Below are 113,995 nucleotides of genomic sequence, written 5' to 3'. Positions count from 1 at the left end.
CCGGGCTCACGCATACGCGGGGAGATCTTCAGGCCGAAGCTGTCGAGCACTTCGCTGGTCTCGTCAAGCATGCTCGGGCTACCGCAGATCATGGCGCGGTCGTCCTGCGGATTGATCGGCGGAAGACCGATGTCTTCAAACAGCTTGCCGCTACGCATCAGGTCGGTCAGGCGGCCCTGGTTCTCGAACGGCTCGCGGGTCACAGTGGGGTAGTAAATCAGCTTGTCCTTGACCGCTTCACCGAAGAACTCGTTCTGCGGCAGGTGCTCGGTGATGAACTCGCGGTAAGCGACTTCGTTCACGTAGCGAACGCCGTGAACCAGGATGATCTTTTCGAAGCGTTCATAGGTTTCCGGGTCCTGGATCACGCTCATGAACGGTGCCAGCCCAGTACCGGTGCTCAGCAGGTAGAGGTGCTTGCCGGGATTCAGGTCATCGAGGACCAGGGTGCCGGTGGGCTTCTTGCTGATGATGATCTCGTCGCCTTCCTTCAGGTGCTGCAGCTGGGAGGTCAGCGGACCGTCCGGCACCTTGATGCTGAAGAACTCGAGGTGCTCTTCCCAGTTCGGGCTGGCGATGGAATAGGCGCGCATCAGCGGGCGGCCGCCGGGCTGCTGCAGGCCGATCATGACGAACTGGCCGTTTTCGAAGCGCAGACCCGGGTCGCGAGTGCACTTGAAGCTGAACAGCGTGTCGTTCCAGTGATGAACGCTGAGAATGCGCTCGGAGTTCATGTTGCTCATTTACGGGGCTCCGAAGATTTGGAAGTCGCCAGCGCCACTCAGGTCAGGGGGCGCAATTGCGCGACATTGTAATGACCGCCACAATATCTGTTAACTGAATTATCAAGATATAGGTTATCGGTTATATAGATATGCGATTTACCCTCCGTCAGCTCCAGGTATTCGTCGCCGTTGCCCAGCAGGAAAGCGTTTCCCGTGCTGCCGAACAGCTGTCTCTGTCGCAATCGGCCACCAGCACTTCGCTGACCGAACTTGAGCGCCAATCCGGGTGCCAACTGTTCGACCGCGCCGGCAAGCGTCTCAGCCTCAACGCCCTGGGCCGCCAACTGCTGCCTCAAGCCGTGGCGCTGCTGGACCAGGCGCGTGAAATCGAGGATCTGCTCAACGGCAAGACCGGCTTTGGCTCCCTTGATGTCGGTGCCACGCTCACCGTGGGCAACTACCTCGCGACCCTGCTGATCGGCTCGTTCATGCAGCGCCATCCGGAATGCCAGGTCAGCCTGCATGTGCAGAACACGGCGAATATCGTCCAGCAGATCGCCCTCTACGAGCTTGACCTGGGTCTAATCGAAGGCGATTGCCAGCACCCGAATATCGAAGTCCTGCCTTGGGTGGAGGATGAACTGGTGGTGTTCTGTGCCCCCCGGCACCCCCTGGCCGCCAAAGGCCAGGCAAGTCTGGAAGAGTTGAGCCGCGAGGCGTGGATTCTCCGGGAAAAGGGTTCGGGCACCCGCCTGACGTTCGACCAGGCCATGCGCCACCACCCTACCCCGCTGAACATCCGCCTGGAGCTTGAGCACACCGAGGCGATCAAGCGTGCAGTGGAGTCGGGCCTGGGCATCAGCTGCATTTCGCGGCTGGCCCTGCGCGACGCCTTCCGCCGCGGCAGCCTGGTCCCGGTGGAGACGCCGGGAATCGACCTGCGTCGCCAGTTCTACTTCATCTGGCACAGGCAGAAATTCCAGACGGCCGCCATGCGCGAGTTCCTCGACCAGTGTCGTGCGCTGACTGCTGGAGTCCGCCGGAGCGACGAAATTGTGCTGCCGTCGATCGCCTGAGCACTTAGCCCAGCAGGATGGTTGCCCAGACTGCGGTAATCAGGGTTAGCGCGGTGAACTGTGCGGCGCTGCCCATGTCCTTGGCGTTCTTCGACAGCGGATGGTGATCAAGGGAGATGCGGTCGATGGCCGCCTCCACCGCTGAGTTCAGCAGCTCGACGATGAGCGCGAGCAGGCAGGCGCCAATCATCAGCGCGCGCTCGCCACGGCTGACATCAAGGAAGAACGACAAAGGAATCAGCACCGCATTAAGCAGCACCAGTTGGCGAAAGGCAGCTTCGCCGGTGAAGGCAGCACGCAGGCCATCAAGGGAATAGCCAGCGGCGTTGAGGATGCGTTTGAGGCCGGTCTGGCCTTTGAATGGCGACATAAAAGAAGGGGTCACTGAAAGGAGCGCGCAGCCTAACGCAACGCGCTTCAAATTTGCGTGAAAAGCCTGGATTCAGGCCGTGGGAATCGATTCCATCTGTTGCAACAGCAGAGCTGCCTGGGTGCGGGTGCGCACGTTGAGCTTGCGGAAGATGGCGGTTACGTGGGCCTTCACCGTGGCTTCCGACACGTGTAACTCATAGGCGATCTGCTTGTTCAGCAAGCCTTCACAGACCATGGTCAGCACGCGGAACTGCTGGGGCGTCAGGCTAGCGAGACCTTCGCTAGCGGCCTTGGCTTCGTCCGACAGGGCCTGGGCTTCCTCCAGCTGCGGCGGCCACCAGGTGTCGCCATCGAGCACCGAACGGACGGCACTCTGGATAACTTCCAGCGGGCTGGACTTGGGGATGAAACCGCTGGCACCGAATTCGCGGGAGCGAGCGACCACCGATGCCTCCTCCTGGGCGGAGATCATCACCACCGGAATCTGTGGGTATTGACCGCGCAGCAGCACCAAACCGGAGAAACCATAGGCACCCGGCATGTTCAGGTCGAGAAGGACCAGGTCCCAGTCGGCGCGCTCGGCCAGGCGAGCCTCGAGTTCGGCGATACTCGCCGCTTCCACCAGCCGCGCATCTGGCCCGAGACCCAAGGTCAGGGCTTGCTGCAGGGCGCTGCGGAACAGCGGGTGGTCATCGGCGATGAGTATTTCGTATGAGGCCATGGGCATGTCCTTTTTGTAATGGGCCCAGACACGCCTCCCCGGGGTGTGGAGAGGCATTTCGGCACGACGGGATACGCTGGCCAGGCCCGAAGCTTGATACGGGCGGGCCGTAAAGCGGCGCCCAGCATGCCGAGCCGGAACGGGGTGGTCAAGTCGAACGCTTTGCGGCAAAGTTCTCGGCTTTTCCCGTCGAGAACCACCATGCGAAGCCAAGCACTGCGCGCCGATATCCTGATGCTGATCACCGCGGCCATCTGGGGCGCAGCCTTCGTCGCCCAGCGTCTGGGCATGGATTCGATCGGCCCCTTCCTCTATACCGGTCTACGCTTTACCCTCGGCGCCCTCATCCTTCTCCCCCTACTGCTGATTCTGCCCAAGCCCGCGGTAAAGCAACCGCTCAACCGCGGCATGCTGCTGGGCGGCCTGTTGATGGGCCTAGCCCTGTCGTTGGGGATCAACCTGCAGCAGGTGGGCCTGCTCTTCACCTCCGTCACAAACTCCGGTTTCATCACTGGCCTTTACGTCATCATAGTGCCGCTGCTGGGTCTGTTCCTCGGCCATCGCACCGGCCTGGGGACCTGGCTGGGTGCGTGCCTGGCGGTGTTGGGAATGTTCCTGCTAAGCGTCGGCGAGGGATTCCACGTTGCGTCCGGCGACTGGCTGCAGCTGGCCGGTGCCTGTGTCTGGGGCGTGCATGTACTGTTGGTGGGGTTCTTCGCCAGCCGCTACGACCCGATCCGCCTGTCTATCCTGCAGTTTGCAGTCTGCGCAGTTGTCAGTCTGGTCCTGGCGGTCGTGTTCGAAGAGATCAAGGTCGACGCCATTCTCCAGGCCGGCCCCGCCATTCTTTATGGTGGCGTCATCGCCGTCGCCATCGGCTACACCCTGCAGGTGGTGGCACAGCGTCATGCCATCGCCTCGCACGCCGCCATCATCCTCTCACTGGAAGCGGTGTTCGCAGCAATCGCAGGCGCACTGATGCTGGATGAGTCCCTGCATGCACGCGGCTATATTGGCTGCGCCCTGATGTTCGCCGGCATGCTGTTGGCCCAGCTCTGGCCGCAGAAACACGAGGCGCAGGCAGCCCCTCTCAAAGCCGAAACCTGATCAGAGATAGCTACTGAGCGCTTGGTGTGCCGGGCTCGCCTCGTCCAGGGGCAGGGCCCGCTTGGCCCCTAGGTAGCGTTCGGTGAACACGTCCAGATAGGCATTCAACGCACCACCGGCTTGTTCGTCTCCCGCCAGCTCAAGGCACAGCGCCCCTACTTCGGCCGTGCAGAGATGCTCGTCGCGCTTCGAGCGACGCAGGCGATAACGGGAAATCTGTTCTGGCGTCAGGCTGAGCACCGGAAAACGATCCAGATAGGGGCTCTTGCGAAACATCTTGCGCGCTTCAGTCCACGTGGCGTCCAGCAGGATGAACAGCGGCCGCTTGCCCGCAGCCACATCCACGCGCTCGACCACCCGTGCGGGCTCCGCATACTCGCCTGGAAAGACTAGGTAGGGCTGCCACTGCGGGTCTTCCAGCAAGGCGAGCAGTGCCCCGTCCACCTCAGTGCGTGACCAGCTGAACGCCCAGGTGTCGGGCACGAGATCCGCGATCAGCCAGCCGGTGTTACTCGGTTTCATAGGCTCGGAGTAGTACATCATCAGGCACACACCGGAGCGCACCGGGACCTCGGGGCGCCAGGCGCAAAAGCAGTAGTCGAAGGCTACCCGGCACTCCGGGCAACGCGGCGAGCGAGATCCGCGGGCGACGAAGGGACGGGTGCTGCGCGCAAGGCATTCGGCGCGCAGGCGGAAAACGGCGTGACTCATCGAAGCAGGTTCCAGTACAGCGGCTGGCCGTCCTGCGCAAGCCGGAAGGCAGCGGGCGGCGGGCGGGATCGGGATGGCAAGAAGGATTGCGCGATTCTACCAGAGTCGCCTGAAGCAGATTTTTCACGCGACAAGCGCTGCCTGCGAACGCACAATTGCCGCGCTGGTCAAACAGCTACCGTTTGTTAGGAGATCCACATGCTGCGCCTCACCGCCATCGCCCTCTGCGCGACCTTGCCTTTCTTTGCCGAAGCCACATCGCTCAAGGACTACGAGCTGAGCAACATGCTCGAGAAAGTCGCCAAGGAGAGCAGCGCCGGCACGCCCCGCGCAATCAACGAGGACATCCTCGACCAGGGCTACACGGTGGAAGGAAACGAGCTGGTGAATCACCTCAGCGTACGCGAAGCCCATGCCGCCCAGATGCGCTCCAACCCTGATGCGGTGCGTGCCCAGTTGGCTGCCAGCGTCTGTCGCAACACCGGCTACCGCCAACTGCTGGCGCGCGGTGCCGGCCTGCGCTACGAGTTCAGCGAGTACAAGACCAATCGCCCGGTAACCACCGAACGCTTCACTGCCCGGGATTGTGGCCTCAAGGCCAAGACCAACTGATCGCGACTGCGGCGAGATTCTCCGGGGTGTGCCGCCCCCTTCCGCCCGCCGAGCCAAGGACCTCTCTCATTTCGACATGCGCCGGATACGTTGCTTTGCGCATTCCGGTGGCGGCGAACTGGAAAAGATCCTGCGCCTGCCGCAAGCTGTAGTTGAGCGGCTCGACTAGGTCGCCCGGTTTCCGGCCCATCCAGCAGAGCAGCTCCGAGAAGTTGATGAGCAAGGAGATTGCTATGCCCTATGATCCGGACGATTACCTCTCCCGGCACTTCCAAACCAGCGGGATCGACCTGACGCAGAAGGTCGATGAGCTGATCAACCTCACCGTCCCCTGCGGCAGCCCCAACCTCGCGCTCTACCGCGAGATGCTGATTACCGTGGTGCGCATGGCCCAAGCCGACCGCAATCGCTGGGACGCCAAGATCATGCTGCAAACCCTGCGCGAGATGGAGCACGCCTTCAGCGCCCTGGAACAATTCAAGCGGCGTCGCAAAGTCACCGTGTTTGGCTCAGCGCGCACCCCCCAGGGCCATCCGATCTACACCCTGGCCCGACAGTTGGGTGCCGAACTGGCCAAGCGCGACCTGATGGTGATCACTGGCGCCGGCGGCGGCATCATGGCCGCAGCCCACGACGGCGCGGGCCTGGAAAATAGCCTCGGCCTGAACATCACCTTGCCCTTCGAGCAACATGCCAACACCACTGTGGGCGGCACCGAGCATCTACTTTCGTTTCACTTCTTCTTCGTGCGGAAGCTCTTCTTCGTCAAGGAAGCCGATGCGCTGGTGCTGTGCCCGGGTGGCTTCGGCACCCTGGATGAGGCACTCGAGGTGCTGACCCTGATCCAGACCGGCAAGAGCCCGGTGGTACCAGTTGTTCTGCTGGACGAACCGGATGGCAGCTACTGGGAAGACGCTGTTGGTTTTCTCCACGAGCAACTCGAACGTAACCGCTACATTCTGCCCAGCGACATGAATCTGATGCGCCTGGTGCGCAGCGCTGAAGAGGCAGCGGCGGAGATCGCACAGTTCTACAGCAACTACCACTCCAGCCGTTGGCTGAAGAACTGCTTCGTAATTCGCATGAATCACTCCCTCAACGAAAAGGCACTGGGTCAGATTCAGGAGCAGTTCACTGACCTCTGCCTGGAAGGCGACTTCAACCAGCAGACCAATTCGGATTCAGAGACGGACGAGCCGGAGCTCAACGAACTGATCCGCCTGGCATTCCGCTTCAACGGCCGTGACCATGGCCGCCTGCGGGAGCTCATCGACTTCATCAATCTTCCGCAACACTGGACCCGCAAGGCCTGAACCGTTACGCGGACGCCCCCATTCTGCAATCAGCCATGCGCATACGTGCATGGCTCAAGGCTGTGATGTGGGAACTCAGTCGTCAGAGTTGCCGCGCAGCAGACGGCTGATCATCTCCATGGAATAACCCCGATAGGCGAGAAAACGCCCCTGCTGGGCTCGCTCGCGGGCGTCCACGGGCAGCCGATTGAACTTGCGACACCAGACATCATGAAGCTGTTCGCTCCAGTCGATATCGGCCTCGCGCAAGGCCTGGTCAATATCACCACGGGGAAGGCCGCGATGGGCCAGTTCTTCGCGAATACGCTGCGGCCCATAGCCGCCACGGGCGCGGCTGGCGATGAAGCTTTCGAGGTAGCGGGATTCGGAGAGCAGACCCTCTTCCGTCAAACGGTCGAGGGCACTGTCGATCAACTCGGGAGGGGCGCCGCGCTGACGCAACTTGCGCGTCAGCTCGACTCGCCCGTGTTCGCGCTGCGCCAACAGGTCCATGGCGGCCCGCCGCACCGCGGCGGGGCTGTCGAGAACAACGGGCATGGGAGGATCAGAGGTCTACGTCAGCCAAGTCATCGACCGAAGCGTTCGCTTTGTTACTGGCCGTAGAGTTGACCAGCAGTTTCTCGCGAATGATTTTCTCGATGGCGTTGCTGACTTCCGGATTGTCTTCCAGATACTTGGCGGCATTAGCCTTGCCCTGACCAATCTTGTTGCCCTGGTAGCTGTACCAGGCACCGGATTTTTCTACCAGGCCCTGCTGCACGCCCAAATCGATGATTTCGCCGGTACGGTAGATGCCCTTGCCGTACATGATCTGGAACTCGGCCTGACGGAAAGGCGGGGCCACCTTGTTCTTCACAACCTTGACGCGGGTTTCGCTGCCCACCACTTCCTCGCCCTCTTTCACCGCGCCGGTACGGCGGATATCGAGGCGCACAGAGGCGTAGAACTTCAGGGCGTTACCACCGGTTGTGGTTTCGGGGTTGCCGAACATTACGCCGATCTTCATACGAATCTGGTTGATGAAGATGACCAGGCAGTTGGCGTTCTTGATGTTGCCGGTGATCTTGCGCAGGGCCTGGGACATCAGGCGAGCTTGCAGGCCGACGTGGGAGTCGCCCATCTCACCTTCGATCTCAGCCTTCGGAACCAGAGCCGCCACGGAGTCGACGATAATCACGTCAACCGCGTTGGAGCGCACCAGCATGTCGGTGATTTCCAGGGCCTGTTCGCCGGTATCCGGTTGGGAAACCAGCAGGTCGTCTACATTCACACCGAGTTTGCCGGCGTAGTCAGGGTCCAGTGCGTGTTCGGCGTCGACGAAGGCGCAGGTGGCACCCATTTTCTGGGCTTCGGCGATGACAGAGAGGGTCAGCGTGGTCTTACCGGAGGATTCAGGACCGTAGATTTCGACGATACGGCCTTTCGGCAGACCACCGATGCCAAGCGCGATGTCCAGGCCCAGGGAGCCGGTGGAAATGGCCGGAATGGCCTGGCGATCGTGGTCGCCCATGCGCATGACCGCGCCCTTGCCGAACTGCTTCTCGATCTGGCCCAGGGCAGCAGCCAAGGCGCGCTTCTTGTTCTCGTCCATTGAAGTCCTCACTAAAATCAAGAGGGCCTGGCGGCCACCAACAACTGTATAAGTAGACAGTATTATTCCATAGGGCAAGTCGCTCGCCTACCCCTGGGTGGCTTTTTCTCCTGCAGCTAGTCGGATCAATCCCTGGAGAGCCTCCACGACCGTCTGCCGGCGTACCGCCAGACGATCCCCCGGGAACTGGCGGCGTACGGCCTCCACTGCGCTTCCATTTCCCCAAGCGAGCCAAACAGTACCCACCGGCTTCTCCGACGAGCCACCATCAGGCCCTGCAATCCCACTGACGGCGACAGCGAAACGCGCGCCGCTGCGCTGCTGGGCTCCACGCACCATAGCCTCGACCACTTCACGACTGACCGCCCCCACCTGCGGGAACAACTCGGCCGGCACTGCCAATTGCGCGCTCTTCTGGTCATTCGAGTAAGTGACAAAACCTGCCTCAAACCAGGCCGAACTGCCGGGAATGCGGGTAATCGCTTCGGCGATACCACCGCCAGTACAGGATTCCGCAGTGCTCACCCGCTCATTGCGCCTCTTCAATTCCTGGCCCAATCGGGCTGCCAGCTCGGTCAGCTCATCTTCGGTAACGGACATGTGCACTCCAGGGTTAAAGCGGGCCAGCGGGATACCGTACACTAGCGCCTTTTGCACGCAAGGCCAGCCCATGAGTCAGAGCGATCTCAGCGAACACACCCCGATGATGCAGCAGTACTGGAAGCTGAAAAACCAGCACCCGAACCAGCTGATGTTCTATCGCATGGGCGACTTCTACGAGATCTTCTACGAGGACGCCAAGAAGGCCGCCAAGCTTCTCGACATCACCCTGACCGCGCGCGGCCAATCGGCCGGCAAGTCCATCCCCATGGCGGGCATTCCCTTCCACTCGGTGGAGGGCTATCTGGCCAAGCTGGTCAAGCTTGGTGAATCCGTGGTGATCTGCGAGCAGATCGGCGATCCGGCCACCAGCAAAGGACCAGTGGAGCGCCAGGTTGTCCGCATCATCACCCCTGGCACCATCAGTGACGAAGCGCTGCTGGACGAACGCCGCGACAACCTGCTGACTGCCGTAGTGGGCGATGAACGCCTTTTCGGCGTGGCGGTGCTGGATATCACCAGCGGCCGTTTCAGCGTTCAGGAAATCAAGGGCTGGGAGAACCTCCTGGCTGAACTGGAACGCCTCAATCCCGCCGAACTGCTGATCCCGGACGACTGGCCCCAGGGGCTCCCGGCCGAAAAACGTCGTGGGGTCCGCCGTCGGGCGCCTTGGGATTTCGACCGCGACTCAGCGAAAAAGAGCCTCTGCCAGCAGTTCGGCGTTCAAGACCTCAAAGGCTTCGGCTGCGAAACCCTGACCCTGGCAATCGGCTCCGCCGGCTGCCTGCTGGCCTATGCCAAGGAAACCCAGCGCACTGCCCTGCCCCACTTGCGCAGCCTGCGCCATGAGCGCATCGACGATACCGTGATCCTCGATGCCGCCAGCCGCCGAAACCTGGAGTTGGACGTCAACCTTTCCGGTGGCCGCGACAATACCCTGCAATCGGTGATCGACCGCTGCCAGACCGCCATGGGCAGCCGCCTCCTGAGCCGCTGGCTGAACCGCCCGTTGCGCGACCGCGGCGTGTTGGAGGCCCGTCAGGACGCCATCGATTGTCTGCTGGATCGCTATCGCTTCGAAAACCTGCAACCGCAGCTGAAGGAAATTGGCGACGTCGAGCGCATCCTCGCTCGCATCGGCCTGCGCAATGCGCGCCCTCGTGACCTCGCGCGCCTGCGCGATGCCCTGGCCGCCCTGCCACAACTGCAAGGCGCCATGACCGAACTGGAAGCGCCACACCTGCAGGACCTGGCCGGCAGCATCCGTACCTATCCGGAACTGGCCGACCTACTGGCCCGCGCCATCATCGACAATCCGCCAGCGGTCATTCGCGACGGCGGCGTGATCAAGACCGGCTACGACGCCGAGCTGGACGAACTGCAGGCACTGAGCGAAAACGCCGGCCAGTACCTGATGGACCTGGAAGCTCGGGAAAAGGCCCGCACCGGCCTGCCTAACCTGAAGGTCGGCTACAACCGCATCCACGGCTACTACATCGAGTTGCCACGCGTGCAGGCCGAGCAGGCCCCGGCGGACTATATCCGCCGCCAGACGCTGAAGGGCGCCGAGCGCTTCATCACCCCGGAGCTGAAGGCCTTCGAAGACAAGGCGCTGTCAGCCAAGAGCCGAGCCCTGGCACGGGAAAAGATGCTCTACGACGAACTGCTGGAACTGCTGATCGAGCAACTGGCACCGCTGCAGGATACGGCCGGCGCCCTCGCCGAGTTGGACGTGCTGAGCAACTTCTCCGAGCGCGCACTGAACCTCAACCTGAACCGCCCACGCTTCGTCGAAGAACCTTGCATACGCATCAGCGAGGGCCGCCACCCAGTGGTGGAACAGGTGCTGGATACACCCTTCGTAGCAAACGACCTGGACTTGGACGATGCCACCCGCATGCTGATCATCACCGGCCCGAACATGGGCGGTAAGTCAACCTACATGCGCCAGACAGCCCTGATCGTCCTGCTCGCCCATATCGGCTGCTTCGTGCCCGCGGCCAGCTGCGAACTATCGCTGGTGGACCGTATCTTCACTCGTATCGGTTCCAGCGACGACTTGGCTGGCGGCCGATCCACCTTCATGGTGGAGATGAGCGAAACCGCTAACATTCTGCACAACGCCAGCGCCAGCAGCCTGGTGCTGATGGACGAAGTCGGCCGCGGCACCAGCACCTTCGACGGCCTGTCGTTGGCCTGGGCGGCGGCTGAACACCTGGCCCGCCTGCGCGCCTTCACGCTGTTTGCCACCCACTATTTCGAACTGACCGTACTGCCGGAAAGCGAGTCGGTAGTGGCCAACGTCCACCTGAACGCCACCGAGCACAACGAGCGCATCGTCTTCCTGCACCACGTCCTGCCCGGTCCGGCAAGCCAGAGCTATGGCTTGGCGGTGGCACAACTGGCGGGAGTACCTGGCGACGTGATCCAGCGTGCTCGCGAACATCTGGCGCGACTGGAAACTACCAGCCTGCCCCATGAAACCCCGCGCCAGAGCCCCGGCCAACCGGGCGCCCCCATGCAGAGTGACCTCTTCGCCAGTCTGCCTCACCCGGTGCTGGACGAATTGGCGAAGATAAAGCCGGATGATCTGACACCCCGCCAGGCGCTGGAGCTGTTATATACATTGAAGTCACGCATCTAACCCCTGAACCGCACAAGCTGCTAGAATCCCGCGCGCTCTGGAATGCACCCGGGAATCAGCCTGCCCGGCGCCGTGAGTTCCCGAGCCGAGAAGCCTGATACAGAAGGCTTCCGAGCCGCCGCTTGAGGAGAAGAATAGAAATGACCTTCGTCGTCACCGACAACTGCATCAAATGCAAATACACCGACTGTGTGGAAGTCTGTCCGGTGGACTGCTTCTACGAAGGCCCGAACTTCCTGGTCATTCACCCGGACGAGTGCATCGACTGCGCACTTTGCGAGCCTGAATGCCCGGCGCAAGCCATCTTCTCCGAGGATGAAGTGCCTGAGGATATGCAGGAGTTCATCGAGCTGAACCGTGATCTGGCCGAGGTCTGGCCAAATATCACCGAGAAGAAGGACGCCCTCTCCGACGCCGAAGAGTGGGATGGCGTCAAAGGCAAGCTGGAACATCTGGAGCGCTGATCCACTTCGGTGCCCCAACGCAAAAGGCCCGCATCTGCGGGCCTTTTGCTTTCCTGAGGACAAAAAAAGGGGCGGGGGATACCCGCCCACTCTTTTGTCCCTATTCCCTGTATTCCTTGCTCATCATCCTGATGAATCGCATCCGGCGATGTCCTTGGTCGATGTCCTTATCAACCTGCATACATCCTGTACGCAAGAGTGATATTAGCGATCCGGGAGTACCGAGCAAGTTGCTGTTCCGGTGCTTAGAAGAGTGGAAGGGCGGTCAGAGAAAACAATAAAAACCTTATATTTCAATATCTTGTACTTCAACTCAGCACATATCCCACCATTCACGAGCAGGAGCTTCCTCTGATTACGTACACAGCGTGTAAGCAATGACTTACACAGCAATGCATAAAAGAGGACCTTTGTGATTCCCGCCGAGGCGGCCGCCCCCTCCTCCCAAAAGGGAAACAAGCGGCCGGGGTTCCCAACAGCAGGACATAAAAAAGCCCGGCTTAAGCCGGGCTCTTTCGAATCGCTAACTCATTACTGGAACAGCGCATCACTGGACAAGCCGTTCTTTTCCAGGATTTCCCGAAGACGCTTCAGCGCTTCGACCTGAATCTGCCGTACCCGCTCACGGGTCAGGCCTATCTCCTGACCCACCTCCTCAAGCGTACAGCTTTCATGGCCCCGAAGGCCAAAGCGACGCACTACCACTTCGCGTTGCTTGTCGGTCAGCTCGGACAACCACTGGTCGATGCTCTGCGAAAGGTCATCGTCCTGTAGCAGTTCGCAGGGGTCAGTGGGGCGGTCGTCGGTGAGGGTATCCAGCAGGGTCTTGTCCGAATCCGGCCCGAGGGACACATCCACCGAAGTCACCCGCTCGTTGAGACCGAGCATGCGCTTGACCTCATCGACCGGTTTTTCCAGCAGGTTGGCGATCTCTTCCGGCGACGGCTCGTGATCCAGCTTGTGGGTCAGCTCGCGAGCTGCACGCAGGTAAACGTTGAGTTCCTTGACCACATGGATCGGCAGGCGGATCGTTCGGGTCTGGTTCATGATGGCCCGTTCAATGGTCTGACGGATCCACCAGGTCGCATAGGTAGAGAAGCGGAATCCCCGTTCGGGATCGAACTTTTCCACTGCCCGGATCAAACCAAGGTTGCCCTCTTCGATCAGGTCCAGCAGCGAAAGACCACGATTGACATAGCGTCGCGCGATCTTCACCACAAGGCGGAGATTGCTTTCGATCATGCGCTTGCGCCCGGCAGGATCTCCGCGCTGCGCCAGGCGCGCAAAGTGCACTTCTTCTTCCGGGGTTAGCAGAGGGGAAAAACCGATTTCGTTGAGGTACAGCTGAGTCGCGTCTAGCGCGCGGGTGTAGTCGATGTACTTGTGTTGCTTGGGTGAGGTTGAATGCCGGGATTTCGCGGTGGGCAGAGGCGCGTCGTTCTCCTCGCTCAACGTATCATCCAAAATAACGCCCGGCTCCAGGAGGAGCAGCTCGTCATCGACGTCAAACTCCGGCGCTTCTTTATTGAGTGCCATTGTTGTTGTCCCTTGCTGAGTTCGACAACAAGCCCTGGCGATGCCTTATATCCCTGGCGCCGCCCGAGCCCGTCCTTACCACGTGGTGGAACGGGCTGAAAAACGGATCAACGACGAGGCAGGTATTGCAGCGGGTCTACAGGTTTACCTTGACGGCGAATCTCAAAATGAAGCTTCACCCGGTCAGTCCCCGTTGAGCCCATCTCGGCAATTGTCTGCCCGACCTTGACCTGCTGTCCCTCCCGCACCAGCAGCCTACGGTTATGACCATAGGCGCTTACGTAGGTATCGCTGTGTTTGATGATGACCAATTCGCCGTAGCCCCGTAATCCACTTCCGGCATAAACAACAGATCCATCTGACGCAGCCAAGACAGGCTGGCCTAATTCCCCAGCGATATCAATCCCTTTATTCAAACTGCCGTTTGACGAAAAACGCCCAATCAGAGGGCCACTCGCCGGCCACACCCAGCCGGCTGCAGAGCGCGAAATAGAGGCGTTCGGCGCAGATGCCGGCGCAGTTGCCACGGTTTTCTGAGGCTGTGACTGCGGGCGGACAGCCGGTTGCTGGGTCGGCACGGACGGGCGGCCGGAAGCGCTGCTTCCGGTCCTAGGATTGGTCACCACAGGTGCCGTGGCAACTGCAGTTGGACGGGTCTGACCCGGCTGGCCATCGAATCGGATGATCTGCCCAGGACGTATCACGTACGGAGTGGGAATCCCATTGCGCGCGGCCAGGGCTTTCCAATCCCAACCGAAGCGAAAAGCGATGGAATAGAGGGTGTCACCGCGCTGGACGCGGTACTGGCCACTGGTAACGGGTTGCCGCTGCACGGCAGAGTTCGCCCCCGAGTGGTTGCGGTCGACCACCCCGACGCTGCTCTTCTGGGTGCTGGTACAGCCGGCGAGCAAGACGCCAACGGCAAAAGCGGGCAACCAGATGAGCCCATTCCCCACGCGAATCCACTGCCGAATGGCCATCAGGCTCACTCTTGTCCCCTTTCCCAACGTTCCTAGGTTTTAATTATTGTGCCGGAAATATCCGGACGAGCCAGCCGCCTGCCGCACAAAGTACAGCAGGAGGGCAGCTTGGCGATGCATCAGAAAGTTACCTGCGACGCAGGTTCCCCCAACAGCGGGCTCAGGCCAGGGGTCCACTGAGCAGCGGTACGAAGCGCACCGCATCGAGCACATGACGGGTGAAGCCCTGTTCTTCACGAATGATCAGCATCAGTTGCTGGACGTCGCCAGCGCCTACCGGAATCACCAGACGTCCGCCCGGCGCCAGTTGATCGAGCAACGCCTGCGGGACGTCCGCCGCGGCAGCAGTCACGATAATGCCATTGTAGGGTGCCAGCGCTGGCCAGCCTTCCCAACCGTCGCCCCAGCGGAACACCACGTTGCGCAGGTTGAGCACTGCGAGGCGTTCCTTGGCTTTATCCTGCAGTACCTGGATGCGCTCGACAGAAAACACCCGCTCAACCAACTGCGCAAGTATCGCAGTCTGATAACCCGAACCAGTGCCGATCTCCAGCACCTTGTCCAGCGGGCCGGCAGCCAGCAGAAGTTCGGTCATCCGCGCAACCATGTAGGGCTGCGAGATGGTCTGGTTGTGCCCAATCGGCAGCGCGGTGTCTTCGTAGGCGCGATGGGCCAAGGCCTCATCGACGAACAGGTGACGCGGTGTCCGGCGAATGGTCTCGAGGACGCGGGCGTTGGACAGCCCTTCCTCGTACAGACGCTGGATAAGGCGCTCACGGGTGCGCTGGGAAGTCATGCCGATCCCGCGCCGCATCAGGTCGTCCTGTTCCCGGGGCATTAGAGCAGGCCCTCCAACCAGCTATCGAGGCTCTGGAAAGCCTCGTTGAAAGTCCGATCGAGTTGCAGGGGCGTGATGGACACATAACCTTGCATCACCGCATGGAAATCCGTCCCTGGCCCACCATCTTCAGCGTCGCCGGCTGCGGAGATCCAGTATCCCTCCTTACCCCGGGGATTGACCACCTTCACGGGCGCTGCTGCCCGCGCGCGATGGCCCAGCCGGGTCAGCTGGATACCGCGGATACGCTCTAGCGGCAGATTGGGGATATTTACGTTGAGCACGGTGCGCGGCGGTAGGTCGAGTCGGTCATGGGCAGCCACCAGTCGACGGGCGATATGCGCGGCAGCAGGCAGGTTGTCCGCCTGACGCGACAACAGTGAGAAGGCGAACGCCGGCAGCCCGAGGAAGCGCCCTTCCAGGGCGGCGGCCACGGTACCGGAATAGAGCACGTCATCCCCGAGATTGGCTCCGAGGTTGATGCCCGACACCACCATGTCTGGCAAATGCTCGAGCATACCGTTGAGCCCAAGGTGGACGCAGTCGGTCGGCGTGCCATTGAGACTGATGAAACCGTTATCCAGCGTGCTGGGGTGAAGCGGGCGGTCCAGCGTCAGGGAGCTGCTGGCACCACTCTTGTCCTGGTCTGGCGCAATGACCACGCAGTCGGCGTAATCCTTGAGCGTGCCATGTAGAGCGGCGAGACCCGGGGCATTCACCCCGTCGTCGTTGGAAATCAGAATGCGCATGGGTTTTCCATCTGCCCCGCCGGCAGCAGATCGACGAGCTCACGCACCACTGCGGTGGCGAAGCATCCAGCCGGCAGGACGAATTCCAGTTGCAGAACGTCAGGCTCGGGATAATGCCACGTCAGGCCGCCGATGGGGAGGCGGAGGATGCGCCGTTCGTGCGCCATTCGCGCTTCCGCCAACCAGTGGCAAAGTGCCGGCTCAGTCGCGGCTACTGCTGTCTCCAGCGTTTGCGGCCGTCCCTGGGCGGGCGATGGTCCTTCTCCCCATTGCGGACCGGTCGGGTGCAGATCGAGTTGCGCCAAGCGCGGGTCGCTGCATTCAGCCTCGCCTGCCAGGAAGAAACTGCGGCTGTCGGTGAAGGCCAACAAGTCACCTACCTGCGCCTGGTTCCAGGTACCCGCGGCGACGCGCTCGGCCAGCACCCGGTTGAACAGGTAGCTACGTCCGGCCGAGAGCAGCCGCGAACGAAGGTTACGCTGTACCGGCAGTTCCTTGCGCTCGGCGAAGGCGCGAGCGTCGACCACGTTGCCACCACCATGCCCGAAACGCTGCAGGCCGAAATAGTTGGGCACACCAAACTCCGCCAGGCACTTCAGTCGCGCGTCGATCGCCTCACGATCCGCCACCAGACGAGTCAAACGAAGGGTGAAACCGTTCGCCGAATGGGCGCCGCGCTGCAGCTTGCGCTTGTGGCGCACAATCTTGAGGACGCGCAGGTTGGCATTCTCGGCAGCAGTCAGGTCGGGATCGGCCTTGCCTGGCAGGTGCAGGCTGAACCACTGCCGGGTCAATGCCTGCCGATCCTTTAGTCCGGCGTAGCTAACCACTTTCAGCGGTACGCCAGCAGCACGTGCAATGCGCCGGGCTGCTTCCTCGGTGTTCAGCTCGCGCTTTTCCACCCAGAGCCAGAGATGCTCGCCTGCACCCTCCAGCGGGATGTCCAGCACTTCATCGACCTGAAAATCTTCAGCCACGGCCTTCAGCTGTGCCTGTCCCAAAGGTTCGCCATGGGCGCGCGGGCCCAGCAGTTCGAGTTCGGTCATGCTGGCAGCAACAGGGCCACCGCATGCACGGCAATGCCCTCCTCGCGACCGGTAAAGCCCAGCTTCTCAGTAGTAGTGGCCTTGACGTTGACCTGATCCAGCTCGACCCCCAGGTCGGCGGAGATATTGGCGCACATGGCCTCGATATGGGGAGCCATCTTAGGTGCCTGAGCAACAATGGTTCCGTCGACGTTCCCAACCTTCCAACCCTTGGCCTTCACCAGCGTCAGCACGTGACGCAATAGCGCGCGGCTGTCGGCGCCCTTGAACTGTGGATCGGTGTCCGGGAAATGCTTGCCGATGTCCCCCAGCGCCGCAGCGCCAAGCAAGGCATCGCAAAGCGCGTGAAGCAGCACATCGCCGTCGGAATGGGCGACGAGCCCGAACTTGTGGGGGATGCGCACGCCGCCCAAGGTGATGAAGTCACCTTCACCGAAGCGATGTACGTCGTAGCCGTGGCCAATTCGCATAAGGAAGAACGCCCTGAAAAGTCAGGGCGTGATTCTACCTGCTTTGGTTGTGCTTAGGCTTTCAACGCCTCGGCATGGTGCCGCAGGTGATCGCCAATGAAGCTGGCGATGAAGTAGTAGCTGTGGTCGTAACCCGGCTGCAGGCGCAAGGTCAGTGGGTGCCCCGCCGCCTTGGCCGCCGCTTGCAGGGCCTCAGGCTTTAGCTGATTGGCGAGGAAGTCGTCGCGATCACCCTGGTCCACCAGAATCGGCAAACGTTCAGACGCCTCGGCCAACAGCACACTGGCGTCCCATTCACGCCAACGGGCACGGTCCTCGCCCAGATAGCGGCCGAAGGCCTTCTCACCCCAGGGGCAGGCCATGGGGTTACTGATAGGCGCGAATGCCGACAGCGACTGATAGCGCCCCGGGTTTCGCAGGGCGCAGACCAGCGCGCCGTGACCGCCCATGGAATGGCCGCTGATCCCGCGCTTCTCGGAGACCGGGAAGTTGGCCTCGATCAGCGCCGGCAACTCGTGCACCACGTAGTCATGCATGCGGTAGTGGCGCGCATAGGGCTCCTGGGTGGCATTCAGATAGAAGCCAGCGCCCAGGCCAAAATCCCAGGCGTTGTCCGGGTCAGCGGGTACATCCGCGCCACGCGGGCTGGTGTCCGGCGCAACGATGATCAGTCCCAGCTCCGAGGCCAGGCGCTGCGCGCCGGCCTTCTGCATGAAGTTCTCATCGGTGCAGGTCAGTCCCGACAGCCAGTAGAGCACGGGCAACTTTCCACCCTGCTCCGCCTGGGGCGGCAGGTAGACGGCGAACACCATGTCGCAGTTCAGGCTGGTAGAGCGGTGACGATAGCGCTTGTGCCACCCACCGAAGCTCTTGTTGCTGGAAACGATCTCAAGGGTCATGGAGCGATCTCCGTCGAAGCAGGTAGCCCGAGGCGGGAAGCCTTGCCTGCCTCGGGCTGCCCGTCTGATTAGTAGTGGACGACCGAACGGATGCTCTTGCCTTCGTGCATCAGGTCAAAGGCCTCGTTGATGTCGTCCAGCCCCATGGTGTGGGTGATAAAGGTATCCAGCGGGATTTCGCCCTTCTGCGCCTTGTCCACATAGCTCGGCAGTTCGGTACGGCCCTTCACGCCGCCAAAGGCCGAACCGCGCCACACGCGACCGGTTACCAGCTGGAACGGACGGGTACTGATTTCCGCACCGGCCGGCGCCACGCCGATGATGACGGACTCGCCCCACCCTTTGTGGCAGCACTCGAGCGCCGCGCGCATCAGGTTGACGTTGCCGACGCACTCGAAGCTGTAATCCACACCGCCGTCGGTCATTTCGACGATGACGTCCTGGATCGGCTTGGCGTGGTCCTTCGGATTGACGAAGTCGGTGGCACCCAGTTCACGGGCCACGTCGAACTTCTCCGGATTGATGTCGACGGCGATGATGCGCGAGGCCTTGGCCATCTTGGCGCCGATGATCGCGGCCAGACCGATGCCGCCCAGACCGAAGATTGCCACGGTGGCGCCCTCTTCCACCTTGGCGGTGTTGAGCACGGCGCCGATACCCGTGGTCACACCGCAGCCCAACAGGCAGACCTTCTCCAGCGGCGCTTCCTTCGGAATCTTCGCCAGGGAGATTTCCGGTAGCACGGTGTACTCGGAGAAAGTGGAGCAGCCCATGTAGTGATAAATCGGTTGGCCGTTGTAGCTGAAGCGGCTGGTGCCATCCGGCATCAGGCCTTTGCCCTGGGTGGCGCGTACCTTCTGGCACAGGTTGGTCTTGCCGGATTTGCAGAACTTGCACTCACGGCATTCGGCCGTATACAGCGGAATCACATGGTCACCCACAGCCAGCGAAGTGACGCCCTCGCCCACGGCTTCTACGATGCCGCCCCCTTCATGGCCAAGGATGCAGGGGAACACACCTTCGGAATCAGCGCCGGACAGCGTGTAGGCATCGGTGTGGCAAACACCGGTGGCCACGATCCGCACCAGGACTTCGCCGGCCTTGGGCGGTGCCACGTCGACTTCGACGATTTGCAACGGCTGGTTGGGCGCGAACGCCACAGCGGCACGGGACTTGATCATGGTCATTCTCCACCTGATTGAAATGGCCAATGAGTGTAGTTGAGCTGCCAATGGTAAATAATCAGCCACAAAGCAAAACATTATTGCAATTGAGGGATAATCAATGAGTCGGTGGGAAGGCCTGGACGAGTTCGTTGCGGTCGCAGAGTCAGGCCAGTTCACTGCTGCTGCCGAGCGCCTGGGCATCTCGTCGTCCCATGTCAGCCGACAGATCGCTCGCCTGGAAGAACGCCTACAGACGCGGTTGTTCTATCGAAGCACCCGCAAGGTCGCCCTCACTGAGGCCGGACAAACCTTCCTGCAACATTGCCAACGCCTGATGGATGCGCGCGAGGAAGCCCTGCGCGCGGTGAGCGATCTGACCAGCGAACCCAAGGGCTTGCTCCGCCTGACCTGCGCGGTGGCCTATGGCGAGCGTTTCATCGTGCCGCTGGTCAACGAATTCATGGCGCGCCACCCACAACTGCGGGTGGATATCGAGCTCAGCAACCGTACCCTGGACCTGGTGCATGAAGGCCTCGACCTGGCGATACGCCTGGGCCGCTTGCAGGATTCGCGGCTGGTTGCCACACGTCTGGCACCGCGGGTCATGTACTTGTGCGCGGCGCCTTCCTATCTTGAACGCTATGGTCGCCCCCACAGCCTCTCGGAACTGGCCCGGCACAATTGTCTGGTTGGTAGTGCCGACCATTGGGACTTTCTGCAGCAGGGGCGCGAACACGCCATACGCGTCCAGGGCAATTGGCGCTGCAACAGCGGCCAAGCAGTGCTGGATGCAGCCTTGCGCGGTTTCGGCCTTTGCCAACTACCTGATTACTACGTGCTGGAGCACCTGCGCAGCGGCGCATTGGTGTCTCTGCTGGAACAACATCGACCGCCAAACACGGCAGTGTGGGCACTTTATCCACAGCAACGTCACCTCTCGCCCAAGGTGCGGCAACTGGTGGATCTGCTGAAAGAAGGGTTGGCCGAACGGCCTGAGTACGCGCTGGATCAGCCGCGCGTCGACCAGCGCTGACGTAGCCAGTCGAGGTCTTCGGGGCGAGTGATCTTGAGGTTGTCGGCGCGGCCTTCCACCAGCTTGGGCGCATTACCGGCCCACTCCATGGCGGAGGCTTCGTCGGTGATGGCGACGCCGGCTACCAGGGCATCAGCCAACGCGCGATGCAGCGCGCCGAAGCGAAACATCTGCGGCGTATAGGCCTGCCAGATCAGGCTGCGATCGACGGTTTCCGCTACCCGGCCGTCCGCGCTGGCGCGCTTCAAGGTGTCCCGTGCCGGGACGGCGAGCAAGCCACCCACCGGATCATCGGCCAACTCGGCCAGCAGCAGATCGAGGTCGAAACGCGACAGGTTCGGCCGCGCCGCATCATGCACCAGCACCCAGTCGTGAGCACGGGCACCGTTTTCGGCCAGTCGCAACAGGGCGCTGAGCACCGAGTCCGCACGCTCCTTGCCGCCGTCCGCGCGGATGATGCGCTCGTCACTTGCGCACAGCAGCGCCGGCCAGTAGGGATCATCCACCGAAAGGCTGATGACCAGCCCCTTGAGCTGAGGGTGATCGAGGAAACAATCGAGGCTGTGCTCGAGAATGGTGCGCCCGGCAAGTTCGAGGTATTGCTTGGGCCGGTCGGCACGCATGCGGGCACCGACACCGGCGGCGGGAATCACCGCCCAGAAGAAAGGAGTATCGGCCTGGTTCATTCGGCAATCTGGTAGAGGGTTTCGCCTTCCTTGACCATGCCCAGTTCGTGACGGGCACGCTCTTCTACGGTCTCCATACCCTTTTTCAGCTCCATCACTTCCGCTTCAAGGATACGGTTGCGCTCCAGCAGGCGCTCATTCTCGCCTTGCTGCTCGGCGATCTGCCGTTGCAGGTCCTGGACTTGCGCCAGGCTGCCGTCGCCCACCCACAGTCGATACTGCAGGCCAGCCAGCAGCAGGATGAGGACAACGAACAACCAGTAAGTGTTAGGGCGAGTCATTTTGCCAGGGAGTATCCATGCGAAAAGGGCAGCTTGCGCTGCCCTCCTACCAGTCCCTGCCGGCCGGGCAGGTTGAAATCAGGTGATGACGCGCAGTTTACATGAAGTAAAGAGGCATTCAGCGGCTGATTTCAACCCGGCCTGACCGATTGCAGCTGCGGACTTAGCCGCGGAACTCGGCACGGCCGCGGTAAGGCGCCTTGCCGCCCAGCTGCTCTTCGATACGCAGCAGCTGGTTGTACTTGGAGACGCGGTCGGAACGGCACAGGGAGCCGGTCTTGATCTGACCGGCGGCGGTGCCCACGGCCAGGTCGGCGATGGTGCTGTCTTCGGTCTCGCCCGAACGGTGAGAGATCACCGCGGTGTAGCCGGCAGCCTTGGCCATCTGGATGGCTTCCAGAGTCTCGGTCAGGGAGCCGATCTGGTTGAACTTGATCAGGATCGAGTTGGCAATGCTCTTCTCGATGCCTTCCTTGAGGATCTTGGTGTTGGTCACGAACAGGTCGTCACCCACCAGTTGGACCTTGGCGCCGATCTTGTCGGTCAGGTCTTTCCAGCCGGCCCAGTCGGACTCGTCCATACCGTCTTCGATGGAGATGATCGGGTAGCGCTGGGTCAGACCCGCCAGGTAATCAGCGAAACCGGCAGCGCCAAACACCTTGCCTTCGCCGGCCAGGTCGTACTTGCCGTCTTTGAAGAATTCGCTGGAGGCGCAATCCAGTGCCAGGGTCACGTCAGTGCCCAGCTTGTAGCCGGCATTGGCGACGGCTTCGGCGATGGCGGCCAGGGCGTCTTCGTTGGAAGCCAGGTTCGGCGCGAAGCCACCTTCGTCACCTACGGCAGTGTTCAGGCCACGGGCCTTCAGCACGGCTTTCAGGTGGTGGAAGATTTCAGTGCCCATGCGCAGGGCATCGGCGAAATTCTTGGCGCCAACCGGCTGAACCATGAACTCCTGGATGTCGACGTTGTTATCGGCGTGCTCGCCGCCGTTGATGATGTTCATCATCGGGACGGGCATGGAGTACTGGCCAGGGGTGCCGTTCAGGTCGGCAATGTGAGCGTAGAGCGGCACGCCCTTGGCCTGGGCAGCGGCCTTGGCGGCGGCCAGGGACACGGCGAGGATGGCGTTGGCGCCCAGCTTGGCCTTGTTCTCGGTACCGTCCAGTTCGATCATGGCGCGGTCCAGGGCTTTCTGATCGACAGCGTCCTTGCCCAGCAACAGGTCACGAATCGGGCCGTTGATGTTAGCCACAGCCTTCAGTACGCCCTTGCCCAGGTAACGGCTCTTGTCGCCATCACGCAGTTCCAGTGCCTCGCGGGAACCGGTGGAAGCACCGGAAGGCGCGCAAGCGCTACCGATGATGCCGTTCTCGAGGATCACATCGGCTTCCACGGTGGGGTTGCCACGGGAGTCCAGAACCTCGCGGCCCTTGATGTCGACGATCTTTGCCATTGTTGTTAGCACTCCAAAAGTTGACGAAAACGCTCAGCAGAAAGTGAGGCGATTCGCCGGGCCTCGGGGTCGGCTGACCCGGCGAATGTCCTGACCGATCGGTCAGATTGTGCCCACGCGGCACTTTACCGGAGAAAGGCCGGTTCAGGCAGTCTCGATCGGCGGAAAACTCTTGACCAGGTCGTCCAGCTGCTTGAGCTGGGACAGGAAGGGCTCGAGTTTGTTAAGGCGCAGTGCGCAAGGGCCATCGCACTTGGCGTTGTCCGGGTCCGGGTGGGCCTCAAGGAACAGACCGGCCAGGCCCTGGCTCATGCCGGCCTTCGCCAGGTCGGTGACCTGGGCACGGCGGCCGCCGGCGGAGTCGGCGCGTCCGCCCGGCATCTGCAAGGCGTGGGTGACGTCGAAGAATACCGGGTACTCGAACTGCTTCATGATGCCGAAGCCGAGCATATCCACGACCAGGTTGTTGTAACCGAAGGAGGAGCCGCGCTCGCAGAGGATCAGGCGATCATTACCGGCTTCCTCGCACTTGGCCAGGATGTGTTTCATCTCCTGGGGCGCAAGGAACTGGGCTTTCTTGATGTTGATCACCGCACCGGTCTTGGCCATGGCCACCACCAGATCGGTCTGCCGGGACAGGAAGGCAGGCAGCTGGATGATGTCGCATACCTCGGCCACTGGAGCTGCCTGGTAGGGCTCGTGGACGTCGGTGATCACCGGTACGCCGAACGTCTTCTTCACTTCCTCGAAAATCTTCATGCCCTCTTCCAGGCCTGGGCCACGGAAGGAGTTGATCGAGGAGCGGTTCGCCTTGTCGTAGCTGGCTTTGAACACGTAGGGGATACCGAGCTTCTCGGTCACCCGCACGTATTCTTCGCAAACCTTCAGGGCCAGGTCGCGGGACTCCAGCACGTTCATGCCACCGAAGAGCACGAACGGCTTGTCGTTGGCGATATCGATATTGCCGACGCGAACGATCTTCTGCGCCATGGGTCAGGCCTTCTTCGCTTTCTGCGCCAGGGCGGCGTTGACGAAGCCGCTGAACAACGGGTGGCCGTAACGCGGGGTGGAGGTGAACTCCGGGTGGAACTGGCAAGCCACGAACCACGGATGATCCGGAGCTTCCACGACTTCCACCAAGGCACCGTCGCCAGAACGACCGGTGACCTTCAAGCCGGCTTCCTGCAATTGCGGCAGCAGGTTGTTGTTCACTTCGTAGCGGTGACGATGGCGCTCGACGATCTCGTCCTTGCCATAGCAATCGTGTACCAGGGAACCATTTTCCAACTGGCAAGCCTGGGCACCAAGGCGCATGGTGCCGCCGAGGTCAGAGGCTTCAGTACGGATTTCGGTAGCGCCAGTGGCGTCTTCCCACTCGGTGATCAGACCCACGACCGGGTGGCCGCTGGATTTGTCGAATTCGGTGGAGTTGGCGTCGGTCCAGCCCAGCACGTTACGAGCATATTCGATGACCGCAACCTGCATGCCGAGGCAGATGCCGAGGTAGGGAATCTTGTGCTCGCGGGCATAGCGCACGGTGGAGATCTTGCCTTCCACACCACGCAGACCGAATCCGCCTGGAACCAGGATGGCGTCAACGCCCTCCAGCAAGGCAGTGCCCTGGGTTTCGATGTCTTCGGAATCGATGTAGCGCAGGTTCACCTTGGTGCGATTCTGGATACCGGCGTGGCTCATCGCTTCGATCAGCGACTTGTAGGCGTCCAGCAGCTCCATGTACTTGCCGACCATGGCGATGGTGACTTCCTTCTCGGGGTTCAGCTTGGCATCCACCACGCGGTCCCACTCGGAGAGGTCGGCACTGCCGCATTGCAGGCCGAAGCGCTCGACGACGATGTCGTCCAGGCCCTGGGCGTGCAGCACGGACGGAATCTTGTAGATGGTGTCGACGTCCTGCAGGGAGATCACCGCGCGCTCTTCCACGTTGGTGAACAGGGCGATCTTGCGGCGGGAGGACAGGTCGACGTCATGGTCGGAACGGCAGATCAGTACGTCCGGCTGCAGGCCGATGGAGCGCAGCTCCTTCACCGAGTGCTGGGTCGGCTTGGTCTTGGTCTCGCCGGCGGTGGCGATGTAGGGCACCAGGGTCAGGTGCATCAGCATGGCGCGCTTGGCGCCCACTTCCACGCGCAACTGGCGGATAGCTTCGAGGAAGGGCTGGGACTCGATGTCGCCGACGGTGCCGCCGATTTCCACCAGGGCCACGTCCGCACCAGCGGCGCCCTTGATGATACGGTGCTTGATCTCGTCGGTGATGTGCGGAATCACCTGGATGGTGGCACCCAGATAGTCACCACGGCGCTCCTTGCGCAGCACGTCGGCATAGACGCGGCCGGTGGTGAAGTTGTTGTTCTGGGTCATGGTGGTGCTTACGAAGCGCTCGTAATGACCCAGGTCGAGGTCGGTCTCGGCACCGTCTTCGGTCACGAAGACTTCACCGTGCTGGAAGGGACTCATGGTACCCGGGTCCACGTTGATGTACGGGTCGAGCTTGAGCATGGTGACCTTCAGCCCCCGCGCTTCCAGAATGGCGGCCAAGGATGCCGAGGCGATGCCTTTCCCCAAAGAAGAAACAACACCGCCCGTGACGAAGATGTAGCGCGTCATGAAAAACCCTAGAAGTCTGCGTTTAGGCGGAAAGCCGCCGGGGAAAGCGATGAAGGGCTATGGCCTTCAACCATGGAGCGCCACTGGGGCGCTGCTTCAAAAGCAGCAACCGCCGATTCCGAAGGAGTCAGCGGATGCTATGTAAGACGGGAGCGTAGTCTACCGGAAAGACCCTATCAGCTCAAACCTTGGTCATTCGTCGGTGGGGTCCAGCGCAGATGCCAGTTACCCGCCTGCGGACCGTCCAACCCCGGCAGATTGGCCACGGCCAGCAGTTCGCCTTCGAAGAAGAGCAGCGGCAATCGGCCACGGGCAAAAGCGGGCAGCCGCGACTCATTGAGCAGCCGCTTGAGGTCGCGACGCCCTCGCCCTGCTATTTCCAGCACTTCACCTCCTTGCCGATAGCGAACCTCGAGCCGACCAGTCGGCGCCTCGCCCTGCAACGCCAGCAGGCCGTTACCGGGCAGCTCGAGCGGTTGAGCGGGATCGTGCCAGACAAGATTCGAAACCGGTGCCGCGAGCCAGTTCCCGGATAACCACCATAACCGTCCGTCGGCACGTTGAAGCTCGCCCCGCGCCAGACGCCAGACTGGCGCCGAATCGACGGCAGCATCACGCAGGTTTTCCCATCCCGCCCAATGGCCGCTGTCGGGAAGCGGCGTCAGCTTCGCCAGCCAGTAACGCAGTGCATTGCGTTGCCGCGCTGGCGACAGGCCGACCAGCGCCTGTAGCTCGAGAGACGGCAGGGGCAGCCAAGGGAAATCACAGTAGCCCCGTGCGCTTTCGAGATCGGCGTGCGCCAACTCGCCCAGCAGGGCCTCTGCCTCGGTCAAATGTTCGGCGCTACGCGCCAGGCTTTCCGCCACCCGCGGCCATCGAGCCTGCAGCACCGGGAAGATACGGTGGCGGAGGAAATTGCGGGATAGCGACGTGTCGGCGTTGCTCGGGTCTTCCACCCACTGGAGCCCTTCGGCGCGAGCGTAGGTTTCCAACTCGGCACGGGCTGCGCGCAGCAATGGCCTGACCAGGGTGCCCTGCCCCAACGAGCGGCTTTCCGGCATGCCTGCCAACCCACGCACGCCGGCACCACGCAGCAGGCGGAAAAGCAGTGTCTCGGCCTGGTCGTCACGGTGCTGGGCGCTGAACAGCACGTCCCCGACACCCAGCTCATCGATGAAGGCGGCATATCGCGCATCCCGCGCGGCCCTTTCCAGACTCGGCCCGGAATCTACGGTTACCCGCAACACCTGGAGTGGAACGCCCAGCTCATCGCAAACCCGCTGGCAATGATTCGGCCAGGCATCGGCCGCAACCTGCAGGCCGTGATGGACATGGATGGCGGAAAGCGGCGGCAAGGCTTCGCGGCGGGCGAGGCGCACCAGAAGGTGAAGGAGGACAGTAGAGTCGAGCCCGCCGGAGAAGGCGACTCGCCAGGCCGGCGCATGGCGCCATGGGGCCAGGGCGGACAACAGGCAGGATTCGAGGGACATGGGAGGCTCGGGTAGCCGACTCGGACCCCAAGCATAAAGCCGGGGCCCGAGACGCGCAGCCTGAAGCGAGGGGTCAGGCTACGCCGTAGCTCATCAGGCGATCATAACGACGCTTCAGCAGATCCTCGTTGCTGAGCTTCTGCAGCATCTTCAACTGCTCGGACAGTTCCGCGCGGATGGACTCTGCAGTGGCTGCTGGATCGCGGTGGGCGCCACCCAGGGGCTCGGCGATCACCTTATCGACAATGCCCAGGCCTTTCAGGCGCTCGGCGGTGATGCCCATGGCCTCCGCCGCATCCGGCGCCTTCTCAGCGGTTTTCCACAGGATGGAGGCGCAGCCTTCCGGCGAAATTACCGAGTAGGTCGAGTACTGCAGCATGTTCAGACGGTCGCAGACGCCGATGGCCAGCGCGCCGCCGGAACCGCCTTCACCGATCACGGTGGCTATGATCGGGGTCTTCAGGCGAGCCATGACGCGCAGGTTCCAGGCAATGGCTTCGCTCTGGCCACGCTCCTCGGCATCGATGCCCGGGTAAGCGCCGGGGGTGTCGATGAAAGTGAGGATCGGCATCTTGAAACGTTCGGCCATTTCCATGAGACGGCAGGCCTTGCGGTAGCCCTCGGGGCGCGGCATGCCGAAGTTGCGACGGACCTTCTCGCGCACCTCACGACCCTTCTGGTGGCCGATGATCATGACCGCTTCGTCGTTCAGGCGGGCAACGCCGCCAACGATGGCCGCGTCGTCGGAGAAGTGACGGTCGCCGTGCAGTTCGTCGAACTCAGTGAAGATGTGCTCGATATAGTCAAGGGTGTAAGGCCGACGCGGGTGGCGCGCCAGCTGGGCGATCTGCCAGCTGGAAAGGTTACCGAAGATACTCTCGGTGAGCGCGCTGCTCTTCTCCTGCAGGCGGGAGATCTCGTCGGTGATGTTCAGGGCGTTGTCGTTACCGACCAGACGCAGCTCCTCGATCTTGGCTTGCAGATCGGCGATGGGCTGTTCGAAATCCAGAAAGTTCGGGTTCATAGGCTTCCGTCGTGCGCTTGGGGCCAGGCGGCTGGTTCCATTTGGCGCCCTACCTTAAGGGATCGGGCGCGTTCGGGTCGAGATCAAATCGAAATCGGGCCTCTGCGGGCGTTCTGTCACGTTCGCATCAGCGGTAGTGCAGGAAGACGTTGTCGCGCCCGAACTGGTCACGCAATGCCTGAATCAAAGCGTCGGCCGGCGCTATTCGCCAGTCGTCGCCGAACTGCAGCAGGGCCTTCGCGTCATTACCGCTGTAGTCCAGGGTCAGCGGGCAAGAGCCACGATGACGACCGCAGAGTTCCGCCAGCCAGCGCAGGCGATCGCCCTGAAGGGCACTGAAATCCACCTTCATGCGCAAACTCTCGGCCAGACCGGTGCGCGCCTCCTCCAGGCTGAGCACACGCTTGGCACGCAGGCGCAGACCGCCGGAGAAATCATCGTGACTGACCTCCCCTTCCACCACGACCAGAGCGTCCGTCTGCAGCAGGCCGTGGGCGGCGTTGAAGGCTTCAGCAAAGAGCGACGCCTCGATACGGCCGGAACGATCGTCGAGGGTGATGAAGCCCATCTTGTCGCCTTTCTTGTTCTTCATTACCCGCAGGTTGACGATCAGACCGGCGATGATCTGGGTGTCCCGTGCCGGCTTCAGCTCAACGATGCGCTGGCGGGCGAAGCGGCGGACCTCACCTTCGTACTCGTCGATCGGGTGACCGGTCAGGTAGAGGCCCAGGGTGTCCTTTTCGCCCTTCAGGCGTTCCTTGAGGGAAAGCTCCTTAGCCTTGCGGTGGTTGGCGTAGACGTCCGCCTCGGGCTCGGCGAACAGCCCCCCGAAGAGATCCATGTGGCCGCTGTCGTGGCTGCGCGCCGTCTGCTCGGCGGCCTGGATAGCTTCTTCCATGGCGGCCAGCAACACCGCACGGTTGCGGTCGATACCAGCCTGGTAGGCCTTGGCCTCGTTGCTGAAGAACGGCCCCAGGCGATCGAGGGCACCGCCGCGAATCAGCGCTTCGAGGGTCCGTTTGTTGATGCGCTTGAGGTCGACGCGGTTGCAGAAATCGAACAGGTCCTTGAAAGGTCCACCCTCGGCTCGACACTCCGTGATGGCCTCCACCGGGCCTTCACCCACACCCTTGATGGCGCCGAGACCGTACACGATCTGGCCATCTTCATCGACGGTGAATCGGTACTCGGAATTGTTCACGTCGGGGGCGACGATGCGCAGCTTCATGTGCCGGCATTCTTCGATCAGCGTTACCACCTTGTCGGTGTTGTGCATATCCGCAGTGAGCACCGCGGCCATGAAGGGTGCCGGGAAGTGCGCCTTGAGCCACGCGGTCTGGTAGGAGACCCAGCCGTAGGCGGCGGAGTGGGACTTGTTGAAGCCGTAGCCGGCGAACTTTTCCACCAGGTCGAAGATGTTGCCCGAGAGGTTCGGGTCGATGCCGTTGTTCGAGCAGCCTTCGATGAAGCCGCCGCGCTGCTTGGCCATTTCCTCGGGCTTCTTCTTACCCATGGCACGTCGCAGCATGTCGGCGCCGCCAAGGGTATAGCCGGCCATCACCTGGGCGATCTGCATCACCTGCTCTTGGTACAGGATGATGCCGTAGGTCGGTTTGAGTACGGGCTCCAACCCCGCATATTGGTAGTCAGGGTGCGGGTAGGAGAGCTCGGCGCGGCCGTGCTTACGGTTGATGAAGTCGTCCACCATGCCTGACTGCAGGGGGCCGGGACGAAACAACGCCACCAGTGCGATCATGTCTTCCAGGCAGTCGGGCTTGAGCTTCTTGATCAGCTCCTTCATGCCGCGCGATTCAAGCTGGAAGACCGCGGTGGTCTCCGCCTTCTGCAGCATGTCATAGGTTTTCTTGTCGTCGAGCGGGATACGATCGATGTCCACCAGCGGCAGGCCATGCTTCTCCTGCTCGCGGTTGATCATCTCCATGGCCCACTTGATGATCGTCAGGGTGCGCAGGCCGAGGAAGTCGAACTTCACCAGGCCGGCGGCCTCCACATCGTCCTTGTCGAACTGGGTCACCAGGCCAGCGCCCTCTTCGTCGCAGGCGATCGGCGAGAAGTCGGTGAGCTTGGTCGGCGCGATCACCACGCCACCGGCGTGCTTGCCAGTACCCCGGGTAATGCCTTCCAGCCTCAGGGCCATGTCCCAGATTTCCTGGGCTTCTTCGTCCACCTTGAGGAAGTCCCGCAGCGCTTCTTCCTGGTTGAACGCTGCCTCCAGGGTCATGCCCACTTCAAAGGGGATCATTTTCGACAGACGATCGGCCAGACCGTAGGACTTGCCCTGTACCCGCGCCACGTCGCGCACCACCGCCTTGGCCGCCATGGAGCCGAAGGTGATGATCTGGCTGACCGCGTTGCGCCCGTACTTATCGGCAACGTAGTCGATCACCCGGTCGCGGCCGTCCATGCAGAAATCGACGTCGAAGTCGGGCATAGAGACCCGCTCGGGGTTGAGGAATCGCTCGAACAGCAGGTCGTAGGCCAGCGGATCAAGGTCGGTGATTTTGAGTACGTAGGCCACCAGCGAGCCCGCACCCGAGCCCCGGCCCGGCCCCACCGGCACGCCGTTGTTCTTGGCCCACTGGATGAAGTCCGCAACGATCAGGAAGTAACCGGGGAAGCCCATCTGGATGATGGTGCCGAGTTCGAACTCCAGTCGGTCGATGTAGAGCTGCCGCTTTTCCTCGTAGTCAGGCGTGGTGTCCTTCGGCAAGAGCACGGCCAGCCGCTCTTCCAGGCCCTCGAAGGAAGCATGACGAAGGTAGTCATCAATGCTCATACCATTGGGCGTGGGGAAGTCGGGCAGGAAGTGCTTGCCCAGTTGGACCTCTATATTGCAGCGCTTTGCGATCTCGACAGTGTTTTCCAGCGCTTCGGGGATGTCGGCGAACAGCTCGGCCATCTCCTCAGGGGACTTGAGGTACTGCTGATCGGAATAGTTACGCGGCCGACGCGGGTCGTCCAGAACCCGGCCTTCACCGATGCAGACACGGGTCTCATGGGCCTCGAAATCGCCGGGCTTGAGGAAGCGCACATCGTTGGTCGCCACCAATGGAGCGCCGCAGCGCCCAGCCAGGGCAACCGCGGCATGCACATGTTCTTCGTCGAGGACGCGGGAGGTACGCTGCAGTTCCAGGTAGAAGCGATCCGGGAAGGCGACCTGCCACTCGGCCAGAAAGGCCTCGGCGCCGGCGTGGTCGCCATTGAGCAGGGCCATGCCGATCTCACCTTCCTTGGCACCGGACAGGGCAATCAGGCCTTCGGCAGCTTCTTTCACCCATTCTCGCTGGATGATCACCAGACCATTGCTCTGGCCTTCGGTCCAGCCACGGGAGATGAGTTCGGTCAGGTTGCGGTAACCCTTGGCGTTCATCGCCAGCAGGGTCATGCGGCTCAAGGGCCCGTCCTCCAAGGGGCTTGCCAGCCAGATATCGGCCCCGCAGATGGGTTTGATGCCACCACCCATGGCGGTTTTGTAGAACTTCACCAGCGAGCACATGTTGCTCTGGTCGGTAATCGCCACCGCCGGCATACCCGCTCCCGCCACGGCCTTGACCAGCGGCTTGACCCGTACCAGGCCGTCTACCAGGGAGTATTCGGAATGCAGACGCAGATGGACGAAGGAAGCGGTCATGGAAGTCCTATGCATAACGCGAAAACGACAAGGCCCGGATTGTACCGGGCCATCGAATAAAGCTACAGGCTTGGGGCAAGGTCGCGGACGGGAGCGACAACAGACCTCAGCGGCCGCCCTCGATCAGCTCCCGAACCGGGCCAAAGGAGCGTCGATGGATGGGCGTCGGCCCCAGGCGACGCAAGGCCTCAAGGTGAACTGGCGTGGGATAGCCCTTGTGCCCGGCGATGCCGTAGCCGGGGTAGAGCGCGTCCAGCTCGGCCATCTCGCGGTCGCGACTGACCTTGGCCAGGATAGACGCAGCAGCAATGGCCGGCACCTGGCTATCACCCTTGACAACAGGTGCGCTGGGCACCTTGAGCTTGGGGCAGCGGTTGCCATCGATCAGGGCCAATTTCGGCGTAACGCTGAGGCCCTCCACGGCGCGCTGCATCGCCAGCATAGTGGCATGGAGGATGTTCAGCTTATCGATCTCCTCCACCTCGGCTCGGGCGATGCACCAGGCGAGGGCCTTCTCTCGGATCTCGTCGAACAGTGCATCCCGGCGGGCTTCGGAGAGCTTCTTCGAATCATTGAGACCGATGATCGGCCGCGCCGGATCGAGAATGACCGCGGCGGTAACCACCGGACCGCAGAGAGGACCACGGCCAACTTCGTCGACGCCGGCCACCAGCTCTTCTACCAGGCTGAAATCCAGACCGAGCTGCATCAGGACACTCCAATCAGTTGCAGGACGGCATCGGCCGCCTGGCGCGATGCGTCCTGACGCAGGGAACGGTGAATGACATCGAAGCCATGGGTCTGCACCTCTCCGTCTTCCAGCAAGGGCGAAACAGCCTGGGCCAGGGCGTCGGGCGTCGCGGCATCCTGCAGCAACTCAGGCACCAGCAGGCGCTGGGCCAGTAGGTTAGGCAGCGACACGTAGGGGCTCTTCACCAGGCGTTTGAGAATCCGGTAGGTCAGCGGTGCAACCTTGTAGGCCACTACCATCGGGCGCTTGTACAGCAGGGCTTCCAGCGTGGCGGTGCCGGAGGCGATCAGTACCGCATCGCATGCGGCCAGGGCCTCGTGGGAACGACCATCGAGCAGTTTCAATGGCAGGTCGCGACCGGCGACCATCGCCTCGACCTGTGCGCGCCGCTCCGGACTCGCGCAGGGCAACACAAAGCGAATGCCGGGACGAATCGAACGCAGGCGTTCGGCGGCGTCGAGGAACAAGGCCCCCAACTTGCCAACCTCACCGCCCCGGCTACCCGGCAACAACGCCACCACGGGCGAGTCCTCGGGCAGGTCCAGCGCGACCCGCGCAGCCGCGCGATCGGCCTGCAACGGAATGGCATCGGCCAGTGGGTGGCCGACAAAGCGCACCGGCACCCCATGTTCGTCATAGAACCGCGCTTCAAAGGGAAAGAGCGTGAGCATCAAGTCGCAGCCTTCGCGAATTTTCAACACACGCTTCTGCCGCCAGGCCCAGACCGAGGGGCTGACGTAGTGCACAGTCTTGATACCGGCACGTCGAAGCTTGAGCTCGACACCCAGGTTGAAGTCCGGCGCGTCGATGCCGATGAAGACGTCGGGACGCTCATCGATCAAGGTCTGGATCAGACGCTTACGGCGCGCCAGCAACTCGGGGAGACGCCCAAGCACCTCCACCAGGCCCATGACTGCCAAGCGTTCCATGGGGAAATAGGATTCCAGCCCCTCAGCCTGCATGCGCGGACCACCAACGCCGATGAACTGCACGTCGGGATGGCGCACCTTGAGCGCCTGCATAAGGGTGGAACCAAGGATGTCGCCGGACGCCTCGCCGGCAACCAGCGCGATGCGCAAAGGACGATTCATGGGCTCAGCGGGTGATGCCGCGGGTCGAGGACTGGATGGAGTCGCGGAAAACAGCAACTTCCGGAAACTGGTCGGAGGTCTCGGCGAGTTCGGCCAGTGCCTGCTCGACGGTCAAGCCCTGGCGGTAGACCACCTTGTAGGCACGACGCAGGGCAGCAATGGCTTCGGCACTGAAACCGCGACGGCGCATACCCTCGAAGTTCATGCTGCGGGCCTCGGCCGGGTTACCAAAGACGGTGACGTATGCCGGCACGTCTTTGCCGATGGCCGTGCCCATACCCGAGAAGCTGTGGGCGCCGATACGGCAGAACTGATGCACCAGGGTGTAACCGGAGAGAATCGCCCAGTCGTCCACATGTACATGGCCGGCCAGCGCGGTGTTGTTCACCAGAATGCAATGATTCGCGATCACGCTGTCGTGACCGATGTGAACATAAGCCATCAGCAGATTGTGGTCGCCAATGGTGGTCTCGGATCGGTCCTGCACTGTGCCGCGATGGATTGTCACGCCTTCGCGGATCACATTGTGATCACCAATCACCAGGCGAGTCGGCTCACCCTTGTACTTCAGGTCGGGAGTGTCCTCGCCCACCGAAGAGAACTGGTAGATGCGGTTGTGCTTTCCGATACGGGTCGGTCCCTTGATGACCACATGCGGTCCGACCACGGTCCCCTCGCCGATTTCCACATCGGGTCCAATGATCGACCAGGGGCCGACCTGAACGCCATCCGCCAGCTTCGCTGCCGGATCGATAATGGCGCGAGGGTCAATCAAACTCATAGTTTGCGTTCCGCACAGATGATCTCGGCCGAGCATACTTCCTTGCCATCGACGCTGGCATTGCAGTCGAACTTCCAGATGCCGCGTTTGACGCTGAGGAACTGCGCACTGAGGATCAGTTGATCACCCGGCAGCACGGGCTGGCGGAAGCGCAGTTTGTCGGAACCCACGAAGTAGTAGAGGGTGCCGTCAGCTGGTTTGACGTCGAGCATCTTGAAACCGAGGATGCCGGCCGCCTGGGCCATGGCTTCGATGATCAGCACACCTGGCATGATCGGGTGCTGCGGGAAATGGCCGTTGAAGAAGGGCTCGTTGATGCTGACATTCTTGTAGGCGCGAATGCGCTTGCCTTCAACATCCAGCTCCACCACTCGATCCACCAGGAGGAAGGGGTAGCGGTGCGGCAGATATTCGCGAATCTCGTTGATGTCCATCATGTTCCTGGAGCCTTTTCAAAGTATTGGGGATGCACGGCGCTACGTAAATCAGGCTTCTGATGAAGCATCCCCGCCCGGGGTCACTGCCGCCAGGCGTTTTTCCAGTTGCTGCAGACGACGCGCCATGTCGTCCAACTGGCGAATACGGGCAGCGCTCTTCTTCCACTCCGCGGCAGTCTGCATCGCGGTACCGGAAGAGTAGGCACCCGGCTCGGTGATATTTCGAGTCACCATGGTCATACCGGTGACGAACACGTTGTCGCATACCTCAATGTGGCCAACCATCCCCACACCACCGGCGATCATGCAATTGCGGCCAATCTTGGTGCTGCCGGAAATGCCAACGCAGCCGGCCATGGCAGTGTTGTCACCAATCTGCACGTTGTGCGCGATCATGATCTGGTTATCCAGCTTCACGCCATTACCGATCAGGGTATTGGACAGGGCACCGCGGTCGATGGTGGTGTTGGCACCCACCTCGACGTCGTCACCCAGGACGACACCGCCGATCTGCGCAATCTTCTGCCAGACGCCCTTGTCGTTGGCAAAGCCAAAACCTTCGCCACCGATCACGGCGCCAGACTGAATCACCACGCGCTTGCCGATGATCACATCGTGGTAGAGCGTCACACGCGGAGCCAGCCAGCCACCTTCACCGATCACAGTGCGGGCACCGACCACGCAATGAGCGCCCAACGTCACCCCGGCACCGACCTGTACGCCGGACTCGATTACCACATAGGCACCGACGCTCGCGCTCGGATCGACCTTGGCATCTTCGGCGACCACGGCAGTCGGATGGATGCCAGGTTGAGCCTTGGGCTTGGGGTCGAACAGATGGGAAAGCTCGGCATAAGCCAGGTAGGGGTTGGCCACCACCAGAGCATTGCCGCTGTAACCTTCGGCATCGGCCGGGGTCAGCAATACAGCGGCAGCACGGGTGTCGGCGAGGAACTTGCGATACTGCGGATTGGCCAGGAAAGTGAGTTGGCCCGGACCGGCTTCCTGAAGGGTAGCCAGGCCACTGATCGCTGTGCCTTCGGCACCACACAGGGTGGCACCGAGGCGTTCGGCCAGTTGGCCGAGAGTGAAGACCGGGGCAGTCATCATCAACGCTGCTGATTCATGCGCTCGATGACTTGGCGGGTGATGTCGTACTGCGGCTTGACGTCAACGACAGCACCACGCTCCAGCACCAGGTCAAAGCTGCCCTTCTTCAGGACCTCTTCAACAGCCTTGTCCAGCTTCGGCTTGAGTTGCTTGAGCATGTCACGATCGGCGACAGCTTTCGCTTCGTTCAGTTCCTTGGACTGGAACTGGAAGTCACGAGCCTTTTGCTTGAACTCGAGCTCCAGGCGCTCACGCTCGGCCTGCTGCATCTTCTCGCCGTCTTTCACCAGACGGTCCTGAATGCGCTTGGCGTCGCTTTCAAGGGTTTTCAGTTTGTTCAGCTGGGGGCCGAACTTCTTCTCTGCATCGACGGCGTATTTCTTGGCGGCGTCGGATTCGAGCAGGGCCATCTGATAGTTCAGAACCGCAATCTTCATTTCTGCGAAAGCCGGAGTCGCCATCAAGGCAGCGGCAACCAGAACGAATTGAGTCAACTTACGCACGATGCAACTCCTGCAACACATACTGTTGTCTTGATGAAATGCTTAGAAAGTCTGGCCCAGGGAGAACTGGAACACCTGGGTATCGGCATTGTCCGGTTTCTTGATCGGCATGCCCAGACTGAAGCTCAACGGACCTAGCGCAGTAATCCAAGTCAGGCCTACACCGACCGAACTCGCCAAATCACCTGCGTTGATACTGCTGCAATTGGTCGCAGTGGACGAGCAACTAGTGTCGAACACGTTACCCACGTCCCAGAACAGCACGGTCCGAAGCTGGCGCTGATCCTTGACGAATGGCAGCGGGAATAGCAATTCCACACCACCCTGGATCAAAACGTTGCCACCGAAAGGCAGCGGATCCTGGTCCGGGTCAGCCGCGGTTCCTTCGTTGCCAGTTACAGCCTGACCACGACTAGGTGTGCTGCGCGGCCCTAGGCTGCTGTCTTCGAAGCCGCGTACCGAGTTGAAGCCACCCGCGAAGTAGTGTTCGTAGAACGGCAGCTCGGAGGTGGAACCATAGCTGTCGCCATAACCCAGTTCGGTGTGCCAACGCAGCGCCGTGTTCTGGGTCAGCGGCGTGAACAGCTGGCCACGGTAGTCGAGCTTGTAGAACGACAGATCGCTACCCGGAATGGTGCTTTCCAGCACCAGGCTCTGGGAGTGGCCGCGTGTAGCCATTACGCCTTTGTTCAAGGTCGATTCGGACCAGCCGATCGAGCCCTTGAAGTTGGTGTAGCTATCGCCTTCTTCCTTAAGGAAATCGAAGATCTCGTCGACGGTGTATATACCGGTGTTGATCTTGTCCTGCTGCACGGTCAGGCCATAGGTCAGACGCGCAGTTTCGCTGATCGGATAACCGATGCTGACACCGGCACCGTAGCTGTCCACCGCATAGCTGGATACATCGGTGTCGAGGTCATCGTAGTCGGTACTGCGGTAGAAGGCGTTGTAGCCCAGACTCACGCCATCCGGAGTCCAGTAGGGGTCGACAAAGCCGAAGTTGTAGCGGGTCTGGTACTCGGAACGAGTCAGACCGATGCTGACCTTGTTACCAGTACCCAGGAAGTTGTTCTGGCTGATGGAACCACCGAGGATCAGACCGGCACTCTGGGCGAAGCCCACGCTGGCGGTGATGGAGCCGGACGGTTGCTCTTCCACGGTGTAGTTCACATCGACCTGGTCGTCGGTACCGGGCACCTGCGGGGTCTCGACGTTCACTTCCTTGAAGAAGCCCAGGCGCTCCAGACGAGTTTTGGACTGGTCGATCAGATAAGTCGACGCCCAGCCACCTTCCATCTGGCGCATTTCGCGACGCAGCACTTCGTCTTCTGTCTTGGTATTGCCACGGAAATTGATGCGATTGACGTAGGCACGCTTGCCCGGGTCCACCACGAAGGTGATGGAAACGGTGTTGTCCTCGTCATGAGCTTCCGGCACGCCGTTCACGTTGGCGAAGGTATAACCCTCGTTACCCAGGCGGCGGGTAATCAACTCAGACGTGGTCGTCATCACCTTGCGCGAGAAAACCTGCCCCTGCTGTACCAGCAGCAGCTTCTTCACTTCGTCCTCGGGCACCTTCAGGTCGCCGGAGAGTTTCACGTCGCGAACGGTGTACTTCTCGCCCTCGTCCACGTTGACGGTGACGTAGACGTGCTTCTTGTCCGGGGTGATGGATACCTGCGTGGAAGAGATATCCATATTGATGTAGCCGCGATCCAGGTAGTAGGAACGCAGACGCTCCAGGTCGCCGGACAGCTTTTCGCGGGCGTACTTGTCGTCGTTTTTGAAGAAGGACAGCCAGTTGGTGGTCTTCAGCTCGAACAGGTCGATCAGATCCTCATCGGAGAAGACCGTATTGCCGACGATGTTGATGTGCTGGATGGCTGCGACCGAGCCTTCGTTGATCTTGATCTTGAGCGCTACGCGGTTGCGCGGCTGCGGAATCACGTCAGCCTCGATCTCGGCGGAATAACGGCCCTGGGCGACATACTGGCGCTGCAGCTCGTTACGCACGCCTTCGAGGGTCGCGCGCTGGAAGATTTCTCCGTCAGCCAGGCCCGACTGTTTCAGGCCCTTGAGCAGGTCTTCGGTGCTGATGGCCTTGTTGCCCTCAATCTCAATGCTGGAGATCGACGGGCGCTCGACTACGGTGATAACCAGCACGTCGCCTTCGCGGCCCAGTTGGATATCCTGGAAGAAACCCGTCTTGAACAGGGCGCGGGTGGCCTCGACCAAGCGGCGGTCATCAGCTGTGTCGCCGACGTTGAGTGGCAGTGCGCCGAATACGCTGCCAGCGGATACCCGCTGCAGGCCATTGACGCGAATGTCGGAGATGTTGAAGGACTCGGCGTGAACCTCGGCGATCATGAGTGCGGCAAGCACCGCAGGTAGCAGCAGGCGTTTCATGAAGTCCTTTTTTATTCCAACCGGTAATAAAGAATCTGCCGCACAAGGCGGCAGACTCGGCATTCAGTGACTTGTTACAGACGGCTCAGATCGTTTACCAGGGCGAGCAACATCACCCCCACGACTAGACTGATACCGATCTGCACCCCCCAAGCCTGCACCCGCTCTGACAATGGACGACCTCGCGCCAATTCGATCAGATAGAACAGCAGGTGCCCCCCATCCAGGACAGGGATTGGCAACAGATTGAGAACCCCCAGGCTTATGCTCAGATAGGCGAGGAAGTTAAGGAAATCCCCCACCCCGGACTGGGCCGAAGCGCCCGCCACTTTAGCAATGGTTATCGGCCCGCTCAAGTTTTTTACCGAGAGCTCGCCGAGCAACATTTTCTTTAGGGAATCCAGAGTTAGCAGGCTCATGGACCAAGTCCTGGCCGCTGCCTCGGTCACCGCGTCGAGCGGACCAAAACTGACCTCCCGAAGCATTTCCGGCGGCCATTCAATGCCTTTCACCCCCGCGCCAAGGTAACCACTACGGGCTTCGCCCTCGCCACGGCTAGCCAGGGTCAGTTGAACTTCGCGAACCTGGCTGTCGCTCTCGACGCTAAGCGTGACTCGCTCGGCGGGACGCTTGCGCACCCGCTCCACCAACTGCTGCCAGTCATCAAGCGGCTGGCCGTCAAGGGCCAGCAGGCGGTCACCGATCTTGAGTCCTGCCGCCTGGGCCGGCCCCTTCGGGTCGAGTTCGGCAAGCACCGGCGGGATGGCCGGACGCCAGGGCGTGATACCCAGAGCGCCAATAGGGTCAGGCTCATCGGCACCCTTGAGCCAAGCGTTCAACTGCAGCTCTCGGAACTGTTCGGTTGTGGCGCCAGCCTCACGCACGCCGACCTGGAGCGCGCCGCTTTCACCCAGTCGGCGAACCAGTTGCAGATTCACCTGGGACCAGCCGCTGACGGCCTTCCCGTCCACCGAAACGATTTCCTCGCCAGCTTCAAGGCCAGCCCGAGCGGCAATGCTGTCCGACGCGACACTGCCGATGACAGGCCGCACCTGCTGACTGCCGAGCATGGCCAGCACCCAGAAGAACAACAGTGCCAAGAGGAAGTTGGCGACGGGGCCGGCAGCCACGATGGCGATGCGCTGCCCCACCGTTTTGCGGTTGAAGGATTGGTCGAGCAACTCCGCAGGCACGTCCGCCTCGCGCTCGTCCAGCATCTTCACGTAACCGCCAAGAGGGATGGCGGCGATAACGAACTCGGTGCCGTGGCGATCATGCCAGCGGAACAGCGCCGTGCCGAACCCTACGGAGAAGCGCAGGACCTTGACCCCGCAGCGCCGCGCCACCCAGAAGTGACCGAACTCGTGGAAAGTGACCAGCACCCCCAGAGCGACCAGGGTGCCAAGAATCATATATAGAGTACTCATCGGTTTCCTCTGGAGCAGGTGGTCGCTTGAGGGCTACCTGCTAGCGATCTTGACGGACCAACCACTGCTGCGCAGCTGCCCGGGCACGGGCGTCTGCCTGCAGCACGGAATCCAGCGTTTCGACAGCCGTCGCCGCTTCGCGGTTCAGCACTTCGTCGATGATACTCGCGATCTCGGTGAAGCGGATGCGTCTATCCAGGAATGCCGCCACAGCCACCTCATTCGCAGCGTTGAGCATGGCCGGGGCGCTCCCCCCCTCCTCCGCCGCCTGGCGAGCCAGCCGCAGGCAAGGAAAGCGCACTTCGTCCGGGGCCTGGAAGTCCAGGCGAGCCACGGAGAACAGATCGAGCGGCGATACCCCGGAATCAATGCGCTCCGGCCAAGCCAAGGCGTGAGCGATGGGAGTGCGCATATCCGGATTACCGAGCTGCGCCAACACTGAGCCATCCACATAATCCACCAAGGAGTGGATCACGCTCTGCGGGTGAATCACGACCTCAACCTGGGCCGGGCTGGCATCGAACAGCCAGCAGGCCTCGATCAGCTCCAGCCCCTTGTTCATCATGCTGGCCGAGTCCACGGAAATCTTGCGCCCCATGGACCAATTGGGATGAGCACATGCCTGCTCCGGGGAAACGTCCGCCAGCCGCTCCAGCGGCATCTCACGGAAGGGACCGCCAGATGCAGTCAGCAGAATGCGACGCACGCCAACAGGTGCGAGCCCACGCGCATAATCCTGCGGCAGGCACTGGAAGATCGCGTTGTGCTCGCTGTCGATCGGAAGGAGCACGGCACCACTCTTGCGCACCGCTTGCATGAACAAGGCACCGGACATCACCAGCGCCTCCTTGTTGGCCAGCAACACCCGCTTGCCTGCCTCGACCGCCGCGAGAGTCGGCTTAAGACCTGCAGCACCCACAATGGCGGCCATCACAGATTCCGCCTGCGGGTGTGCAGCGACTTCGCAAAGCCCTTGCTCGCCCACTAGAACGCGAGTTTGCAAACCGGCCGCCAACAGGCCGCCCTGAAGGTGCCGGGCCGCATCGGCATCCGGCACTACGGCGAACTCGGGACGATGACGCAGACACAAGGCTTCCAACTCACCCAGACGGCTGAAGCCACTGAGGGCGAAAGCCCTGTACCGGTCGGGGTGACGACCGATGACATCCAGGGTGCTTAGACCGATGGAACCGGTGGCCCCCAGCACGGTAATGCGTTGCGGCTGACTCACAGCGCACCCCAGCCGGCGGCCCATAGCAGCGCGGCGAAAAGCGGAATGGCCGCCGTCAGACTATCGATTCGGTCCAGCACACCGCCATGGCCCGGCAACAGATTGCTGCTGTCCTTGATGCCGGACTGGCGCTTGAACATGCTCTCAGTCAAGTCACCTACCACTGAAATCAGTACCACCAGGGCCGCACCCGCCAGGGCGAGCAGCAGCTCTGAACCGACCCAGCCGCGGTAGAAACCGACACCAGCAGTAATCAGCAGGCTGGCCAGCAGCCCTCCTATCAAGCCTTCCCAACTCTTGCCAGGACTTACCTGAGGGGCCAGCTTGCGCTTGCCGAAGGCCTTGCCGGAAAAATAAGCACCGATATCGGCCGCCCAGACCAGCACCATCACGGCCAGGATCAACCAATTGGCCAGCGGCCACTGCTTGAACAGCACCAGACCTTGCCAGGCTGGCAACAGGATCAGCAGGCCAATCACCAGCTTTCCAGGCGTACCGCCCCAGTAGCGACTGGTTTCGGGATAGCCCAGCACAAGGACAGTCGCCGCGCCCCACCAGAGCACACCCAGCACCAGGACCAGGGGTGCCAGGGCCGGCACGAGATAGAGCCCATACAGCAGCGCCGCCACGAGCAGGCCGTAGGCGATGCGCAGGGGTTGAGGCGAAAAGCCCGCCAGGCGTGCCCACTCCCAACCGCCGAGGCTTACCACGGCGCCGATGAACAGGGCGAAGGCGCCGCCATCCAGCCAGAAGAAGCCTGCAAGGGCGATCGGCAACAACACCAGGGCGGTGATGACGCGTTGTTTCAGCATTTGGCTCGGGCCTCGGCTTCTAGCTGCTCGCTGGTCTTGCCGAAGCGACGCTGTCGCTTGGCAAAGTCTGCCAGCGCCTTGCGCATGGCTTCGTGCTTGAAGTCAGGCCAGAAGAGATCGGAGAAATACAGCTCGGCATAGGCGAGCTGCCAAAGCAGGAAGTTGCTGATGCGATGCTCGCCACCGGTGCGAATGCACAGGTCGGGCAGCGGAAGGTCGCCGGTGACCAGGCAACTTTGCAGCAACTGCGGGGAAATATCGTCGACCTGCAGGTGACCAGCCTGAACCTCACGAGCCAGGCGCTGTGCGGCCTGGGTGATGTCCCACTGTCCGCCATAGTTGGCGGCGACCTGAAGGACGAACTTCTGATGGCTGGAGGTCAATTGCTCAACCTCGCGCATGGCGGCCTGCAGCTCCGGGTGGAAGCGCGAACGATCGCCGATGATGCGCAAACGAATATCGTTCTGGTCCAGGCGCCGCGCCTCACGGCGTAACGCCCCCAGGAACAATTCCATCAAGGCGCCGACCTCGTCAGCCGGGCGCTGCCAGTTCTCACTGGAGAAGGCGAACAGGGTGAGCACTTCGACGCCGGCCTCGGCGCACACCTCGATCACCGCCCGGACCGCATCCACGCCAGCCTTATGGCCGGCGACACCGGGCAGCAGGCGCTTCTTCGCCCAACGGTTGTTACCGTCCATGATGATTGCCACATGCCGTGGCACCGCGGGGTACGCGCCTTGCTGGAATTTGTCCATGACGATTCCGGACGTCAGACGGCCATCAGGTCTTTTTCTTTGTTTTCCAGAGCCTTGTCGACATCACCGACGAACTTGTCGGTCAGCTTCTGGACGTCGTCAGCGGCACGACGCTCGTCGTCTTCACTGATTTCCTTTTCCTTGACCAGATCCTTCAGCTGCGCAAGCGCATCACGACGGATGTTGCGCACGGCAACACGGGCGTTTTCAGCTTCAGCACGTGCCTGCTTGGTGTAGCCCTTGCGGGTTTCCTCGGTCAGGGCGGGCATCGGCACGCGAATGGTGGTACCGGCAGTGGCCGGGTTCAGCCCCAGGTCGGAGGTCATGATGGCCTTTTCCACAGCCTGGATCATGCTCTTGTCGAACACGGTCAGGGCCAGGGTGCGGGAGTCCTCTGCGATCACGTTGGCAACCTGGCGCAGGGGAGTGTCGGTGCCGTAGTAAGACACCATCACGCTATCCAGAATGCTCGGGTGCGCACGCCCGGTGCGGATCTTGGCGAAAGCATGATCCAGCGATTCCAGGGTTTTCTTCATGCGCTCCTGCGCTTCTTGCTTGATCTCGTTGATCACTTTTCGCCCTCCTCGATCAGGGTTCCTTCGGCGCCGCCGACCACGATGTTCAGCAGGGCACCCGGTTTATTCATATTGAAGACCCGCAGCGGCATCTTCTGATCACGGCACAGACAGATGGCCGTGAGGTCCATGACTCCCAGCTTGCGATCCAGCACCTCGTCATAGGTCAGGTGCTCGAACTTCTCAGCATTGGGGTCCTTGAACGGGTCGGCAGTGTACACGCCATCGACCTTGGTGGCTTTCAGCACCACATCCGCATCCACTTCGATGGCGCGCAGGCAGGCGGCCGAGTCGGTTGTGAAGAAGGGGTTGCCGGTGCCGGCGGAGAAAATCACCACTTCGCCAGAAGCCAGGTGGCGCATGGCCTTGCGGCGATCGTAGTGATCGGTCACGCCAACCATGGAAATGGCCGACATCACGATGGCGGGGATGTTGGAACGCTCAAGCGCGTCGCGCATGGCCAGGGCGTTCATCACGGTGGCCAGCATACCCATGTGGTCGCCAGTTACCCGATCCATGCCGGCGGCGCTCAGGGCCGCACCACGGAACAGGTTGCCGCCACCGATCACCAGGCCGACCTGGACACCGATACCGACCAGTTGGCCGATTTCCAGCGCCATGCGATCGAGAACTTTCGGATCGATACCGAACTCCTCGGAGCCCATAAGGGCCTCACCGCTGAGTTTGAGCAGAATGCGTTTATAGCGAGGTTGGCGACCACTCACCTGCTGAGCCATTGCGTATCTCTCCTGCGGCGCTATTTGAATTCACGGACCTCCAAAGGCCCTGTGTACTGGCGAGTCCTGAGACTGCGCAAACGGCGGTTGGTGCCCGACAACCGGAACCCGCCGTGGAAACCGCCCCGAAATGGTTCCCCAGTTTGACGAAGAGGCCGCACGCGTAAGCGGGCAGCCTCTTGCGGGGCGACAGCCGAGGCCGTCTTATTGCTTGGTAGCGGCGACCTGGGCAGCTACTTCGGCAGCGAAGTCTACTTCGACTTTCTCGATACCTTCGCCTACTTCGTAGCGAACGAAGGAAACGATCTCTGCGCCGGCTTTCTTGGCCAGCTCACCGACCTTGATTTCCGGATCCTTGACGAAAGGCTGCTCGACCAGGCTGGCTTCGGCCAGGAACTTGGCGATACGACCCTTGACCATGTTCTCGACAATATTTTCCGGCTTGCCGGCGATCTTGTCGGCGTTCAGGGCCAGGAAGATTTCCTTTTCCTTGGCAACGGCTTCTTCGGAAACCTGGGTCGAGTTCAGGAACTGCGGGTTGCTGGCAGCCACGTGCATGGCGATGTCCTTGGCCAGTTCCGGGTTGCCGCCTTTCAGGTTCACGACTACACCGATGCGGTGGCCGTGCAGGTAGGCACCTACCACATCGCCTTCAACGCGGGTCAGGCGACGGATGTTGACGTTCTCACCGGTCTTGGCAACCAGGGCCAGACGAGCTTCTTCGCGGGATTCAACCAGCGGAGCAGCGTCGGTCAGCTTCTCGTTGAAAGCCTGATCCAGGGACGCGGCAACGAAGGACTTGAAGTCGTCCTGCAGGGCCAGGAAGTCGGTCTGGGAGTTGACTTCGATGATGACGGCAACCTTGTTGTCGTCAGCTACTTTGACAGCGATGGCACCTTCGGCGGCGATGTTGCCAGCCTTCTTGGCAGCCTTGATGGCGCCAGCGGCGCGCATGTCGTCGATGGCCTTCTCGATGTCGCCTTCAGCGGCGGTCAGGGCCTTCTTGCAATCCATCATGCCCAGGCCGGTACGCTCGCGCAGTTCTTTAACCAGGGCTGCAGTAATCTCTGCCATGTCGCAATCCTCTTGAATAGGTTTTCAACCATTCAGCCCAGAGATCCGGGCATTCACAATTCGGAGGTGGCAAAAAGGGGGCCTAGCCCCCTTCTTGCGCACCGGGTAACGCTAGACGGCTGTCAACTCAGCCTTCGGCGGCCTCGGAAGCAGCTTCTTCGACGAACTCGTCAGGGCCACCAACGGCATTCTGACGACCGCGGATTACAGCATCAGCAACGCTGGCCAGATACAGCTGAACGGCGCGAATGGCGTCGTCGTTACCCGGGATGACGTAGTCAACGCCTTCCGGGCTGCTGTTGGTATCGACAATGCCGATAACCGGGATGCCCAGCTTGTTGGCTTCGCTGATGGCGATGCGCTCGTGATCAACGTCGATCACGAACAGAGCGTCCGGCAGACCGCCCATCTCCTTGATACCACCCAGGCTGCGCTCGAGCTTCTCGAGGTCGCGGGTGCGCATCAGGGCTTCTTTCTTGGTCAGCTTGGCGAAGGTGCCGTCCTGGGACTGGGTTTCCAGCTCGCGCAGGCGCTTGATGGACTGACGGATGGTCTTGTAGTTGGTCAGCATGCCGCCCAACCAGCGGTGATCGACGTACGGGGAGCCGCAACGAGCAGCTTCTTCGCGAACGATCTTGCCAGCGGAACGCTTGGTGCCGACGAACAGAACCTTGTTCTTGCCTGCAGCCAGCTTCTCAACGAAGGACAGGGCCTCGTTGAACATCGGCAGGGTTTTTTCAAGGTTGATGATGTGGATCTTGTTACGCGCGCCGAAAATGTACTTGCCCATTTTCGGGTTCCAGTAACGGGTCTGGTGGCCGAAGTGCACACCGGCCTTCAGCATATCGCGCATGTTGACTTGGGACATTTCTATTCCTCGATAAGTCGGGTTAGGCCTCCACGTATCCCAATATCCAACCCTTTCGGGCACCCAGGAGATCGTGTCGATACGTGTGTGGGTTTGTGCTTTCGGACAGTACGCCCGTAAAGCGGCGCGTTTTATAGCACAAAAAGCAGACCCAAGCTACTGGAACGATACGCCGCAAAACAGGCCGCTTCCTGCTAGCCGCTTATGGCTTGCGGCTTGAAGCTGTTAATATCAAGCCTTTTCCGTTTGCGCCCGAGACCCAATATGACCGTCACCATCAAGACGCCCGCAGAAATCGAGAAAATGCGCGTTGCCGGCCGCCTGGCCGCCGAAGTGCTGGAGATGATCGGCGAGCATGTCAAACCCGGCGTGACCACCGAGGAACTGGATCGTATCTGCCACGACTACATCATCAATGTGCAGCAGGCCATCCCCGCCCCCCTCAACTACAAGGGCTTCCCCAAGTCGATCTGCACCTCGGTCAACCATGTGGTGTGCCATGGCATCCCCAACGAGAAGCCGCTGAAGGATGGCGACATCCTCAATATCGACATCACCGTCATCAAGGACGGCTACCACGGCGACACCAGCAAGATGTTCCTGGTGGGCAAGGTGCCGGAATGGGCCGACAAGCTCTGCCGCGTAACCCAGGAATGCATGTACAAGGGCATCCAGTTGGTGAAGCCCGGCGCGCGTCTGGGTGATATCGGCGAAGTGATCCAGAAGCATGCCGAGAAGCTCGGTTACTCGGTGGTCCGTGAATATTGCGGCCATGGCATAGGCGCGGTGTTCCACGAAGAGCCCCAGGTCCTGCACTACGGCCGCGCCGGCACCGGCATGGAGCTCAAGGAAGGCATGACCTTCACCATCGAGCCTATGATCAACCAGGGCCGCCCGGAAACCCGCCTGCTGGGTGACGGCTGGACCGCCATCACCAAGGACCGCAAGCTTTCCGCCCAGTGGGAGCACACCGTCCTGGTGACTGCCGATGGCTACGAGATCCTCACGCTGCGCAGCGACGATACGCTGGCGCGCACCTCGCCCTGATCACCGACTTATATAAGGAAAGCCGCCCCATGCCGCAGGTGGATCCCGAGTTGTTCGACCGCGGGCAGTTCCAGGCGGAACTGGCTTTGAAGTCCAGCCCCATCGCTGCCTTCAAGAAAGCCATACGCCAGGCCCGTGAAGTGCTCGACAACCGTTTCACCCACGGTCGCGACATCCGTCGCCTGGTGGAAGACCGCGCTTGGTTCGTCGACCAGATCCTGCGGGCGGCATGGGAGCGTTTCGACTGGAGCGAGGACGCCGACATCGCCTTGCTGGCGGTCGGCGGCTACGGGCGCGGCGAGCTACACCCCTTCTCCGACATCGACCTGCTGATCCTGCTGGACAGCGCTGACCACGAAGTATTCCGCGAGGCCATCGAAGGCTTCCTCACCCTGCTCTGGGACATCGGCCTGGAAGTCGGCCAGAGTGTACGTTCGGTAGCCGAGTGCGCCGAAGAAGCCCGCGCCGACCTGACGGTGGTTACCAACCTGATGGAAAGCCGCACCATCGCCGGCCCAGAGCACCTTCGCCAGCGCATGCTGGAAGTCACCAGCCCCGAGCAGATGTGGCCGAGCAAGCACTTCTTCCTCGCCAAGCGCAACGAGCAAAAGGCACGTCACGCCAAGTACAACGACACCGAATACAACCTGGAACCCAATGTGAAGGGCTCCCCAGGCGGGCTGCGCGATATCCAGACCATTCTCTGGGTCGCCCGTCGCCAGTTCGGTAGCCTCAACCTGCATGGTCTGGTGCAACAGGGTTTTCTGGTGGAAAGCGAATGCAGCATGCTCGCGTCCAGCCAGGAGTTCCTCTGGAAGGTCCGTTACGCCCTCCACATGCTGGCCGGCCGCGCCGAAGACCGTCTGCTGTTCGACCACCAGCGCAAGATCGCCGCCCTGCTGGGCTTCGAGGACGGTGACGACAAGCTCGGCATCGAGCGCTTCATGCAGAAGTACTACCGGGTGGTGATGGGGGTTTCCGAACTCAGCGACCTGATCAACCAGCATTTCGAGGAGGTTATCCTCCGCGCCGGCGAAACCGGCCAGGCGCAGCCGCTGAACAGCCGCTTCCAACTGCGTGACGGCTACATCGAGGTGACCCACCCCAACGTTTTCAAGCGTACCCCCTTCGCCATGCTGGAAATCTTCGTGCTGATGGCCCAGCACCCGGCGATAAAGGGCGTGCGCGCGGATACCATCCGCCTGCTGCGGGACAGCCGTCACCTGATCGACGACGATTTCCGCAAGGATATCCGCAACACCAGCCTGTTCATCGAGCTGTTCAAATCTGCCCAAGGCATCCACCGCAACCTGCGGCGGATGAACCGCTACGGCATTCTCGGCCTATACCTGCCGGAGTTCGGCCAGATCATCGGGCAGATGCAGCACGACCTGTTCCACATCTATACGGTGGATGCTCATACCCTCAACCTGATCAAGCACCTGCGCAAGCTGAAGTGGCCGGAGCTGGCGGAGAAATTCCCCTTGGCCAGCAAGCTCATCGACAAGCTCCCCAAGCCGGAGCTGATCTACCTCGCCGGGCTCTACCATGACATCGGCAAGGGCCGCGGCGGTGACCACTCCGAGCTGGGCGCTGTGGATGCCGAGATCTTCTGCGCCCGCCACCATCTCCCGGTATGGGATTCGCGCCTGGTAGCCTGGCTGGTGCAGCACCACCTGGTGATGTCCACCACCGCCCAGCGCAAAGACCTATCCGACCCGCAGGTGATCTACGACTTCGCCCGCCTGGTGGGCGACCAGACTCGTCTGGACTACCTCTACGTACTTACCGTGGCCGACATCAACGCCACCAATCCGAGCCTGTGGAACTCCTGGCGCGCCAGCCTGCTGCGTCAGCTGTACACCGAGACCAAGCGCGCCTTGCGTCGCGGCCTGGAGAACCCGCTGGACCGCGAAGAGCAGATCCGCCAGACCCAGTCCGCCGCCATCGACATCCTGGTACGCAACGGTATCGACCAGGACGAGGCCGAGCAGCTCTGGTCGCAGCTGGGCGATGACTATTTCCTGCGCCACACCGCCAATGACGTGGCCTGGCACACCGAGGCCATTCTCCAGCACCCGGCCGGCATCGATCCCCTGGTGTTGATCAAGGAAACCGCCCAGCGCGAGTTCGAGGGCGCCACCCAGATATTCATCTATGCACCGGACCAGCACGACTTCTTCGCCGTGACCGTGGCCGCCATGTCGCAGTTGAACCTGAACATTCACGATGCGCGAATCATCACGTCCACCAGCCAGTTCACCCTCGACACCTACATCGTGCTCGATGCCGATGGCGGGCGGATCGGCGAGAACCCGGCGCGTATCCGCGAGATCCGCGAAGGTCTGATCGACGCCCTGAAGAACCCGGACGAATACCCGGCCATCATCCAGCGCCGCGTACCGCGCCAGCTCAAGCACTTCGCCTTCCCGCCGCAGGTGACCATCTCCAACGACGCCCAGCGCCCGGTGACCATCCTCGAACTGATCGCCCCCGACCGCCCCGGTCTGCTGGCGCGTATAGGGCGCATCTTCCTGGAGTTCGATCTGTCGCTGCAGAACGCCAAGATCGCCACGCTGGGCGAGCGGGTGGAAGACGTCTTCTTCGTCACCGACGCCAACAACCAGCCGCTTTCCGACCCCGAGTTCTGCCTGCGGCTCCAGGAGGCCATCGTCTCCCAGTTATCCCAAGCCAACGGACAGAGCCTGGACCCGACACGGATAAAAATCTGAACCCGTAGGGTGCAATAAGGCCGCTGGCCGGATTGCACCGATTCACCCACGACCTCCCTGTTGACGCCCTACAACCATGAACGAAGCCCTGAACCAACTGCAGCCCTACCCCTTCGAGAAACTCCGCGCCCTGCTGGCCGGCGCCCAGCCACCGGCGGAGAAGAAGGCCATCGCCCTGTCCATCGGCGAGCCCAAGCATCGCTCCCCGGCCTTCGTCGCCGAGGCCCTGGCGGCCAATCTCGACCAGTTGTCGGTCTACCCCACCACCCTGGGTATCCCGGCCCTGCGCGAAGCCATCGCACAGTGGTGCGAGCACCGTTTCAAGGTACCGGCTGGCTGGCTTGAGGCCGCTCGCCACGTGCTGCCGGTGAACGGCACCCGTGAGGCGCTGTTCGCCTTCACTCAGGCAGTGGTCAACCGCACCGACGACGGCCTGGTGGTCAGCCCGAACCCCTTCTATCAAATCTACGAAGGTGCAGCCCTGCTGGCCGGCGCCGAGCCCCACTACCTGCCGTGCCTGGCGGAGAACGGCTTCAACCCGGACTTCGACGCCGTTCCAGCGGACGTCTGGCAACGCTGCCAGATCCTCTTTCTCTGCTCGCCGGGCAACCCCACCGGCGCGCTGATCCCGTTGGACACCCTGAAGAAACTGATCGCCCTGGCCGACGAACATGACTTCGTGATCGCCGCCGACGAGTGCTACAGCGAGCTTTACTTCGACGAGCAGAACCCGCCAGCCGGCCTGCTCACCGCCTGTGCCGAACTGGGCCGATCGGACTTCAAGCGCTGCGTGGTCTTCCACAGCCTGTCCAAGCGCTCCAACCTGCCCGGCCTGCGCTCCGGCTTCGTCGCCGGCGACGCTGACATCCTCAAGTCCTTCCTGCTGTACCGCACCTACCACGGCTGTGCCATGCCGGTGCAGACCCAGCTGGCCAGCGTCGCCGCCTGGAACGACGAAGTCCACGTACGCGCCAACCGCGCGCTGTACCGCGAAAAGTTCGATGCCATGCTGGATATCCTCGGCCCGGTTCTGGACGTGAAGCGCCCCGACGGCGGCTTCTACCTCTGGCCGAAGACCCCGGTCGACGACGAGACCTTCACCCGTGAACTGTTCGCCCGCGAGCACGTCACCGTGGTGCCCGGCTCCTACCTGTCGCGTGCCGTCGGCGGCTTCAACCCTGGTGCTGGCCGCGTGCGCATGGCCCTGGTGGCCCCGCTGGCCGAATGCGTCGAAGCCGGTGAGCGCATCCGCGCCTTCATCAAGGGACTGTGAGCCTCAAAGGAACGACACGATGAGCATCACCCTCTACGGCATCAAAGCTTGCGACACCATGAAGAAAGCCCGAACCTGGCTCGAAGAGCAGGGCGTGAGCTACAGCTTCCATGACTACAAGGCCTCGGCCATCGACCGCGCCAACCTGGAGAAATGGTGCACCGAGCACGGCTGGGAAACCGTCCTGAACCGCGCCGGCACCACCTTCCGCAAACTGGATGACGCGCAGAAGGCGGACCTGGACCAGGACAAGGCCATCGCCCTGATGCTGGCCCAGCCGTCGATGATCAAGCGCCCGGTGCTCGACCTGGGTACCCGTACCTTGGTCGGCTTCAAGCCGGACCTCTACGCCGCCGCCTTCAAGCAACCATGACTACCGCCCAGGCGTTCATCCCACTTGCCAGCCGTGCGCCGGAACCTGCGTACACGGCTATGCGCAACGCCTGATCACCACCCTTCAGCAAGAGGAATCCTCATGTCCAACGCACTCTTCAGCATCGCCTTCGGCGTCGGCACCCAGAACCGCCAGGGCAACTGGCTCGAAGTCTTTTACGCCCAGCCCCTGCTCAAGCCCTCCGAGCAATTGGTCGCTGCCGTCGCCCCCGTGATCGGCTACAGCGCCGGCAATCAGGCCATCGCCATCAGCAATGCCCAGGCCAGCCAGCTGGCCACCGCCCTGAAGGACATCGACGCCATCCAGGCCGCGCTGCTGACCCGCCTTGCCGAGAGCCAGAAGCCGCTGGTCGTCACCCTGCTGGCCGAAGACGCCGCACTGACTTCCACGCCTGAGGCCTACCTCAAGCTGCACCTGCTGTCCCACCGCCTGGCCAAGCCCCATGGCCTGAACCTGACCGGCATCTTCCCGCTGCTGCCAAACGTGGCCTGGACCAGCCAGGGCGCCGTCGACCTGTCCGAACTGGCCGGGCGCCAACTGGAATCCCGCCTGAAGGGCGAACTGCTGGAAGTCTTCTCCGTGGACAAGTTCCCGAAAATGACCGACTACGTGGTTCCGGCCGGTGTCCGCATCGCCGACACCGCCCGTGTGCGCCTGGGCGCCTACGTGGGTGAAGGCACCACTGTGATGCACGAAGGCTTCATCAACTTCAACGCCGGAACCGAAGGCCCTGGCATGATCGAAGGCCGCGTTTCCGCAGGCGTCTTCGTCGGCAAGGGCTCGGACCTGGGCGGCGGTTGCTCCACCATGGGCACTCTGTCCGGCGGCGGCAACATCGTCATTTCCGTAGGCGAAGGCTGCCTGATCGGAGCTAACGCCGGCATCGGCATTCCGCTGGGTGACCGCAACATCGTCGAAGCTGGTCTGTACATCACAGCCGGCACCAAAGTGGCCCTGCTGGACGACCAGAATCAGTTGGTGAAAGTGGTCAAGGCGCGCGACCTGGCCGGCCAACCGGACCTGCTGTTCCGCCGCAACTCGCAGAACGGCGCGGTCGAGTGCAAGACCAACAAGACCGCGATCGAGCTGAACGAAGCCCTCCACGCTCACAACTGAAACTAAGCTTGAAGCTGGAGGCCCGAAGCAGAATGGCTTCCAGCTTCCCTTCCCGCCTCCAGCGTTCAAGCGTGCCATGTCCCTGACCTCTCCCTGGCGTTCCGACTTCCCTGCCCTTTCGGCCCTCGCGGCCGAGGGACAGACCTACCTCGACAGCGCCGCGACCGCACAAAAGCCCCAAGCTGTACTGGACGCCCTGCTTGGCTATTACGCCAGCGGCGCCGCCAATGTGCATCGAGCCCAGCATCTGCCAGGCGAGCGCGCCACCCGAGCCTTTGAAGGTACCCGCACCCATGTGGCGCACTGGTTGAATGCGGCGAGCCCGGCGGAAATTCTCTTCACCCGTGGTACCACGGAAGCCATCAATCTTCTGGCCTATGGCCTGGAACATCTTTTCCACTCCGGCGACGAGATCGTTGTCAGCGCCCTGGAACACCACGCCAACCTGCTGCCCTGGCAGCAACTGGCACTGCGCAAGCAGCTCAAGCTGGTTGTCCTGCCTCTGGACCACCGAGGCCGGATCGACCTGGAGCAGGCGCGCGCGCTGATCGGTTCGCGCACCCGCCTTATCGCGCTGAGCCAGCTCTCCAACGTCCTCGGCCGCTGGCAGCCGCTGACCGAGCTGCTGCCCTTGGCGCGTAGCCAGGGTGCCCTGACCGTAGTGGACGGTGCCCAGGGCGCAGTCCATGGCCGCCACGACGTCCAGGCGCTCGGGTGCGATTTCTACGCGTTTTCCAGCCACAAACTCTATGGCCCGGACGGCGTTGGTGTGCTCTACGGCCGCAGTGACTCGCTAACACGCCTGAAACACTGGCAGTTCGGTGGCGAAATGGTGCATACCGCCACCTACCAGACGGCCGACTTCCACGGCGCCCCCCTGGGCTTCGAGGCCGGCACCCCGGCCATCGCCTCGGTAATCGGCTTGGGCGCAGCGCTGGAGTACCTGAACAGCCTGGACGCCGCCGCCGTCGCCGGCCACGAGGCTGCCCTGCACGCCAAACTGCTGGCCGGACTGGCCGCCCGAGACGGCGTACACCTGCTGGGCGAACCTCAGCTGGCACTGGCCAGTTTCACCATCGAGGGTGTGCATAACGCCGACCTGGCCCACCTGCTCACCGAGCAAGGGATTGCCGTGCGTGCTGGCCATCACTGCGCGATGCCGCTGATGCGGAACCTCGGCCTGCAAGGCGCCATACGTGCCTCTCTAGGCCTCTATAACGACGGCGAAGATCTGGAGCGCTTCTTCAGCGCCCTGGACAACGCCCTGGAACTGCTGCGATGAGCCTGCCGGAACAAGCACGCACAGCCCTGGATACCTTCACCGCTGCGGGTGGCTGGGAACAGCGCGCGCGCCTGCTCATGCAATGGGGCGAGCGACTGGATGCCTTGACCGACGCCGAGCGCAGCGACGCTAACCGGGTGCATGGCTGCGAAAGCCAGGTCTGGCTGGTGGGAGAGATGCGCGATGGCCATTGGTACTTCCGCGCGACCAGCGATGCTCGGCTGATCCGAGGCCTGCTGGCGGTGCTGCTGGCGCGGGTCGAGGGCCTTGCGGCCGAAGAATTGGCGACTGTCGACCTGGCGGCCTGGTTCAACCAATTGGGGCTAGGCCGGCAGTTGTCGCCATCACGCAGCAACGGCCTGAATGCCGTGCTCAAGAAAATGCGTGAGATGGCCCTGTAGGGACGAATTCATTCGCCAAGGCACAAGGCCGATATTCCGCAGGATGGGTAGAGCCCGCGAAACCCATCTACCGGGGTCCGCATGGTTTTCGTTCCTCAACCCATCCTACGAATCAGGATACGTTTCGTTCCGACGGCCTGCGCGCTCCGGCCACCAACTTATCCACAATCCGTGCCGCAGCGACCATGCCGAAAGTGGCGGTCACCATCATCACCGCGCCAAACCCTCCGGCGCAGTCCAGCTTCACGCCTTCACCAACGAAGCTCTTCTGCTGGCACACCGAACCGTCCGGCTTCGGATAACGCAGCTGCTCGCTAGAAAACACGCAGGGCACGCTGTAGGTGCGTCCCGGCGTGCGGGAGAAGTTGTAGTCGCGGCGTAGCGTAGAGCGCACCTTGGCCGCGAGGGGGTCATTGAAGGTCTTGTTCAGATCGGCAACCTGGATCTGCGCCGGGTCCACCTGGCCACCGGCGCCGCCGGTGGTGACAATCTGGATCTTGCGCCGCTTGCACCAGGCGATCAGCGCCGCCTTGGCCGCGACGCTGTCGATGCAGTCGATCACCGCATCCAGCTCGGGAGTGATGTACTCGACCATGGTCTCGCGGGTAACGAAGTCCGCTACGGCATGAACCACGCAAGCCGGGTTGATGGCACGAATGCGCTCGGCCATTACATCGACCTTGGCCTTGCCCACGGCACCTTCGATGGCATGCACCTGGCGATTGGTGTTGGTGATGCAGACGTCGTCCAGGTCGAACAGGGATATTTCCCCCACCCCGGAGCGCGCCAGGGCCTCGGCCGCCCAGGAACCCACGCCGCCGATGCCGACCACGGCCACATGGGCCGCCTGCAACCGGGCAAGTCCTTCCAGGCCATAAAGCCGGGCAATACCGCCGAAACGCTCGTCTGTACTCATGCCAATCACTCCCATCGCCAACCTTCGGGCGGGCGCGCATTATAGGAAGCGCGATCCCTCGGCCCAAGTCCATCGCCGCTGAATGGTGGCCCATAGATTCGGTCACGGTCCGCCAGGGCTATAGTCGCTCGATAACGACAAGGGAGCCGGTCATGCGCAATTTCACCTTCTACAACCCTACCCGCATCCACTTCGGCGAAGGCCAGATATCCAAACTGACGCGGGATGTTCCGGCTGGTAGCCGGGTGCTGGTCACCCACGGCGGCGGCAGCATCTTCCAGAACGGCGTCTGGCAGCAGGTGGAAGAAGCACTGGCAGGCCATCAACTGACCCGATTCGGCGGCATCGAGGCCAATCCACAGTTCGACACCCTGGTCAAGGCCGCCCAGCTGGCCAGGACCGAGCAGTGCGACTTCATCGTCGCAGTGGGGGGCGGCTCGGTGATCGATGGCAGCAAGTTCATCGCCGCCGCTGCCTGCCATGACGGCGACCCGCTGGAGCTGCTCAGCGGCAAGCGCATCACCGCCGCCCTGCCCATGGGGTGTGTCCTGACGCTGGCCGCCACGGGTTCCGAAAGCAACCCGCACGGCGTGGTCACCCATGTCGCCCGCCAAGAGAAGCTGCCCTTCTCTAGTGCCCTGCTCTACCCGCGCTTCGCCATCCTTGACCCGCGCACCACCTTCAGCCTACCTGCACGGCAGATCGGCAACGGCGTGGTGGATGCCTTCGTCCACACCATCGAGCAGTACCTGACCTACCCAGCCGATGCCCCCCTGCAGGACCGTTACGCCGAAGGCCTGCTGCTGACCCTGATAGAAGAGGGCCCGAAGGCACTGGCCAACCCCGAGGACTATGCCGTGCGCGCCAACCTGATGTGGTGCGCCACCCAGGCCCTGAATGGCCTGCTCGGCTGCGGCGTGCCGCAGGATTGGTCGACTCACATGATCGGCCACGAACTGACCGCGCTCTACCACATTGACCACGCCCAGACCCTGGCCGTGGTGTTGCCCGCACTGCTGGCAGAGCGCCGCCAGGTCAAGCGCGAAAAGCTGATGCAATACGCGACCCGCGTCTGGGGCCTAAAGGAAGGGGACGAAGAACAACGCATCGATGCTGCGATCCAGGCCACCCGCGACTTCTTCAAACGCATGGGCGTGCCCACCCGCCTGTCTGAGCACGGCCTGGACGCCGATGTGATCCCCCAGGTGCTGGCACAACTGGAGCGCCACAGCATGACCGCCCTGAGCGAGCGCCGCGATCTCGATCTGGAGGTCAGCGAACGCATTCTGCTCAGGGCGCTGTGAGGCTGACCCGGAACGATCCGAAGCGGCTTTTTGCCACATCGCCCGAACTTCTGGGGCCTCTGGCAAACAAAAGAACGGTCGGAGACAGCCATCTGGCTCTCCGGCTGGTTGCAATCTATACAGCTGTTGGGCGCCGGGGTAGGATTCGCGCCGACCAGCAACCCGCTGGCCCTACCCTAGTTCCAAGCTTCGGAACCCTTGACCTCTATGCCATCGCGTAAATTTGGACTCAACCTGGTGGTCTTCGTGGCAGTTGCCGCGTTGTTCACCGGTATCTGGGCACTTTACAACCGCCCGGTCACCGCGCCGGACTGGCCGGAACAGATCTCCGGCTACTCCTTCTCGCCCTTCCGCGCGGATCAGAACCCCCAGCAAAACCGTTACCCCAACGACGAGCAAATCCGTCAGGACCTCGAGCTGCTGAGCAAGCAGACCGACAACATCCGGACCTACTCAGTCGATGGCACCCTGGCGGACATCCCTCGCCTGGCCGAGGAATTCGGCCTGCGGGTGACCCTGGGCGTCTGGATCAGCCCGGATGAAGAGCGCAACGAGCGCGAGATCGCCAAGGCCATCGAAATCGCCAACACCTCCCGCAGCGTCGTTCGCGTGGTCGTAGGCAACGAAGCCCTGTTCCGCCGCGAAATCAGCCGCAAGGACCTGGTGGTCTACCTGGACCGCGTCCGCGCTGCCGTGAAAGTGCCGGTGACCACGTCCGAACAGTGGCACATCTGGCTGAAATACCCGGAACTGGCCAAACACGTGGACCTCGTTGCCGCCCACGTGCTGCCGTACTGGGAATTCGTGCCGATGGAGGACTCCACCGAGTTCGTCCTGGAACGCGCCAAGGACCTGAAGAAGGCCTTCCCGAAAAAGCCCCTGCTCCTCTCTGAAGTGGGTTGGCCAAGCAACGGCCGCATGCGCGGCGGTGCCGACGCCTCCCAGGCCGACCAGGCCATCTACCTGCGCACCCTGGTCAACGCCCTGAACGCCAAGGGCTACAACTACTTCGTGATCGAAGCCTTCGACCAGCCGTGGAAGGCCAGTGACGAGGGAGCGGTGGGCGCCTACTGGGGCGTCTACAACCTGGAACGCCAGCCGAAATTCGCCTTCGAAGGCCCGGTGATTGCCATCCCACAATGGCGCATGCTCGCGGTGGCCTCGGTAGTCATGGCGCTACTGGCCCTGGCCCTGATGTTGATCGACGGAAGCGCCCTGCGCCAGCGCGGCCGCACCTTCCTGACCTTCGTCGCCTTCGCCGGTGGCTCGGTACTGGTCTGGATCGCCTACGACTACAGCCAGCAGTACAGCACCTGGTTCAGCCTGACTGTCGGCCTGTTGCTCGGTGTCGGCGCCCTCGGCGTGTTCATCGTGCTGCTGACCGAGGCCCACGAACTGGCCGAAGCCGTCTGGGTACGCAAGCGCCGACGTCCCTTCCTGCCGGTACTGGCCGACAGCGCCTACCGCCCGAAAGTCTCGGTGCACGTGCCCTGCTACAACGAGCCTCCGGAGATGGTCAAACAGACCCTCGACGCCCTGGCCAACCTCGACTATCCGGACTACGAAGTCCTGATCATCGACAACAACACCAAGGACCCGGCCGTCTGGGAACCGGTGCGCGATTACTGCGAGCAACTGGGCCCGCGCTTCAAGTTCTTCCACGTTGCCCCGCTGGAAGGCTTCAAGGGTGGCGCGCTGAACTACATCCTGCCGTACACCGCACCGGACGCCGAAGTCGTGGCGGTGATCGACTCCGATTACTGTGTCGACCGCAACTGGCTGAAGTACATGGTTCCGCACTTCGCCGACCCGGAAATCGCCGTGGTGCAGTCGCCGCAGGACTATCGCGACGGTAACGAAAACACCTTCAAGAAGCTCTGCTATGCGGAGTACAAGGGCTTCTTCCATATCGGCATGGTCACCCGCAACGACCGCAACGCCATCATCCAGCACGGCACCATGACCATGATCCGTCGCAGCGTGATGGACGAGCTGAAATGGGCCGACTGGACCATTTGCGAAGACGCCGAACTGGGTCTGCGCGTGTTCAAGAGCGGGTATGCGGCAGCCTATGCGCACGAGAGCTTTGGCCGTGGACTGATGCCGGACACCTTCATCGACTACAAGAAGCAGCGTTTCCGCTGGGCCTACGGCGCTGTCCAGATCATGAAGGGGCACGCCCGCAGCCTGTTCCTGGGGCAGGACTCCAAGCTCAAGCAAGGCCAGCGCTACCACTTCATTGCTGGCTGGCTGCCCTGGGTCGCCGATGGCCTGAACATCTTCTTCACCATCGGTGCCTTGCTCTGGTCCGCGGCGATGATCATCGTGCCGCAACGGGTCGACCCGCCACTGCTGATCTTCGCCATCCCTCCGCTGGCGCTGTTCTTCTTCAAGGTGGGCAAGATCGTGTTCCTCTACCAGCGCGCGGTGGGAGTCAACCTAAAGGACGCCTTCTGCGCCGCGGTGGCGGGGCTTGCGCTTTCGCACACCATCGCCAAGGCCGTGCTCTATGGCTTCTTCACCAAGAGCATTCCGTTCTTCCGCACGCCGAAGATGCGGACCAACCACGGGCTGCTGATGGCCCTGGCCGAAGCACGCGAAGAGGTCTTCGTGATGCTGCTGCTCTGGGGCGCAGCCATTGGTATCGCCATCGTCCAGGGGATGCCCAGTCCGGACGTGAAATTCTGGGTGGCCATGCTGCTGGTACAGTCACTGCCCTACCTGGCGGCGCTGATCATGGCCCTGCTCTCCTCCCTGCCAAAGGGCCAGGAGGAGCAGGAAGAAGAAGTCGCTACAGCCTGATAGCGAGCGAAACCCTTAAACGGCGGCCATTGGCCGCCGTTCTTGCTTTAAGATAACCGCCTTTTCACCCTGTCAGTTTCCGCGCTGCTTTTCGGAGCCTTCCATGCCTGCCCTGTCCCCCACTCTCGAACTCGCCTGCGAGCTTATTCGTCGCCCCTCGGTCACCCCGGTCGACGAAGGCTGCCAGGACATGATGATGCGCCGGCTGGAAGCTGCGGGCTTTCGCATCGAGCGCATGCGTATCGAGGACGTTGAGAACTTCTGGGCCATCCGTGGCGGCGAGGGCCCGGTGCTCTGCTTCGCGGGTCATACCGACGTGGTGCCCACTGGTCCGGTGCAAGCCTGGCAGCATCAGCCATTCGATGCCCTGATCGACGAACAGGGCATGCTCTGCGGCCGTGGCGCGGCGGACATGAAGGGCAGCCTGGCGGCCATGGTGGTGGCGGTTGAGCGTTTCGTCGCCGAGCACCCGCACCACAAGGGCGCCATCGCCTTCCTCATCACCAGTGACGAAGAAGGCCCCGCCCACCACGGCACCAAGGCCGTGGTCGAGCGCCTGGCCGCCCGCGGCGAGCGCCTGGACTGGTGCATCGTCGGTGAGCCGTCGAGCACCTCGCTGGTAGGTGATGTGGTGAAGAACGGCCGTCGCGGCTCCCTGGGTGGCAAGCTGACCGTACGCGGCGTGCAAGGCCACGTGGCCTACCCGCACCTGGCGAAGAACCCCATTCACCTGATCGCCCCGGCCCTGGCCGAACTCGCTGCCGAGCACTGGGACGACGGTAACGCCTTCTTCCCGCCGACCAGTTTCCAGGTCTCCAACCTCAATTCCGGCACCGGCGCCACCAACGTCATCCCTGGCGAGCTGGTGGCGGTATTCAACTTCCGTTTCTCCACCGAATCCACCGTGGAAGGCCTGCAGCGCCGCGTCGAGGCCATCCTCGACAAGCACGGCCTGGACTACCACCTGGAATGGGCCCTGTCCGGCCTGCCCTTCCTCACCCAGCCGGGTGAGTTGCTGGACGCGGTTTCCGCCAGCATCAAAGCCATCACCGGCCGCGATACCACCCCGTCCACCAGCGGCGGCACCTCCGACGGCCGTTTCATCGCCACCATGGGTACCCAGGTGGTCGAACTCGGCCCGGTGAACGCGACAATCCACCAGGTCAACGAACGAGTGCTGGCCAGCGATCTGGACCTGCTGGCCGACATCTACCAGCAGACCCTGGTCCGCCTGCTCGCCCAATGATGCTCATCTGCCCCCTCTGCCAGGGCGCTCTGAGCGCCCACGACCGGGGACTGGTATGCCCGGCCAACCACAGCTTCGACCGCGCGCGCCAGGGCTACTACAACCTGCTGCCGGTACAGCACAAGAAAAGCCGTGACCCAGGCGACAACGCCACCATGGTCGAAGCCCGCCGGCGATTCCTAGATGGCGGCCACTACGCGCCGCTGGCCAACCGCCTGGCTGCGCTCGCGGCCAAGTACGATCCCGAGCGCTGGCTGGATATCGGCTGCGGCGAGGGCTATTACACCAGCCAGTTGGCCATGGCCCTGCCCGCGACCGACGGCTACGCCCTGGATATCTCTCGTGAAGCGGTGAAACGCGCCTGCCGCCGCACCCCGCAGCTGCACTGGCTGGTGGCGAGCATGGCGCGAGTGCCCCTGGCTGATGGCAGCTGCCAATTGCTGGCCAGCGTCTTCAGTCCGCTGGATTGGCAGGAGGCGTTGCGCCTTCTAGCGCCCGGCGGTGGATTGCTGCGCATGGGACCAACCCGCGGCCACCTGCTGGAGTTGCGCGAGAAGCTCTACGACGAGGTCCGCGACTACGACGATCAGAAGCACCTGGCGCAGATTCCGGCAGGTATGCGTCTGGCCCACAGCGAGACCTTGACCTATCGCCTCCACCTGGCCGACGCCGAGGCTCGCGCCGACCTGCTGGCCATGACGCCGCACGGCTGGCGCGCCAATGCCGAGCGCCGCGCAGCTGTGGTGGCAGAAGCCTTCGATGTGACGGTGTCCATTCGCTACGATTGGATCGAGAAAGTTTAGGGAGTCCCCCATGCGCCAACCCGATATCGAGATTTACCTCAAGGACACCGACCAGGACGCCGTGACTGCCTGGCTCAACGAGGCGCTGGGTGCCTGCACGCCCTGGCAGCAAAAGGGACAAACCTTCAAATGCCTGGCGGGAAGCATCCCTGTCACCTGGCTGCCGAAGGCCGTCGGAAAATGGAACAGTCTCTACCTGGAGAGCGACGCCACGCCTTGGGACGATGATCTGGGTTGCGCCCGCGCAGCCTTTGCGGCCCTTGGGATCGAAATCCGCTGTGCGCCAGGTGGCTGGCAGGAAACGCAGGGCGAAGAGGATGCCGACCGCTGGATCAAGGTGAATGCAGAAGGCGAGCAGGAATTCATCTGGCGCACCGATTGAAAAACCGGCTGCCCGGACACAGGAATCACAGAAAGCAAAAGGCCCGTCACTGACGGGCCTTTTGTTTTTGAGTCTCAGACCTTGGCGACGTCTTCCGCCTGCAGGCCCTTCTGACCCTGGATCACGGAAAACTCCACTTTCTGGCCTTCCAGCAGAGAGCGGTGACCCTCGCCGCGGATAGCGCGGTAGTGAACGAACACATCAGGACCGCTTTCGCGCTGAATGAAACCATAGCCCTTGGCGTCATTGAACCACTTGACGGTTCCGACCTCACGATCAGCCATTACTGCTCTCTCCAACTCGCAATTTTGTTGTTTGCCCCCCTTTACTGGGGGTTTCGACGGTGCGGTAAAGACGTTCTTCTTGTTATATCCAACCCCGGCGGAATCAAGCTTGGAGCGGGTATTCGAATGGCGTTCTTTTTATGACCGCGACCGGAGTATACGACAAGAGTTCGCGCTGAAAAGCACTTTTTTATGACAGTGCAGGAAGGCCGTGCCACGCGGGCTGGACGCCCTTTTTTGGTTCTTTGGAAGTACAAAATGGGGCATAAGGAGAGGCGGAAATGAACGGTCCATTGTCCGATTTACCGCCGTCCTTCAATAACTTGCACTACTTGGCGGCAAGTACATCCTCGAGCCTCTTGGCCAGTGCCTGATACTGGAATGGCTCCAGTCGATAGGCCCAATCCAGTTTGCCCGGCACTTGGTCGTTGCTCAGCTTCTGCCTGTCCTTGAGTACCAGCCAGGGTTGCTCGCCCTGGCCGTAGACCTCGCCACGCAACTCGCCACCGTCGAAGGTAGAAAGGCTGAACACCAGCATCGGCTTGCCCTTGAACTGCACCTGCGCCAATGGAGCGTTGTCGGCGAATTCCAGGCCAGCGAAGAGGGTGGCCATACCATTGGCTGCAGCCTCGTAGGCCAGACGGCGACCCTTCGGCAGTTGCTTGAGCTTGAGATTGGGCTCCTCAGCCGAGTCGCGGTAGACGGTCAGGCGGCTGCCGTTCGGATAGACCACCTCCACCTGCCGGACACTGGAAAACGGAATCTCGATCACTCGGCGATCCAGCCAGTTGAGTTCGGTCTGCGGCATCGGCATGGCCTGGTCGACCAGCCACACCTGGTTGTCACCGTAGCGACGAACCAGTTGCCCCTTGCCCTGCTGTGCGGGCTTGCCGACCAGCAACTCCAGAGGCGCTTCGCTGCCGCGTTCCAGCGTGATCCGCGTGCCCTGCTCCTCGACGCTGCCCTTGTCGGCCAGTCCGACACGGCCATGCAATTCGGGATTGGCGGTCTTGGCTTCCACCTTGCGCGCTTCCGTCAGCGCCCGTAGCAAGGCCGACACAGGTTGTCCCGCTGCCGGGTAGTCGGCCTTGGCCGGCAGTACCCAGACACCGTCCTTACGTACCAACTGGATATCGGGCTGCCCGGGCAGTCGCACGTCCAGCGTGGTCACCCCTGCCGACTCGCCTTGCAGCTCGGGCAGCCATAACTCGCGGCTGGCGCTGGATGGCTGCGGTTGAGGCCGCGAGCCGTCCTGCTGGATGAAGTAGGCTGCCGTCAGGCCAGCGGCCAGCAGGGCAAGAAAGATCAGACCTTTGCGTCCCATGCTGCTCCCCTTATGCCTTGCGCCGACGGCGCCAGAACCACAGCACCAGCACACCCAGGGTCAACACCAGCGGCACCAGGGCGATATTGATGAATTTCAGGGTGCGTCCCAGGTCTTCGATGTTGGCATTGAGCTGGAAGCGCACATCGCGCAGTTCCTTGCGAATGCGCAGCTTCTCCTGGACGAACTGCTGCAACGCAGTCTGCTGTTCCGGGGTCAGCTCCAGGGCCTTGGCGGGGTCCTGGCTCTGTTGCAGCGATGCCAGCTTCTGCTCAGTGTCGGCCAGCCGCTGCTGGAGTTCCTGCTCCTGTTCGCGGAACTTCACCTCGGCTTCGCGCTGGAGATTCTCCACGACGTCGAACGGACGGCTGAAGCGGCCACGCGAGCGCACGCTGATCAACGCATCGGAACCGGCCAGGTTATCCAGCGCGTTGATGGCGAAGCCGGAGTTATCGGCCCAGGGTTGCGGTACGCGCTGGCCGAAGAAGTCCTGCACCTGCACCCACATGCGGTCACTGAGGATATCGGTGTCGGCGACAGCGATCACATTGATGTTCGCTGCTGACTTCAGGCCATCCTTGCGCCCTTCGATACCATTGGGGAAAGCCGACTCCGCCGGGCCACTGATGCGTGCGGCCACCGTGTAGCGATCACCCGTGGGCTTGAGTTCGCGAATCAGCTCCTCTGGATCGGCAAGCATGCCGAAGCGTTGCACGTCGAACGGCATCGAGTACTCGGAGCTCTGAATCAGCGGCACGAAGTGGGTCTTGGCGCCATCCAGCGGTTTCAGAATCCCGGCGGTGGCTACGGTAATGTTCTCCAGACCCGCCGTGCTGACATCGCTCTGGTCGAGGCTGTGCCTGGGCAGGTTGAGCCATGCGGCATGACGCGCCGGCGGCTTGTCCTGGCCCATGCTGACCGACATGGCATTGGCGCCGTCGCCAAGCACCTTGCCAGGCACCATCTGCAGGCCCCAGGCCTTGAACAGGGAATCCAGATCGGAGGACTTGTCGCCGCCGGGCTCACCCGGCATCTCCATACCGCTGTCGGCCTCGCTCCAAGGGTCGACGAAGGCCAGCAGCTTGCCACCGCGCAGGACGAACTGGTCGATGGCGTACTGGGTTTGCTCTGGCAGGTTCTTCGGATGCACCAACAGCAGCACCGAAACCTTCTCGGGAATCTGGTCGATGTCGCTCTTCAGGCTCTCGATCTGGAACAGCTGACGAATCTCCTCCATCACCATCCAGGCCGGGGTCGGCTGGCGGCTCATCATGTCGAAACCGCCATTGAGCTGCAGCCCGGAGAGCACACCCACCACGGGTCGCTCCGGCTTGGCCAGGCTCTGCACCAGGCGACTGATCTCGTACTCGAGGAACTCCTCCTGGTCCAGCGGGAAGAACGGGATGATCTGGGTGTCGTCGACGCCGTTGGTACCGGCCAGCCCGAAGTAGACCTGGTCACCCCCCTGCTGAAGCGGCACAGCCTGCAGACCGAATTCGGCGGCCTTGTCCTCGTCCTCGGAGAAGGGTTCCGGGTCGACGATGTGCAGCCTGATCTTGCCGTCGGCGGCCCGCTCATAGGCCTTCAGCATCTCCTCAACCCGCCGCGCGTAGTTACGCAGTACCACCAGATCCTTGGCAGTCTTGTCGGAGTAGAAGAAGTAGAGATTGATGGGCTCGTCGATCTCGCCAAGGATCTTCTTCGTCCCGTCGGAGATGGTGTAGAGCTTCTGTTCGGTCAGGTCGACCCGCGCGTTGGTCAGGGTCAGCCCGGCGAGCATGTTGAACGCCAGGAAAGCCAAGGCGATCAGCAGCAGCCCGGCACTGGAATACATCAGTTTCTTCATGTTCAGTCGGCCTTCTTCAGATCGACCACCACGGCAGTGGCGGCTAGCCAAGCGGCGATCAGGGTGACGAAGTAGAGCAGGTCACGCAGATCGATCACGCCCTTGCTGATGGCATCGAAACGGGTCAGGAAACTCAGCGAGGCCACGGCATCCAGCAGCCATTGGGGTGCCCAGGCGCTGAACGCGTCGAGCACCAGCGGGAAGCCGCTGACGATGAACAGGAAGCACACGCTGACGGCGAGAATGAAGGCGATCACCTGGTTCTTGGCCAGCGCCGACATGCACGATCCAATGGCCAGGAAGGCACCCGCCAGCAACCAGCTGCCGATATAGCCGGTAACGATGGCGCCATTGTCCGGCTCGCCCAGGTAGTTGACCGTGAGCACCATCGGGAACGTCAGCAGCAGCGCCAGCCCGGAGAAGGCCCAGGCAGCGAAGAACTTGCCGGTGACCGCTTCGAAACGGGTGATGGGTAGGGTCATCAGCAACTCAATGGAGCCGGACTTGCGCTCCTCGGCCCAAAGGCGCATCGCGATGGCCGGCACCAGGAACAGGTAGAGCCAGGGGTGAAAATTGAAGAACGGCGCGAGGCTCGCCTGGCCGCTTTCGTAGAAGCCGCCCAGATAGAACGTGAAGACCCCGGAGAGCACCAGGAAGATCACGATGAACACATAGGCCAGCGGGGTGGCGAAGTAGCTCGCCAGCTCGCGTTTGAAAATCACCGGCAACTGCCTCATGCCGCTTCTCCCCGGGTCAGTCGGCGGAATACTTCGTCGAGACGGCCGCGCTCCACGTCCAGCTCCTTCACTTTCCAGCCACGCTGGTGAATCAACTGGTTCACCTGCGGGAAGATCACCTCACCCGGCTTGGCCAGGATGGTCAGGCCACCTTCGATGGCGTTCTCCTCGATACCGGCAACGCCCGGCAGTACGGCCAGGGCGAGCATGTCCAGCGGCTCCTCGGCTACCAGGGTGACAGCCTGGTGATAGCGCGAACGGCTTTCCAGTTCGAACGGGGTGCCGTCTGCCACTACCTTGCCGGAAGCGATCACCAGAGCGCGGGTGCAGACCGCCGCGACCTCTTCGAGGATATGCGTGGAGATGATCACGATCTTGTCGCGGGCCAGACTCTGGATGAGCTGGCGGACCTGGTGCTTCTGGTTCGGGTCGAGTCCGTCGGTAGGCTCGTCGAGAATCAGCGCGCGCGGGTCGTGGAGTATGGCCTGAGCCAGGCCGACACGACGCTTGAAGCCCTTGGAGAGCGTCTCGATGGACTGGCCACAGACATTCTCGAGCTCGACCTGGCCCACCGCCCGGCTTACCCGCTCCCTTTTCTCGGCACCGCGATAGCCACGGACCTCGGCAATGAACTCGAGGAAGCCGCGCACGGTCATGTCGCCGTAGCACGGGGCACCTTCAGGCAAATAGCCGATTTCCCGCTGAGCCCTGAGTGTCTGGGTCTGGATATCGAAGCCGAAGATGCTCGCGGTACCGGAGGTAGGCGCGTGGAAACCGGTAAGCATCTTCATCGTGGTGGATTTGCCTGCGCCGTTGGGGCCCAAAAACCCCAGCACCTCCCCAGGTGCGACGCTGAAGGACAGATTGTCCACGGCAGTATGGTGCGCAAAGCGCTTGGTCAGATTTGTTATCTCGATCATGGCCTCTAGTCCCGAAGGGAGCAGCCCCTGGCCATGCTGGCCACCGGGGCCTTGCAAAACGCTGGCGGACTATAAGGAGTCCCCCGCAGGCATTGCAAGACAGCCACTTGTGCGAAAAGTTGCAGGAATATTCGGGTAGAAACGACAGCCAGCGGCTTTTTGCGACCCGGCGGCGAATACGGCAAACTAGCCGCCCCGAGCAATCGCTCGTTTCACAGCATTACCCCCGTCATGACCCGCTCCCCCTTCCGCCGCCTTGCCTTTGGTGCCCTGCGCCGCCTGCTCTACATCTGGGTGCGCTCGGAGACCATCAACCAATCCGCCTTCACCTTGAAGCTCGACCGCAGCAAACCGGTGCTCTACGTACTGCAGCAACCGTCGGCCAGCGACCTGGCGGTGGTGGACCGGGAATGCACCAAGGCCGGCTTGCCTCGTCCGGTGCTGCCGGTGGCGGTGGGCGACCTGCTGGAGCCAGCCGCGTTCTTCTACCTGTCGCCGGAGCCGGGCTGGCTTGGCGGCCAGGACAAGCGCGGTGCCTCCCCCACTCTGGTACGGGTGTTGGGCGCCATTCAGCAGAATGCGGTGGAGGATGCGCAGATCATCCCGGTAACGGTTTTCTGGGGGCAGTCGCCTGATCGCGAAACGAGCCCATGGAAGCTGCTGTTCGCCGACAGCTGGGCGGTAACCGGACGCCTGCGCAAGCTGGTCAGCATCCTCATCCTCGGCCGCAAGACCCGCGTGCAGTTCTCCGCCCCGATCCACCTGCGCGAGCTGGTGGCGCAGGACAAGGGCCCGGAGCGCACCCTGCGCATGGTCAACCGCATCCTGCGGGTGCACTTCCGCAATCAGAAAACCGCCGTCATCGGCCCCGACCTTTCCCATCGCCGAAACCTGGTCAAGGGATTGGTACGCGCGCCCATGGTCCGCCAGGCCATGGCCGAGGAAGCCGAGCGCGAGAAGATCAGCCTGCCCACAGCCGAGGCCCTGGCGCTGAAGTACGGCAACGAAATCGCCTCCGATTTCGCCTACACCGCCATCCGTTTCCTCGAGGTCGTGCTGTCCTGGTTCTGGAACAAGCTGTACGAAGGCATCAAGGTCAACCATATCGAAGGCGTGCAAGACATCGCCCAGGGCCATGAAGTCATCTACGTGCCCTGCCACCGCAGCCATATCGATTACCTGCTGCTGTCCTACCTGCTGTTCCGCAACGGCCTGACCCCACCGCACATCGCCGCCGGCATCAACCTCAATATGCCGGTGATCGGCGGCCTGTTGCGCCGTGGCGGCGCGTTCTTCATGCGCCGCACCTTCAAGGGCAACCCGCTTTACACGGCTGTGTTCAACGAATACCTGCACACCCTGTTCAGCCGCGGATTCCCGGTGGAGTACTTCGTCGAAGGTGGGCGCTCGCGCACGGGGCGCATGCTGCATCCGAAGACCGGCATGCTCGCCATCACCCTGCGCAGCTTCCTCCGCTCCTCGCGTCTGCCCATCGTCTTCGTGCCGGTATACATCGGTTACGAGCGCGTGCTGGAAGGTCGCACTTACCTGGGTGAGTTGCGCGGTGCGAGCAAGAAGAAGGAATCCATCTTCGACCTGTTCAAAGTCATCGGCGCGCTGAAGCTGCGCTTTGGCTCAGTGGCGGTGAACTTCGGCGAACCGATCAAGCTGGCCGAGTTCCTCGACCAGCAGCAACCGGACTGGCGCACCGAGGAGTTGGGCCCGCAGTTCCGCCCGGCTTGGCTCAACGACACTACCAATCAGTTGGCCGTGCGCATTGCCCGCCACCTCAACGACGCGGCGGCGATCAACCCGGTCAACCTGGTGGCCCTGGCACTGCTCTCCACCAGTCGCCTGGCCCTGGACGAACGCGCCCTGACCCGTGTGCTCGATCTCTACCTGGCGCTGCTCCGCGCCGTCCCCTATTCGCCCCACGCCACCCTGCCGGAAGGCGATGGCCAGGCGCTCATCCAGTACGTGCAGAGCATGAACCTGCTGGCCGAGCAGAAAGATGCGCTGGGCAAGATCCTCTATCTGGACGAGCAGAACGCCGTCCTCATGACCTACTACCGCAACAACGTGCTCCACGTGTTCGCGCTGCCGGCGCTGCTGGCGTCCTTCTTCCAGAGCAGCGCGCGAATGAGCCGTGAGCAGATCCTGCGCTATACGCGCGCGCTCTATCCCTACCTGCAGGCCGAGCTGTTCATCCGCTGGGACGCCAGCGAGGTGGAAGGCGTGGTCGACCAATGGCTGGCCGCCTTCGTCGAGCAAGGCCTGCTCAAAGTCGAAGGCGACGTGTATGTTCGCCCGGCACCGAGCTCGCGACAGTTCGTCCTGCTGACACTGCTGGCCCGCGCCATCGTCCAGACGCTTCAACGCTTCTACATGTCCATCGCGCTGCTGCTGAACGCTGGGCAGAACCAGTTGAGCGCCGAGGAACTGGAAGACCTCTGCACCGTCATGGCGCAGCGTCTGTCGATTCTCCATGGCCTGAACGCCCCGGAGTTCTTCGACAAGAGCCTGTTCCGGCACTTCATCCAGACCCTGCTGGACCAGCGCGTCCTGCGTCGCGACGAAGCCGGCAAGCTGAGCTACCACGAGTTGCTCGGCGAGTTGGCTGAAGGCGCCGCCAAGCGCGTGCTGCCGGCGGAGATCCGCCTGTCCATCCGCCAGGTGGCACTCGATCGCCAGACCGAGGCCGAGCCGGAAGCCCCAGCAGAAGCCAGCTGACCCCTGCAATACCAGGCCTCCGGGCCTGGCGCCTCCTTTGCGCAGCCCGACCAAGACCGTTCCCACGTCACAATAAGACCGCTCCCGGCAGGCGTACCGGGGTCCCCTCCGTACCATTCGGCACTGCGCCGCTTCGGTCATCCGAGCGTACCACCAGTCCCGAACATGGAAGACCCCGCCCATGCTGCTGAGAACCATCACTGTCGAGAAAGACACCGGAGAGGTGGTCAACGCTGCCGTCCTGTGCAGCTTCGCCATCCCCCTTATCGACCGCAACATCCTCGTCTACACCCTCAACGAAGATGGCCGCAACGGCGCCTCGAAGGTGTACGTGGCCAGCGCCGTACCCCAGGAAAGCGGCTATCGCCTGGCCGGCCTGGAGTCCGAGCAGGAATGGCAGTACGCCGTGCAGGTGCTCAAGCAGATCACCAAGGGAGATGAATCATGAGCACGACTGAAAAGCTGGAATTCCACTTCGTTCAGCTCAAGGGAGAGATCACGGGCGGCGACCAGAAGCCAGCCGTGACAGGCTCGCACCACAACCTGGCCATCAACCGGTCCGCAGTGAACAGGCTGATCGCCACCCGCGAAAGTGCCAACACCGGTGAGCCACTGCCGTCCACCCGCCCACCACTGGTGGAGGAAGCCGTCATCACGGCAACCCCGCCCTCTCCCATCGACAGCCGCTCCCTTGGCGTGGACTTCAGCCTGACCGTTCCCGCTACCGCCGACACCGCCGTTGCGGAGCCCACCCAGACAGCCGAGAAAGCCCTGGAAGTGATCTCGCACGAGCAAAATGAAGTACACACCCGTGATGCGGACGCTGTTGATGACGCGCCGTCCTCGGCAGCCCCCTTCGAGACTGAGCCTGAGCCCCAACCAGAACCAGAACCCCAGCCTGAACCTGAACCCCAGCCCAGGACCGAGGCTGAAAGCCCCCTCGAAATCGAGGACATGCGACATTACATCCCTCAGTCTGGGACGCCCTCATCGATGACCAACACCGAGACCGAAGGGGTAGCCGAGCGCTCCGCAGACAGTCCCCATGCGGCGTTCCTCGGCAGCGATACCGACAGTGTCCTGTACGACGTGCAGAGCACCCTCGACTCCCTCGCGGACATGGCCAAGAGCCTGACCCAGCAGAAACTGGACGCACTGAAGCATCAGGAAAACCTGGAGCAACGCAAGTCGCAGCTGCAGGAGAAGGAGCGCCTCCTTGCAGACAAGGACGAACAACTGCGACTGCTGGAAGCACGCCTTACACGCGAAGTCTCCAATCTGGAACGGAGCACCGAGGACAACGCGCGCGCCCTCGCCGAGCGCAGCGCCGCCCTCAAGGCCCTGGCCGAAAGCGTCGAAGCGCGCGACCGCAGTACCGCCAAGCTTGCCGAAAGCCTGCGCCTGGAGAAGCAACGCAATGATGAGCTGGCCGATTCCCTGGGGCGCCGTGCCGAAGCCCTGGAGGAGCGCGAGGCCGCGCTCAATCGCAAGGACGACGAATTGGCCGAGAAACTCAAGCAACTGATCGCCGCCAAGGACCGTTTCCGCGCCTTGGTCAAGGCCTTCAACGAAACGGTGCAGTTCAACGACACCCTCAACGCCATATCCAGCACGGCACTGGACGACAATCAGCACTGACCCCTCCGCCACATCGCCCCCACTCGGGGGCGATTTCAGTTTCGGGCGTCTTGACCTGGAACCATGGCTCATTGTGCCTGGCCTTCTATAGTGGCATCTGTCGATCCCACATGACCCCGAGGTCCTGATGAAAGCACTGCCCGTGATCCTTGCCGGTAGCCTGCTGGTTGCCTGCGCCGGCCAGCCCGCCAGCGAAACTCGCCAACTGGAAGGCGAAGTCTTCTACCTGCAACGCATGGCCCTTCCCCCGGCCGCGACCCTCAGCGTCAGTCTCCAGGACGTATCGCTGGCCGATGCCCCGGCCATGGAGCTGGCCCGCCAGCAGGGACCGATAGAGGGCCAGGTGCCGCTGGCCTTCCGACTCGCCTACGACCCCGCCAAGATACAGCCCAACCACCGCTACGCGGTAAGTGCGCGCATCGAACTGGACGGCAGGCTGATGTTCATCAGTACCGAGCAGCACTCGGTTAAACTCGACGGATCCGACCCGCAGCCACTTCGCATCAAGGTCGATCCGGTCCGCTGAGCACAAAAAGACCGTCCTCCCCCCTAGCCACAAGGATGCAGCAATGATCCGCTTTGCCACCCTCTGCGCCGGCCTCGCCCTGTCTGCCAGCGCCTTCGCCCTGTCCATCGCCGATCTCAGTCAGTCGGATGCCACTGGCGGCCTGAAGGACGCGCTGACCCAGGGTGCCAAGGTCGCCGTCCAGCAATTGGGCAAACCGGGAGGCTTCGCCGAAAACCCGGACGTCCGCATCGAACTTCCGGGCAACCTCGGCAAGGCCGCCAAGACCATGAAGATGATGGGCATGGGCGCCCAGGTGGAACAACTCGAAGACACCATGAACAAGGCCGCCGAAGCCGCAGTACCGCAGGCCCAGGCAATGCTGGTGGACGCAGTGAAGAAAATGACCGTGCAGGACGCCAAGGGCATCCTCAGCGGCCCGGATGACGCCGCCACCCAATACCTGAACAAGTCCAGTCGCGACCAACTGCGCGCCAAGTTCCTGCCCATCGTCAAGCAAGCCACCGACAAGGTCGGTCTGGCCCAGCAATACAACAGCTTCGCCGGTCAGGCCGCAAGCTTCGGCGTAGTGGATGCCAAGAGCGCCAATATCGAAAGCTACGTGACCGAAGAAGCCCTGGACGGCCTGTTCAAGATGATTGCCGAGCAGGAGGCCAGCATTCGCCAGAACCCGGCAGGTGCCGCCACTGGTCTGGCGAAGAAGGTATTTGGAGCGCTTTGAGCCTTAACCAGGTACTGATGAGCCCGGCGTGATGCCGGGCTTTTTCTTTGAACGACCACCAAGCGCCAGTGAATGAGCGGCCTATCGGATTGGCAATCCGATGTGAATTCACTTGGCCAACACCGCCACCCGCTCATCCCCCAACGCTTCATCCAGCCCTTGGTGGAACCAGCGCAGCGCCTGCTCGAAACGCCCATGCCAGAGCTGCTCGCTGGCGCCGGCCTGAATTCCGGTCTGCACCCGTGCCGCCATGGCGAAGTCCTCCTCCAGGGCCGAGTAGAGAATGGCATTGTTCTTCTCGAAATAACGCTGCGCCTTCTCCGTCGCCGGAGCTTCCGGCAGCAGAGTGTGGCCTAGCACGCGTGTGGCGAGGGGGCCGTCTGGGAACACGGTGGAAAAATCGATATGGTCCGGCTCCACCAGTACCAGGGTGTTGGGCCAGAGGAAATACAGCAGGTTACCGTGGTGCCGCAGGTTCCAGTCACGTTCAGGCTGATCGAGAACCTCACGCAAGTTGCGCTTCACGTAGTAGTTGCGGATATGCCGGTCGAAGCGCTCGAACAGCCCCAGATTGGGCCAGAACAGGTGATCGATGGTGGCCTGGTGAGCCCTGGAGACGTGGTAATTCTCCAGAAAAGTGTCGATGGTCAGCTTCCAGTTCACCGGCCGGCGAATGTCCCGGGGATCGAAGACCACATGATCATCCAGGGCGAAGCTGTCGAAGTCGGCCAGGATCTGCTCGCCGAAGAAAGCATCCATGTCCAGTGCCGGCCCGGGTGAGTGTCGCGCCCACACGGCGCCGAAGCGCTCGGCCACCGGTACCTCAGTGAGGTTCAGGCAAGCCCGGTCTATGCCCTCGAAACCATAGCCGTAGGGGATGCCGCGCAGTTGGCCTTCTGGGTTGTAGGACCAGGCGTGATAGGGACAGACGAATACCCGGTTACGCCCACTGGCATCACCCACCAACTGAGTGCCCCGGTGCTTGCAGACATTGAGAAACGCGCGCAGCCGGCCGTGCTCATCGCGGGTCAGCAGCAGCGGAGCCAAGAGGTCGCGGGTGATGAAATGACCAAGTGGAACCTCGCTGGAACGAGCCACCAAGAGCGGTTCGCGGCGCAGAACCTCGTCGCGCTCGCGGCGGTATCGCTGTTCATCGAGATAGGCGTCCACCGGCAACGATGAAGGCGTCTCGAGGCATTCGGATACGCCCCGCTCTACCAGGGCCAAGGTTCGCTTGAGCAATTCCACCTGGGTCGCATGCTGCATGGGCACCTCTTCTTGTGGCTATTGGCGGTGGCGAGCCCGGCCAGTCTCTGCCTGGCTGGCGAAGACGCCAAGGGCCGGAGAGGAAGTGGCCGCAGGATTGGCAGAAACAGCCCAAATACACATGAAAAAGGCCCCCGAAGGGGCCTTTGTCGTCAGTGGCTGGGCTGGACGTCCGGCGCCAGCACCGGTCTTGTCTGTTCAGCTTCCGCCGGCTTGACCCGGAACCAGGCCGCATAGAGCGCGGGCAGGAACAGCAGGGTCAGGGCGGTGGCGACGATCAGGCCGCCCATGATGGCAACGGCCATGGGACCGAAGAATACGCTGCGCGACAGCGGGATCATCGCCAGCACCGCCGCCAGGGCGGTAAGGACGATAGGCCGGAAGCGTCGCACCGTGGCTTCGATGATCGCGTGCCAGCGATCCAGACCCTGGGCGATGTCCTGCTCGATCTGGTCCACCAGGATGACCGAGTTGCGCATGATCATCCCCGCCAGGGCAATGGTGCCGAGCATGGCGACGAAGCCGAAGGGCTGACGGAATACCAACAGGAACAAGGTCACGCCGATGAGCCCCAGGGGCGCCGTCAGGAAGACCATGGCCGAGCGCGAAAAGCTCTTCAGCTGCAACATCAGCAGCGTTAGCACGACCACGATGAACAGCGGCATGCCGGCGTTCACCGACTTCTGCCCACGAGCGGAGTCTTCAACCGTACCGCCGACTTCCAGCAGGTAGCCGTCCGGCAGTTCGGCGCGGATTGGGTCCAGCGTCGGCGATATGTCCTTGACCAGACTGGCCGGCAGGGACTTGTCGTAGATATCGGCGCGCACGGTGACCGTCGGCAGGCGGTTGCGGTGCCAGATGATGCCTTCCTCGAAGCCGTACTCCAGGGTGGCGATCTGCGACAGCGGCACGCTCTGGCCATTGTCGGTGGGCACGGCCAGGCTCGGCAGCAGGGCCAGTTCCTGGCGTTCACGCACGGTCCCGCGCAGCAGGATCTCGATCAGCTCGTTGTCCTCGCGGTACTGGCTCACCGGCGCGCCGGTCAGCGAGCTCTGCAGGAAGCGCGAGAGATCGGCGGTGCTCACACCCATGGCGCGGGCGCGGTCCTGGTCGATATTCAGCCGCACCACCTTGCTCGGCTCTTCCCAATCCAGGTGCACATTCACCACATGGGGGTTCTCACGCACCTTGTCGGCCACCTGGCGGGCCAGTGCGCGGACTTCGTCGATGTGTTCACCGGAAACACGGAACTGCATCGGGTAGCCCACCGGCGGACCGTTCTCCAGGCGTGAAATGCGGCTGCGCAGGGCTGGGAACTCGTCGTTCAGCACCTGGATCAGCCAGCTGCGGATTTCCTCGCGGGACTCGATGGATTTGGCCAGCACCACGAACTGGGCAAAGCTGGCCGCCGGCAGTTGCTGATCCAATGGCAGGTAGAAGCGTGGCGAACCGGTGCCGACATAGGCCACGTAGTTATCCACACCCGGATGCTCACGCAGCAGTTGTTCCAGGCGCTTGACCTCAGCCTCGGTGTTGGCCAGGGACGAACCCTCGCCCAGTTTGAGATCGACCATCAGTTCCAGGCGACCTGAGGAGGGGAAGAACTGCTGGGGAACGAAACGGAACAGGACGATGGAGGCCACGAAAGCAGCCAGGGTCAGCAGGATCACGGTCTTGCGTCGCCGCACACACCACTCCACCACGCGACGGACTCGCTGGTAGAAGGGTGTGCCGTAGGGATCGTGGCCCTTGTCGCTGCCGCCGTGCTTCTTGGCGTGCAGCTTAGCCAGGTCGGGCAGCAGACGGTCACCCAGATAAGGCACGAACACCACCGCAGCAATCCAGGACACAACCAGGGCGATGGTCACCACCTGGAAGATCGAGCGGGTGTACTCGCCGGTGCCGGATTGCGCGGTGGCGATGGGCAGGAAGCCGGCGGCGGTGATCAGGGTGCCGGTGAGCATGGGGAAGGCCGTGCTGCTCCAGGCGAAGCTCGCCGCCTTGAGACGGTCATAGCCCTGCTCCATCTTGATGGCCATCATCTCCACCGCAATGATCGCGTCGTCCACCAACAACCCCAGTGCCAGCACCAGGGCGCCGAGCGAAATCTTGTGCAGGCCGATGCCGAGGTAGTACATCGCGGCAAAGGTCATCGCCAGTACCAACGGGATCGACAGCGCCACTACCAGGCCGGTGCGCAGGCCCAGTGAGAAGAAACTCACCAGCAGCACGATGACCAGCGCCTCGGTGAGCACGCGAACGAACTCCCCGACCCCGGTCTTCACCGCTGCCGGCTGGTCCGACACCTTACGCAACTGCATGCCGGCCGGCAGGTTCTCCTGCAGGCGGGCGAACTCGCCCTCCAGCGCCTGGCCAAGCACCAGGATGTCGCCGCCGGACTTCATGGACACCGCAAGGCCGATGGCGTCCTCGCCCATGAAGCGCATGCGCGGTGCCGGCGGGTCATTGAAGCCGCGACGAACCTCTGCCACATCGCCGATTCGGAAGGTTCGGTCACCCACGCGAATGGGGAAGTCACGAATCTCCTTCACCGAATCGAAACGGCCGGAAACGCGCAGCTGTACACGATCGCTAGGCGTCTCGAAGAAACCGGCGGTAGCGACCGCGTTCTGCTCCTCCAGGGCTTGCTGTACTGCGGCGAGCGGCAGCCCCAGGGTGGCCAGCTTCACGTTGGACAGTTCGATCCAGATCTTCTCGTCCTGCAGGCCGAGCAGCTCCACCTTGCCCACATCCTTGACCCGCTGCAGCTGCAGCTGGATGCGGTCGGCATAGTCCTTGAGCACGGCGTAGTCGAAACCTTCACCGGTCAGCGCGTAGATATTGCCGAAGGTGGTGCCGAATTCGTCGTTGAAGAACGGTCCCTGGATGCCCGGCGGCAAGGTATGGCGAATGTCGCTGATCTTCTTGCGGACCTGGTACCAGAGCTCGGGAATCTCGTTGGAATGCATGGAGTCGCGCGCAATGAAGGTCACCTGCGACTCACCGGGACGGGAGAAGGAGATAATCTTGTCGTACTCGCCGGTCTCCATCAGCTTCTTCTCGATGCGTTCGGTGACCTGGCGGGAGACTTCCTCGGCACTGGCGCCCGGCCAGTTGGTGCGCACGACCATGGCCTTGAAGGTAAAGGGCGGGTCTTCGCTCTGCCCCAGCTTGGTGTAGGAAATGGCCCCGACAATGCCCAGCAGCAGCATGATGTAGAGGACGATCTGGCGATTCTGCAGCGCCCAGGCGGACAAATTGAAATTCACGGCGCCTTACTCCTTGGCCAACAGCTTCACCGAACGGTTGGCGCGGTCCACCGGCCGCACCTGCTGGCCTTCGCGCAGCACCTGCACGCCGGCCGCCACCACCCAGTCATCGGGTTGCAGGCCTTCGAGCACGGGCACGCGGTCTTCGCCATAGGGACCGACGCGCACTAGGCGACGTTTGAGCGTGGAGTCCTTGGGATCGACCACCCAGACATAGGGCTGGCCCGCTTCTGCAGTCAGTGCCGACAGCGGTACGGAAAGCGGCACCGCGCCGTTGCTGCGGATGAATACGCGAGCGCTCTGGCCCAGCTCTGCCGGGACCTTGTTGTCGGCGAAGGCGACCCGTGCAGCGAAAGTACGGGACTGCGAATCAGCGGCCGGCGCCAGTTCACGGATGCGTGCCGGGAAACGCTGACCGGGCAGCGACCAGAGCTCAACCGCCACATCCTGGCCAACCTTGAAACGGTCGATCGCGTGTTCCGGCAGGCTGATCAGCACTTCGCGTTCACCATCGACGGCCAGGGTGAAGACGGTCTGGCCGGCGGCCACCACCTGCCCGACTTCCGCGCGACGAGCGGCGATCACACCATCCCGGGAGGCACGCAGCACGGTGTAGGCCGCCTGGTTGCTGGCGACGTTGTGCTCGGCCTTGATCTGCTTCACCCGCGCTTCGCCTGCGCGGAAGGTGTTTTCCACGTTGTCGTACTGGGAGCGGCTGATCATCTGGCGATCCAACAGGGTGCGGTAGCGATCGCGCTCGGCGCGAACCAGCTTGAGATTGGCCTCAGCCGCAGCCACCTGCGCCCGGCTCGCCTCCAGTTGCAGGCGCACGTCCTGAGGGTCCAGCTCGGCCAGGGCCTGGTCCTTCTTCACCCGCTGACCTACTTCCACCAGGCGCTTGGCGATCTTTCCACCGATGCGGAAGGCCAATTCCGGCTCATAGCGCGAGCGCACTTCGCCCGGGAAGGTATCCACCGCATCTGCCGCCGGTTCGGGCTGTATCACCATGGCCGGACGAACCGCCTGTTGAACAGGCTCCCCATTGCCGCAGGCCGCGATCAGAAGAGAGAGGGAAAGGGGCAGAGCGAGGGGCAAGGCATGGCGAAACATGATGAATGACCTTTCGCGAAGAGCAGCTGGAATATTTATACTGCTGGGTATAGTAAAAATAGCAAACTCACCAGTCCAGTATTTATAAAGAAATGTCAGACAATTCATTTCCGACCAGCGGCCCAGGCCGTCCGAAAGATCCGGCGAAAAGAAAGGCAATTCTCGAAGCCGCGAAGAATCTTTTCCTAAGAAACGGCTATGACGGCAGCAGCATGGACGCCATCGCCGCCGAGGCCGGCGTGTCCAAGCTGACCGTGTATAGCCACTTCACGGACAAAGAGAAGCTGTTCTCCGCTGCGGTGAAGGCCAAATGCGAGGAGCAGTTGCCAGAGCTGCTGTTCGAGCTACCGGCCGACGCCAGCATCGAGAGCGTGCTGCTGAACATCGGCCGTAGCTTCCATCAGTTGATCAACAGCCGCGAATCCCTCGAACTGCACCGGGTGATGGTGGCCATGGCCAACCAGGATCCGAAGCTTTCACGGATGTTCTACGAGGCGGGACCGCTGCAGATCCTGCAGGAGATGACCGGGCTGCTGGCCCATGCCAACGAGGCCGGCAAGCTGCACATCGACCGTCCACAGAACGCCGCGGAGCACTTCTTCTGCCTGATCAAGGGCGGGCACAACTTCCGCCTCTTGATCGGCTGCGGGGCGGCGCTGGAGGGAGAAGAGGCCGAGTTGCACGTACGGGAAGTGGTCGAGCTATTCATCAGGGCCTACCGGCCCTGACTGAAATAGCACAGGACTGCGAGGCCCTTGGCTGACCTCAGGCGTCGAGCTTTTTCTTCGGATAGATGTCGTAGCGGCTGGATTTGCCCTCCAGCGCATAGCTCGGCTTGGCGCCCTCGATGATCGGCGCCTTGCGCGGGCGCTTCACCACCACCCGGTGGCTGGCCAGGGCCAGGGCGGCCTCCAGCAGCGCCGGCGCATCCTGGTCATCACCCACTAGTGGACGGAACAGGCGCATTTCCTTTTTCACCAGGGCGCTTTTGTCGCGGTGCGGGAACATCGGGTCCAGGTAGATCACCTGGGGCGCCTCCCCCTGCCACCCCCGCATCAACTCGATGGCGTTGCCCTGCAGTAGTCGCATGCGCGCGACGATGGCGGCTGTCTCCAGGTCCCGCCCGGCGCGGGCCAGACCGTCTTCCAGCAGTGCGCCGATCAACGGCTGGCGCTCGATCAGGGTCATCTCGCAGCCCAGGGTGGCCAGGACGAAAGCATCGCGGCCCAGGCCCGCGGTGGCGTCCAGCACCTTCGGCCGAACACCCGGCTGCACGCCGACGGCCTTGGCGATCATCTGCCCACTGCCGCCCCCGAACTTGCGCCGGTGCGCTGCCGCCCCTTCGACGAAATCCACCCGCACCGGGCCTGGCGAATCAGGCCCCAGCTGCAGCAGTTGCAGACCGTCACCACCGAGCTGAAAGGCGAAATCTGCCTCCCCTTCCCGCATCAGCCCCAGGCGCGCCGCCCAGGCCTCCAGCGCTTCGGCATAGGCCGGCTCAAGGGCTTCTGCCCTTACCCTGACGGAATCTTCACTCATGAACCTACACGCCTGATCGGAAAACCCGCGCATTCTGCCAGAGCCGGCAGCCAGCGTCCCCATCAGCCCAAGCGGGAGAGGAGCCTCGACTCAGGGCCCGAACAGGTCGTTGATGCGATCGAACGGGATGGCCTGCCCCATTGCCGCCAGGTTGCCCTGGTGCAATTCTTCGGCAGCACGAAAAAACGCCCCATACGCCACCCGCGCCAGATTGGAACCTACGCTCACCCGCTTGACCCCCAGTTCGGCCAGTTCCTCCAGGCTCAGCTTCAGGCCAGGTGACCCCACCAGCACATTCACCGGCCGTGGCGCCACGGCATGCACCACTTCATGGATCTGTTGGCGAGTGGTCAAGCCCGGTGCATATAGCACGTCAGCCCCCGCCTCGGCATAAGCCACCAGGCGACGCAGGGTGTCGTCCAGGTCAGCACGACCGTGGAGGTAGTTCTCCGCCCTGGCCGCCAGGGTGAAGGGGAATCCAAGGCTGCGGGCGGACGCCACTGCGGCGCGAATGCGCTCGACCGCCAACTCCAGCGGGTAGATGGGATCGTCACTGCGACCGCTGGCATCTTCGATCGAGCCACCCACCAACCCGACTGAAGCAGCCGCACGAATGGTCGCAGCGCAGTCTTCGGGACGATCGCCGTAGCCATTCTCCAGATCCGCCGCCACCGGCAGGGGCGTGGCCTCGACTATGGCGCGGGCATTCGCCAGGGCTTCCTCCCGGCTGACATTACCCTCCGCATCACGCCGGCCGAGGGCGAATGCCAGGCCGGCGCTGGTGGTGGCCAACGCGGAAAAACCTAGATGGGCGAGCATCTTCGCCGATCCGGCATCCCAGGGATTGGGCAGGACGAACAGGCCGGGAGCTCGGTGCAGAGCGGCAAAGGCTTCACCGCGTTGCGCTTGGGTGGTCATGGCAGGCTCCGGAATCAGGGGCAGAGGCCGATAGCCTAGCCCAAGGCTCAGAGGAGGCCGAGTTGTTCGGCCGGCGGTTGCGGCAGCACCAGGGCCGGCAGTCCGGGCAGGCGCTTGCACAGGGCGGCATGGAAGCGCAGGGCCTGGGCTGCAGCCAGGTGGTTGTCCGGCGTGTGCAGGAAGATGTTGGGCGTGAGCCCCTGTTCGATCCAGCCGGCGACCTTTTCCAGCCAGGGTTCGAGGAACGGCTGGTTGGCGTCTAGGTCCGGCCCGCCGATGAAGCGTACTTGAGGACGGGTACTGAAGGCCGTGGGCCGCACGGGTACCCGGGGCTTCTTCGCCTGCGCATGAAGCACCGCCGGGTCCTGTGAACGGACGCTGAACAACGCCCGCGAGTCCAGGCAAATACGCTCAACGCCGCGCTCATGCAGCAGGCGATTGAGCATTCGCTCGGCGTCGCCCTTGTCGAAGAACGCCGGGTTGCGTACCTCCACGGCAATAGGTTGGTGACTGAATTCGTCCAGCCAGGCCGCCAGCTCCCCCAGGCGTGCGGGTCCGAAAGCCGCTGGCAGCTGAAGCCAGAGCGGCATGAGGCGCGTGCCCAGTGGCGAAAGGAGCTGGAGGAAAGTGTCCGTGGCAGCGAACTGGTCGCGCAGATCGCCTTCATGACTGATGTCCCGAGGCATCTTGGCGCAGAAGCGGAACTGCTCCGGCATGGTCTGCGCCCAGCGCTGCAAGGTGTCGGCGGAAGGCCGCGCATAGAAGGTCGTGTTTCCCTCCACTGCGTTGAACACCTGGCAGTAGTGCCCCAGGGTGTCGGCGGGACGCAGGTCGGTGGGATAGAAGTTGCCGCGCCAGGCTGGCTCGTTCCACGACGGGCAGCCCAGGTGATAGGGCAACATCAGGCGTAGAGGTCGAGCCCGAGCACCTCGGGGGCATCGTATTCGGCGGAGAAACTGGCGGTGGCGCTGTAGCTGGCGATGGCCTGCGCAGCACGATTACTGATAGTGCGCTGCTGTTGGATCAGGTCCTGCGGGCGCAGCGGCAAGCTGTCGCCGGAGCCATTACTGGCCTGCACACGACGGGGCTGGGCGGCCTGCTCGTAGCCCTGGGTGGAAGATGGTGTGCTCGGCTGCTCGCGGCGGACCTCCGCCTCACGCTGGATCTCGCGGAAAGGCGTGACCGCGCTGCCCTGACGGGGACTACGCTCCAGCGGATAGGAAGAGGTGAAGCCATCGATGCGCATCGGTTACCGCTCGGCAGTGCTGGCGTTTCGAAATGAGTGCCGGTGGACTCTAGCCACCCGCCCCGGCCTAGGCAATCCGGGACGGAGGGCCGACAGACGCAATTCTAGCGCGGCGCCTTGGGCGTGGCGACGTTGTCGCGTAGGTAGACCGGCTGCGCCTGATCGGCGGGCAAGCCTTCACCCCGTGCCCAAGCGAAGCGGGCCAAGGTCAGCAGATCTTCGGCATGGGGCAACAAAGCCGCTGACTGACCGCTGACCTGAACGGGAATCCGCGCGGCAAAGGTACCCCAGCCGGTGCCCGCGCCGTACCAGTCACCGCTGGCATCGCGCGGCAGCTGGGCCTGTTCGGGCGGCAGCACGGCTTCCGCGCCAGTCAGGCGCATTTCGCCGGCGTCCAGGCGATAGCAGCCCCAGTAGACCTCGTCCATGCGCGCGTCGATGGCCGCAGCCACCTGATCGACACCCTGCTCACGGTGGGAACGCTGAGCCAGCACGGCCAGGTCAGAGACCGGCAACACCGGACGATCCAGGGCAAAGGCCAGCCCCTGGACGACGCCGATGGCGATACGCACACCGGTGAAGGCCCCTGGCCCGCGACCGAAGGCGATGGCATCCAGCGCCGCCAGCGGCAATCCGGCTTCGGCCAGCAGGGTCTGGATCATCGGCAGCAGACGCTGGGCGTGCAGGCGCGGGATCACCTCGTAGTGGCTGAGCACCTTGCCGTCATGCAACAGGGCAACGGAGCAGGCTTCGGTGGCGGTATCCAGGGCCAGCAGAGTGGTCATCGATCAGTCCAGACGCAGGAAAAAAGGCGGGCATTATAAACGCCAACGGCCCGCAAGCGGGCCGTTGGTCAGATACGAAATCCGTCTCAGCTGAGCGCGGCCAGTACCTTGCCAGTGATTTCTTCCACCGAACCAACGCCGGCGATGGCGCTGTACTTCGGGGTGCCTTCAGCGGCAGAGAGCTTCTGGTAGAAATTCACCAGCGGCTTGGTCTGGGAGTGGTAGACGGACAGGCGATGACGCACGGTTTCTTCCTTGTCGTCGTCGCGCTGGATCAGGTCTTCACCGGTTTCGTCGTCTTTACCGGCAACCTTCGGCGGGTTGTGCTCGGTGTGGTAGACGCGACCGGAGGCCGGGTGCACACGGCGGCCGGCGATGCGGCTGACGATTTCCTCGTCGTCCACGGCGATCTCGACCACGTGATCGATGCTCACGCCCGCTTCCTTCATGGCTTCAGCCTGGGGAATGGTGCGCGGGAAACCGTCGAAGAGGAAGCCGTTGGCGCAGTCGGGCTGGGCGATGCGTTCCTTGACCAGGTTGATGATCAGGTCATCGGAAACCAGGCCACCGGCATCCATGACGCTCTTGGCCTTCAGGCCGAGCTCGGTACCAGCCTTGACCGCTGCGCGCAGCATGTCGCCGGTGGAAATTTGCGGAATGCCGAACTTCTTGGTGATGAAACCGGCTTGAGTACCTTTGCCGGCACCAGGGGCCCCCAGCAGAATCACGCGCATCGATGTGCTCCTCAAATATTTTATTTTCAGATCGGTCGGATTCGCCTCATGGGGCCAATCTCAGAATAGGTTTTTCGGCGTCGCTGTCGGGCCAAAAGGACGTTCAAGATACACAGCGCCCCTATAGCGCACAAGACGCCGGAAGTAGGGGCTGGAACCGCCTCAACCGGTATTGCGCAACCCGGCTGCGATACCCGCCACACTCACCAGAAGGGCCTGTTCCAGAGGGCCTTCTACATGTTGCTCACAGCGCCTGGAACGGGCCAGGAGCTCGGTCTGAAGCAGGTGTAGAGGGTCAAGGTAGGTATTGCGCACACTGATGGCTTCGCGGGTCTCCGGGCTCTGCGCCAGAAGCTCGGACTGACCGGTCAGAGCCAGTACCGACGCGCATGCCTGCGACAATAGGTCGCGCAACTGCGCACCCAGGGATTTCAGCTCCCCAGGCACCAGTCGCTCGTCGTAAAGCGCAGCGATATTGGCGTCGGCCTTGGCCAGGACCATTTCCAGCATGTCGATTCGGGTGGCGAAGAACGGCCAGCGCTCACGCATTCGCGCCAACAATGCGGTTTCGCCGCGTTGCTGGGCGTTGGCCAGGGCGGATTCCCAGCCCAGCCAGGCCGGTAGCATCAGGCGTGTCTGGGTCCAGGCGAAGATCCACGGAATCGCTCGCAGGCTCTCCACGCCACCCGCGCGACGCTTGGCCGGGCGGCTTCCCAGGGGGAGGCGGCCCAGTTCCTGCTCGGGTGTGGCCTGACGGAAATACTCGACGAACTGCGGATGCTCACGCACGACCGCGCGGTAGGCGGCCACGCCATCGGCGGCCAGGCGGTCCATGGCAGCGCGCCAGGCCGGCTCAGGCTCCGGCGGCGGCATCAGGGTCGCCTCCAGCACGGCGGCCAGGTAGGTGTTCAGGTTTTGCTCGGCGATACCGGGTAGGCCGAACTTGAAACGAATCATCTCGCCCTGCTCGGTGGTACGGAAACGTCCTGCGACCGAACCCGGCGGTTGCGACAGGATCGCTGCGTGGGCAGGGCCACCGCCGCGCCCCACGGTGCCACCGCGACCGTGGAACAGCAGCAACTCCACCTGATGTTCGCGGCATATCTCCACCAACCGTTCCTGGGCGCGGTACTGGGCCCAGGCGGCCGCCACGGTCCCGGCATCCTTGGCCGAGTCGGAGTAGCCGATCATCACCTCCTGTGGGCCATGCAGCCGCGCACGGTAGCCAGGCAGGCCCAACAGGCGATCAATGGCCGGGCCGGCGTTGTCCAGGTCAGCCAGGGTTTCAAAGAGTGGCACCACGCGGATCGGCCGTTGCAACCCGGCTTCCTTGAGCAACAGTTGCACCGCCAGCACGTCCGAAGGCGCCCCGGCCATGGAGATCACGTAGGAACCGAGGGACGCAGCCGGCGCATTGGCCACCACCCTGCACGTGGCGAGCACTTCGGCGGTGTCGGCCGAAGGACAGTAGTGCGATGGCAGCAGCGGACGTCGGTTGTCCAGTTCGCGCTGGAGGAACGTCAGGCGGTCCTCTTCATTCCACTGCGCGTAGTTGCCCAGCCCCAGGTAGTCGGTGATTTCATCCAGCGCGGCGGCGTGACGCCCGGCGTCCTGACGGATGTCGAGGCGCACCAGGAACAGGCCGAAGGTGACCGCGCGACGCAAGCAATCGAGCAGCGCGCCGTCGGCGATAACGCCCATGCCGCACGCGTGCAACGAGTGGTAGCAAAGCTCCAGGGGCTCCAGCAGCTGGCAGTTCTCATGAAGCACGTCGGCGCTCGGTGGTACATCCCTGTCCAGCGCGGCTTCGGCCCAGGCGCGGGTGGCGCGAAGGCGATCACGCAATTGCTTGAGCACCGCGCGATAGGGTTCTGGATGAACGCCCACCCGCACCCGCAACTCATCGCTGGCCTGCTGCATGGACAGCTCGGCAGCCAGATGGTCGATGTCACGCAGATAGAGGTCGGCCGCCATCCAGCGGGCCAGCAGCAGCACCTGCCGGCTGATGGCGGCCGTGACATTGGGGTTGCCGTCGCGGTCGCCGCCCATCCAGGAAGCGAAGCGCAGAGGCGCGGCCGTCAGTGGCAGACGCAGCCCGGTGGCCTCATGCAGCACCTGGTCGACATGCCTAAGCACATTGGGCAATGCATGCCACAGGGAATGCTCGATCACTGCGAAGCCCCATTTCGCCTCGTCCACCGGTGTCGGCCGGATGCGGCGGATCTCCTCGGTGTGCCAGGCCTCGGCAATCAGGCGCAGGAGGCGCAGGCGCGTCCGCTCGCGCTCGGCGTCGCTCAAGTCAGCGTGGTCCTGGGCGGCCAGTTGCGCCGCGATGGCGTCGTACTTCTGGATCAGCGTGCGGCGGGCAACCTCGGTGGGATGGGCAGTCAGCACCAGTTCGATATCCAGGCGCCCCAGCTGCCGGGCCAACTGTTCCGGGCCATGACCGGCAGTGAGCAAGCGCTGCAGCAAGTCGCCCAGCACACGATCTTCGAAAGGTTGCGGTTCATCCGGGCCGCGCCGGCGGATGCGGTGGTACTGCTCGGCAATATTGGCCAGGTTGAGGAACTGGTTGAAGGCACGAGCCACCGGAAGCAGTTCATCGTCTGTAAGCCCGTCGAGGGTATCGATGAGCTGGCGCTCACCTTGGGCCGAGCCTTTGCGCGCAGCCTTGGCACCCTTACGGATACGCTCGATCTTGTCGAAAAAGGCCTTACCCCGCTGGTTGCGGATGGTATCTCCGAGCAGTTCACCGAGCAGGTGGACATCCTCACGCAGGCGCGCGTCGATTTCGGCCATTACCGTCTCTCCGTTCTGTTTGCGGCCTCCAGATTGCCGAGCGCGCCATAGAGATACAAGGGCGCGACGAACGGCATATCCAGGCGCGTCCGCAAGCTAGTCTGAAGATTAGCCGCCATCACGAATGACGACTCCCGGGCGGCAGAGATCGCCCGGTGCTTCGCAGTCACCCACCACCACGTGGGTAAAGGATGAGGTGTCTATGAAGATCCGAGAACTAGCCCGCCATTGGGAGCAAAACGCCAAGGGTCGCCTGACCCGTAGCGAGTACAGCATTCACCTGGACCTGGAGTCCGCCGCACGCCTTGCCGCGTTGTCCGAGATGTATCCCAAGCGCAGCGTCGAGGAACTGATCGGCGAACTGGTAGGCGCCGCCCTGGAAGAGTTGGAAGCCAGCTTCCCCTACGTCAGGGGCAGCCAGGTGGTCGCTACCGATGAACAGGGCGACCCGCTCTACGAGGACATAGGGCCGACGCCGCGTTTCCTGGCCCTTTCACGCCGTTACCTGCAGCAACTCAGCGATCAGCGCGACAGCACCAACCACTGATCGAGCGCTGAGGTCGTCAACCCCGTCGATGCACGCCCGGTACGTGCAGGTGGCCGGCGTGCGCGCATTCCTCGCTGGTCACCGGCGGCGGCCCCGGTTGCTCCAGTTCGCGGAGAATGCCGCAGGCCTCGCTTGCGCCCTCCCCGCTGCAGTGCGCGCGCAGGTCATGGAGCTGGTCGCGCAGTGACTGCAGCTCAGCGATGCGCACCTCCACATGGTGCAAGTGTTCCTCGATGAGCCGGTTGGCGGTGCCGCAATTGGCCTCGGGATGATCGCGCAAGGCCAGCAGGGCGCGGATTTCCTCCTGGGTCATGTCCAGCGAACGACAGTGGCGGATGAACGACAGCCGCTCCACGTGGACCGTGTCGTACTGCCGGTAGTTGCCCGCGCTGCGCGAGGGTGCCGGTAGCAGGCCTTCGCGCTCGTAGTAACGGATGGTTTCCACCGGGCAGCCGGTGAGGGTGGCCAGTTCGCCGATCTTCATTGCCGGACTCCGCTTGACTCTGTAGTTGCTACAGGGTGTGCAATGGCCACCGACGCGTCAAACAGGAATTGACCCATGAGCCACCATTGCTGCCACGACCATGAGCATGCGCCCCGCTCCGCCGCACCGGAACTGGCCACCGTCGCCGCTACCGCCGAGCCGCGCTGGAGCAGCCTGCGCATAGATGCCATGGACTGTCCCACCGAAGAGCGCCTGATCCGCGATGCCCTGGGCAGGGTCCCGGCCATCGAAGAACTGGAGTTCAACCTGATGCAGCGCCTGCTACGCGTGCGTCACCGCTTCGACGACGTGGAGCCGCTGCAACGCCTGATCGAGAGCCTCGGCATGCAGGCCGTGCCGCTGCGCGAAGGCGCTCCCGCCAGCGCCCCGCAAGAAGCGAAGAAACCCTGGTGGCCACTGGCCCTTGCCGGTCTGGCTGCACTGGCGGCGGAAGTCTGCGAGTGGTTCACCCTCACGCCCGAGTGGATGGTGGCGGCCCTGGCCATCCTCGCCATCCTCGGCGCCGGCCTGCCCACCTACCGCAAGGGCTGGATCGCCCTGAAGAATCGCAACCTGAACATCAATGCCCTGATGAGCATCGCCGTCACCGGTGCGCTACTGATCGGCCAGTGGCCGGAAGCGGCCATGGTCAGCGTACTGTTCGCCATCGCAGAACTGATCGAGGCACGCTCTCTGGAGCGAGCGAGGGACGCAATTCGCGGCCTGCTGCAACTGGCCCCCGAGCAGGCCACGGTTCTCGAGGCCGGCCAGTGGTGTGAACGCCCAGCGCGTGACGTAAAGCCCGGCGCCCGCGTGCGGGTACGTCCCGGTCAACGCATCGCCCTCGACGGCGAAGTACTGAGCGGCCGATCCAGCGTCAACCAGGCGCCGATTACCGGCGAGAGCCTGCCGGTGGAAAAAGACCTGGGCGACCCGCTGTTCGCAGGCACCATCAACGGCGAGGGCGAACTGGAATACCGCGCCACCCGCGCCGCCGACGACAGCACCCTGGCGCGCATCATCCACGCCGTGGAAGCCGCGCAGGGCTCGCGGGCACCGACCCAGCGCTTCGTGGACCAGTTTTCGCGCATTTATACGCCAGTGGTGATCCTCATCGCCGTACTCACCGCCCTGCTGCCGCCCCTGATGTTCGACGGCGCCTGGCTGGACTGGCTGTACCGCGCCCTGGTGCTGCTGGTGATCGCCTGTCCCTGCGCCCTGGTGATTTCCACCCCGGTGACCATCGTCAGCGGCCTGGCAGCGGCGGCCCGTGGCGGCATCCTGATCAAGGGCGGCGTGTTCCTGGAGCTGGGCCGCAAGCTGGCCTGGATCGCCCTGGACAAGACCGGCACGCTGACCGAAGGCCGTCCTCGCCAGACCGACATCCAATTGCTGCACACGGATGAACACGATCCCCGAGCCGTGGCCGCCAGCCTGGCGGCGCGTTCGGACCACCCCGTGTCCCAGGCCGTAGCCCGTGCCGCCGAAGACGACGGTATAGCGCTCTACGCTGTGGATAACCTGGCCGCCCTGCCCGGCCGCGGCGTCACCGGTCTGGTCGAGGGCCGCACCTATCACCTGGGCAATCACCGCTTGGTGGAGGAGCTCGGTCTCTGTTCATCGGCGCTGGAAGCGCGCCTGGACGCCCTGGAAACCCAGGGCAAAACGGTGGTGGCGCTGTGCGGCGAGGACAGCGTGCTGGTCCTGTTCGCCGTCGCCGATACGATGCGTGACAGCAGCCGCGAAGCCATCGGCCAGCTCCATGAGCTGGGCGTGAAGACCCTGATGCTCTCCGGCGACAACCCGCACACCGTGCAGGCCATCGCCAGCCAGGTGGGGGTAGACGATGCCCGTGGCAACCTGCTGCCGGAAGACAAGCTGGCGGAAATCGGCCTGCGCCAATCCTCAGGTGTGCCGGTCGGCATGGTGGGTGACGGCATCAACGACGCCCCGGCCCTGGCACGAGCGGACATTGGCTTCGCCATGGGCGCCGCCGGCACCGATACCGCCATCGAAACCGCCGGCGTTGCCTTGATGGACGATGACCTGCGCAAGCTGCCGCAGTTCATACGCCTGTCGCGCCGGACCCACGCGGTACTGATGCAGAACATCACCCTGGCCCTGGGCATCAAGGCGGTGTTCCTCGCGCTTACCCTGATGGGCCAAGGCACCCTGTGGATGGCGGTGTTCGCCGACATGGGCGCCAGCCTGCTGGTGGTGTTCAACGGAATGCGCTTGCTGAGGGCGGAACGTTGAAGAGAACACCTGCGAAACCCATCGATCCGATGATGGGTTTCGCTCCGCTCTACCCATCCTACAAACTCCCGGAAGTCGAGGGGTGACGGGCAAGACCGGCCGGTCCCTCCCGGCAACCTACTTCAGGGTGTCCTGATAGATCTTCACCATATCCACCCCAAAGGCCACCAACAGCACCTCACGCAGACGGCTGCCCACCGGCCTGGGCCGCTGCAGCTCGGCCACAGCAATTCGCGCCGCTGCCTCCAGCGGATAGCCGTACACCCCGCAACTGATCGCCGGAAAGGCGATGCTGCCCAGCCCTTCGGATTCGGCCAGGGCCAGGCTGTTGCGGTAGCAGTTGGCGAGGAGTTCGGGTTCGAGGCGAGTGCCGCCGTGCCAAACCGGCCCGACGGTGTGGATCACGAAGCGCGCCGGCAGGCGGAAGCCCGGGGTGATGCGTGCCTCGCCAGTGGGGCAGCCGCCTAGCGTGCGGCAGTGGGCAAGGAGCTCGGGGCCGGCGGCCCGGTGGATGGCGCCGTCGACGCCACCGCCGCCAAGCAGTGAACTGTTGGCGGCATTGACGATGGCGTCGACGCTCAGGGTGGTGATATCGCCCTGCCAGATTCGAATGTCCATGACGGGTACCTCCAAACGGAGGCTAGCCTCTTATTTGACCTCTTGCGGGGTCTCCTGCCCCATGCAGCGCACCGCCTTGCGCTTGTTGTCCACCAACACGCCGGTCAGGCCCTTCTGCTGGGTATCGAACAGCACCAGCACGCCGTCGATGCACTGAGCGACCTGCGGGGCAGCTTCCAGGGAAACCTTGTAATCCTCGCCCGGGATGGTCTTGAGCATTGTGAAGTCGGACAGCAACAGGGCGTCCTCCGGCTTGGCGAAGTGAAGGTAGCCGTAGTACCAGAGCACCATCACGGTGCCGACAATGCTGCCGATGCCGGTGAGGATCAGCGGAATGGGGTTGCGTTCGCTCATTGGGGACTCTCTGTATTCGGGACTTCAGCCAGCCGGCGCAGTCCGACGAAGCCTTTCGGGTCTTCGAGGTAAAGCAGCATGACCTGCCGCCAGGTGGGGTCGGCGAAGGTCTGCACATGGCCGCCGCGGACCGGCTGGAACACCCGCGGCGGGGGCGCAGCTTGATACAAGCGCACGCCGTTGGAAAGAGGCACCACCGGATCGTCGATGCTGTGGTAGATCAGCATGGGCAGGCCTTTTAGCTCGCCAATGGCACGTATGGCGCTGTCACCATCCGGAATCAGGAAGGACAACGGTACCTGCAACGGCCAGGTGATCAAGGCGTTGGAGAGGCTGTATTGGGCCACTTCGCGGTAGCTGGCGGGCACGCCGTCCAGCACCAGCGCCCTGAGTTGCTCGCGCCGCGCAGGGTTTTCGGCAAGATAATGCACCGCCAGCGCGCCGCCGATGCTCTGCCCCAGCAACACGACCGGCTTGCCCTGGACCTCCGGCGCCTGGTCGAGCCAGGCGAAGGCGGCCTCGATGTCCTGGTAGATCGCCGGCAGGCTGGGCGAGCCTTCGGAGCGGCCATAGCCACGGTAATCCAGTAGCAGCACCTGATAACCCTGCGCCGGCAACCACCAGCTGCCGCCCAGGTGGCTGGCAACATTGCCGCCGTTGCCATGCAGATGCAGCACCGTGCCCTTCACTTCCACACCCGGTTTGGCTGGCAACCACCAGGCATGCAGGCGCGTACCGTCAGCGGCGGTCAGGTTGATGTCGTGGTACGCCAGCTTGGCCTTCTCCGGGGTGAAGGGCAGGTAGCGGTCGGGGTAGAACAGCAGGGCGCTGCAGCCTTGCAGGATCAGGACGAAGAGGATCGGCAAGAGGCGGGAAGCGGGCATGTGCATTTCCTTCCTGAAACATCACAGGCCAGCCCTGCGGGCTGGTTGGCGAATGATTTCGCCCCTACAGGGTTCGTGCCGCCTTGCAGGGGGAGTGCCTTCGCCCCTACAGGCAGGTCAGAGGATGTTGGCGTAGTCCGCCTCGATACGGTCCAGGCTCAGGTGGTTGAGGAAGTTGGAGAAGCACATCCAGGCCGACAGCGCGTTGAGGTCGCGGAACTGCGGCGGCAGGTATTTCGGTGGCACCACCAGCCCCTCGTCCACAAGTTGGCGCAGGGTGCGGGTGTCTTCCAGGGTGGTCTTGCCACAGAACAGGAGAGGAATCTGCTCCAGCTTGCCTTTGCGCACGGCCAGCTGGATGTAGTTGTAGATCAGGATGAAGCCCTTCAGGTAGGACAGGTCCTTGGTGAAGGGCAGCCCGCCCGGCAGCGAACCACGGAAGGCGCGGCTGGCGCTGCCGTAGCTCTCTTCCATGCTGTAACCCTGCTCGCGGTAGAAATGGTAGACCTCGAGGAAATCCGCGCCCTCCTCCGCCATGTGAATGGCGCGGGTGCGGTTGGTCAGCCGGCGCAAGCGAGTCGGGTAGGAGGCGAAGGCGATGACCTCCATCAGGATCGCCAGGCCTTCTTGGGTCACGGTCGACGACGGCGGGCCTTTGGAGAGGAAGGTGCAGATCGGCTGATTCTGGCCGTTCAGGGTGGTCCCCACATGTACCAGCCCTTCGTGGACTTCCAGGGCACGCACGTCGCGCTCATTGAACATGGCGTCGGCACGCACCTTGATGTAATCCGCCCCGGCCGCGGCATCCGCGACTATGCCGTCAGACTCGAACACGCGGATGGTGTCGTCGCCGAACACGGCCGCCAGCCGACTCTGCAGCAAGCCCACGGCGTCCTTGGCGGTGAGGGTCTTGGCCTCGTCCTTGAGGTCGCCGCGATGGGCGATGTTGTTCAGGTAGTCCGAAAGCATCAGGCCTAGGTCGGCCAGGGTCGGGTCGCCGGCATGGAAGGCGTCGGAGGCGGCACCATAGAGTTCCTGGGAAATCAGGCCGAAATCCGCGGTGCCGCGTGCTTCGAGCATGCGGATCACCATGCGGTACTCCTTGCACATCCGCCGCATGATCTGCCCCACCGGGTTGAACTGGCCCAGGTGACGGGTGATATCGCGCTCGATGTTCTGGAATTCCAGCTTCTTCTCGACTGAGTCGAAGGCCAGTGGGCGGCTGTCGTAGTAGGCGCGGTCCACTGGGGGCATGGCCTTGCCCTTGTGCTTGAGGAAGCCCTGGCGGACGCTGTCGTCCCACTTCACGGCGTCCAGCACGCGGATCGGTGTCTGCGCCTGGACGATACGGTCCGATAGCGCGCGAATGGTCTTCTGGTAATCGTCTGGCAGCTTGCGGCGGGTCATCGGTTGCTCACTCCTCGGTCGCGCGCTGGTACCGCGCCACTTCGACGAAAACGTCGGAGTTGGCGGGGTCGTCCAGCCAGCCGAAGACCACATCCAGCGGGCTGGTGATGAGCACGCCGTCGCCTTCCGGCATTTCCACGACCTGCCCCTGGAATTTGCCGTCCTGCATTTCCTGCTCGAAACGTTCGACATCCAGGTTGTAGACCACCAACTCGTTGTCGGTGGTCAGCTCGAATCCAGCGATGGCGAAGTTGGCACCAAGCGTCTTCGGCAGACCGGCCGAAAGGTACCAGCGGCGTCCATGGTGGGCGACGGTGAAGCCGAACTCCTCCATGCCCTCCAGGTTGTCCTTGCTGCCCTCGAAGCTGCGTGCCTTGTACAGGTTGGAGCCGGCGCGGCTGACCTCCAGGTACTGGCGCTCGCCCCACTCGTCCTTGCGGGTCCAGTCCCCGAGAAGTGGCATGGGTGCCGGCTCGTTGGCCGGGATCGGATCCTTGAAGGTGACCAGGCAGCCGCCCAACAGCAGGAAGGACAGGGCAACCACGGCACGCCAGACTTTCATTTCGCTCTCCTTGTGATAACGAAAAACCCCGCCTCGGCGGGGTTCGATCTATGCGCCTACAGTCCCATCACCAGGTAAAGGTAGCGTTTCAGGACGGCTCGCATCTCGTCGATGTCGAGGTTTTCCACCCCGTCGAGGAGGCCCTGATATTCCATCCGCAGAATGACGGCCGTCAACACCTTGGCGTCTTGAGTTGGCTCGGCCGAGCCCAGAACCTGGAAGAAATGCTCCGCGCCCTGCGAGAGTATCCTGCGATGTGCGTCAGCAAGATTACGCAGGCCGGCGTTGAGCAGCGCTTCCTGGCGGAAGGCGTGTTCGGCGAGCAACTGGTCGCGGTTTTCCTCCAACTGGCTGCACACGTACTGGATGGCCAGCTCGACGATCTGGTCGGTCATCGCCCGGCGCGAGTCACCGTCGCGGCTGAGCACCGCAGCCATGGCCTGGAGGTCATCCTCCACGCTGGCCCAGAAGGCCGCCATCACCGCCGAACTGCGCTCCACGAACTGGGCGAAGGTGTCGGTGATGAGGTCGTTGATGTCCTTGAAGTAATAGGTGGTGGCCGATAGCGGCACCTGGGCCTCGGCGGCCACGGCGCGATGGCGTACGGCACGCACGCCGTCACGGACGATGATGCGCATGGCGGCATCGAGGATCGCCTGGCGGCGCTGTTCGCTGCCCTGGCGGCTGGCCTTGCGGCCCTGGTACTTCACGCTTTCGGCTACCGCGCTGGCCACGCGGGCAGCACTGTCACTGCGGGACGACTGGTTCAAGACAGGAAACCCTCCGATCTCACTCAAGGTGAAAGTGTTGACCATTTATCCGGCTATTCAATGCTGGGATGGGCAAGATTAAGGCTCTGTCGACCCTGACGAGCGCCAAGTAGGAGCGGCTCCGGGGCAAAAGGTTCGCGCGCCGCACGGCAGCCAAGAAAAAACCGCCCGAAGGCGGTTCTTTTCTTGCTCCTGCATCAAGCCTGCGGCCGCATGTGCGGGAACAGGATGACGTCTCGAATAGACGGCGAATTGGTGAGCAACATCACAAGACGGTCGATACCGATGCCTTCACCTGCGGTGGGCGGCATGCCGTACTCCAGGGCGTTGACGAAGTCGGCGTCGTAGTGCATGGCCTCGTCGTCACCAGCGTCCTTCTCCTTGACCTGCAGCATGAAGCGCTCGGCCTGGTCTTCGGCGTCGTTCAGCTCGGAGTAGGCGTTGGCGATCTCGCGGCCACCGATGAACAGCTCGAAGCGGTCGGTGACGCTCGGGTCCTGGTCGTTGCGGCGCGCCAGCGGCGACACTTCGAAGGGGTACTGGGTGATGAAGTGCGGCTGCTCCAGCTTGTGCTCCACCAGCTCCTCGAAAATCATCACCTGCAGCTTGCCCAGACCTTCGTGGCCGAGGACCTTGGCACCGGCCTTCTTGGCGATCTCGCGGGCCTTCTCGACATCGTTGAGGTCGGCGGCGGTGATTTCCGGGTTGTACTTGAGGATGGCGTCGAATACGGACAGGCGCACAAACGGCTCGCCGAAGTGGAAGACCTTGTCGCCGTAGGGCACGTCGGTGCTGCCGAGCACCGCCTGGGCCAGCTCGCGGAACAGTTCCTCGGTCAGGTCCATGTTGTCTTCGTAGTCAGCATACGCCTGGTAGAACTCGAGCATGGTGAACTCGGGGTTGTGCCGGGTCGAAACGCCTTCGTTACGGAAGTTGCGGTTGATCTCGAAGACCTTCTCGAAACCGCCGACCACCAGACGCTTGAGGTACAGCTCCGGTGCGATACGCAGGAACATGGCCATGTCCAGCGCATTGTGATGGGTCGCAAACGGCTTGGCTGCGGCGCCACCGGGGATGGTCTGCAGCATCGGGGTTTCCACTTCGAGGAAACCGCGGTCACTGAGGAAGCGACGAATGTGGGCGATCACCTGGGAACGCACGCGGAAGGTGTTGCGGGTTTCCTCGTTGACGATCAGGTCGACGTAACGCTGGCGATAGCGCTGTTCGGTGTCGGTCAGGCCGTGGTGCTTGTCCGGCAGCGGGCGCAGGGACTTGGTCAGCAGGCGCACGCTGGTCATCTCGACGTACAGGTCGCCCTTGCCGGAACGGGCCAGGGTGCCTTCTGCGCCGATGATGTCGCCCAGGTCCCAGGTCTTGATCTCGGCCAGGGTCTCTTCGGGCAGGGTCTTGCGGTTCACGTAGACCTGCAGGCGGCCGCTGCTGTCCTGCAGGACGATGAAAGAACCGCGGTTGAGCATGATGCGACCGGCGACCTTGACCGGGATGGCGGCTGCTTCCAGCTCTTCCTTGGTCTTGTCGGCGTACTCTTTCTGCAGGTCCGCGAAGTAGTTGTCGCGGCGGAAGTCATTGGGGAAGGCGATGGCCTTGGCTTCACGCACGGCAGCAAGCTTTTCCTTGCGTTGGGCGATCAGCTTGTTTTCTTCCTGTTGCAGTTCGTGCTGGTCGAGTTGTTGGTCGCTCATGGTCGTTCTATCTGCCTGGCGTCTGTTTCAATTTGGGTAACCGCAGGACCGAGAGGGCGACAAGCCCTTGCTCGCGAAGCGTTCGATGCTGTTCGCGAGCGAGCCCGCTCCTACAAAAGTGTGGTGCGTCAAAGCCCTTGCTTGAGGCTGGCCTCGAGGTATTCGTCGATATCGCCGTCCAGCACCTTGTCGCAGTCGCTACGCTCGACGCCGGTACGCAGGTCCTTGATCCGCGACTGGTCGAGTACATAGGAACGGATCTGGTGGCCCCAGCCGATGTCGGACTTGGTGTCTTCCAGCGCCTGCGAGGCGGCGGTGCGCTTCTGCATCTCCTGCTCGTACAACTTGGCCCGCAGCATCTTCATGGCGGTGTCCTTGTTGGCGTGCTGGGAGCGCTCGTTCTGGCACGCCACCACGGTGTTGGTCGGTACGTGGGTGATACGCACCGCGGAGTCGGTGGTGTTCACGTGCTGACCGCCCGCGCCAGAGGAGCGGTAGGTGTCGATGCGCAGGTCGGACGGGTTGATCTCGATTTCGATGTTGTCATCGATTTCCGGCGAGACGAACACCGCGGTGAACGAGGTGTGGCGACGGTTGCCGGAGTCGAAGGGGCTCTTGCGCACCAGGCGATGCACGCCGATCTCGGTGCGCAGCCAGCCAAAGGCATACTCGCCCTTCACATGGACAGTGGCGCCCTTGATGCCGGCGACTTCGCCTTCGGACAATTCGATGATGGTGGCGTCGAAGCCGCGCTTGTCGGCCCAGCGCAGGTACATGCGCAGCAGCATGTTGGCCCAGTCCTGGGCTTCGGTGCCACCGGAACCGGCCTGGATGTCCAGGTAGGCGTTGTTCATGTCCATCTCGCCGCTGAACATCCGGCGGAATTCCAGCTTCTCGAGGATCTCGCGCAGGCGCTCGACTTCGGCAGCGACGTCGTTCACTGCACCTTCGTCGTTCTCCTCGACCGCCATGTCCAGCAGGTCGCGGGAATCGGCGAGGCCGCCGGTCAGGTCGTCCAGGGTTTCGACGATCTGCGCCAGCTGGGCGCGTTCGCGGCCAAGATTCTGGGCGTATTCGGGGTTGTTCCAGACGTTGGAATCTTCGAGTTCGCGGTTTACTTCGACGAGACGATCATGCTTCTGATCGTAGTCAAAGATACCCCCGAATAGACAGGGTGCGATCGGAGAGGTCCTTGATGCTGTTCAGAATCGGGTTGATTTCCATGACGGAAGCTCTCGCTGGCAAAACTTTCGGAAAAGCCGGCGAGTATACCCGAGTCACTGGAGGCCGGCAGCAGGCCAGCCGCGATTTGCCCCGATCCGGCGACGCGCGGAGGCCCATACGCCACCCTCCCCTCGCGAGAGCCTGCTCAGGATATCGCTAGCGGTCAGGGTTTCGCCTCCGCCACCACCATCGCTACCTGATTGCGACCGTTGTGCTTTGCCTGGTAGAGCCCCTGGTCAGCCATGTCCACCAGCACCAGGGAAGACTGGCCGGCCTTGGGGACGAGGGTGGCTACACCGATGCTGATGCTCAGCACCGAGCCCGGCGTCGGCAATTCGTGGCGGATGCCCAGTGCCTCCACCGTGCGCCGCACCTTCTCCGCCAGCAGGCGCGCACCGCCAGCGGCCGTGCCTGGCAGGACCATGGTGAACTCCTCGCCACCATAGCGTGCGGCGAGATCAGTGGCGCGACTGCAGCATGCGCGAATCGCATCAGCCACCCGGCGCAGGGCCTCGTCACCGGCCACATGACCAAAGTTGTCGTTGTAGCTCTTGAAGTAGTCGACATCGATCATCAGCAGCGATAGCTCGCTCTGCTCGCGCAGGGCACGGCGCCATTCCATGTCCAGGTACTCATCGAAGTGGCGACGGTTGGACAGGCCGGTCAGGCCATCGGAGTTCATCAGGCGCTGCAGCACCAGGTTGGCTTCCAGCAGCTGCTGCTGGCTTTCCCGCAGGGCACGATAGGCCTCGTCGCGTTGCTGCAAGGCGATATAGGAGCGCGAGTGGTAACGGATACGCGCCACCAGTTCGATGGCATCGGGCAGCTTGACCAGATAGTCATTGGCCCCGGCGGCGAAAGCCGCACTCTTCACCGTGGGTTCTTCCTTGGTCGACAGGACGATGATCGGTACATCGCGCAGGGCCGGCACGGCGCGGTACTCGGAAAGCAGGCTCAGACCGTCGACGCCGGGCATCACGAGGTCCTGGAGTATGACCGTGGGCTTGATCTGCAAGGCGACGGCAACGGCCTGAAGCGGGTCGGCACAAAAATGAAAATCGATGCCCGCCTCGGCCATCAGTGCCCGACGCACCGTTTCACCGACCATAGCCTGGTCATCGACCAGCAGCACCATTGCCGAAGGCTCCACCGGGGTCATGTCCGTATGGCTGCGATAGGGGTATTGCATAACGCTCTCCGGGCACACTGGCCTGAGGTGAATTTCATCCGAACGCTTCGACCAACCGGGGCGCGATGCGCTCCAGGGCGAGTATTTCCACCGCCGCACCAATCGCGGCGGCAGCCTTGGGCATGCCATAGACGGCGCAACTGGCCTGATCCTGGGCGATGGTCAGGAAACCCCGGCCGCGCATGCGCTTGAGTCCCTCGGCACCATCCCGCCCCATGCCAGTGAGCAGCACACCGATGGCGTCGGCCTTCCAGTGCTCCACCAGGCTGTCGAAGAACACGTCAATGGACGGCCGGTATACATGGCTGGTGGGTTCGGCGGTGTAGGCCAACTCGCCATTGCGCATCAGCCGCAAGTGATTGTTGGTGCCGGCCAGGAGGATGGTTCCCGGCTGTGGTGGCTCACCCTCCCGCGCCAGGCGCACCGGCAGGCGGGATTCGCTGGCCAGCCAGTCGGCCATGCCAGCAGCGAAGACTTCATCCACATGCTGCACCAGCACCACCGACGCCGAGAAGTTTTCCGGCAACTGTTTGAGCAACTGCGCCAGGGACGCCGGGCCACCCGCGGACGCGCCGATAGCCACCAGACGCTGGCCGCCACTGTGTTGGGCGCGTGGTTCGGTGGCGCCACGACCGCGGTTGTCACGCTGGCCCATGAGCCAGCCGATATTCTGGATCTTGCGCAGTAACTGGGCCGCTTCCTGGGCCTGGCCGCTGCCGAGCCCGGGCGTGTTCACCGCATCCACGGCGCCATGGCCCATGGCCTCGAACACCCGGTGCACGTTCTGTTCGATATCCACCGTCACGATGAGGATGGCGCAGGGGCTGCGGGCCATGATCTGCCGCGTCGCCTCGACCCCATCCATCACCGGCATCAGCAGGTCCATCAGCACCACATCCGGCACATCCCGACCACAGCGCTCCACCGCTTCCGCTCCATTGCCCGCCACCCAGGCGATCTCGTGCGCCGGCTCCAGGGCCAGGGCCCGGCGCAGCGCCTCCACGGCCAGGGGCATGTCGTTGACTATCCCTATCCTCACCCTTGCGCCTCCCCAATCAGCATGACTACCGCATCCAGCAACGCTTCGTCGTGGAAGCTGGCCTTCGCCAGATAATAGTCGGCGCCGGCATCCAGGCCGCGACGACGGTCCTCTTCACGATCCTTGTAGGACACCACCATCACCGGCAGGGACTGCAGGCGATTGTCACGACGCACCAGGGTGACCAGCTCGATGCCGTCCATGCGCGGCATGTCGATATCGGTGATCAGCAGGTCGAAATGCTCGGAACGCAGGGCATTCCATCCATCCATGCCGTCGACCGCCACCGCCACGTCGTATCCACGACCGGCCAGCAGCTTGCGCTCCAGTTCGCGCACGGTGAGGGAATCGTCCACCACCAGCACACGCTTGCGTTGGGCACCGGCTCCCTGGCGGCCGGTGCGATCGACCTTTTCCAGGCGGCCGCTGCCGAGCAGTTTGCCGACCGATTTCAGCAGGTCCTCAACATCGAGAATCAGCACCGGCCGGCCATCGTCCAGCAACGCCCCGGCAGACAGGTCCTGAACCTTGCCCAGGCGCGGGTCCAGCGGCATCACCACCAGTGTGCGCTCGCCGATGAAACGCTCCACAGCCACGCCGTAGCGGGTATCGCGCTCGCTGATCAGCACCACCGGGATGCCGGACTCGTCACGCTTGCCCTCGGCGCACTGGAGGATCTGGCTGGCCGAGATCAGCCCCACGTGCCGGCCCTCGTGCCAGAAATGCTGGCGGCCTTCGAGCTGGACAATGTCCTCGTGCTGCAGCCGGGTCATGCGTTCGATATGGGCCAACGGGAAGGCATAGGCCTCGCCGCCCACCTCCACCACCAGGCTGCGCACCACCGACAGGGTCAGCGGTACTTCGATATGGAAGGTCGCGCCCTGCCCGCTGCGCTGCTCCATGCGTACGCCGCCGCGCAGCTGGCGCACCATGTGTTGCACCGCATCCAGGCCGACACCGCGTCCGGACACCTCGGTGACCTGCTCGCGCATGCTGAAGCCGGGCAGGAAGAGGAAAGCCAACAGCTCTTCCTCGGTCATCCGCATGGCGGTCTCGAGGCTGGCGAACTGGCGTGCAACCACCGCATCACGCAGGCGCTCCAGATCCACGCCAGCGCCATCGTCGGCCAGCTCCAACAGCAGCATGCCGGCATGGTGACGGGCGTGCAGGCGGATCACGCCCTCTTCCGGCTTGCCCCGCCGCTGGCGCACCTGCGGGCTCTCGATTCCGTGATCCACCGCGTTTCGCAGCAGGTGGGTGAGCGGCGCCTCAAGACGCTCCAGCACATCGCGGTCGACCTGGGTGGTGTCACCGCTCACCTCAAGCCGTACCGGCTTGCCCAGGGAGCGCCCCAGGTCACGGACCATCCGCGCCTGGCCCGACAGCACGTCGGCAAAGGGCCGCATGCGCGAGGCCAGGGCGGCGTCGTAGAGCAACTGGGCGCGCTGGCCACCTTGCCAGCCGAATTCGTCGAAGTCGGCCATATGGCCGGCGAGCATCTGCTGGCACTCACCGAGCAGTTGCCGAGCCTCACCCAGCATCGCCTGGGCCTGCGGGTCGAGGGTGCCGTCCAGCACCGATTCCCGGGCCACATCCAGGGCACGACTGGCGCTGGCCTGCAGGCGCTTGAGGCGGTGCAGCGCGTCATTCAGCGGTTTGATGCGCTGGAACTCCACCAGCGACTTGCTGGAGATATCCAGCAGGTGATCGAGGCGCTCGGCGCTGACTCGCAGCACCCGGTCGCGGGCCTCGGTGCCATTGTCCACAGGACTGGGCGATTCCACCTCGCGACGCGCCGGCTCCGGCATTGGCGCCTCGGGCGCGGGTGGCGCGGGTGGCGTAGGTATGACCGGCTCGATCAGCGGTTGGGACGGCGGCGACGGTGTCTCGCCGGGGCCGCCTTGCAGTCGCGCGATCAACGCCTCGATGCTCTCGCGACCGGCATTCTCCGCCCAGTCCACCTCACTGCCGATGCGCAGCAGGAGGTCGGAACCCTGCAGCAGCGCGTCGATATTGTCCGGTTGCAGCCGCACATGACCCTGTCGCGCGGCTTCCAGCAGGTCTTCCATCACATGGGCGACCCGCACCCCGGCATCCAGCCCGACGATGCGTGCTGCACCCTTCAGGGAATGGGCCGCGCGCATGCAGGCTTCCAGTTGGTCGGCCTGCGTCGGATTGCGCTCCAGCACCAGCAATCCGGCATTGAGCACCTGGGTCTGGGCCTCCGCCTCCAGGCGGAACAGCTCCAGCAGGGATGCGTCGCGCATCTGGTCCGGGGTCATGCCAGGCTCCTTGCCATGGCCTGCAGCAGCAGGCCTTCATCCAGCAGCGTGATGCTGCGGCCTCGCCACTGCACCACACCCGAGGCGAACTGGCGCGCGGCCAGATCCGGGGTACGTCCGGGATCAACTATCGAGTCCAGGGGAATGCCGTGGATGCCATCCACTTCATCCACCGGCGCCACCAGCGGACCGCCCTGGCTGGCGAAGATCAGCAACCGGGGCACCACGCGGCGCTCACCGCTCACTTCACCGCCCTTCTCCAGCCCCAGCAGTTCGCTCAAGGACAGGCAGGCCACCAGGGCACCGCGCACATTGGTCACGCCCAGCAAAGCCAGGGAACGCTGGTGCGGCAGCGAATGGATAGGATTGATGGCCGCCACTTCCGCCAGACAGCGCGTCGCCAGGCCCAACCACTCCTCTCCCAGACGGAACACCAGCGTTGAGCGACGCTCGCCTGCCTCTTCCTCGGGGTGGTCAGCGGGAACCGCAGCAGCGTCTTCACGAATCAGTGCGTAGCGGTCGAGCAGCAAGGTGGCGGCTGCCGCATGCAGCTCACAATTGCGGCAATGCACATGGATGGCCAGACGTTCGCATGACTTGTCGCCATGCACACCGATGCGATTCCAGCAGTCGTCCACCGCCGGCAACTGGTCGCTGGCGATCAGGGGCAGTCGGTTATCGGCCATGGTTGTTCAGCCCCCGATTGGCGCGCTGCTGCAGGCGTTGTGCACCAGCCCGGTCGCCGCGGGCAGCGAGCAGCGCCGCCAGGTGGGCCAGCGCCTCGGTGTGCTGCGGCTGCAGGTAAAGCGCCTTGCGGTAGTAGTCCTGAGCTTCATCGACCTTGCCGGCTACATCGCTGAGCAGGCCGAGCCAATAGAAGGCCTCGGCAGAGGGGCCGTGTGCGCTCAGGAAGGCCTCGCAAGCTGCGCGCGCGTCTTCGCTGCGACCACTGTTGGCCAGGCTGGCGATGTTGGCCAGGGCCGTATCGCGCCCAGCTCCTTCGGGCGCGGCCTTGGGCTGTTCGGGTTTCGGCAGTGGCGGGCGCGGTCGGGCCGGAGCACGACTGGGCAGCGGCGCAGCCACCGTTGGCGCAGCTACTGGGACACGGGTCTTGGCCGGCCGGGCAACCGCCTGGGGCGGCGCATGACGGAACACGAAGGCCTGTGGATAACCCAGCGGTTGCATACCCTGCTGGCTGAGCAGACTGGCCTCGGCCGGACCGATGAACATGGCGCCATCACACTGCATCAGGCGCTTGAGCACCTCCAGCACAGCACTCTGGGTCGGGCGGTCGAAGTAGATCAGCAGGTTGCGGCAGAAGACGAAATCGTAGGACGCCTCCCCGGCGAGCAGGCCGGGGTCCAGCAGGTTGCCGCGCATGAAGCGGACCTTGGCCCCCACTTGCCGGGTCAGGGCATAGCCCTCCCCGGCGGGCAGAAAATAACGCTCGCGAAAACCCAGGTCGTCGCCGCGGAACGAGTTGCGTCCATAGATACCCTGGCGCGCCCGCTCCAGCACCCGCTCGCTGACGTCCACTGCGTCCACCTGGAACAACCCCGGCGAGAGCCCGGCATCCAGCAGTGCCATGACGATGGAAAACGGCTCCTCCCCCGTGGAACAGGGCAGGCTGAGGATGCGCAGGGGACGACCGCCCGCCAGCGCCGGCAGCCGCTCGAAGGCCAGGCGGCCGAGGGCGGCGAAGGATTCGGGATAGCGGAAGAACCAGGTTTCCGGCACCACCACGGCCTCGACCAGCGCCTGCTGCTCGCCTGGCGAAGCGTTGAGGGTGGTCCAGTAGGCATCTTCGTCGCGGCTGCCGCAGGCGCCCATGCGCTGGCGTACCGCACGCTCGATGACCACCCGGCCGACGGACTCCGCCTCCAGGCCGATGCGGGTCTTCAACAGGGCTGCGAAGCGCTCGATCATGCCGCCCCCTCCGCAGTCGGGAAGAGCAGCGCGCGGACTTCGTCCGGTAGCAGGTCCATCACACGGATGTGCTGCACCAGGCCATCAGGGCCTTGGTAGACCGGCCCCAGGTAGCGCGCATCGCGCTGCTCCAGGCCGTAGTCGCGGAACTCGTCCGGACGGCAGCGCAGGGTATCGGTGGCCTGTTCGAGGATCAGCCCGAGCCATCGCGGTTGGCCCGCCTGGGGGTACTCCACCAGCACCAGGCGAGTGCTGGTTCGCAACTGCGCCGGCTGGCCGAAGGCGAGTACACCGAGGTCGAGCACGGGAACCAGCACGCCACGGTGGGAAAACACCCCGGCGACCCAGGCCGGCGCCTCAGGCAGTTGCTTCAACTGCCGCAGGGGAAGCACTTCTACCACCTCATGAACATCCAGCACATAGCGGTCGCCGCCCATGCGGAACTGCAGGTAGAGCCTGCCCCTGACCGTACGAGCCGGGGCGAGGGTTCGACTCGGACACATGGCGCCGACTCAGACCTTGAAGCGGCTGACGCCGGTTCGCAGGCCGTTGGCCACGAGGTTCAGTTCGTCAATGGCGGAACTGGCTTGGCGCAACGATTCCACCGTCTGCCCGGTGGCCTCGCCCAGTTGCACCAGGGCCTGGTTGATCTGTTCGGCGCCGGTGGCCTGGGCCTGCATGCCCTCATTGACCATCTGCACCCGCGGCGCCAGGGCCTGCACCTGCTGGATGATCTGCGACAGCTGCTCACCCACCTGCCCCACTTCGGCAATGCCGCGGCGGACTTCCTCGGAAAACTTGTCCATGCCCATGACCCCGGCGGACACCGCCGACTGGATTTCGCGCACCATCTGTTCGATGTCGTAGGTCGCCACGGCAGTCTGGTCAGCCAGGCGGCGCACTTCGGTGGCTACTACGGCAAAACCACGGCCATACTCGCCGGCCTTCTCCGCCTCGATGGCGGCATTGAGGGACAGCAGGTTGGTCTGGTCAGCCACCTTGACGATGGTGGTGACCACCTGGTTGATGTTGCCGGCCTTCTCATTGAGGATCGCCAGCTTGGCGTTCACCAGTTCGGCGGCGCCCATCACCTGGTGCATGGTGTCCTCCATGCGCGCCAGGCCCAGTTGGCCGGAGCCGGCGAGGATGGACGTCTGCTCGGCGGTACCGGACACCTCGGTCATGGTGCGGACCAGGTCACGGGACGTCGCGGCGATTTCCCGCGAGGTGGCACCGATCTCGGTGGTGGTGGCGGCGGTTTCGGTGGCGGTCGCCTGTTGCTGCTTGGATGTGGCGGCGATCTCGGTCACCGACGTGGTCACCTGCACAGCGGAACGCTGAGCCTGGGCTACCAGAGCCTTGAGCTCGTCGGCCATGCTGTTGAAGCCGGTCTCGATGGCGTTGAATTCGTCCTGGCGTTTGAGGTCGAGGCGCGTCGACAGGTCGCCGCCGCCCATGACCCGCAGGGTTTCGACGATACCGCCGACCGGGCGGGTGATAGCCCGCAGCAGCAGCAAGCCGCAGACGACAGCGGCCGCAACCGCCAGCACCATGGCCAGGAGCATGCTGCGCTCGGCATTGCGCACCGAGGCGACGATCTCGGTCACAGACTGCTCGCCCATCTTGCGGTTGGCTTCGATCAGGTCGTTGAGCAGCTTGCGCCCTTCAGTCCACAGCTCCACCTGCGCGCCCTCGAAGGCCTCGCGTGCCGCGTCGAGCCGGCCTTCCTTCAGCTCGGCCAGCACTTGGGCCTGACGCGCCGCATACTCCTTGCGAATCTCTTCGAAGGCTTTGAACTGGGCACGATCGAACTCCTGGGTGATGGTGCCTTCGTAGCCCTGGATCAGCTCATCCAGAAGGACATTGCTTTCTTCCAGCCCCTTGCGATCATTTTGGTAGATGGCGCCCCCCGAATCGCCGTCACGGCGCAGCAGCGCCTGGGTTCGCAGGAGGTTGTCGGTCCAGCTGCTGCGGATCTTGCTGATGTAATACATGCCGGGCACGGAATCCTGCAGCACCAGATCGCCTTGGTGCTCGATGTTCCTCAACTGCAGGTAGGACATGCCGGCCATCAGCAACATGATGGCGATGATCACCGCGAAACTTGCCTGGATACGCAAGCGAACAGTCCAGTTCTTCACAAATCTTCCCCGTTACCAGTGCCCGAATTCTCAGTGTCGCCGGGCCATTGGCGGCGACTCTAGTGAACAAGCCAGGGCGCCCGCAAGCGCCGAAAGGACGCAGATTTACGTCGCCAGAAAGCCGGCGGAGCGCAGCTTTGGGGAGTTTGGCAGAAAGTTTCCCGTTTGCAGGGTATGCGTTGAGGGCCGGTCGCCATGGGAGCGATTTCGATCACGGATCGGTTCGCTCCCACTACCGGGTACCCGTCAGGCCAGTTCTTGTCGAACCTGCCGCTCCAGCTCGACCTTGAGCCCCGGATCGAGTCGCAGCTGACGAGCCAGCTCTTCCAGGTAGGCACGCTCCATGAAGTGCTCTTCGTCCACCATCAGCACGCTGGCCAGGTACATCTCGGCGGCCATTTCCGGGGTGGTAGCCGCACGAGCCACGTCGGCGGGGTCCAGCGGCTTGTTCAGTTCGGCGTCCAGCCAGCGGTGCAGTTCCGCGTCCTGGGTCAGCTTGCCCAGTTCTTCTTCTATGAGCTGGCGTTCGCGGGCATCCACATGGCCATCGGCCTTGGCCGCCGCCACCAGCGCCTTGAGGATGGCCTGGCTGTGCTGCTCGGCCTGGGGTGCGGGCAGGCGGTCGAGGGTCTGCGGTTCAGTCGTTGGCGCGTTCGCCTGCTGGGCCTGCCAGTTGCCATAGGCCTTGTACGCCAGGACGCCAAGCGCCGCCAGGCCGCCATAAGTCAGCGCCTTGCCGCCCAGCTTGCGTGCACTCTTGTTACCCAGCAACAGGCCCAGGGCGCCCGCCGCCAGGGCACCGCCACCCGCTCCCTTGAGCAGGCTGCCGAGATCGCCGTTGCCGGATTTGCCGCCCGAGAAGCCTCCCGATTTGCGGCCAGCTTTCTGTTGCAGCAGGTCCTTGCCGGATTTGAGCAATTGGTCGAGCAGTCCGCGGGTATTCATCGAAGCCTCCAGATAAGTCCGAACCCAAAGATCGACCGACTCTAGCCGCTGGGATTCCCCGCGGCAGTTCGCAGTGTGCTTCGAGATATTGCGGCGGATTCGCAAGGTGGCGGGATTGACGGATTCCATCTAAAAAAGCGAAACGCTCGCACAGTTTTCGATATTCGCTATCCATCGACCGCCATCCAGACGCGAACCACGCCCATGATGACCCTCCGCCAGATCCGCCACTTCATCGCCGTTGCCGAGACCGGCTCCATCTCCGCCGCGGCCCAGGCAGTGTTCATTTCCCAATCGACCCTGACCCTGGCCATCCAGCAACTGGAGGAAGAGATCGGCGTCAGCCTGTTCAATCGCCACGCCAAAGGCATGTCCCTGACCCATCAGGGTCATCAGTTCCTGCGTCAGGCACACCTGATCCTGGCGACGGTGGAAAACGCCAAGCGCAGCCTGCAACAGAGCACCGACCAGGTGGCGGGCAGCCTCACCATCGGTGTGACCAGCCTGGTGGCCGGTTACTACCTGGCCGACCTCATCACCCGCTTCCAGCGCGCCTACCCCAACGTTAAAACCCGGGTGGTCGAAGACGAGCGCCCCTACATCGAGCATTTGCTGGTCAGCGGCGAGATCGATGTGGGCGTGCTGATCCTCTCCAACCTGGAGGACCGCCACGCCCTGCAGACCGAGGTACTGACCCATTCGCCCCATCGCCTCTGGCTGCCGGCCCAGCACCCGCTGCTCGAGCGCGACAGCATCAGCCTGGCGGACGTGTCCGGCGAGCCGCTGATCCAGCTCAACGCCGACGAGATGGGCCTGCACACCCAGCGTATCTGGTCCCGCGCCGGGCTCACGCCCCAGGTGACTTTGCGCACCGCATCGGTGGAAGCGGTGCGAAGCCTGGTGGCGGCGGGCCTCGGCCTGTCGATCCAGCCGGATATGACCTACCGCCCCTGGTCACTGGAGGGCGACATCATCGAGGCTCGCCCGCTGGTGGATCTGGGCGCCCCACTGGACGTGGGCCTGGCCTGGCGGCGCGGTACTGCCCGCCCGCCCCTGGTGGACCCTTTCCTCACCGTGGCGCGGGAACAGCCGAACAACCGCAGGCCTTCGATTTAATCGAACGCTACTTTCAATATTTAGAATTTGTCGACCCCAGGCCCGACCTCTAGTCTCTGCTCCCCATAAGCAGAGGCATGCCGGGCCCACTCAGGGAGCATCGGGATGACTGAAGAACAAAAAACCGAGAAGAAACGAGCCAGCAAGATGACGGGCGCCGCCAGCACACCGACCCTGCACACCGAACTGCTGATCGACGGCCAGCTCGTCATCGGCGAAGGGTTGGCCGAGCCGATCATCAACCCCGCCAGCGGCGAAACCCTGGTAGCCATTGCCGAGGCGTCCAGCGAACAGCTTCAGGCCGCCGTCACCGCCGCAAACCGCGCCTTCCCCCGTTGGTCGCGCACCACCCCCGCGCAACGCGCCGCTGCCCTGCTGGCCATCGCCGATGCCATCGAGAAACGCGCCGACCAACTGTCCCGCCTGGAAGCCCTGAACTGTGGCAAGCCGCTGCACTTGGCGCGCCAGGACGACATCCCCGCCACCGCCGATGTGTTCCGCTTCTTCGCCGGCGCCGTGCGCTGCCAGCAAGGCCAGCTCGCCGGCGAATACATTCCCGGCCACACCAGCCTGGTGCGCCGCGATCCGGTCGGCGTGGTGGCCTCCATCGCGCCCTGGAACTACCCGTTGATGATGGCGGCCTGGAAGATCGCCCCGGCGCTCGCTGCCGGCAACACGCTGATCTTCAAGCCCTCCGAGCACACCCCGCTGTCGATCCTGGCCCTGGCCCCCGCATTGGCCGAAATCCTCCCGCCGGGGGTGATCAATATCCTCTGCGGCGGTGGCGACAGCGTCGGCAGCCAGTTGGTGAGCCACCCACGGGTGCGCATGGTGTCGCTCACCGGCGACATCGTCACCGGCCAGAAGATCCTGCAGAGCGCCGCCCGCACCCTGAAACGCACCCACCTGGAACTGGGCGGCAAGGCACCGGTGATCGTCTGCAACGACGCCGATCTCGACGCCGTGGTCCAGGGCGTGCGCACCCATGGCTACTACAACGCCGGCCAGGACTGCACCGCGGCCTGCCGCATCTATGCCCAGGCCGGCATCCACGACCGCCTGGTGAGCGAACTGGGCGAGGCCGTGGCCAGCCTGCGCTTCGCCCGCAAACGCGACCAGGACAATGAAATCGGCCCGCTGATCAGCTCGCGCCAGCGCGACCGCGTGGCCAGCTTCGTCGAGCGCGCCCTGGGCCAACCGCATATCGAACGGGTCACCGGCGCCGCTGTGCATTCGGGCGCGGGCTTCTATTACCAGCCCACCCTGCTGGCCGGCTGCAAGCAGCAGGACGAAATCGTCCAGCGAGAAGTCTTCGGTCCGGTGGTCACCGTCACCCGCTTCGACGACCTGGCCCAGGCCGTGGACTGGGCCAACGACTCCGAGTACGGCCTGGCCTCCTCCGTCTGGACCCAGAACCTGGACAAGGCCATGCAGGTCGCCGCGCGCCTGCAGTACGGCTGCACCTGGATCAACACCCATTTCATGCTGGCCAGCGAAATGCCCCATGGCGGGCTCAAGCGCTCCGGCTACGGCAAGGACCTGTCCAGCGACTCGTTGCAGGACTACAGCGTGGTGCGCCACATCATGGCCCGCCACAACATTGATTTCTAAGAGAGATAAACGGCCCCCGAGGCCGGCTTTACCTGCTTGATCTGCCCCGACCAATAACGAAAAAGAGGGAACATCATGTCCGTGCGCAAAACCGCCCTGCTCAGCGCAGTGGCCACCGCGATCCTGGCCAGCACCAGCCTGCAGGCCGCCGAAGCCCTGAAACAAGTCGGCAAGGGCGAAGGCCAGCTCGACATCATCGCCTGGCCCGGCTACATCGAGCGTGGCGAGTCGGACAAGAACTACGACTGGGTCACCCAGTTCGAGCAGGACACCGGCTGCAAGGTCAACGTGAAGACCGCCGCCACCTCCGACGAGATGGTCAGCCTGATGGCCAAGGGCGGCTACGACCTGGTCACCGCCTCCGGCGACGCCTCGCTGCGCCTGATTTACGGCAAGCGCGTACAGCCAATCAATCCGGAGCTGATCCCCAACCTCAAGAACCTCGACCCGCGCCTGAAAGACGCGCCCTGGTTCACCGTCGAGGGTAAATCCTACGGCACGCCCTACCAGTGGGGCCCGAACCTGCTGATGTACAACACCAAGGCCTTCAAGCAGGCGCCGGACAGCTGGAGCGCCGTGTTCGAGCCCCAGCAACTGGCCGACGGCAAGGCCAACAAGGGTCGCGTGCAGGCCTACGACGGCCCGATCTACATCGCCGATGCCGCCCTCTACCTGAAATCCGCCAAGCCGGAACTGGGCATCCAGGACCCCTACCAGCTCACCGAAACGCAGTACGCCGCTGTGCTCGACCTGCTGCGCAAGCAGCACAGCCTGGTGCACCGTTATTGGCACGACGCGACCGTGCAGATGAGCGACTTCAAGAACGAAGGCGTGGCCGCCTCCAGCACCTGGGGCTACATGGCCAACACCCTGAAAGCTGAAGGCCAGCCGGTCGCCACCGTGTTCCCGAAGGAAGGCGTCACCGGTTGGGCCGACACCACCATGCTGCACGCCGAGGCCAAGCACCCGAGCTGCGCCTACAAGTGGATGAACTGGTCCCTCGAACCCAAGGTCCAGGGCGACGTCTCCGCCTGGTTCGGCGCCCTGCCGGCCGTGCCCGCCGGCTGCAAGGCCAGCGCCCTGCTCGGCGCCGAAGGCTGTGCCACCAACGGCTACGACCAGTTCGACAAGATCGCCTTCTGGAAAACCCCGCAGGCCGAGGGCGGCAAGTTCGTCCCCTACAGCCGCTGGACCCAGGACTACATCGCGATCATGGGCGGCCGCTGATAGCTCCCCTCTCCCGCTTGCGGGAGAGGGGCCAGGGGAGAGGGTAGCTCGGCACCGCGCGGTATTTCCCTCTCCCCAGCGCTCTCCTTGAATCGAGAGAGTTAATCGGACCTCCTTGAAACACCGAGCGGCTGAATTTGCCCTCACCCCAGCCCTCTCCCAGAGGGAGAGGGAGTCATACCGAGCCACCTGAAATTCCCGCAGGGTCTCCACCGCGAAGCCCCGCCCAAGTCATGTTTTTTTTCGCGTCACCGGAGCACCGCACCATGACACTTGCTGTCCAGTTCACCCAGGTTTCCCGCCAGTTCGGTGAGGTCAAGGCCGTCGACCGGGTATCCATCGATATCAAGGACGGCGAGTTCTTCTCCATGCTCGGCCCATCCGGCTCGGGCAAGACCACCTGCCTGCGCCTGATCGCCGGCTTCGAGCAGCCCACTTCAGGTTCCATCCGCATCCACGGCGAAGAGGCCGCCGGCCTGCCGCCCTACGAGCGCGATGTGAACACCGTGTTCCAGGACTACGCCCTGTTCCCGCACATGAACGTGCGCGACAACGTCGCCTATGGCCTCAAGGTGAAAGGTGTAGGGAAGGCCGAGCGCCTGGCTCGCGCCGAAGAAGCCCTCGGCATGGTTGCCCTGGCCGGTTACGGCGAGCGCAAGCCGGCACAGCTTTCCGGTGGCCAGCGCCAGCGCGTGGCCCTCGCCCGTGCACTGGTCAACCGCCCGCGCGTGCTGCTGCTGGACGAGCCCCTCGGCGCCCTGGACCTCAAGCTGCGCGAGCAGATGCAGAGCGAGCTGAAGAAGCTGCAGCGCCAGCTCGGCATCACCTTCATCTTCGTCACCCACGACCAGGGCGAAGCGCTGTCCATGTCCGACCGCGTAGCGGTGTTCAACAAGGGCCGCATCGAACAGGTGGACACCCCACGCAACCTCTACATGAAGCCGGCCACCCCCTTCGTTGCGGAATTCGTGGGCACCTCCAACGTCCTGCGTGGCGACCTGGCACGCCAGCTCACCGGCACCGAACAGCCATTCTCCATCCGCCCCGAGCACATCCGTTTCGCCAGCGGCGAGCGCAACGGCAGCGATGTGGAGATCAGCGGCCTGCTCCACGACATCCAGTACCAGGGCGCCGCCACCCGCTACGAAATCCGCCTGGATAACGGCCAGAACCTCTGCGTCAGCCTGGCCAACAGCCAGTGGCAGGACGCCGCGCCGCTGCACCAGCAGGGACAGGTGGTCACCGCCCGCTGGGCTCGCGATGCCATGGTCCAGTTGACCGAGGGCGTGTGACATGGAACTGACCCTCAACGCCGAGCGGCCGCACGCCGCCAATGGCCTGATGCGCAGGTTGTCGAGCCTGCTCTACCGCCGTCCGACCCTGTACCTTTCTCTGCTGCTAGTACCGCCGCTGCTGTGGTTCGGCGCGATCTACCTGGGTTCGCTGCTGACGTTGCTCTGGCAGGGTTTCTATACCTTCGACGACTTCACCATGGCGGTGTCGACGGACCTCACCCTGGCCAACTTCGCCGCGCTGTTCCAGGCCGCCAACTTCGACATCATCCTGCGCACCTTGAGCATGGCCGCAGCGGTCTCCATCGCCAGCGCCGCGCTGGCCTTCCCTATCGCCTACTACATGGCGCGCTACACCACGGGCAAGACCAAGGCGTTCTTCTACATCGCGGTGATGATGCCCATGTGGGCCAGCTACATCGTCAAGGCCTACGCCTGGACCCTGCTGCTGGCCAAGGGCGGCGTGGTGATGTGGTTCGTCCAGGCGCTGCACCTGGAGCCGCTGCTGGAATTGCTGCTGGGCGTGCCCGGCGTGGGCGGCAGCACGCTGTCGACCTCGCACCTGGGACGCTTCCTGGTGTTCGTCTACATCTGGCTGCCGTTCATGATCCTGCCGATCCAGGCCTCTCTGGAGCGCCTGCCGCCATCGTTGCTGCAGGCCTCGGCCGACCTTGGCGCACACCCGCGCCAGACCTTCATGCAGGTGATCCTGCCGCTGTCCATCCCGGGCATCGCCGCTGGCTCGATCTTCACCTTCAGCCTGACTTTGGGTGACTTCATCGTGCCGCAGCTGGTGGGCCCGCCCGGCTACTTCATCGGCAGCATGGTCTACGCCCAGCAGGGCGCCATCGGCAACATGCCCATGGCCGCCGCCTTCACTCTGGTGCCGATCGTGCTGATCGCCGTGTACCTGTCCATCGTCAAACGTCTGGGGGCCTTCGATGCACTCTGAAAAAGCCTCTGTGGGCTTGAAAGCAGCCGCCTGGGGCGGTCTGGCCTTCCTGCACATCCCGATCCTGATCATCTTCCTGTATGCCTTCAATACCGAAGACGCCGCCTTCAGCTTCCCGCCGCAAGGCTTCACGCTGCACTGGTTCAGTGTCGCCTTCGGCCGCGCCGACGTGCTGGAAGCGATCAAGCTGTCGGCGCAGGTGGCTGCCATCGCCACCCTGATCGCCGTGGTGCTCGGCACGCTGGCAGCGGCTGCGCTCTACCGCCGCAGCTTCTTCGGCAAGGAAGGCATCTCGCTGATGCTGATCCTGCCAATCGCCCTGCCCGGCATCATCACCGGCATCGCGCTGCTCTCGGCGTTCAAGGGGCTGGGCATCGAGCCAGGCTTGCTGACCATCGTCATCGGCCACGCCACCTTCTGCGTGGTGATCGTCCACAACAACGTGATCGCGCGGTTCCGCCGAACCTCCCACAGCCTCATCGAAGCCTCGATGGACCTGGGTGCCGACGGCTGGCAGACCTTCCGCCACATCATCCTGCCGAACCTGGGCTCGGCCCTTCTGGCAGGCGGCATGCTGGCCTTCGCGCTGTCTTTCGACGAGATCATCGTCACCACCTTCACCGCCGGCCACGAACGCACCCTGCCGATCTGGCTGCTCAACCAGCTCAGCCGCCCGCGCGACGTCCCCGTGACCAACGTGGTGGCGATGCTGGTGATGCTGGTGACCATGCTGCCCATCCTCGGCGCCTACTACCTGACCAAGGGTGGCGAGGGCGTGGCGGGTAGCGGGAAGTAAGAGTTCAAGGCCTGCACCCTCTCCCTCGCTTTGCTCCTCTCTCCCTCAGGGCGAGGGGCCGGGGGTGAGGGCAGTCCGAGCCGCACACGACAACCCTCACCCCAACCCCTCTCCCAGGGGGAGAGGGGCTAGACCGAACGAGGACTCACCCCATGCAA

Annotated in this window: 105 protein-coding genes (1 of these 105 cut by a window edge); 33 read left to right on the top strand and 72 right to left on the bottom strand. The window is 63.1% G+C overall.

The annotated features are described in order from the left end of the window. On the bottom strand, positions 1-743 hold the 5' portion of the coding sequence (fpr, locus tag E8F20_RS24610) for a ferredoxin-NADP reductase (protein WP_028627533.1). Its footprint begins 37 nt before the window's first position; the window shows 743 of its 780 coding nt (coding positions 1-743); the start codon lies at positions 741-743; its stop codon lies beyond the left edge, outside the window. A 131-nt stretch (positions 744-874) separates the two neighbouring features. Here fpr and E8F20_RS24605 point away from each other — a divergent pair, with 131 nt between their 5' ends. Continuing rightward, complete coding sequence (locus tag E8F20_RS24605; protein ID WP_280286087.1) at positions 875-1,801, top strand: LysR family transcriptional regulator; 927 nt, start codon at positions 875-877, stop codon at positions 1,799-1,801. Between the two features lie 4 nt (positions 1,802-1,805). Here E8F20_RS24605 and E8F20_RS24600 read toward each other — a convergent pair whose 3' ends face one another. Together E8F20_RS24600 and erdR are read right to left on the bottom strand one after the other, a co-directional pair. Continuing rightward, positions 1,806-2,186, bottom strand: a complete 381-nt coding sequence (locus tag E8F20_RS24600) for a diacylglycerol kinase (RefSeq protein WP_280286086.1) — start codon at positions 2,184-2,186, stop codon at positions 1,806-1,808. Between the two features lie 57 nt (positions 2,187-2,243). Next, positions 2,244-2,894: a response regulator transcription factor ErdR gene (gene erdR / locus E8F20_RS24595; protein WP_137823629.1), complete on the bottom strand. Its 651-nt coding sequence runs from the start codon at positions 2,892-2,894 to the stop codon at positions 2,244-2,246. A gap of 201 nt (positions 2,895-3,095) precedes the next feature. Here erdR and E8F20_RS24590 point away from each other — a divergent pair, with 201 nt between their 5' ends. Next, positions 3,096-4,001, top strand: a complete 906-nt coding sequence (locus E8F20_RS24590; protein WP_280286085.1) for a DMT family transporter — start codon at positions 3,096-3,098, stop codon at positions 3,999-4,001. On the opposite strand, the gene E8F20_RS24585 is transcribed toward E8F20_RS24590, so the two are convergent. Then, positions 4,002-4,712, bottom strand: a complete 711-nt coding sequence (locus E8F20_RS24585) for a tRNA-uridine aminocarboxypropyltransferase (RefSeq protein WP_280286084.1) — start codon at positions 4,710-4,712, stop codon at positions 4,002-4,004. Positions 4,713-4,910: 198 nt separating this feature from the next. Here E8F20_RS24585 and E8F20_RS24580 point away from each other — a divergent pair, with 198 nt between their 5' ends. After that, the gene (locus E8F20_RS24580) at positions 4,911-5,324 is read left to right on the top strand and encodes a quorum-sensing-regulated virulence factor family protein (RefSeq protein WP_280286083.1); all 414 of its coding nucleotides are present in this window, start codon (positions 4,911-4,913) and stop codon (positions 5,322-5,324) included. On the opposite strand, the gene E8F20_RS24575 is transcribed toward E8F20_RS24580, so the two are convergent. Further along, entirely contained in the window at positions 5,305-5,547 is a 243-nt protein-coding gene (locus tag E8F20_RS24575) for a hypothetical protein (protein WP_280286082.1), read from the bottom strand. The genes E8F20_RS24580 and E8F20_RS24575 overlap by 20 nt on opposite strands. Positions 5,548-5,557: 10 nt before the next feature. On the opposite strand from E8F20_RS24575, the gene E8F20_RS24570 reads away from it, so the two are divergent. Continuing rightward, on the top strand, positions 5,558-6,637 hold the full coding sequence (locus E8F20_RS24570) for an LOG family protein (protein WP_280286081.1): 1,080 nt from the start codon (positions 5,558-5,560) through the stop codon (positions 6,635-6,637). 75 nt (positions 6,638-6,712) lie between these two features. On the opposite strand, the gene recX is transcribed toward E8F20_RS24570, so the two are convergent. The 3 genes from recX to E8F20_RS24555 form a co-directional block, all read right to left on the bottom strand. Continuing rightward, positions 6,713-7,174 carry a recombination regulator RecX gene (gene recX, locus E8F20_RS24565; protein WP_280286080.1) on the bottom strand — a complete coding sequence of 154 codons (462 nt, stop codon included), beginning with the start codon at positions 7,172-7,174 and terminating at the stop codon, positions 6,713-6,715. A gap of 7 nt (positions 7,175-7,181) precedes the next feature. Beyond that, positions 7,182-8,228, bottom strand: a complete 1,047-nt coding sequence (gene recA / locus E8F20_RS24560) for a recombinase RecA (RefSeq protein ID WP_028627524.1) — start codon at positions 8,226-8,228, stop codon at positions 7,182-7,184. Positions 8,229-8,315: 87 nt separating this feature from the next. Then, the gene (locus E8F20_RS24555) at positions 8,316-8,828 is read right to left on the bottom strand and encodes a CinA family protein (RefSeq protein ID WP_280286079.1); all 513 of its coding nucleotides are present in this window, start codon (positions 8,826-8,828) and stop codon (positions 8,316-8,318) included. A 70-nt stretch (positions 8,829-8,898) separates the two neighbouring features. Between E8F20_RS24555 and mutS the strand changes: the two genes are divergently transcribed. Continuing rightward, on the top strand, positions 8,899-11,472 hold the full coding sequence (mutS, locus tag E8F20_RS24550; protein WP_280286078.1) for a DNA mismatch repair protein MutS: 2,574 nt from the start codon (positions 8,899-8,901) through the stop codon (positions 11,470-11,472). A gap of 140 nt (positions 11,473-11,612) precedes the next feature. Beyond that, positions 11,613-11,936: a ferredoxin FdxA gene (gene fdxA / locus E8F20_RS24545; protein ID WP_028627474.1), complete on the top strand. Its 324-nt coding sequence runs from the start codon at positions 11,613-11,615 to the stop codon at positions 11,934-11,936. Between the two features lie 531 nt (positions 11,937-12,467). Here the strand turns inward: fdxA and rpoS are convergent. The 8 genes from rpoS to E8F20_RS24505 form a co-directional block, all read right to left on the bottom strand. Further along, entirely contained in the window at positions 12,468-13,472 is a 1,005-nt protein-coding gene (rpoS, locus tag E8F20_RS24540) for an RNA polymerase sigma factor RpoS (protein WP_280286077.1), read from the bottom strand. A gap of 107 nt (positions 13,473-13,579) precedes the next feature. Beyond that, positions 13,580-14,452, bottom strand: coding sequence for a peptidoglycan DD-metalloendopeptidase family protein (locus E8F20_RS24535; protein ID WP_280286184.1), 873 nt, complete (start codon positions 14,450-14,452; stop codon positions 13,580-13,582). A 160-nt stretch (positions 14,453-14,612) separates the two neighbouring features. After that, positions 14,613-15,248, bottom strand: coding sequence for a protein-L-isoaspartate(D-aspartate) O-methyltransferase (locus E8F20_RS24530; protein ID WP_171016522.1), 636 nt, complete (start codon positions 15,246-15,248; stop codon positions 14,613-14,615). Positions 15,249-15,289: 41 nt separating this feature from the next. Beyond that, entirely contained in the window at positions 15,290-16,039 is a 750-nt protein-coding gene (gene surE / locus E8F20_RS24525) for a 5'/3'-nucleotidase SurE (protein WP_028627470.1), read from the bottom strand. Further along, positions 16,027-17,085, bottom strand: coding sequence for a tRNA pseudouridine(13) synthase TruD (truD, locus tag E8F20_RS24520; protein WP_280286076.1), 1,059 nt, complete (start codon positions 17,083-17,085; stop codon positions 16,027-16,029). The genes surE and truD overlap by 13 nt, the downstream gene beginning before the upstream one ends. After that, positions 17,082-17,555 carry a 2-C-methyl-D-erythritol 2,4-cyclodiphosphate synthase gene (gene ispF, locus E8F20_RS24515; protein WP_280286075.1) on the bottom strand — a complete coding sequence of 158 codons (474 nt, stop codon included), beginning with the start codon at positions 17,553-17,555 and terminating at the stop codon, positions 17,082-17,084. The genes truD and ispF overlap by 4 nt, the downstream gene beginning before the upstream one ends. A 53-nt stretch (positions 17,556-17,608) precedes the next feature. Beyond that, positions 17,609-18,454, bottom strand: coding sequence for an S-formylglutathione hydrolase (fghA, locus tag E8F20_RS24510; protein WP_280286074.1), 846 nt, complete (start codon positions 18,452-18,454; stop codon positions 17,609-17,611). A gap of 68 nt (positions 18,455-18,522) precedes the next feature. Beyond that, positions 18,523-19,635, bottom strand: a complete 1,113-nt coding sequence (locus tag E8F20_RS24505) for an S-(hydroxymethyl)glutathione dehydrogenase/class III alcohol dehydrogenase (RefSeq protein ID WP_280286073.1) — start codon at positions 19,633-19,635, stop codon at positions 18,523-18,525. Between the two features lie 103 nt (positions 19,636-19,738). On the opposite strand from E8F20_RS24505, the gene E8F20_RS24500 reads away from it, so the two are divergent. Next, complete coding sequence (locus E8F20_RS24500; RefSeq protein WP_280286072.1) at positions 19,739-20,653, top strand: LysR substrate-binding domain-containing protein; 915 nt, start codon at positions 19,739-19,741, stop codon at positions 20,651-20,653. Here E8F20_RS24500 and ispD read toward each other — a convergent pair. The 23 genes from ispD to rpsB all read right to left on the bottom strand — a co-directional run bounded on the left by ispD (position 20,629) and on the right by rpsB (position 46,422). After that, complete coding sequence (gene ispD / locus E8F20_RS24495; protein WP_280286071.1) at positions 20,629-21,339, bottom strand: 2-C-methyl-D-erythritol 4-phosphate cytidylyltransferase; 711 nt, start codon at positions 21,337-21,339, stop codon at positions 20,629-20,631. The genes E8F20_RS24500 and ispD overlap by 25 nt on opposite strands. Beyond that, a complete protein-coding gene (ftsB, locus tag E8F20_RS24490) occupies positions 21,336-21,620 on the bottom strand; it encodes a cell division protein FtsB (RefSeq protein WP_151136325.1) in 285 nt (94 codons plus the stop codon). The genes ispD and ftsB overlap by 4 nt, the downstream gene beginning before the upstream one ends. A 163-nt stretch (positions 21,621-21,783) precedes the next feature. After that, positions 21,784-23,073, bottom strand: a complete 1,290-nt coding sequence (gene eno / locus E8F20_RS24485; RefSeq protein ID WP_280286070.1) for a phosphopyruvate hydratase — start codon at positions 23,071-23,073, stop codon at positions 21,784-21,786. Positions 23,074-23,217: 144 nt separating this feature from the next. Next, a complete protein-coding gene (gene kdsA, locus E8F20_RS24480) occupies positions 23,218-24,063 on the bottom strand; it encodes a 3-deoxy-8-phosphooctulonate synthase (RefSeq protein ID WP_280286069.1) in 846 nt (281 codons plus the stop codon). Positions 24,064-24,066: 3 nt separating this feature from the next. Continuing rightward, entirely contained in the window at positions 24,067-25,698 is a 1,632-nt protein-coding gene (locus E8F20_RS24475) for a CTP synthase (RefSeq protein ID WP_280286068.1), read from the bottom strand. A 176-nt stretch (positions 25,699-25,874) separates the two neighbouring features. After that, the gene (gene tilS, locus E8F20_RS24470; RefSeq protein ID WP_280286067.1) at positions 25,875-27,188 is read right to left on the bottom strand and encodes a tRNA lysidine(34) synthetase TilS; all 1,314 of its coding nucleotides are present in this window, start codon (positions 27,186-27,188) and stop codon (positions 25,875-25,877) included. 73 nt (positions 27,189-27,261) lie between these two features. Further along, the gene (accA, locus tag E8F20_RS24465; RefSeq protein ID WP_280286066.1) at positions 27,262-28,212 is read right to left on the bottom strand and encodes an acetyl-CoA carboxylase carboxyl transferase subunit alpha; all 951 of its coding nucleotides are present in this window, start codon (positions 28,210-28,212) and stop codon (positions 27,262-27,264) included. 127 nt (positions 28,213-28,339) lie between these two features. After that, entirely contained in the window at positions 28,340-31,864 is a 3,525-nt protein-coding gene (gene dnaE / locus E8F20_RS24460; protein WP_280286065.1) for a DNA polymerase III subunit alpha, read from the bottom strand. A gap of 106 nt (positions 31,865-31,970) precedes the next feature. Continuing rightward, on the bottom strand, positions 31,971-32,573 hold the full coding sequence (rnhB, locus tag E8F20_RS24455; RefSeq protein ID WP_274800825.1) for a ribonuclease HII: 603 nt from the start codon (positions 32,571-32,573) through the stop codon (positions 31,971-31,973). After that, complete coding sequence (lpxB, locus tag E8F20_RS24450; protein ID WP_280286064.1) at positions 32,573-33,706, bottom strand: lipid-A-disaccharide synthase; 1,134 nt, start codon at positions 33,704-33,706, stop codon at positions 32,573-32,575. The genes rnhB and lpxB overlap by 1 nt, the downstream gene beginning before the upstream one ends. A gap of 4 nt (positions 33,707-33,710) precedes the next feature. Continuing rightward, positions 33,711-34,487 (bottom strand): acyl-ACP--UDP-N-acetylglucosamine O-acyltransferase, encoded by a 777-nt coding sequence (lpxA, locus tag E8F20_RS24445; RefSeq protein ID WP_028627454.1) that lies wholly within the window; start codon positions 34,485-34,487, stop codon positions 33,711-33,713. Next, complete coding sequence (gene fabZ, locus E8F20_RS24440; protein WP_028627453.1) at positions 34,484-34,924, bottom strand: 3-hydroxyacyl-ACP dehydratase FabZ; 441 nt, start codon at positions 34,922-34,924, stop codon at positions 34,484-34,486. The genes lpxA and fabZ overlap by 4 nt, the downstream gene beginning before the upstream one ends. Positions 34,925-34,972: 48 nt before the next feature. Then, positions 34,973-36,034 (bottom strand): UDP-3-O-(3-hydroxymyristoyl)glucosamine N-acyltransferase, encoded by a 1,062-nt coding sequence (gene lpxD, locus E8F20_RS24435; protein ID WP_280286063.1) that lies wholly within the window; start codon positions 36,032-36,034, stop codon positions 34,973-34,975. After that, complete coding sequence (locus tag E8F20_RS24430) at positions 36,034-36,537, bottom strand: OmpH family outer membrane protein (RefSeq protein WP_028627451.1); 504 nt, start codon at positions 36,535-36,537, stop codon at positions 36,034-36,036. The genes lpxD and E8F20_RS24430 overlap by 1 nt, the downstream gene beginning before the upstream one ends. 42 nt (positions 36,538-36,579) lie before the next feature. After that, positions 36,580-38,943 (bottom strand): outer membrane protein assembly factor BamA, encoded by a 2,364-nt coding sequence (gene bamA, locus E8F20_RS24425; RefSeq protein ID WP_280286062.1) that lies wholly within the window; start codon positions 38,941-38,943, stop codon positions 36,580-36,582. Positions 38,944-39,017: 74 nt separating this feature from the next. Further along, positions 39,018-40,370 (bottom strand): sigma E protease regulator RseP, encoded by a 1,353-nt coding sequence (gene rseP / locus E8F20_RS24420; RefSeq protein ID WP_280286061.1) that lies wholly within the window; start codon positions 40,368-40,370, stop codon positions 39,018-39,020. 40 nt (positions 40,371-40,410) lie between these two features. Then, positions 40,411-41,601, bottom strand: coding sequence for a 1-deoxy-D-xylulose-5-phosphate reductoisomerase (gene ispC, locus E8F20_RS24415; protein WP_280286060.1), 1,191 nt, complete (start codon positions 41,599-41,601; stop codon positions 40,411-40,413). Next, complete coding sequence (locus E8F20_RS24410; protein WP_280286059.1) at positions 41,598-42,413, bottom strand: phosphatidate cytidylyltransferase; 816 nt, start codon at positions 42,411-42,413, stop codon at positions 41,598-41,600. Before E8F20_RS24410 ends, ispC begins: the two co-directional genes overlap by 4 nt. Then, entirely contained in the window at positions 42,407-43,168 is a 762-nt protein-coding gene (gene uppS, locus E8F20_RS24405) for a polyprenyl diphosphate synthase (protein ID WP_028627446.1), read from the bottom strand. The genes E8F20_RS24410 and uppS overlap by 7 nt, the downstream gene beginning before the upstream one ends. A 14-nt stretch (positions 43,169-43,182) precedes the next feature. Then, positions 43,183-43,740, bottom strand: coding sequence for a ribosome recycling factor (gene frr / locus E8F20_RS24400; RefSeq protein WP_028627445.1), 558 nt, complete (start codon positions 43,738-43,740; stop codon positions 43,183-43,185). Beyond that, positions 43,737-44,480, bottom strand: coding sequence for a UMP kinase (pyrH, locus tag E8F20_RS24395; protein WP_028627444.1), 744 nt, complete (start codon positions 44,478-44,480; stop codon positions 43,737-43,739). The genes frr and pyrH overlap by 4 nt, the downstream gene beginning before the upstream one ends. A 204-nt stretch (positions 44,481-44,684) precedes the next feature. Then, on the bottom strand, positions 44,685-45,554 hold the full coding sequence (gene tsf / locus E8F20_RS24390) for a translation elongation factor Ts (protein ID WP_280286058.1): 870 nt from the start codon (positions 45,552-45,554) through the stop codon (positions 44,685-44,687). 127 nt (positions 45,555-45,681) lie between these two features. Beyond that, a complete protein-coding gene (rpsB, locus tag E8F20_RS24385) occupies positions 45,682-46,422 on the bottom strand; it encodes a 30S ribosomal protein S2 (RefSeq protein ID WP_280286057.1) in 741 nt (246 codons plus the stop codon). Positions 46,423-46,686: 264 nt separating this feature from the next. On the opposite strand from rpsB, the gene map reads away from it, so the two are divergent. The 7 genes from map to E8F20_RS24350 all read left to right on the top strand — a co-directional run bounded on the left by map (position 46,687) and on the right by E8F20_RS24350 (position 54,667). Then, on the top strand, positions 46,687-47,469 hold the full coding sequence (map, locus tag E8F20_RS24380) for a type I methionyl aminopeptidase (protein WP_280286056.1): 783 nt from the start codon (positions 46,687-46,689) through the stop codon (positions 47,467-47,469). 29 nt (positions 47,470-47,498) lie between these two features. Continuing rightward, the gene (locus tag E8F20_RS24375; protein ID WP_280286055.1) at positions 47,499-50,201 is read left to right on the top strand and encodes a [protein-PII] uridylyltransferase; all 2,703 of its coding nucleotides are present in this window, start codon (positions 47,499-47,501) and stop codon (positions 50,199-50,201) included. A 76-nt stretch (positions 50,202-50,277) separates the two neighbouring features. Further along, positions 50,278-51,474 (top strand): succinyldiaminopimelate transaminase, encoded by a 1,197-nt coding sequence (gene dapC / locus E8F20_RS24370; RefSeq protein WP_280286054.1) that lies wholly within the window; start codon positions 50,278-50,280, stop codon positions 51,472-51,474. 19 nt (positions 51,475-51,493) lie between these two features. Next, positions 51,494-51,847, top strand: a complete 354-nt coding sequence (locus E8F20_RS24365; protein ID WP_280286053.1) for an ArsC family reductase — start codon at positions 51,494-51,496, stop codon at positions 51,845-51,847. Positions 51,848-51,949: 102 nt separating this feature from the next. Then, positions 51,950-52,984 carry a 2,3,4,5-tetrahydropyridine-2,6-dicarboxylate N-succinyltransferase gene (dapD, locus tag E8F20_RS24360; RefSeq protein WP_280286052.1) on the top strand — a complete coding sequence of 345 codons (1,035 nt, stop codon included), beginning with the start codon at positions 51,950-51,952 and terminating at the stop codon, positions 52,982-52,984. A gap of 76 nt (positions 52,985-53,060) precedes the next feature. After that, entirely contained in the window at positions 53,061-54,266 is a 1,206-nt protein-coding gene (locus tag E8F20_RS24355) for a cysteine desulfurase (protein WP_280286051.1), read from the top strand. Next, complete coding sequence (locus E8F20_RS24350) at positions 54,263-54,667, top strand: SufE family protein (protein ID WP_280286050.1); 405 nt, start codon at positions 54,263-54,265, stop codon at positions 54,665-54,667. Before E8F20_RS24355 ends, E8F20_RS24350 begins: the two co-directional genes overlap by 4 nt. A gap of 112 nt (positions 54,668-54,779) precedes the next feature. Here the strand turns inward: E8F20_RS24350 and tcdA are convergent, their stop codons facing one another. Next, positions 54,780-55,583 (bottom strand): tRNA cyclic N6-threonylcarbamoyladenosine(37) synthase TcdA, encoded by an 804-nt coding sequence (gene tcdA / locus E8F20_RS24345; RefSeq protein WP_280286049.1) that lies wholly within the window; start codon positions 55,581-55,583, stop codon positions 54,780-54,782. Between the two features lie 152 nt (positions 55,584-55,735). Between tcdA and E8F20_RS24340 the strand changes: the two genes are divergently transcribed. From E8F20_RS24340 to E8F20_RS24320, 5 genes are all read left to right on the top strand, one after another. After that, positions 55,736-56,887 (top strand): iron-containing alcohol dehydrogenase, encoded by a 1,152-nt coding sequence (locus tag E8F20_RS24340; RefSeq protein ID WP_280286048.1) that lies wholly within the window; start codon positions 55,736-55,738, stop codon positions 56,885-56,887. Between the two features lie 207 nt (positions 56,888-57,094). After that, complete coding sequence (locus tag E8F20_RS24335; protein ID WP_280286047.1) at positions 57,095-59,689, top strand: glycosyltransferase; 2,595 nt, start codon at positions 57,095-57,097, stop codon at positions 59,687-59,689. A gap of 103 nt (positions 59,690-59,792) precedes the next feature. After that, positions 59,793-60,935, top strand: coding sequence for a succinyl-diaminopimelate desuccinylase (dapE, locus tag E8F20_RS24330; protein ID WP_280286046.1), 1,143 nt, complete (start codon positions 59,793-59,795; stop codon positions 60,933-60,935). Continuing rightward, a complete protein-coding gene (locus E8F20_RS24325; protein ID WP_280286183.1) occupies positions 60,935-61,738 on the top strand; it encodes a putative RNA methyltransferase in 804 nt (267 codons plus the stop codon). The genes dapE and E8F20_RS24325 overlap by 1 nt, the downstream gene beginning before the upstream one ends. A gap of 10 nt (positions 61,739-61,748) precedes the next feature. After that, positions 61,749-62,120, top strand: a complete 372-nt coding sequence (locus E8F20_RS24320) for a hypothetical protein (RefSeq protein WP_280286045.1) — start codon at positions 61,749-61,751, stop codon at positions 62,118-62,120. A 74-nt stretch (positions 62,121-62,194) separates the two neighbouring features. On the opposite strand, the gene E8F20_RS24315 is transcribed toward E8F20_RS24320, so the two are convergent. From E8F20_RS24315 to E8F20_RS24295, 5 genes are all read right to left on the bottom strand, one after another. Further along, a complete protein-coding gene (locus E8F20_RS24315) occupies positions 62,195-62,404 on the bottom strand; it encodes a cold-shock protein (protein WP_016494409.1) in 210 nt (69 codons plus the stop codon). A 328-nt stretch (positions 62,405-62,732) separates the two neighbouring features. Then, complete coding sequence (locus E8F20_RS24310) at positions 62,733-63,728, bottom strand: DUF4340 domain-containing protein (protein ID WP_280286044.1); 996 nt, start codon at positions 63,726-63,728, stop codon at positions 62,733-62,735. Between the two features lie 10 nt (positions 63,729-63,738). Further along, positions 63,739-65,574 (bottom strand): Gldg family protein, encoded by a 1,836-nt coding sequence (locus E8F20_RS24305; protein ID WP_280286043.1) that lies wholly within the window; start codon positions 65,572-65,574, stop codon positions 63,739-63,741. 2 nt (positions 65,575-65,576) lie between these two features. Then, the gene (locus E8F20_RS24300) at positions 65,577-66,311 is read right to left on the bottom strand and encodes an ABC transporter permease subunit (protein WP_280286042.1); all 735 of its coding nucleotides are present in this window, start codon (positions 66,309-66,311) and stop codon (positions 65,577-65,579) included. Further along, positions 66,308-67,231: an ABC transporter ATP-binding protein gene (locus E8F20_RS24295; protein ID WP_280286041.1), complete on the bottom strand. Its 924-nt coding sequence runs from the start codon at positions 67,229-67,231 to the stop codon at positions 66,308-66,310. The genes E8F20_RS24300 and E8F20_RS24295 overlap by 4 nt, the downstream gene beginning before the upstream one ends. 231 nt (positions 67,232-67,462) lie before the next feature. Between E8F20_RS24295 and plsB the strand changes: the two genes are divergently transcribed. The 5 genes from plsB to E8F20_RS24270 all read left to right on the top strand — a co-directional run bounded on the left by plsB (position 67,463) and on the right by E8F20_RS24270 (position 72,846). Further along, positions 67,463-69,961: a glycerol-3-phosphate 1-O-acyltransferase PlsB gene (gene plsB / locus E8F20_RS24290; RefSeq protein ID WP_280286040.1), complete on the top strand. Its 2,499-nt coding sequence runs from the start codon at positions 67,463-67,465 to the stop codon at positions 69,959-69,961. Between the two features lie 181 nt (positions 69,962-70,142). Beyond that, positions 70,143-70,409, top strand: coding sequence for a hypothetical protein (locus tag E8F20_RS24285; RefSeq protein ID WP_280286039.1), 267 nt, complete (start codon positions 70,143-70,145; stop codon positions 70,407-70,409). Continuing rightward, positions 70,406-71,599, top strand: coding sequence for a hypothetical protein (locus E8F20_RS24280; RefSeq protein ID WP_280286038.1), 1,194 nt, complete (start codon positions 70,406-70,408; stop codon positions 71,597-71,599). Before E8F20_RS24285 ends, E8F20_RS24280 begins: the two co-directional genes overlap by 4 nt. 127 nt (positions 71,600-71,726) lie before the next feature. Beyond that, positions 71,727-72,125, top strand: coding sequence for a YbaY family lipoprotein (locus tag E8F20_RS24275; protein ID WP_280286037.1), 399 nt, complete (start codon positions 71,727-71,729; stop codon positions 72,123-72,125). A 43-nt stretch (positions 72,126-72,168) separates the two neighbouring features. Further along, a complete protein-coding gene (locus E8F20_RS24270) occupies positions 72,169-72,846 on the top strand; it encodes a DUF4197 domain-containing protein (protein ID WP_280286036.1) in 678 nt (225 codons plus the stop codon). 108 nt (positions 72,847-72,954) lie between these two features. On the opposite strand, the gene E8F20_RS24265 is transcribed toward E8F20_RS24270, so the two are convergent. From E8F20_RS24265 to E8F20_RS24255, 3 genes are all read right to left on the bottom strand, one after another. Beyond that, positions 72,955-74,112 carry an SRPBCC family protein gene (locus E8F20_RS24265; RefSeq protein WP_280286035.1) on the bottom strand — a complete coding sequence of 386 codons (1,158 nt, stop codon included), beginning with the start codon at positions 74,110-74,112 and terminating at the stop codon, positions 72,955-72,957. A gap of 152 nt (positions 74,113-74,264) precedes the next feature. Then, a complete protein-coding gene (locus E8F20_RS24260) occupies positions 74,265-77,381 on the bottom strand; it encodes an efflux RND transporter permease subunit (protein WP_280286034.1) in 3,117 nt (1,038 codons plus the stop codon). 6 nt (positions 77,382-77,387) lie between these two features. After that, complete coding sequence (locus E8F20_RS24255; RefSeq protein WP_280286033.1) at positions 77,388-78,491, bottom strand: efflux RND transporter periplasmic adaptor subunit; 1,104 nt, start codon at positions 78,489-78,491, stop codon at positions 77,388-77,390. A gap of 92 nt (positions 78,492-78,583) precedes the next feature. On the opposite strand from E8F20_RS24255, the gene E8F20_RS24250 reads away from it, so the two are divergent. After that, complete coding sequence (locus E8F20_RS24250; RefSeq protein WP_280286032.1) at positions 78,584-79,219, top strand: TetR/AcrR family transcriptional regulator; 636 nt, start codon at positions 78,584-78,586, stop codon at positions 79,217-79,219. A 37-nt stretch (positions 79,220-79,256) separates the two neighbouring features. On the opposite strand, the gene E8F20_RS24245 is transcribed toward E8F20_RS24250, so the two are convergent. The 7 genes from E8F20_RS24245 to ppc form a co-directional block, all read right to left on the bottom strand. Beyond that, entirely contained in the window at positions 79,257-80,030 is a 774-nt protein-coding gene (locus E8F20_RS24245) for a class I SAM-dependent methyltransferase (RefSeq protein WP_280286031.1), read from the bottom strand. 90 nt (positions 80,031-80,120) lie between these two features. Beyond that, positions 80,121-80,948, bottom strand: a complete 828-nt coding sequence (locus tag E8F20_RS24240; protein WP_280286030.1) for an isocitrate lyase/phosphoenolpyruvate mutase family protein — start codon at positions 80,946-80,948, stop codon at positions 80,121-80,123. Between the two features lie 47 nt (positions 80,949-80,995). Continuing rightward, entirely contained in the window at positions 80,996-81,850 is an 855-nt protein-coding gene (locus tag E8F20_RS24235; protein ID WP_280286029.1) for a DUF72 domain-containing protein, read from the bottom strand. Then, the gene (locus E8F20_RS24230; RefSeq protein WP_280286028.1) at positions 81,850-82,194 is read right to left on the bottom strand and encodes a hypothetical protein; all 345 of its coding nucleotides are present in this window, start codon (positions 82,192-82,194) and stop codon (positions 81,850-81,852) included. Before E8F20_RS24230 ends, E8F20_RS24235 begins: the two co-directional genes overlap by 1 nt. 104 nt (positions 82,195-82,298) lie before the next feature. Beyond that, the gene (gene tsaB / locus E8F20_RS24225; protein WP_280286027.1) at positions 82,299-82,979 is read right to left on the bottom strand and encodes a tRNA (adenosine(37)-N6)-threonylcarbamoyltransferase complex dimerization subunit type 1 TsaB; all 681 of its coding nucleotides are present in this window, start codon (positions 82,977-82,979) and stop codon (positions 82,299-82,301) included. Positions 82,980-83,065: 86 nt separating this feature from the next. After that, positions 83,066-83,713, bottom strand: coding sequence for an adenylate kinase (gene adk / locus E8F20_RS24220; protein ID WP_028627409.1), 648 nt, complete (start codon positions 83,711-83,713; stop codon positions 83,066-83,068). A gap of 162 nt (positions 83,714-83,875) precedes the next feature. Then, positions 83,876-86,512, bottom strand: a complete 2,637-nt coding sequence (ppc, locus tag E8F20_RS24215; RefSeq protein WP_280286026.1) for a phosphoenolpyruvate carboxylase — start codon at positions 86,510-86,512, stop codon at positions 83,876-83,878. 202 nt (positions 86,513-86,714) lie between these two features. On the opposite strand from ppc, the gene E8F20_RS24210 reads away from it, so the two are divergent. Further along, a complete protein-coding gene (locus E8F20_RS24210; protein WP_028627407.1) occupies positions 86,715-87,059 on the top strand; it encodes a pilin assembly protein in 345 nt (114 codons plus the stop codon). 16 nt (positions 87,060-87,075) lie between these two features. Here E8F20_RS24210 and cadR read toward each other — a convergent pair whose 3' ends face one another. Beyond that, positions 87,076-87,543, bottom strand: a complete 468-nt coding sequence (gene cadR, locus E8F20_RS24205; RefSeq protein WP_280286025.1) for a Cd(II)/Pb(II)-responsive transcriptional regulator — start codon at positions 87,541-87,543, stop codon at positions 87,076-87,078. Between the two features lie 75 nt (positions 87,544-87,618). Between cadR and E8F20_RS24200 the strand changes: the two genes are divergently transcribed. Beyond that, a complete protein-coding gene (locus E8F20_RS24200; RefSeq protein ID WP_280286024.1) occupies positions 87,619-89,799 on the top strand; it encodes a heavy metal translocating P-type ATPase in 2,181 nt (726 codons plus the stop codon). Between the two features lie 117 nt (positions 89,800-89,916). Here E8F20_RS24200 and E8F20_RS24195 read toward each other — a convergent pair whose 3' ends face one another. From E8F20_RS24195 to E8F20_RS24120, 16 genes are all read right to left on the bottom strand, one after another. Continuing rightward, positions 89,917-90,417 (bottom strand): O-acetyl-ADP-ribose deacetylase, encoded by a 501-nt coding sequence (locus tag E8F20_RS24195; RefSeq protein ID WP_280286023.1) that lies wholly within the window; start codon positions 90,415-90,417, stop codon positions 89,917-89,919. Between the two features lie 30 nt (positions 90,418-90,447). Further along, positions 90,448-90,771, bottom strand: a complete 324-nt coding sequence (locus E8F20_RS24190) for a hypothetical protein (RefSeq protein WP_028627403.1) — start codon at positions 90,769-90,771, stop codon at positions 90,448-90,450. After that, complete coding sequence (locus E8F20_RS24185; RefSeq protein WP_280286022.1) at positions 90,768-91,661, bottom strand: alpha/beta hydrolase; 894 nt, start codon at positions 91,659-91,661, stop codon at positions 90,768-90,770. The genes E8F20_RS24190 and E8F20_RS24185 overlap by 4 nt, the downstream gene beginning before the upstream one ends. A 111-nt stretch (positions 91,662-91,772) precedes the next feature. Further along, the gene (locus tag E8F20_RS24180; protein ID WP_280286021.1) at positions 91,773-93,062 is read right to left on the bottom strand and encodes a flavohemoglobin expression-modulating QEGLA motif protein; all 1,290 of its coding nucleotides are present in this window, start codon (positions 93,060-93,062) and stop codon (positions 91,773-91,775) included. A gap of 7 nt (positions 93,063-93,069) precedes the next feature. After that, positions 93,070-93,624 carry a hypothetical protein gene (locus tag E8F20_RS24175; RefSeq protein ID WP_280286020.1) on the bottom strand — a complete coding sequence of 185 codons (555 nt, stop codon included), beginning with the start codon at positions 93,622-93,624 and terminating at the stop codon, positions 93,070-93,072. Positions 93,625-93,680: 56 nt separating this feature from the next. Continuing rightward, positions 93,681-94,394, bottom strand: coding sequence for a TetR family transcriptional regulator (locus E8F20_RS24170; RefSeq protein WP_280286019.1), 714 nt, complete (start codon positions 94,392-94,394; stop codon positions 93,681-93,683). 197 nt (positions 94,395-94,591) lie between these two features. Further along, positions 94,592-96,097, bottom strand: coding sequence for a lysine--tRNA ligase (lysS, locus tag E8F20_RS24165; RefSeq protein WP_028627398.1), 1,506 nt, complete (start codon positions 96,095-96,097; stop codon positions 94,592-94,594). A 128-nt stretch (positions 96,098-96,225) separates the two neighbouring features. After that, positions 96,226-97,321 (bottom strand): peptide chain release factor 2 gene (gene prfB, locus E8F20_RS24160; RefSeq protein WP_280286018.1). Its coding sequence is split into 2 segments (ribosomal slippage): positions 96,226-97,248 and positions 97,250-97,321, totalling 1,095 coding nucleotides; the frame shifts between segments, so codons are not numbered across the junction. A 163-nt stretch (positions 97,322-97,484) separates the two neighbouring features. Beyond that, positions 97,485-98,510 (bottom strand): diguanylate cyclase, encoded by a 1,026-nt coding sequence (locus E8F20_RS24155; RefSeq protein WP_280286017.1) that lies wholly within the window; start codon positions 98,508-98,510, stop codon positions 97,485-97,487. Positions 98,511-98,544: 34 nt separating this feature from the next. After that, a complete protein-coding gene (locus E8F20_RS24150; protein WP_280286016.1) occupies positions 98,545-99,549 on the bottom strand; it encodes a chemotaxis response regulator protein-glutamate methylesterase in 1,005 nt (334 codons plus the stop codon). Next, positions 99,546-101,831, bottom strand: coding sequence for a hybrid sensor histidine kinase/response regulator (locus E8F20_RS24145; protein WP_280286015.1), 2,286 nt, complete (start codon positions 101,829-101,831; stop codon positions 99,546-99,548). Before E8F20_RS24145 ends, E8F20_RS24150 begins: the two co-directional genes overlap by 4 nt. Continuing rightward, a complete protein-coding gene (locus E8F20_RS24140) occupies positions 101,828-102,517 on the bottom strand; it encodes a chemotaxis protein CheW (RefSeq protein WP_280286014.1) in 690 nt (229 codons plus the stop codon). The genes E8F20_RS24145 and E8F20_RS24140 overlap by 4 nt, the downstream gene beginning before the upstream one ends. Beyond that, positions 102,507-103,757, bottom strand: coding sequence for a CheR family methyltransferase (locus tag E8F20_RS24135; RefSeq protein WP_280286013.1), 1,251 nt, complete (start codon positions 103,755-103,757; stop codon positions 102,507-102,509). Before E8F20_RS24135 ends, E8F20_RS24140 begins: the two co-directional genes overlap by 11 nt. Then, a complete protein-coding gene (locus E8F20_RS24130) occupies positions 103,754-104,260 on the bottom strand; it encodes a chemotaxis protein CheW (protein WP_280286012.1) in 507 nt (168 codons plus the stop codon). Before E8F20_RS24130 ends, E8F20_RS24135 begins: the two co-directional genes overlap by 4 nt. 9 nt (positions 104,261-104,269) lie before the next feature. Then, positions 104,270-105,898 carry a methyl-accepting chemotaxis protein gene (locus E8F20_RS24125; protein ID WP_280286011.1) on the bottom strand — a complete coding sequence of 543 codons (1,629 nt, stop codon included), beginning with the start codon at positions 105,896-105,898 and terminating at the stop codon, positions 104,270-104,272. A 246-nt stretch (positions 105,899-106,144) separates the two neighbouring features. Then, on the bottom strand, positions 106,145-106,843 hold the full coding sequence (locus tag E8F20_RS24120) for a tellurite resistance TerB family protein (protein WP_280286010.1): 699 nt from the start codon (positions 106,841-106,843) through the stop codon (positions 106,145-106,147). Between the two features lie 204 nt (positions 106,844-107,047). On the opposite strand from E8F20_RS24120, the gene E8F20_RS24115 reads away from it, so the two are divergent. The 6 genes from E8F20_RS24115 (at position 107,048) to E8F20_RS24090 (ending at position 113,837) form a co-directional block, all read left to right on the top strand. Next, positions 107,048-107,959: a LysR family transcriptional regulator gene (locus E8F20_RS24115; RefSeq protein WP_137822187.1), complete on the top strand. Its 912-nt coding sequence runs from the start codon at positions 107,048-107,050 to the stop codon at positions 107,957-107,959. 105 nt (positions 107,960-108,064) lie between these two features. Beyond that, positions 108,065-109,570, top strand: a complete 1,506-nt coding sequence (locus E8F20_RS24110; protein WP_280286009.1) for a gamma-aminobutyraldehyde dehydrogenase — start codon at positions 108,065-108,067, stop codon at positions 109,568-109,570. Positions 109,571-109,645: 75 nt separating this feature from the next. Continuing rightward, positions 109,646-110,797, top strand: coding sequence for a putative ABC transporter substrate-binding protein YdcS (gene ydcS / locus E8F20_RS24105; RefSeq protein WP_280286008.1), 1,152 nt, complete (start codon positions 109,646-109,648; stop codon positions 110,795-110,797). Positions 110,798-111,063: 266 nt separating this feature from the next. Beyond that, a complete protein-coding gene (locus E8F20_RS24100) occupies positions 111,064-112,089 on the top strand; it encodes an ABC transporter ATP-binding protein (RefSeq protein WP_280286007.1) in 1,026 nt (341 codons plus the stop codon). A 1-nt stretch (position 112,090) separates the two neighbouring features. Continuing rightward, positions 112,091-113,041, top strand: coding sequence for an ABC transporter permease (locus tag E8F20_RS24095; protein ID WP_280286006.1), 951 nt, complete (start codon positions 112,091-112,093; stop codon positions 113,039-113,041). Then, entirely contained in the window at positions 113,031-113,837 is an 807-nt protein-coding gene (locus tag E8F20_RS24090; protein ID WP_280286005.1) for an ABC transporter permease, read from the top strand. Before E8F20_RS24095 ends, E8F20_RS24090 begins: the two co-directional genes overlap by 11 nt. Positions 113,838-113,995 lie beyond the last annotated feature (158 nt).

The organism is Pseudomonas sp. BN415, assembly GCF_029871195.1.
Taxonomy (GTDB): Bacteria; Pseudomonadota; Gammaproteobacteria; order Pseudomonadales; family Pseudomonadaceae; genus Metapseudomonas; species Metapseudomonas resinovorans.
This window is presented reverse-complemented; position numbering and strand designations above follow the sequence as displayed.

Excerpts from the sequence above, each read along its gene's own strand:
- tsaB (WP_280286027.1), bottom strand. The coding sequence starts at position 82,979 with ATGACCACTCTGCTGGCCCTGGATACCGCCACCGAAGCCTGCTCCGTT.
- pyrH (WP_028627444.1), bottom strand. The coding sequence starts at position 44,480 with ATGGCTCAGCAGGTGAGTGGTCGCCAACCTCGCTATAAACGCATTCTG.
- E8F20_RS24090 (WP_280286005.1), top strand. The coding sequence starts at position 113,031 with ATGCACTCTGAAAAAGCCTCTGTGGGCTTGAAAGCAGCCGCCTGGGGC.
- E8F20_RS24095 (WP_280286006.1), top strand. The coding sequence starts at position 112,091 with ATGGAACTGACCCTCAACGCCGAGCGGCCGCACGCCGCCAATGGCCTG.
- dapC (WP_280286054.1), top strand. The coding sequence starts at position 50,278 with ATGAACGAAGCCCTGAACCAACTGCAGCCCTACCCCTTCGAGAAACTC.
- fabZ (WP_028627453.1), bottom strand. The coding sequence starts at position 34,924 with ATGATGGACATCAACGAGATTCGCGAATATCTGCCGCACCGCTACCCC.
- E8F20_RS24320 (WP_280286045.1), top strand. The coding sequence starts at position 61,749 with ATGCGCCAACCCGATATCGAGATTTACCTCAAGGACACCGACCAGGAC.
- E8F20_RS24255 (WP_280286033.1), bottom strand. The coding sequence starts at position 78,491 with ATGTTTCGCCATGCCTTGCCCCTCGCTCTGCCCCTTTCCCTCTCTCTT.
- E8F20_RS24300 (WP_280286042.1), bottom strand. The coding sequence starts at position 66,311 with ATGAGGCAGTTGCCGGTGATTTTCAAACGCGAGCTGGCGAGCTACTTC.
- truD (WP_280286076.1), bottom strand. The coding sequence starts at position 17,085 with ATGACCGAACTCGAACTGCTGGGCCCGCGCGCCCATGGCGAACCTTTG.
- mutS (WP_280286078.1), top strand. The coding sequence starts at position 8,899 with ATGAGTCAGAGCGATCTCAGCGAACACACCCCGATGATGCAGCAGTAC.
- recX (WP_280286080.1), bottom strand. The coding sequence starts at position 7,174 with ATGCCCGTTGTTCTCGACAGCCCCGCCGCGGTGCGGCGGGCCGCCATG.
- lpxB (WP_280286064.1), bottom strand. The coding sequence starts at position 33,706 with ATGAATCGTCCTTTGCGCATCGCGCTGGTTGCCGGCGAGGCGTCCGGC.
- lpxD (WP_280286063.1), bottom strand. The coding sequence starts at position 36,034 with ATGATGACTGCCCCGGTCTTCACTCTCGGCCAACTGGCCGAACGCCTC.
- dapD (WP_280286052.1), top strand. The coding sequence starts at position 51,950 with ATGTCCAACGCACTCTTCAGCATCGCCTTCGGCGTCGGCACCCAGAAC.
- rpsB (WP_280286057.1), bottom strand. The coding sequence starts at position 46,422 with ATGTCCCAAGTCAACATGCGCGATATGCTGAAGGCCGGTGTGCACTTC.
- map (WP_280286056.1), top strand. The coding sequence starts at position 46,687 with ATGACCGTCACCATCAAGACGCCCGCAGAAATCGAGAAAATGCGCGTT.
- E8F20_RS24365 (WP_280286053.1), top strand. The coding sequence starts at position 51,494 with ATGAGCATCACCCTCTACGGCATCAAAGCTTGCGACACCATGAAGAAA.
- E8F20_RS24175 (WP_280286020.1), bottom strand. The coding sequence starts at position 93,624 with ATGAAAGTCTGGCGTGCCGTGGTTGCCCTGTCCTTCCTGCTGTTGGGC.
- E8F20_RS24235 (WP_280286029.1), bottom strand. The coding sequence starts at position 81,850 with ATGTTGCCCTATCACCTGGGCTGCCCGTCGTGGAACGAGCCAGCCTGG.
- E8F20_RS24240 (WP_280286030.1), bottom strand. The coding sequence starts at position 80,948 with ATGACCACCCAAGCGCAACGCGGTGAAGCCTTTGCCGCTCTGCACCGA.
- E8F20_RS24130 (WP_280286012.1), bottom strand. The coding sequence starts at position 104,260 with ATGTGTCCGAGTCGAACCCTCGCCCCGGCTCGTACGGTCAGGGGCAGG.
- E8F20_RS24155 (WP_280286017.1), bottom strand. The coding sequence starts at position 98,510 with ATGCAATACCCCTATCGCAGCCATACGGACATGACCCCGGTGGAGCCT.
- E8F20_RS24310 (WP_280286044.1), bottom strand. The coding sequence starts at position 63,728 with ATGGGACGCAAAGGTCTGATCTTTCTTGCCCTGCTGGCCGCTGGCCTG.
- E8F20_RS24555 (WP_280286079.1), bottom strand. The coding sequence starts at position 8,828 with ATGTCCGTTACCGAAGATGAGCTGACCGAGCTGGCAGCCCGATTGGGC.
- E8F20_RS24110 (WP_280286009.1), top strand. The coding sequence starts at position 108,065 with ATGACTGAAGAACAAAAAACCGAGAAGAAACGAGCCAGCAAGATGACG.
- E8F20_RS24190 (WP_028627403.1), bottom strand. The coding sequence starts at position 90,771 with ATGAGCGAACGCAACCCCATTCCGCTGATCCTCACCGGCATCGGCAGC.
- E8F20_RS24570 (WP_280286081.1), top strand. The coding sequence starts at position 5,558 with ATGCCCTATGATCCGGACGATTACCTCTCCCGGCACTTCCAAACCAGC.
- dapE (WP_280286046.1), top strand. The coding sequence starts at position 59,793 with ATGCCTGCCCTGTCCCCCACTCTCGAACTCGCCTGCGAGCTTATTCGT.
- E8F20_RS24145 (WP_280286015.1), bottom strand. The coding sequence starts at position 101,831 with ATGACCCCGGACCAGATGCGCGACGCATCCCTGCTGGAGCTGTTCCGC.
- E8F20_RS24200 (WP_280286024.1), top strand. The coding sequence starts at position 87,619 with ATGAGCCACCATTGCTGCCACGACCATGAGCATGCGCCCCGCTCCGCC.
- E8F20_RS24535 (WP_280286184.1), bottom strand. The coding sequence starts at position 14,452 with ATGGCCATTCGGCAGTGGATTCGCGTGGGGAATGGGCTCATCTGGTTG.
- surE (WP_028627470.1), bottom strand. The coding sequence starts at position 16,039 with ATGCGCATTCTGATTTCCAACGACGACGGGGTGAATGCCCCGGGTCTC.
- tsf (WP_280286058.1), bottom strand. The coding sequence starts at position 45,554 with ATGGCAGAGATTACTGCAGCCCTGGTTAAAGAACTGCGCGAGCGTACC.
- erdR (WP_137823629.1), bottom strand. The coding sequence starts at position 2,894 with ATGGCCTCATACGAAATACTCATCGCCGATGACCACCCGCTGTTCCGC.
- fdxA (WP_028627474.1), top strand. The coding sequence starts at position 11,613 with ATGACCTTCGTCGTCACCGACAACTGCATCAAATGCAAATACACCGAC.
- E8F20_RS24120 (WP_280286010.1), bottom strand. The coding sequence starts at position 106,843 with ATGAATACCCGCGGACTGCTCGACCAATTGCTCAAATCCGGCAAGGAC.
- E8F20_RS24210 (WP_028627407.1), top strand. The coding sequence starts at position 86,715 with ATGAAGATCCGAGAACTAGCCCGCCATTGGGAGCAAAACGCCAAGGGT.
- E8F20_RS24350 (WP_280286050.1), top strand. The coding sequence starts at position 54,263 with ATGAGCCTGCCGGAACAAGCACGCACAGCCCTGGATACCTTCACCGCT.
- ispD (WP_280286071.1), bottom strand. The coding sequence starts at position 21,339 with ATGAACCAGGCCGATACTCCTTTCTTCTGGGCGGTGATTCCCGCCGCC.
- E8F20_RS24180 (WP_280286021.1), bottom strand. The coding sequence starts at position 93,062 with ATGACCCGCCGCAAGCTGCCAGACGATTACCAGAAGACCATTCGCGCG.
- E8F20_RS24590 (WP_280286085.1), top strand. The coding sequence starts at position 3,096 with ATGCGAAGCCAAGCACTGCGCGCCGATATCCTGATGCTGATCACCGCG.
- E8F20_RS24195 (WP_280286023.1), bottom strand. The coding sequence starts at position 90,417 with ATGGACATTCGAATCTGGCAGGGCGATATCACCACCCTGAGCGTCGAC.
- E8F20_RS24230 (WP_280286028.1), bottom strand. The coding sequence starts at position 82,194 with ATGCGCATCGATGGCTTCACCTCTTCCTATCCGCTGGAGCGTAGTCCC.
- E8F20_RS24585 (WP_280286084.1), bottom strand. The coding sequence starts at position 4,712 with ATGAGTCACGCCGTTTTCCGCCTGCGCGCCGAATGCCTTGCGCGCAGC.
- E8F20_RS24410 (WP_280286059.1), bottom strand. The coding sequence starts at position 42,413 with ATGCTGAAACAACGCGTCATCACCGCCCTGGTGTTGTTGCCGATCGCC.
- ftsB (WP_151136325.1), bottom strand. The coding sequence starts at position 21,620 with ATGACTCGCCCTAACACTTACTGGTTGTTCGTTGTCCTCATCCTGCTG.
- E8F20_RS24305 (WP_280286043.1), bottom strand. The coding sequence starts at position 65,574 with ATGAAGAAACTGATGTATTCCAGTGCCGGGCTGCTGCTGATCGCCTTG.
- E8F20_RS24295 (WP_280286041.1), bottom strand. The coding sequence starts at position 67,231 with ATGATCGAGATAACAAATCTGACCAAGCGCTTTGCGCACCATACTGCC.
- E8F20_RS24140 (WP_280286014.1), bottom strand. The coding sequence starts at position 102,517 with ATGGCCGATAACCGACTGCCCCTGATCGCCAGCGACCAGTTGCCGGCG.
- rpoS (WP_280286077.1), bottom strand. The coding sequence starts at position 13,472 with ATGGCACTCAATAAAGAAGCGCCGGAGTTTGACGTCGATGACGAGCTG.
- cadR (WP_280286025.1), bottom strand. The coding sequence starts at position 87,543 with ATGAAGATCGGCGAACTGGCCACCCTCACCGGCTGCCCGGTGGAAACC.
- E8F20_RS24285 (WP_280286039.1), top strand. The coding sequence starts at position 70,143 with ATGCTGCTGAGAACCATCACTGTCGAGAAAGACACCGGAGAGGTGGTC.
- E8F20_RS24375 (WP_280286055.1), top strand. The coding sequence starts at position 47,499 with ATGCCGCAGGTGGATCCCGAGTTGTTCGACCGCGGGCAGTTCCAGGCG.
- tcdA (WP_280286049.1), bottom strand. The coding sequence starts at position 55,583 with ATGAGTACAGACGAGCGTTTCGGCGGTATTGCCCGGCTTTATGGCCTG.
- E8F20_RS24340 (WP_280286048.1), top strand. The coding sequence starts at position 55,736 with ATGCGCAATTTCACCTTCTACAACCCTACCCGCATCCACTTCGGCGAA.
- E8F20_RS24265 (WP_280286035.1), bottom strand. The coding sequence starts at position 74,112 with ATGCAGCATGCGACCCAGGTGGAATTGCTCAAGCGAACCTTGGCCCTG.
- E8F20_RS24185 (WP_280286022.1), bottom strand. The coding sequence starts at position 91,661 with ATGCACATGCCCGCTTCCCGCCTCTTGCCGATCCTCTTCGTCCTGATC.
- eno (WP_280286070.1), bottom strand. The coding sequence starts at position 23,073 with ATGGCAAAGATCGTCGACATCAAGGGCCGCGAGGTTCTGGACTCCCGT.
- E8F20_RS24605 (WP_280286087.1), top strand. The coding sequence starts at position 875 with ATGCGATTTACCCTCCGTCAGCTCCAGGTATTCGTCGCCGTTGCCCAG.
- fghA (WP_280286074.1), bottom strand. The coding sequence starts at position 18,454 with ATGACCCTTGAGATCGTTTCCAGCAACAAGAGCTTCGGTGGGTGGCAC.
- E8F20_RS24275 (WP_280286037.1), top strand. The coding sequence starts at position 71,727 with ATGAAAGCACTGCCCGTGATCCTTGCCGGTAGCCTGCTGGTTGCCTGC.
- E8F20_RS24280 (WP_280286038.1), top strand. The coding sequence starts at position 70,406 with ATGAGCACGACTGAAAAGCTGGAATTCCACTTCGTTCAGCTCAAGGGA.
- E8F20_RS24100 (WP_280286007.1), top strand. The coding sequence starts at position 111,064 with ATGACACTTGCTGTCCAGTTCACCCAGGTTTCCCGCCAGTTCGGTGAG.
- E8F20_RS24500 (WP_280286072.1), top strand. The coding sequence starts at position 19,739 with ATGAGTCGGTGGGAAGGCCTGGACGAGTTCGTTGCGGTCGCAGAGTCA.
- E8F20_RS24580 (WP_280286083.1), top strand. The coding sequence starts at position 4,911 with ATGCTGCGCCTCACCGCCATCGCCCTCTGCGCGACCTTGCCTTTCTTT.
- E8F20_RS24115 (WP_137822187.1), top strand. The coding sequence starts at position 107,048 with ATGATGACCCTCCGCCAGATCCGCCACTTCATCGCCGTTGCCGAGACC.
- lpxA (WP_028627454.1), bottom strand. The coding sequence starts at position 34,487 with ATGAGTTTGATTGACCCTCGCGCCATTATCGATCCGGCAGCGAAGCTG.
- E8F20_RS24245 (WP_280286031.1), bottom strand. The coding sequence starts at position 80,030 with ATGAGTGAAGATTCCGTCAGGGTAAGGGCAGAAGCCCTTGAGCCGGCC.
- E8F20_RS24505 (WP_280286073.1), bottom strand. The coding sequence starts at position 19,635 with ATGATCAAGTCCCGTGCCGCTGTGGCGTTCGCGCCCAACCAGCCGTTG.
- E8F20_RS24530 (WP_171016522.1), bottom strand. The coding sequence starts at position 15,248 with ATGACTTCCCAGCGCACCCGTGAGCGCCTTATCCAGCGTCTGTACGAG.
- ispF (WP_280286075.1), bottom strand. The coding sequence starts at position 17,555 with ATGCGAATTGGCCACGGCTACGACGTACATCGCTTCGGTGAAGGTGAC.
- E8F20_RS24355 (WP_280286051.1), top strand. The coding sequence starts at position 53,061 with ATGTCCCTGACCTCTCCCTGGCGTTCCGACTTCCCTGCCCTTTCGGCC.
- accA (WP_280286066.1), bottom strand. The coding sequence starts at position 28,212 with ATGAACCCGAACTTTCTGGATTTCGAACAGCCCATCGCCGATCTGCAA.
- plsB (WP_280286040.1), top strand. The coding sequence starts at position 67,463 with ATGACCCGCTCCCCCTTCCGCCGCCTTGCCTTTGGTGCCCTGCGCCGC.
- kdsA (WP_280286069.1), bottom strand. The coding sequence starts at position 24,063 with ATGGCGCAGAAGATCGTTCGCGTCGGCAATATCGATATCGCCAACGAC.
- lysS (WP_028627398.1), bottom strand. The coding sequence starts at position 96,097 with ATGAGCGACCAACAACTCGACCAGCACGAACTGCAACAGGAAGAAAAC.
- recA (WP_028627524.1), bottom strand. The coding sequence starts at position 8,228 with ATGGACGAGAACAAGAAGCGCGCCTTGGCTGCTGCCCTGGGCCAGATC.
- dnaE (WP_280286065.1), bottom strand. The coding sequence starts at position 31,864 with ATGACCGCTTCCTTCGTCCATCTGCGTCTGCATTCCGAATACTCCCTG.
- rseP (WP_280286061.1), bottom strand. The coding sequence starts at position 40,370 with ATGAGTACTCTATATATGATTCTTGGCACCCTGGTCGCTCTGGGGGTG.
- uppS (WP_028627446.1), bottom strand. The coding sequence starts at position 43,168 with ATGGACAAATTCCAGCAAGGCGCGTACCCCGCGGTGCCACGGCATGTG.
- E8F20_RS24250 (WP_280286032.1), top strand. The coding sequence starts at position 78,584 with ATGTCAGACAATTCATTTCCGACCAGCGGCCCAGGCCGTCCGAAAGAT.
- adk (WP_028627409.1), bottom strand. The coding sequence starts at position 83,713 with ATGCGCGTGATTCTGCTGGGGGCCCCTGGTGCCGGCAAAGGTACTCAA.
- tilS (WP_280286067.1), bottom strand. The coding sequence starts at position 27,188 with ATGTCCCTCGAATCCTGCCTGTTGTCCGCCCTGGCCCCATGGCGCCAT.
- ppc (WP_280286026.1), bottom strand. The coding sequence starts at position 86,512 with ATGGCCGAAATCGACGCGCGCCTGCGTGAGGATGTCCACCTGCTCGGT.
- bamA (WP_280286062.1), bottom strand. The coding sequence starts at position 38,943 with ATGAAACGCCTGCTGCTACCTGCGGTGCTTGCCGCACTCATGATCGCC.
- E8F20_RS24335 (WP_280286047.1), top strand. The coding sequence starts at position 57,095 with ATGCCATCGCGTAAATTTGGACTCAACCTGGTGGTCTTCGTGGCAGTT.
- E8F20_RS24135 (WP_280286013.1), bottom strand. The coding sequence starts at position 103,757 with ATGATCGAGCGCTTCGCAGCCCTGTTGAAGACCCGCATCGGCCTGGAG.
- rnhB (WP_274800825.1), bottom strand. The coding sequence starts at position 32,573 with ATGCAGCTCGGTCTGGATTTCAGCCTGGTAGAAGAGCTGGTGGCCGGC.
- E8F20_RS24325 (WP_280286183.1), top strand. The coding sequence starts at position 60,935 with ATGCTCATCTGCCCCCTCTGCCAGGGCGCTCTGAGCGCCCACGACCGG.
- E8F20_RS24315 (WP_016494409.1), bottom strand. The coding sequence starts at position 62,404 with ATGGCTGATCGTGAGGTCGGAACCGTCAAGTGGTTCAATGACGCCAAG.
- ydcS (WP_280286008.1), top strand. The coding sequence starts at position 109,646 with ATGTCCGTGCGCAAAACCGCCCTGCTCAGCGCAGTGGCCACCGCGATC.
- E8F20_RS24475 (WP_280286068.1), bottom strand. The coding sequence starts at position 25,698 with ATGACGCGCTACATCTTCGTCACGGGCGGTGTTGTTTCTTCTTTGGGG.
- E8F20_RS24270 (WP_280286036.1), top strand. The coding sequence starts at position 72,169 with ATGATCCGCTTTGCCACCCTCTGCGCCGGCCTCGCCCTGTCTGCCAGC.